This is a genomic window from Qipengyuania sp. ABI-127-1, from assembly GCA_022953095.1.
In the GTDB taxonomy this organism is placed as follows: domain Bacteria; phylum Pseudomonadota; class Alphaproteobacteria; order Sphingomonadales; family Sphingomonadaceae; genus Qipengyuania.
Genome location: JALJCR010000001.1, coordinates 1,350,202 through 1,464,350 on the forward strand (window position 1 = coordinate 1,350,202; position 114,149 = coordinate 1,464,350).

General features: G+C 59.6%; 111 protein-coding genes and 2 tRNA genes (2 of these 113 only partly in view). 68 read left to right on the forward strand and 45 right to left on the reverse strand.

All coding sequences use genetic code 11. The annotated features are described in order from the left end of the window. From MUY37_RS06655 to MUY37_RS06665, 3 genes are all read right to left on the reverse strand, one after another. Positions 1-575 carry the beginning of a GNAT family N-acetyltransferase gene (locus tag MUY37_RS06655; RefSeq protein ID WP_499194573.1) on the reverse strand. 1,081 nt of this gene lie to the left of the window's left edge, so only the first 575 of its 1,656 coding nucleotides appear in the window; the start codon lies at positions 573-575; its stop codon lies off the left edge, out of view. Positions 576-684: 109 nt separating this feature from the next. Further along, the gene (locus MUY37_RS06660; protein ID WP_499194574.1) at positions 685-1,905 is read right to left on the reverse strand and encodes an NADP-dependent isocitrate dehydrogenase; all 1,221 of its coding nucleotides are present in this window, start codon (positions 1,903-1,905) and stop codon (positions 685-687) included. A gap of 294 nt (positions 1,906-2,199) precedes the next feature. Next, complete coding sequence (locus tag MUY37_RS06665; protein WP_499194575.1) at positions 2,200-2,427, reverse strand: hypothetical protein; 228 nt, start codon at positions 2,425-2,427, stop codon at positions 2,200-2,202. A gap of 583 nt (positions 2,428-3,010) precedes the next feature. Here MUY37_RS06665 and MUY37_RS06670 point away from each other — a divergent pair. Then, the gene (locus MUY37_RS06670) at positions 3,011-4,264 is read left to right on the forward strand and encodes a sugar transferase (protein ID WP_499194576.1); all 1,254 of its coding nucleotides are present in this window, start codon (positions 3,011-3,013) and stop codon (positions 4,262-4,264) included. Between the two features lie 147 nt (positions 4,265-4,411). Here the strand turns inward: MUY37_RS06670 and nusG are convergent, their stop codons facing one another. Then, positions 4,412-4,924 carry a transcription termination/antitermination protein NusG gene (gene nusG, locus MUY37_RS06675; protein WP_499194577.1) on the reverse strand — a complete coding sequence of 171 codons (513 nt, stop codon included), beginning with the start codon at positions 4,922-4,924 and terminating at the stop codon, positions 4,412-4,414. A 264-nt stretch (positions 4,925-5,188) separates the two neighbouring features. Here nusG and MUY37_RS06680 point away from each other — a divergent pair, with 264 nt between their 5' ends. The 17 genes from MUY37_RS06680 to MUY37_RS06760 all read left to right on the forward strand — a co-directional run bounded on the left by MUY37_RS06680 (position 5,189) and on the right by MUY37_RS06760 (position 22,488). After that, positions 5,189-5,578 carry a MarR family EPS-associated transcriptional regulator gene (locus tag MUY37_RS06680; protein WP_499194578.1) on the forward strand — a complete coding sequence of 130 codons (390 nt, stop codon included), beginning with the start codon at positions 5,189-5,191 and terminating at the stop codon, positions 5,576-5,578. A gap of 396 nt (positions 5,579-5,974) precedes the next feature. Next, positions 5,975-6,988, forward strand: a complete 1,014-nt coding sequence (locus tag MUY37_RS06685) for an NAD-dependent epimerase/dehydratase family protein (protein ID WP_499194579.1) — start codon at positions 5,975-5,977, stop codon at positions 6,986-6,988. A gap of 5 nt (positions 6,989-6,993) precedes the next feature. After that, a complete protein-coding gene (gene tviB / locus MUY37_RS06690) occupies positions 6,994-8,289 on the forward strand; it encodes a Vi polysaccharide biosynthesis UDP-N-acetylglucosamine C-6 dehydrogenase TviB (RefSeq protein WP_499194580.1) in 1,296 nt (431 codons plus the stop codon). Between the two features lie 60 nt (positions 8,290-8,349). After that, positions 8,350-9,723 carry an MATE family efflux transporter gene (locus MUY37_RS06695; RefSeq protein WP_499194581.1) on the forward strand — a complete coding sequence of 458 codons (1,374 nt, stop codon included), beginning with the start codon at positions 8,350-8,352 and terminating at the stop codon, positions 9,721-9,723. Between the two features lie 25 nt (positions 9,724-9,748). Beyond that, positions 9,749-10,552: a sulfotransferase family 2 domain-containing protein gene (locus MUY37_RS06700; protein WP_499194582.1), complete on the forward strand. Its 804-nt coding sequence runs from the start codon at positions 9,749-9,751 to the stop codon at positions 10,550-10,552. A gap of 15 nt (positions 10,553-10,567) precedes the next feature. Next, on the forward strand, positions 10,568-11,692 hold the full coding sequence (locus tag MUY37_RS06705; protein ID WP_499194583.1) for a glycosyltransferase family 4 protein: 1,125 nt from the start codon (positions 10,568-10,570) through the stop codon (positions 11,690-11,692). Next, entirely contained in the window at positions 11,680-13,629 is a 1,950-nt protein-coding gene (asnB, locus tag MUY37_RS06710; protein ID WP_499194584.1) for an asparagine synthase (glutamine-hydrolyzing), read from the forward strand. The genes MUY37_RS06705 and asnB overlap by 13 nt, the downstream gene beginning before the upstream one ends. A 40-nt stretch (positions 13,630-13,669) precedes the next feature. After that, positions 13,670-14,935, forward strand: coding sequence for a hypothetical protein (locus MUY37_RS06715; protein WP_499194585.1), 1,266 nt, complete (start codon positions 13,670-13,672; stop codon positions 14,933-14,935). 152 nt (positions 14,936-15,087) lie between these two features. Next, the gene (rfbC, locus tag MUY37_RS06720; protein ID WP_499194586.1) at positions 15,088-15,657 is read left to right on the forward strand and encodes a dTDP-4-dehydrorhamnose 3,5-epimerase; all 570 of its coding nucleotides are present in this window, start codon (positions 15,088-15,090) and stop codon (positions 15,655-15,657) included. Next, entirely contained in the window at positions 15,654-16,709 is a 1,056-nt protein-coding gene (rfbB, locus tag MUY37_RS06725) for a dTDP-glucose 4,6-dehydratase (RefSeq protein WP_499194587.1), read from the forward strand. The genes rfbC and rfbB overlap by 4 nt, the downstream gene beginning before the upstream one ends. Before the next feature lie 6 nt (positions 16,710-16,715). After that, a complete protein-coding gene (gene rfbD / locus MUY37_RS06730) occupies positions 16,716-17,576 on the forward strand; it encodes a dTDP-4-dehydrorhamnose reductase (protein WP_499194588.1) in 861 nt (286 codons plus the stop codon). Then, a complete protein-coding gene (gene rfbA / locus MUY37_RS06735) occupies positions 17,576-18,445 on the forward strand; it encodes a glucose-1-phosphate thymidylyltransferase RfbA (RefSeq protein WP_499194589.1) in 870 nt (289 codons plus the stop codon). Before rfbD ends, rfbA begins: the two co-directional genes overlap by 1 nt. A 213-nt stretch (positions 18,446-18,658) precedes the next feature. Continuing rightward, the gene (locus MUY37_RS06740; RefSeq protein ID WP_499194590.1) at positions 18,659-18,967 is read left to right on the forward strand and encodes a hypothetical protein; all 309 of its coding nucleotides are present in this window, start codon (positions 18,659-18,661) and stop codon (positions 18,965-18,967) included. Between the two features lies 1 nt (position 18,968). Then, positions 18,969-20,099, forward strand: coding sequence for a glycosyltransferase family 4 protein (locus MUY37_RS06745; protein ID WP_499195123.1), 1,131 nt, complete (start codon positions 18,969-18,971; stop codon positions 20,097-20,099). Positions 20,100-20,113: 14 nt separating this feature from the next. After that, positions 20,114-20,713, forward strand: a complete 600-nt coding sequence (locus tag MUY37_RS06750) for a sugar transferase (protein WP_499194591.1) — start codon at positions 20,114-20,116, stop codon at positions 20,711-20,713. Next, the gene (locus MUY37_RS06755; protein ID WP_499194592.1) at positions 20,710-21,351 is read left to right on the forward strand and encodes an acetyltransferase; all 642 of its coding nucleotides are present in this window, start codon (positions 20,710-20,712) and stop codon (positions 21,349-21,351) included. Before MUY37_RS06750 ends, MUY37_RS06755 begins: the two co-directional genes overlap by 4 nt. Positions 21,352-21,354: 3 nt before the next feature. Further along, on the forward strand, positions 21,355-22,488 hold the full coding sequence (locus MUY37_RS06760) for a DegT/DnrJ/EryC1/StrS family aminotransferase (protein ID WP_499194593.1): 1,134 nt from the start codon (positions 21,355-21,357) through the stop codon (positions 22,486-22,488). Positions 22,489-22,521: 33 nt separating this feature from the next. Here the strand turns inward: MUY37_RS06760 and MUY37_RS06765 are convergent, their stop codons facing one another. From MUY37_RS06765 to MUY37_RS06775, 3 genes are all read right to left on the reverse strand, one after another. After that, positions 22,522-23,001: an NUDIX domain-containing protein gene (locus tag MUY37_RS06765; protein WP_499194594.1), complete on the reverse strand. Its 480-nt coding sequence runs from the start codon at positions 22,999-23,001 to the stop codon at positions 22,522-22,524. After that, a complete protein-coding gene (locus tag MUY37_RS06770) occupies positions 22,998-24,962 on the reverse strand; it encodes a polysaccharide biosynthesis protein (RefSeq protein WP_499194595.1) in 1,965 nt (654 codons plus the stop codon). The genes MUY37_RS06765 and MUY37_RS06770 overlap by 4 nt, the downstream gene beginning before the upstream one ends. Before the next feature lie 173 nt (positions 24,963-25,135). Further along, positions 25,136-26,044: a tyrosine-type recombinase/integrase gene (locus tag MUY37_RS06775; RefSeq protein ID WP_499194596.1), complete on the reverse strand. Its 909-nt coding sequence runs from the start codon at positions 26,042-26,044 to the stop codon at positions 25,136-25,138. Here MUY37_RS06775 and MUY37_RS06780 point away from each other — a divergent pair. The 5 genes from MUY37_RS06780 to MUY37_RS06800 all read left to right on the forward strand — a co-directional run bounded on the left by MUY37_RS06780 (position 26,026) and on the right by MUY37_RS06800 (position 32,199). Continuing rightward, the gene (locus tag MUY37_RS06780) at positions 26,026-26,328 is read left to right on the forward strand and encodes a hypothetical protein (RefSeq protein WP_499194597.1); all 303 of its coding nucleotides are present in this window, start codon (positions 26,026-26,028) and stop codon (positions 26,326-26,328) included. The two genes, MUY37_RS06775 and MUY37_RS06780, sit on opposite strands and share 19 nt — an antisense overlap. 262 nt (positions 26,329-26,590) lie before the next feature. Beyond that, on the forward strand, positions 26,591-28,072 hold the full coding sequence (locus MUY37_RS06785) for an O-antigen ligase family protein (protein WP_499194598.1): 1,482 nt from the start codon (positions 26,591-26,593) through the stop codon (positions 28,070-28,072). A 70-nt stretch (positions 28,073-28,142) separates the two neighbouring features. Continuing rightward, positions 28,143-28,868, forward strand: coding sequence for a polysaccharide biosynthesis/export family protein (locus MUY37_RS06790; protein WP_499194599.1), 726 nt, complete (start codon positions 28,143-28,145; stop codon positions 28,866-28,868). Beyond that, entirely contained in the window at positions 28,865-31,009 is a 2,145-nt protein-coding gene (locus MUY37_RS06795; RefSeq protein ID WP_499194600.1) for a GumC family protein, read from the forward strand. Before MUY37_RS06790 ends, MUY37_RS06795 begins: the two co-directional genes overlap by 4 nt. 17 nt (positions 31,010-31,026) lie before the next feature. After that, positions 31,027-32,199 (forward strand): hypothetical protein, encoded by a 1,173-nt coding sequence (locus MUY37_RS06800; RefSeq protein ID WP_499194601.1) that lies wholly within the window; start codon positions 31,027-31,029, stop codon positions 32,197-32,199. A gap of 328 nt (positions 32,200-32,527) precedes the next feature. Here MUY37_RS06800 and MUY37_RS06805 read toward each other — a convergent pair. Then, positions 32,528-32,602 (reverse strand) — tRNA-Val (locus MUY37_RS06805). 78 nt (positions 32,603-32,680) lie between these two features. Next, entirely contained in the window at positions 32,681-33,073 is a 393-nt protein-coding gene (cpdR, locus tag MUY37_RS06810; RefSeq protein WP_499194602.1) for a cell cycle two-component system response regulator CpdR, read from the reverse strand. Between the two features lie 221 nt (positions 33,074-33,294). Between cpdR and MUY37_RS06815 the strand changes: the two genes are divergently transcribed. Then, positions 33,295-34,230: an N-formylglutamate amidohydrolase gene (locus tag MUY37_RS06815; protein WP_499194603.1), complete on the forward strand. Its 936-nt coding sequence runs from the start codon at positions 33,295-33,297 to the stop codon at positions 34,228-34,230. Between the two features lie 210 nt (positions 34,231-34,440). Here the strand turns inward: MUY37_RS06815 and MUY37_RS06820 are convergent, their stop codons facing one another. From MUY37_RS06820 to MUY37_RS06840, 5 genes are all read right to left on the reverse strand, one after another. Then, positions 34,441-35,259 (reverse strand): class I mannose-6-phosphate isomerase, encoded by an 819-nt coding sequence (locus MUY37_RS06820; protein ID WP_499194604.1) that lies wholly within the window; start codon positions 35,257-35,259, stop codon positions 34,441-34,443. Beyond that, positions 35,244-36,281 (reverse strand): mannose-1-phosphate guanylyltransferase, encoded by a 1,038-nt coding sequence (locus tag MUY37_RS06825; protein ID WP_499194605.1) that lies wholly within the window; start codon positions 36,279-36,281, stop codon positions 35,244-35,246. The genes MUY37_RS06820 and MUY37_RS06825 overlap by 16 nt, the downstream gene beginning before the upstream one ends. A gap of 87 nt (positions 36,282-36,368) precedes the next feature. After that, positions 36,369-37,337 (reverse strand): PDZ domain-containing protein, encoded by a 969-nt coding sequence (locus MUY37_RS06830; protein WP_499194606.1) that lies wholly within the window; start codon positions 37,335-37,337, stop codon positions 36,369-36,371. A gap of 88 nt (positions 37,338-37,425) precedes the next feature. After that, positions 37,426-38,214, reverse strand: coding sequence for a SapC family protein (locus tag MUY37_RS06835; RefSeq protein ID WP_499194607.1), 789 nt, complete (start codon positions 38,212-38,214; stop codon positions 37,426-37,428). A 66-nt stretch (positions 38,215-38,280) separates the two neighbouring features. Next, on the reverse strand, positions 38,281-39,729 hold the full coding sequence (locus tag MUY37_RS06840) for an FAD-binding oxidoreductase (RefSeq protein ID WP_499194608.1): 1,449 nt from the start codon (positions 39,727-39,729) through the stop codon (positions 38,281-38,283). 157 nt (positions 39,730-39,886) lie between these two features. Here MUY37_RS06840 and MUY37_RS06845 point away from each other — a divergent pair, with 157 nt between their 5' ends. Both MUY37_RS06845 and MUY37_RS06850 read left to right on the forward strand, forming a co-directional pair. After that, positions 39,887-40,396: a hypothetical protein gene (locus tag MUY37_RS06845; RefSeq protein WP_499194609.1), complete on the forward strand. Its 510-nt coding sequence runs from the start codon at positions 39,887-39,889 to the stop codon at positions 40,394-40,396. Positions 40,397-40,515: 119 nt separating this feature from the next. Then, the gene (locus MUY37_RS06850) at positions 40,516-41,850 is read left to right on the forward strand and encodes a DEAD/DEAH box helicase (RefSeq protein WP_499194610.1); all 1,335 of its coding nucleotides are present in this window, start codon (positions 40,516-40,518) and stop codon (positions 41,848-41,850) included. A 48-nt stretch (positions 41,851-41,898) separates the two neighbouring features. On the opposite strand, the gene MUY37_RS06855 is transcribed toward MUY37_RS06850, so the two are convergent. Further along, a complete protein-coding gene (locus MUY37_RS06855) occupies positions 41,899-44,208 on the reverse strand; it encodes an ATP-dependent helicase (RefSeq protein WP_499194611.1) in 2,310 nt (769 codons plus the stop codon). A gap of 99 nt (positions 44,209-44,307) precedes the next feature. Here MUY37_RS06855 and MUY37_RS06860 point away from each other — a divergent pair, with 99 nt between their 5' ends. Both MUY37_RS06860 and MUY37_RS06865 read left to right on the forward strand, forming a co-directional pair. After that, positions 44,308-44,670, forward strand: a complete 363-nt coding sequence (locus MUY37_RS06860; RefSeq protein WP_499194612.1) for a hypothetical protein — start codon at positions 44,308-44,310, stop codon at positions 44,668-44,670. A 293-nt stretch (positions 44,671-44,963) separates the two neighbouring features. Then, entirely contained in the window at positions 44,964-45,410 is a 447-nt protein-coding gene (locus MUY37_RS06865) for a hypothetical protein (RefSeq protein WP_499194613.1), read from the forward strand. Positions 45,411-45,417: 7 nt separating this feature from the next. On the opposite strand, the gene rsmD is transcribed toward MUY37_RS06865, so the two are convergent. From rsmD to MUY37_RS06880, 3 genes are read right to left on the reverse strand one after another with little or no spacing between them, the layout of a single operon-like run. Then, positions 45,418-45,972, reverse strand: coding sequence for a 16S rRNA (guanine(966)-N(2))-methyltransferase RsmD (gene rsmD, locus MUY37_RS06870; RefSeq protein WP_499194614.1), 555 nt, complete (start codon positions 45,970-45,972; stop codon positions 45,418-45,420). Beyond that, positions 45,969-46,736 carry a pseudouridine synthase gene (locus MUY37_RS06875; RefSeq protein WP_499194615.1) on the reverse strand — a complete coding sequence of 256 codons (768 nt, stop codon included), beginning with the start codon at positions 46,734-46,736 and terminating at the stop codon, positions 45,969-45,971. The genes rsmD and MUY37_RS06875 overlap by 4 nt, the downstream gene beginning before the upstream one ends. A gap of 18 nt (positions 46,737-46,754) precedes the next feature. Continuing rightward, complete coding sequence (locus MUY37_RS06880) at positions 46,755-47,918, reverse strand: aromatic ring-hydroxylating oxygenase subunit alpha (RefSeq protein WP_499194616.1); 1,164 nt, start codon at positions 47,916-47,918, stop codon at positions 46,755-46,757. Between the two features lie 71 nt (positions 47,919-47,989). On the opposite strand from MUY37_RS06880, the gene MUY37_RS06885 reads away from it, so the two are divergent. Beyond that, on the forward strand, positions 47,990-49,744 hold the full coding sequence (locus tag MUY37_RS06885) for an AmpG family muropeptide MFS transporter (RefSeq protein WP_499194617.1): 1,755 nt from the start codon (positions 47,990-47,992) through the stop codon (positions 49,742-49,744). Positions 49,745-49,836: 92 nt separating this feature from the next. Then, positions 49,837-50,187: a PilZ domain-containing protein gene (locus MUY37_RS06890; protein WP_236924259.1), complete on the forward strand. Its 351-nt coding sequence runs from the start codon at positions 49,837-49,839 to the stop codon at positions 50,185-50,187. Here the strand turns inward: MUY37_RS06890 and MUY37_RS06895 are convergent. The 9 genes from MUY37_RS06895 to purB all read right to left on the reverse strand — a co-directional run bounded on the left by MUY37_RS06895 (position 50,184) and on the right by purB (position 57,921). After that, complete coding sequence (locus tag MUY37_RS06895; RefSeq protein ID WP_499194618.1) at positions 50,184-51,485, reverse strand: bifunctional folylpolyglutamate synthase/dihydrofolate synthase; 1,302 nt, start codon at positions 51,483-51,485, stop codon at positions 50,184-50,186. The two genes, MUY37_RS06890 and MUY37_RS06895, sit on opposite strands and share 4 nt — an antisense overlap. Before the next feature lie 8 nt (positions 51,486-51,493). Continuing rightward, positions 51,494-52,342, reverse strand: a complete 849-nt coding sequence (gene accD, locus MUY37_RS06900) for an acetyl-CoA carboxylase, carboxyltransferase subunit beta (RefSeq protein ID WP_499194619.1) — start codon at positions 52,340-52,342, stop codon at positions 51,494-51,496. Next, a complete protein-coding gene (trpA, locus tag MUY37_RS06905) occupies positions 52,339-53,130 on the reverse strand; it encodes a tryptophan synthase subunit alpha (protein ID WP_499194620.1) in 792 nt (263 codons plus the stop codon). The genes accD and trpA overlap by 4 nt, the downstream gene beginning before the upstream one ends. Next, entirely contained in the window at positions 53,127-53,519 is a 393-nt protein-coding gene (locus MUY37_RS06910) for an endonuclease domain-containing protein (protein WP_499194621.1), read from the reverse strand. The genes trpA and MUY37_RS06910 overlap by 4 nt, the downstream gene beginning before the upstream one ends. A gap of 37 nt (positions 53,520-53,556) precedes the next feature. Continuing rightward, complete coding sequence (gene trpB, locus MUY37_RS06915; protein ID WP_499194622.1) at positions 53,557-54,774, reverse strand: tryptophan synthase subunit beta; 1,218 nt, start codon at positions 54,772-54,774, stop codon at positions 53,557-53,559. Positions 54,775-54,860: 86 nt separating this feature from the next. Continuing rightward, positions 54,861-55,502: a phosphoribosylanthranilate isomerase gene (locus MUY37_RS06920; RefSeq protein WP_499194623.1), complete on the reverse strand. Its 642-nt coding sequence runs from the start codon at positions 55,500-55,502 to the stop codon at positions 54,861-54,863. A gap of 12 nt (positions 55,503-55,514) precedes the next feature. Then, a complete protein-coding gene (gene pyrF, locus MUY37_RS06925) occupies positions 55,515-56,189 on the reverse strand; it encodes an orotidine-5'-phosphate decarboxylase (protein WP_499194624.1) in 675 nt (224 codons plus the stop codon). Beyond that, entirely contained in the window at positions 56,186-56,554 is a 369-nt protein-coding gene (locus tag MUY37_RS06930) for a DUF1049 domain-containing protein (protein ID WP_499194625.1), read from the reverse strand. Before MUY37_RS06930 ends, pyrF begins: the two co-directional genes overlap by 4 nt. Before the next feature lie 56 nt (positions 56,555-56,610). Next, entirely contained in the window at positions 56,611-57,921 is a 1,311-nt protein-coding gene (purB, locus tag MUY37_RS06935; RefSeq protein ID WP_499194626.1) for an adenylosuccinate lyase, read from the reverse strand. Positions 57,922-58,118: 197 nt separating this feature from the next. Here purB and MUY37_RS06940 point away from each other — a divergent pair, with 197 nt between their 5' ends. After that, on the forward strand, positions 58,119-60,899 hold the full coding sequence (locus MUY37_RS06940; protein WP_499194627.1) for a DUF3857 domain-containing protein: 2,781 nt from the start codon (positions 58,119-58,121) through the stop codon (positions 60,897-60,899). Positions 60,900-60,912: 13 nt separating this feature from the next. Here the strand turns inward: MUY37_RS06940 and radC are convergent, their stop codons facing one another. Next, positions 60,913-61,611 (reverse strand): RadC family protein, encoded by a 699-nt coding sequence (gene radC / locus MUY37_RS06945; RefSeq protein WP_499194628.1) that lies wholly within the window; start codon positions 61,609-61,611, stop codon positions 60,913-60,915. Positions 61,612-61,710: 99 nt separating this feature from the next. Between radC and MUY37_RS06950 the strand changes: the two genes are divergently transcribed. From MUY37_RS06950 to MUY37_RS06985, 8 genes are all read left to right on the forward strand, one after another. Beyond that, entirely contained in the window at positions 61,711-64,911 is a 3,201-nt protein-coding gene (locus MUY37_RS06950; protein WP_499194629.1) for an intermembrane phospholipid transport protein YdbH family protein, read from the forward strand. Between the two features lie 5 nt (positions 64,912-64,916). Further along, entirely contained in the window at positions 64,917-65,111 is a 195-nt protein-coding gene (locus MUY37_RS06955) for a YnbE family lipoprotein (protein WP_234041411.1), read from the forward strand. 11 nt (positions 65,112-65,122) lie between these two features. Beyond that, a complete protein-coding gene (locus tag MUY37_RS06960; protein ID WP_370459096.1) occupies positions 65,123-65,512 on the forward strand; it encodes a YdbL family probable chaperone protein in 390 nt (129 codons plus the stop codon). Positions 65,513-65,701: 189 nt separating this feature from the next. Beyond that, positions 65,702-66,022 (forward strand): AtpZ/AtpI family protein, encoded by a 321-nt coding sequence (locus tag MUY37_RS06965; RefSeq protein WP_115416985.1) that lies wholly within the window; start codon positions 65,702-65,704, stop codon positions 66,020-66,022. Positions 66,023-66,076: 54 nt separating this feature from the next. Continuing rightward, positions 66,077-66,865, forward strand: coding sequence for a F0F1 ATP synthase subunit A (locus tag MUY37_RS06970; RefSeq protein ID WP_267899695.1), 789 nt, complete (start codon positions 66,077-66,079; stop codon positions 66,863-66,865). 36 nt (positions 66,866-66,901) lie between these two features. Beyond that, entirely contained in the window at positions 66,902-67,129 is a 228-nt protein-coding gene (locus MUY37_RS06975; RefSeq protein WP_006832363.1) for a F0F1 ATP synthase subunit C, read from the forward strand. An 81-nt stretch (positions 67,130-67,210) separates the two neighbouring features. Next, positions 67,211-67,705, forward strand: a complete 495-nt coding sequence (locus MUY37_RS06980) for a F0F1 ATP synthase subunit B family protein (protein ID WP_499194630.1) — start codon at positions 67,211-67,213, stop codon at positions 67,703-67,705. Further along, positions 67,698-68,276, forward strand: coding sequence for a F0F1 ATP synthase subunit B family protein (locus MUY37_RS06985; protein WP_499194631.1), 579 nt, complete (start codon positions 67,698-67,700; stop codon positions 68,274-68,276). Before MUY37_RS06980 ends, MUY37_RS06985 begins: the two co-directional genes overlap by 8 nt. A 58-nt stretch (positions 68,277-68,334) precedes the next feature. Here the strand turns inward: MUY37_RS06985 and MUY37_RS06990 are convergent, their stop codons facing one another. From MUY37_RS06990 to aroA, 7 genes are all read right to left on the reverse strand, one after another. Further along, entirely contained in the window at positions 68,335-69,300 is a 966-nt protein-coding gene (locus MUY37_RS06990) for an NADPH:quinone oxidoreductase family protein (protein ID WP_499194632.1), read from the reverse strand. 4 nt (positions 69,301-69,304) lie between these two features. After that, positions 69,305-70,060, reverse strand: coding sequence for a hydroxyacylglutathione hydrolase (gloB, locus tag MUY37_RS06995; RefSeq protein ID WP_499194633.1), 756 nt, complete (start codon positions 70,058-70,060; stop codon positions 69,305-69,307). Between the two features lie 197 nt (positions 70,061-70,257). Further along, positions 70,258-71,961 (reverse strand): 30S ribosomal protein S1, encoded by a 1,704-nt coding sequence (gene rpsA, locus MUY37_RS07000; RefSeq protein WP_417321910.1) that lies wholly within the window; start codon positions 71,959-71,961, stop codon positions 70,258-70,260. Between the two features lie 383 nt (positions 71,962-72,344). Further along, entirely contained in the window at positions 72,345-73,295 is a 951-nt protein-coding gene (locus MUY37_RS07005) for a bifunctional helix-turn-helix transcriptional regulator/GNAT family N-acetyltransferase (protein WP_499194634.1), read from the reverse strand. A gap of 85 nt (positions 73,296-73,380) precedes the next feature. Beyond that, complete coding sequence (locus MUY37_RS07010) at positions 73,381-74,001, reverse strand: (d)CMP kinase (RefSeq protein WP_499194635.1); 621 nt, start codon at positions 73,999-74,001, stop codon at positions 73,381-73,383. Beyond that, a complete protein-coding gene (locus MUY37_RS07015) occupies positions 73,998-74,255 on the reverse strand; it encodes a CBU_0592 family membrane protein (RefSeq protein ID WP_499194636.1) in 258 nt (85 codons plus the stop codon). The genes MUY37_RS07010 and MUY37_RS07015 overlap by 4 nt, the downstream gene beginning before the upstream one ends. Continuing rightward, complete coding sequence (aroA, locus tag MUY37_RS07020) at positions 74,252-75,541, reverse strand: 3-phosphoshikimate 1-carboxyvinyltransferase (protein ID WP_499195124.1); 1,290 nt, start codon at positions 75,539-75,541, stop codon at positions 74,252-74,254. Before aroA ends, MUY37_RS07015 begins: the two co-directional genes overlap by 4 nt. A gap of 190 nt (positions 75,542-75,731) precedes the next feature. Here aroA and MUY37_RS07025 point away from each other — a divergent pair, with 190 nt between their 5' ends. The 5 genes from MUY37_RS07025 (at position 75,732) to rimM (ending at position 79,055) form a co-directional block, all read left to right on the forward strand. After that, entirely contained in the window at positions 75,732-76,076 is a 345-nt protein-coding gene (locus MUY37_RS07025) for an FYDLN acid domain-containing protein (RefSeq protein ID WP_499194637.1), read from the forward strand. A gap of 90 nt (positions 76,077-76,166) precedes the next feature. Continuing rightward, positions 76,167-76,242, forward strand: a tRNA-Ala gene (locus MUY37_RS07030). Between the two features lie 323 nt (positions 76,243-76,565). Then, entirely contained in the window at positions 76,566-78,053 is a 1,488-nt protein-coding gene (gene ffh, locus MUY37_RS07035) for a signal recognition particle protein (RefSeq protein ID WP_499194638.1), read from the forward strand. A gap of 34 nt (positions 78,054-78,087) precedes the next feature. Beyond that, complete coding sequence (gene rpsP, locus MUY37_RS07040) at positions 78,088-78,561, forward strand: 30S ribosomal protein S16 (RefSeq protein ID WP_499194639.1); 474 nt, start codon at positions 78,088-78,090, stop codon at positions 78,559-78,561. Positions 78,562-78,569: 8 nt separating this feature from the next. After that, on the forward strand, positions 78,570-79,055 hold the full coding sequence (gene rimM, locus MUY37_RS07045; RefSeq protein WP_499194640.1) for a ribosome maturation factor RimM: 486 nt from the start codon (positions 78,570-78,572) through the stop codon (positions 79,053-79,055). Here rimM and MUY37_RS07050 read toward each other — a convergent pair. Further along, the gene (locus MUY37_RS07050) at positions 79,052-80,020 is read right to left on the reverse strand and encodes an NAD(P)/FAD-dependent oxidoreductase (protein WP_499194641.1); all 969 of its coding nucleotides are present in this window, start codon (positions 80,018-80,020) and stop codon (positions 79,052-79,054) included. The genes rimM and MUY37_RS07050 overlap by 4 nt on opposite strands. Positions 80,021-80,171: 151 nt before the next feature. Between MUY37_RS07050 and MUY37_RS07055 the strand changes: the two genes are divergently transcribed. From MUY37_RS07055 to rimK, 14 genes are all read left to right on the forward strand, one after another. Continuing rightward, on the forward strand, positions 80,172-80,471 hold the full coding sequence (locus MUY37_RS07055; protein WP_499194642.1) for a hypothetical protein: 300 nt from the start codon (positions 80,172-80,174) through the stop codon (positions 80,469-80,471). Between the two features lie 59 nt (positions 80,472-80,530). Then, entirely contained in the window at positions 80,531-81,355 is an 825-nt protein-coding gene (gene trmD, locus MUY37_RS07060; RefSeq protein WP_499194643.1) for a tRNA (guanosine(37)-N1)-methyltransferase TrmD, read from the forward strand. Between the two features lie 12 nt (positions 81,356-81,367). Then, on the forward strand, positions 81,368-81,736 hold the full coding sequence (rplS, locus tag MUY37_RS07065) for a 50S ribosomal protein L19 (protein ID WP_499194644.1): 369 nt from the start codon (positions 81,368-81,370) through the stop codon (positions 81,734-81,736). Positions 81,737-81,858: 122 nt separating this feature from the next. Continuing rightward, positions 81,859-84,150: a DPP IV N-terminal domain-containing protein gene (locus MUY37_RS07070; RefSeq protein ID WP_499194645.1), complete on the forward strand. Its 2,292-nt coding sequence runs from the start codon at positions 81,859-81,861 to the stop codon at positions 84,148-84,150. A 128-nt stretch (positions 84,151-84,278) separates the two neighbouring features. After that, positions 84,279-85,304 (forward strand): aspartate-semialdehyde dehydrogenase, encoded by a 1,026-nt coding sequence (locus MUY37_RS07075; protein WP_499194646.1) that lies wholly within the window; start codon positions 84,279-84,281, stop codon positions 85,302-85,304. Continuing rightward, positions 85,301-85,846, forward strand: a complete 546-nt coding sequence (locus MUY37_RS07080) for a hypothetical protein (protein ID WP_499194647.1) — start codon at positions 85,301-85,303, stop codon at positions 85,844-85,846. The genes MUY37_RS07075 and MUY37_RS07080 overlap by 4 nt, the downstream gene beginning before the upstream one ends. A 98-nt stretch (positions 85,847-85,944) precedes the next feature. Beyond that, positions 85,945-86,604 carry a 2-hydroxychromene-2-carboxylate isomerase gene (locus tag MUY37_RS07085; RefSeq protein WP_499194648.1) on the forward strand — a complete coding sequence of 220 codons (660 nt, stop codon included), beginning with the start codon at positions 85,945-85,947 and terminating at the stop codon, positions 86,602-86,604. After that, positions 86,601-87,050, forward strand: a complete 450-nt coding sequence (locus tag MUY37_RS07090; RefSeq protein ID WP_499194649.1) for a GFA family protein — start codon at positions 86,601-86,603, stop codon at positions 87,048-87,050. Before MUY37_RS07085 ends, MUY37_RS07090 begins: the two co-directional genes overlap by 4 nt. Next, positions 87,047-87,814, forward strand: a complete 768-nt coding sequence (locus tag MUY37_RS07095) for an alpha/beta fold hydrolase (RefSeq protein ID WP_499194650.1) — start codon at positions 87,047-87,049, stop codon at positions 87,812-87,814. Before MUY37_RS07090 ends, MUY37_RS07095 begins: the two co-directional genes overlap by 4 nt. Next, positions 87,807-88,325 (forward strand): hypothetical protein, encoded by a 519-nt coding sequence (locus MUY37_RS07100; RefSeq protein WP_499194651.1) that lies wholly within the window; start codon positions 87,807-87,809, stop codon positions 88,323-88,325. Before MUY37_RS07095 ends, MUY37_RS07100 begins: the two co-directional genes overlap by 8 nt. A gap of 71 nt (positions 88,326-88,396) precedes the next feature. After that, positions 88,397-90,241: a M2 family metallopeptidase gene (locus tag MUY37_RS07105; protein ID WP_499194652.1), complete on the forward strand. Its 1,845-nt coding sequence runs from the start codon at positions 88,397-88,399 to the stop codon at positions 90,239-90,241. Next, positions 90,235-91,251 carry a YncE family protein gene (locus MUY37_RS07110; protein WP_499194653.1) on the forward strand — a complete coding sequence of 339 codons (1,017 nt, stop codon included), beginning with the start codon at positions 90,235-90,237 and terminating at the stop codon, positions 91,249-91,251. The genes MUY37_RS07105 and MUY37_RS07110 overlap by 7 nt, the downstream gene beginning before the upstream one ends. Further along, positions 91,248-91,712 (forward strand): ATP-dependent zinc protease family protein, encoded by a 465-nt coding sequence (locus MUY37_RS07115; protein ID WP_499194654.1) that lies wholly within the window; start codon positions 91,248-91,250, stop codon positions 91,710-91,712. The genes MUY37_RS07110 and MUY37_RS07115 overlap by 4 nt, the downstream gene beginning before the upstream one ends. A gap of 10 nt (positions 91,713-91,722) precedes the next feature. Continuing rightward, complete coding sequence (gene rimK, locus MUY37_RS07120) at positions 91,723-92,628, forward strand: 30S ribosomal protein S6--L-glutamate ligase (protein ID WP_499194655.1); 906 nt, start codon at positions 91,723-91,725, stop codon at positions 92,626-92,628. Here rimK and MUY37_RS07125 read toward each other — a convergent pair. From MUY37_RS07125 to rpsF, 5 genes are all read right to left on the reverse strand, one after another. Next, entirely contained in the window at positions 92,625-92,870 is a 246-nt protein-coding gene (locus MUY37_RS07125; RefSeq protein ID WP_499194656.1) for a GNAT family N-acetyltransferase, read from the reverse strand. The genes rimK and MUY37_RS07125 overlap by 4 nt on opposite strands. Positions 92,871-93,221: 351 nt before the next feature. Further along, the gene (locus MUY37_RS07130; protein ID WP_499194657.1) at positions 93,222-94,703 is read right to left on the reverse strand and encodes an AMP nucleosidase; all 1,482 of its coding nucleotides are present in this window, start codon (positions 94,701-94,703) and stop codon (positions 93,222-93,224) included. 95 nt (positions 94,704-94,798) lie between these two features. Then, complete coding sequence (gene rplI, locus MUY37_RS07135; RefSeq protein WP_499194658.1) at positions 94,799-95,431, reverse strand: 50S ribosomal protein L9; 633 nt, start codon at positions 95,429-95,431, stop codon at positions 94,799-94,801. A gap of 11 nt (positions 95,432-95,442) precedes the next feature. After that, complete coding sequence (gene rpsR / locus MUY37_RS07140; RefSeq protein WP_499194659.1) at positions 95,443-95,667, reverse strand: 30S ribosomal protein S18; 225 nt, start codon at positions 95,665-95,667, stop codon at positions 95,443-95,445. After that, the gene (gene rpsF / locus MUY37_RS07145; protein WP_499194660.1) at positions 95,667-96,032 is read right to left on the reverse strand and encodes a 30S ribosomal protein S6; all 366 of its coding nucleotides are present in this window, start codon (positions 96,030-96,032) and stop codon (positions 95,667-95,669) included. Before rpsF ends, rpsR begins: the two co-directional genes overlap by 1 nt. Before the next feature lie 206 nt (positions 96,033-96,238). Between rpsF and MUY37_RS07150 the strand changes: the two genes are divergently transcribed. Then, entirely contained in the window at positions 96,239-97,189 is a 951-nt protein-coding gene (locus MUY37_RS07150) for a DUF808 domain-containing protein (protein ID WP_499194661.1), read from the forward strand. Then, positions 97,176-97,820 (forward strand): glutathione S-transferase family protein, encoded by a 645-nt coding sequence (locus tag MUY37_RS07155; protein WP_499194662.1) that lies wholly within the window; start codon positions 97,176-97,178, stop codon positions 97,818-97,820. Before MUY37_RS07150 ends, MUY37_RS07155 begins: the two co-directional genes overlap by 14 nt. Here MUY37_RS07155 and MUY37_RS07160 read toward each other — a convergent pair. After that, positions 97,817-99,244 (reverse strand): glutamate ligase domain-containing protein, encoded by a 1,428-nt coding sequence (locus MUY37_RS07160; RefSeq protein WP_499194663.1) that lies wholly within the window; start codon positions 99,242-99,244, stop codon positions 97,817-97,819. The genes MUY37_RS07155 and MUY37_RS07160 overlap by 4 nt on opposite strands. 54 nt (positions 99,245-99,298) lie before the next feature. On the opposite strand from MUY37_RS07160, the gene MUY37_RS07165 reads away from it, so the two are divergent. From MUY37_RS07165 to MUY37_RS07190, 6 genes are all read left to right on the forward strand, one after another. Further along, positions 99,299-100,123 carry an LD-carboxypeptidase gene (locus MUY37_RS07165; RefSeq protein WP_499194664.1) on the forward strand — a complete coding sequence of 275 codons (825 nt, stop codon included), beginning with the start codon at positions 99,299-99,301 and terminating at the stop codon, positions 100,121-100,123. 24 nt (positions 100,124-100,147) lie between these two features. Then, the gene (fabD, locus tag MUY37_RS07170) at positions 100,148-101,086 is read left to right on the forward strand and encodes an ACP S-malonyltransferase (RefSeq protein WP_499194665.1); all 939 of its coding nucleotides are present in this window, start codon (positions 100,148-100,150) and stop codon (positions 101,084-101,086) included. Further along, positions 101,086-101,838 carry a 3-oxoacyl-[acyl-carrier-protein] reductase gene (fabG, locus tag MUY37_RS07175; protein ID WP_499194666.1) on the forward strand — a complete coding sequence of 251 codons (753 nt, stop codon included), beginning with the start codon at positions 101,086-101,088 and terminating at the stop codon, positions 101,836-101,838. Before fabD ends, fabG begins: the two co-directional genes overlap by 1 nt. Positions 101,839-102,155: 317 nt before the next feature. Beyond that, entirely contained in the window at positions 102,156-103,280 is a 1,125-nt protein-coding gene (dnaN, locus tag MUY37_RS07180) for a DNA polymerase III subunit beta (protein ID WP_499194667.1), read from the forward strand. 56 nt (positions 103,281-103,336) lie between these two features. After that, positions 103,337-104,407 (forward strand): DUF2855 family protein, encoded by a 1,071-nt coding sequence (locus tag MUY37_RS07185; protein ID WP_499194668.1) that lies wholly within the window; start codon positions 103,337-103,339, stop codon positions 104,405-104,407. Positions 104,408-104,899: 492 nt separating this feature from the next. Next, positions 104,900-107,008: a TonB-dependent receptor gene (locus tag MUY37_RS07190; protein ID WP_499194669.1), complete on the forward strand. Its 2,109-nt coding sequence runs from the start codon at positions 104,900-104,902 to the stop codon at positions 107,006-107,008. A gap of 261 nt (positions 107,009-107,269) precedes the next feature. On the opposite strand, the gene MUY37_RS07195 is transcribed toward MUY37_RS07190, so the two are convergent. The 3 genes from MUY37_RS07195 to MUY37_RS07205 all read right to left on the reverse strand — a co-directional run bounded on the left by MUY37_RS07195 (position 107,270) and on the right by MUY37_RS07205 (position 111,251). Next, positions 107,270-108,112 carry an alpha/beta fold hydrolase gene (locus tag MUY37_RS07195; RefSeq protein ID WP_499194670.1) on the reverse strand — a complete coding sequence of 281 codons (843 nt, stop codon included), beginning with the start codon at positions 108,110-108,112 and terminating at the stop codon, positions 107,270-107,272. A 45-nt stretch (positions 108,113-108,157) separates the two neighbouring features. Further along, a complete protein-coding gene (locus tag MUY37_RS07200) occupies positions 108,158-109,846 on the reverse strand; it encodes a PHA/PHB synthase family protein (protein WP_499194671.1) in 1,689 nt (562 codons plus the stop codon). A gap of 94 nt (positions 109,847-109,940) precedes the next feature. Then, positions 109,941-111,251 (reverse strand): FAD-dependent oxidoreductase, encoded by a 1,311-nt coding sequence (locus MUY37_RS07205; protein WP_499194672.1) that lies wholly within the window; start codon positions 111,249-111,251, stop codon positions 109,941-109,943. Positions 111,252-111,435: 184 nt separating this feature from the next. On the opposite strand from MUY37_RS07205, the gene MUY37_RS07210 reads away from it, so the two are divergent. Together MUY37_RS07210 and lepA are read left to right on the forward strand one after the other, a co-directional pair. Next, positions 111,436-113,655, forward strand: coding sequence for an EAL domain-containing protein (locus MUY37_RS07210; RefSeq protein WP_499194673.1), 2,220 nt, complete (start codon positions 111,436-111,438; stop codon positions 113,653-113,655). Between the two features lie 172 nt (positions 113,656-113,827). Further along, positions 113,828-114,149: the 5' portion of a translation elongation factor 4 gene (gene lepA, locus MUY37_RS07215; RefSeq protein ID WP_499194674.1), read on the forward strand. It continues 1,514 nt past the right edge of the window; only the first 322 of its 1,836 coding nucleotides appear in the window; the start codon lies at positions 113,828-113,830; its stop codon lies beyond the right edge, outside the window.

Consider the following 114,149-nt stretch of genomic DNA (forward strand, 5'->3'; position numbering starts at 1 on the left):
GCGAGCTGGAAGCGAAGCACCGGGTCGTGCAGCTTTCCCTCGACCACCTTGTCGAGATAGTCTTCCGGTCCGTCGACCCGTCGGCGAAAACGGCGATAATTGGGCATCCGTCCGGCAAAGACGATGCCGGTCAAATCCCTTTCCTCGGCCAGCGCTCGGCGTTCCTCATATAGGCGTCGGCCGATGCGCACGCCGCGAACCTTGGGATCGACGCACATCTCGTAGCCATAGAGCCAGTCGCCGGTGGGATCGTGCCGACTGCCATAGCCATTGCCGGTGATCTCATCCCAGTCGTGCGGCTGGAAAGCGAGCGCTTGGGCCAGTTGCATGGTCGCGCAATAGCCCACCACTTCGTCGTCGAGCAGGGCGACGAAGCAGCCTTCCTTGAAATTGTTGATCTGCCCGCGGATTTCCCCGTGAGTATAGGCCGGCATGTCCTCGTAAACTCGGCGCACGAGATGCGCGATGCCGGGAATGTCCTTGATCATCGCATTGCGCACCTCGAGCCGACGCTGGCCGAACTTCTCCGTGCCCTTGCGTTTCGCCGTACGCTTCGTCTGTGGCTGTCTGGCCATGCATTCCCCGTCTGTTGCGGACCCCAATACGACGAGACCGGAACCGGCACTACGCCGATTCCGGTCTCGTGCGTCACTGCTTAGGCAATGACGAAATCAGCGGAAGGTTTCAGGCCCAGGCCTGCATTTCCTTCTCAAGGTTTTCGACGATCGCCTCGAAGAACTGCTCGGTGGTCATCCAGCTCTGGTCCGGACCGATCAGCAGCGCGAGGTCCTTGGTCATCTTGCCGCTTTCGACGGTCTTGATGCAGACCCGCTCGAGCGTCTCGGCAAACTTCACAACATCCGGAGTGTTGTCGAAGCGACCGCGGTAAATGAGGCCGCGCGTCCAGGCGAAGATGCTGGCGATCGGATTGGTCGAAGTCGCCTTGCCTTCCTGATGCTGGCGGTAGTGACGGGTAACGGTGCCGTGCGCGGCTTCCGCTTCCACGGTTTTGCCATCGGGCGTCATCAGGACCGAAGTCATCAGGCCGAGCGAGCCGAACCCTTGCGCCACGACGTCCGACTGCACGTCGCCATCGTAGTTCTTACAAGCCCAGACGAACTTGCCGCTCCACTTGAGCGCCGCCGCGACCATGTCGTCGATCAGGCGGTGCTCATAGGTGATGCCGGCTTCCTTGAACTTGTCGGCGAATTCTGCATCGAACACTTCCTGGAACAGGTCCTTGAACCGGCCATCGTATTTCTTGAGGATGGTGTTCTTGGTCGACAGGTAAACCGGCCAGCTGCGGTCGAGGCCGTAATTCATGCAAGCGCGCGCGAAATCGCGGATGCTGTCGTCGAGGTTGTACATCGCCATGGCGACGCCCGAGCTCTGGAACTCGTACACGTCGAGATCGATGTTTTCGCCATTCTCGCCTTCGAACACCAGGCGCAGCTTGCCCGCGCCGGGAATGAGCGTGTCCTTGGCGCGATACTGGTCGCCGAAAGCGTGGCGACCGACGACGATCGGGTCGGTCCAGCCCGGGACGAGCCGCGGGACGTTGTCGATTACGATCGGTTCGCGAAAGACGACGCCGCCGAGGATGTTGCGGATCGTGCCGTTCGGGCTCACCCACATCTTCTTGAGGTCGAATTCCTCGACGCGAGCCTCGTCGGGAGTGATGGTGGCGCACTTGACGCCGACACCATGCTCCTTGATGGCATTGGCAGCATCGACCGTAATCTGGTCGTCGGTCTCGTCGCGCTTCTCGATCGAGAGATCGTAATACTTCAGGTCCACGTCGAGATAAGGCAGGATCAGCCGCTCGCGAATCCACTGCCAGATGATTTTCGTCATTTCGTCGCCGTCGAGCTCGACGATCGGGTTCGCAACCTTGATCTTCGCCATGGGGTTCCTGTTCGTTCGCATATAGGTTGCGCGCGCCATAGCAGAGCGCGGGCCGAGGGCAAGGTTCGAACCGGGCAGGTGCCGGCTCTTAAGAGATCGGCGCGGCGCGACTGCGCCCTCGGAGTTGCGTCAGAGGGGGCGGACGGGATCGCGTATGCTGCGGGATACCGCGGCTTGTCTTTCCATCCGCGCAAATCCGCTGATCGGTTTAACGCTGGTCAATACAACCGCACGCACAAAAACGACCGCGAACCCGAGGTCCGCGGCCGAATTCAGTTAGGCAAGAAAACTTGCTTAGACGCTCACCGGCGTGTCGTCGTCGTCGCTGGCAGCAGCGATGATGCCACCGATGACAGCGAGACCAGCGAGGATAGCGATGATGAGGCCGGCACCACCGATCTCCGAAGTTTCTTCGGAAGTGGCGGTCTGACGCTCAACAGCCACCGGGGCAGCCGAAGCAGCTACCGGCGCGAACGCCATCGTGGCAGCCGCAGTTGAAATCAAGATTTTCTTCGCAATCATATTTTTCTCCATTGTCGACACAGATTCATACTGACGCACCCGAGAGGCTGCGGCAGCCGCGCCCGTTTTCATTTCCCTACCTATTTGATTCTGCGGGCCTTAGCAACCCGTTTGGTCGTAAAATAAATCCCTTTTATCCGACGGGATGGCCTCTAAGCCACACAGGTTCTCAAAAGGTTGACGCTCGCCTTGGTTCCTATACCCGCACCGATCGATCATGGCGATGCCTGGGATTGCCGCTCTGGCAAGCGAAAAGTCCGACGAATACACCGATTCTCATTGCCTTCTCATTGCCGCGGGGTTTTCGAGCCTTCGGGCGGAAAGCGGTCGTGCATGTATCCTATGCGCGAGGTGTGCGACCGTATCGGCATTGACTGAGAGAAGTGAATGGTCTTTTCTAGGTAACACTACTATGCATATGGCGCCGCTGCGGCGGAATGCCCGAATTCTGATCGCCACGACCGGTCCCGTCTCAAGGCGGGTCGCATGCGAAATTCGACCTAAGGGACTGCAGGGCGTCTGGAGTAGAGTTTTGTCGGTAAGTCTCCCCTCGGCGATCATACGCCGCGGCATATTCCACTCGTTGCGATTCGAGCTCGCCTTCGTGCTGATGCTTGGGATGATCGTTCCGGTTCTGGTGCTCGCGGTTTTCGAGGTAGGAATTTCCCAAGGCCCATCGCGAGTGGTGAACTGGTTCGTTCAGCCTGTCGTCACGAACTCAATCCTGGGTGTTACCGTCAGCACGATTGTGTCGATCGCCATTCTCCGTCGTTTGCGCTTTTATCCTGGCGTCGCTGTCGCAAGATCGATTCTTCCCGTTATGGGCATGTCCTTCGGACTGTTAATTGCCGTGATTGCCGTTTTGAGGATCGAATACTCCAACAGGCTGATCATCATTTGCTTCTTGTGTGTGTTGCTGGCCCGCTTCGCGGTCACGGCAATGCGGTCACGGGCGAAGGGGGTTTTGTATTTCATTGTTCCCGGAGGGCGGGTCGACCTCGTTCGAGAGCTACGCTCCGCACCGGTCTTCGTGATGGATCAGCCTTCCCTTGACAGCTTGCCCGATTGCGCCATCGTCGCTGACTTGTATGCAGACCACGATCCCGAATGGGAGCGCTTTCTCGCGGAAGCCGCGATTTCCGGTCGTCCGGTCTATCACTACAAACAGGTGTGGGAAGCGGAGACCGGACGAGTCCAGATAGAACACATGTCGGAAAACGGTTTCGGGGCGCTTGTTCCCAGCTTTGCCTATCAGAAAATGAAGCGTGCGATCGATGTGGTACTGTGTATCTTTGCGCTGCCTTTCATCATACCCCTGATCGCGATATGCGCCGTCGCAATCAAATTGGACAGCGAGGGACCGGTGTTCTTTCGTCAAAGGCGCGTGGGGTTTCGGGGGAATGAGTTCCGCGTCCTCAAGCTTCGAACGATGAGCGAAGGGCACAACGGAGAAAATCGCGATCTGTCGATCACACGGTCCGGAGACAAACGTGTGACAAAGGTCGGCGGTTTCCTGCGCCGGACCCGGTTGGATGAATTGCCCCAGGTTATCAACATCCTGCGCGGGGAGATGAGCTGGATCGGACCGCGGCCCGAGGCCGTAAGTCTCTCGAAATGGTACGAAGGCGAGATACCATTCTACCGGTATCGGCATATTGTCCGTCCAGGGATCAGTGGATGGGCCCAAGTTAATCAAGGACATGTAGCCGAAGTGGATGAAGTGGACGAGAAACTTCAGTATGATTTCTATTATATCAAGAATTTGTCCTATTGGTTGGACATCATTATAGTGCTGAGAACCGCTAAAGTCGTGCTTTCTGGCTTCGGTTCCAAATGAAGGTGGCGCCGCCTACATTGGATGTGTGGGTCGGAAATGGCCATAAACTAAATTATGGTGCTGCGTGTTCTCACCCGTTCGATCAACGGCCGGTTACAATTTCGACAATCGCAGGGGGCAGCATAAAGTCTCAGCGAACTCGGCTCACTAAATCACAACCCTCAAATCTGAACGCGGCATCGAAGAACGTATTGATTGGCCCATCATATCGATGAGCACCCACGCGCGTTCGTTCGCCGCCAATTTCTCCACTATTCCAAAAAAATTGGCCAAGGGCCCGTGGCTGATCTCAACCCTATCTCTTTCTGCGACGGCGACATGGTTCCGAATGCAGCCTTCATTGTCGCAACGGCTCATGAGTTCTCCGATGAGCTCCTCCGGCACGTTCGCGGGTTCGAGACCAAAGCTCACCAATTTTGCTACCCCATAGGTGGAGCGTATTGCTCTCCAGGGTGTATCATCCGCCTCGATGCCGACGAACAAGTAGCCTGGGAAAAAAGGAGACTTCACCGGCGTGAGCTGACCTCTTAATCGACGGGTCCGGCGGTCTAGTGGAAGGAAACACCTGAACCCCTGCCGTTCCAAGTTGCGCTTGGCTATAGAGGTCGAGTTGGGCTTTACCTGCGCAAGCAGCCAATGCGATGTATTTTCGGGTCTCATTTGGCTTGTCCCCTTGGGAAATCTGATGTTTTTTGGTGAGCAACCAATGCATTCCGGTGGAGAAGGCATTCGGTGAGGGTTACGGTGAAACCGATTGATGATCGTTGGGATCGGTGAAATCCATTTGCCCTTGACCGCTAAGCGCAAGCTGATATCGCTCAAAGTTGAACGATGCAAATGCATTGTCACCAAGATGGTCCAGATTCCGTGCGGGTGGTGCTCACCAGGCTCGGTGCGGTAGCGTGCCCGATTCCGGTGTGATCAGTGGCGGGTCGTCCTACGAAACTCAATGAGAATGCACGCTTTCGAGCGCTTCGCTTGCTCGAAAAAAAGCCCGACGTTTCTCAGCGCGAACTGGCTGAAGAAATCGGAATCAGCGTGGGCAGTGCGAACTATGTTGTCCGCGCGCTAATTGAGAGAGGGCTGGTCAAGGTGGCAAATTTCAAGGCTGCCAAAGATAAGCGTCGATATTCTTACATTCTCACGCCCAAGGGATTTGCTGAGAAGGCTGCGCTGACCGGCCGTTTTCTCGTAAGGAGGTTGGAGGAGTATGAGGCGTTGAGAGAAGAGATTGAGGAGCTGAGGTCGGAAGTGAAGTTTCGCTCTGGCGAAGGTTTCGAAGTCTCTTCAGTTGATGAAGATGGGGGGCGGTAATTGTATGCAGCGGTACGTTTTGGCCTTTCTGGTCCAACCCCTTATCGCATCGTTGTCGGAAGCATCATTCCGTCGACGGAGAATAAACGAATTTTGATTGCGATGCTTTCTCGCTAAGTGAGATTGTGAGCTTGCGGTTACTCCTAACATCTCCGGCTCCAGGCCGACTTGTCGGATGCTCAGGATTTTGCGTTATCGGGGGTTTGGGATCGAACCCTGGGTACGTCTTGGCTCGATGCATGGCTACACCCATCAAGAATTGGCTTCTTTTAGTTGACACAGCATGGTCACTTGCCACAGCGCGCGACCTCGCGAAATTAGTTACCGTCGAATAAGGTTGCATCTTGCTTATGCCGGGCTCGGCATGCTGCACTATAATGGGGCAATGAAAGTTCAATGAAACGTGTTCTGATCACGGGGACTGCCGGCTTTATCGGCTACCATCTTGCCAAGCTTCTGCTTGCAGAGGGCTATGTTGTTCACGGCGTTGACGCCATGACGGACTATTACGATGTCAGCCTCAAGCGCAGGCGGCACCAAATGCTGTTGCAATCGCAAGGCTTCACCGCGACGGAATGCTGGCTTGAGGATTTGAACAGGCTTTCAAAAATTGCCCGCGAGTTTGAGCCGCAGGTGATTGTCCATCTCGCGGCCCAAGCCGGGGTGCGCTACTCGCTGGAGAACCCGCGGGCCTACCTCGACAGCAACATTGTCGGCACTTTCAATATCATGGAGATAGCAAGAGAAGTTCAAGTGGAGCATCTCCTCATGGCGTCAACCTCTTCCGTCTACGGCGCTAACGAGGACATGCCATTCAGTGAAACTGATAAGTGCGACACGCCCCTTACCTTCTATGCAGCGACAAAGAAGGCCAATGAGAGCATGGCACATTCCTATGCTCACCTTTGGAACCTGCCCACCACGATGTTTCGGTTCTTTACGGTCTATGGCCCGTGGGGCAGGCCTGACCTGGCGCTTTTCAAGTTCGTTGACGCCATGCTCGATGGGCGACCTATCGATATTTACAACCACGGAGACATGTACCGGGACTTCACTTATGTGGAGGATCTCGTCCGCGGAATTCGGCTACTTATCGATGCTGTACCAGTGCGCCCCGAAAGTTCCGAGGACATCGAGGATGGCGATAGCTTGTCGCCTGCTGCGCCCTATCGAATCGTCAACATCGGGAACTCCGAGAAGGTCAAGTTGCTTGATTTTATCGATGCGATCGAAGACGCGCTCGGGATCGAAGCGAAGCGCAATTATATGGAAATGCAAAAAGGGGATGTCCCCGCAACCTGGGCCGACGCCAGCCTTCTTAAAAGACTGACAGGATACCAGCCCCAAACGGATGTCCGAGCGGGCATCGATAGATTTGTGGCCTGGTTCCGCGATTACTACGGGAAATAGAACGAATGACTGCTACTGCCCCACTGCCTAATTTGGGAGACATCCGCATCGCGGTCATTGGCCTTGGATATGTTGGCCTCCCGCTTGCTGTTGAGTTTGGCAAGAAGCGCTCAGTAATTGGCTTTGACATCGACAAAGAGCGAATTGACGCACTGAAGAATGGGCATGATGCCACGCTTGAAGTAACTGACGATGAGCTCGCAGAAGCACACGGGCTAGTCTTTGAGTCCGACCCCTCTGCTCTTAAAGATGCGAATTGCTTCATCGTCACTGTTCCAACACCTATTGACGCAAGTAAGCGGCCAGATTTGACCCCGCTGCTCCGAGCTTCGGAAACGGTTGGCGGTGTGCTTAAGCGGGGCGATATCGTTATCTATGAATCAACTGTCTATCCGGGGGCGACAGAGGAAGATTGCGTTCCTGTCTTGGAGAGAACCTCCGGACTAAAATTCAATGCGGACTTCTTTGCAGGATACAGTCCAGAGCGCATCAATCCTGGTGACAAGGAGCACAGGCTCCCCACAATTCGCAAGGTGACATCTGGCTCAAACCCGGAAGTCGCTGAGTTGGTGGACAAGCTCTACTCGACGATTATTGATGCTGGAACATTTATGGCGGAAAGCATTCGCGTGGCTGAGGCCGCGAAAGTAATCGAGAATACCCAGCGCGACATAAACATCGCCTTGATCAACGAGCTTGCAATTATTTTTAATCGCTTGGGCGTCGACACGGAAGCAGTGCTTAAAGCGGCGGGTACAAAGTGGAACTTTCTGCCATTCCGACCAGGTCTTGTCGGCGGGCATTGCATCGGGGTCGATCCGTATTACCTGACTCACAAAGCCGAGGCAATTGGACATCATCCAGAGATCATTCTTGCTGGCCGCCGCCTAAATGACAGAATGGGAGCCTATGTCGCGAACCAGATGGTCAAAGCCATGTTAAGGAAGCGAATACATATTGATGGTGCTCGGGTCCTAGTGATGGGCCTCGCATTCAAGGAAAATTGTCCTGACCTGAGGAATACTCGGGTTGTTGATGTAATTAAAGAGTTAAGCGATTTCGGAATTCATGTTGATGTATACGATCCCTGGGTTGATCGAAGGGCTGCGCTCAAAGAGCACGATATAGAGCTTTTAATTAGCCCGACGCCGAGGACATACGACGGTATCATTCTGGCGGTTTCTCACGAAGAATTCAAGGCTCTTGGAGGGGCTGGTGTTCGCGCGTTCGGTCGCGAAACACACGTTTTCTATGACTTGAAGCATGTCTACTGCAAGGCCTCTAGTGACTTGCGCCTCTAATATGCACGCTATTTATTCTGGGCCTGCAAAAGACTTGGCAGCCGCCGGCGGCCGTGTGTGATGAGTCATTTGTTCTGGCCTAGGCTGTTGGCTACATTCTCGAAAAACGGTTTGGCTCAAGCCGTGGGGATCGGCGTGACCCTTCAAGCTGCAAACATAATAGCGCTGCTTTTGAGCACGGCGATTTTGTCCCAGGAAATGGGAGTCGCTCATTTTGGTGCCTATGTACTGATAATTAGCGTCTTAACGTTGCTTTCAGTCGCTACCGTTTTTGGATTTCCGGCATTCTTGACGCGCGAGATTGCAGCATCTCTAACCAAAAAGGGGGACTCGATTGCAGCATCTCTAACCAAAAAGGGGGACTCGAGTGTCGATCACGGGCCGGCATGGCTCAGCGGTTATGCCTTGTTGACTTCGGCAATATTCTTCGGATTGGCCGTACTTCTTGTATCAGCAATTCAGGCAATATTCCCTAAGGCGATGTTCACTTCTTTCTCTTGGTTCGCGTTCTCTTTAGTTTTAGGGCGTTCTTTCCTCGAAATTTCAGCGGGGGCTCTAGCAGGCCTCGGGCTGATAAGGAAAAGCCAAGTGGCGTCTCTTTTCTTACTCAATGGGCCTTTTGTACTGTTCTTGATAGCTGACACGATGTTTCTGCAAAGGGAAATGACGGTCGACCGGGCTTTGTGGCTTCAGGCCACTTCTACTTGGTTGGGTTCGGCTGTTGGGCTTGTTTGGCTATGGCGCGGTTTGAGATCGTATGAGCTGGAGCTCAGCGCGAATATTTCGAGTTGGCTGAGATGCCTTCGTCTTTGCGCGCCACTTGCTTTGGCCAATGGTTTGGCGTCATTACAGCAAAACGTCGTATTCCTAATTTTGGGCGGGCTCCTATCCTCTGTTGAGGTCGGGATTTTTAGAATCGCAGAGAGGTTAAGCGCCCTCACACATTTTTTGCGATCCGCACTTCTCAATATCTTACAGCCGCAAATTTCGCGCAGTTGGAAAATGGGCGCCCTGCCCGATTTGGCGCAGCGCTTGCGGAAACTTTCTCTATTGAACGCCCTATTCAACATTGGGCTATTATTAGCATATTCCGCGATTGGCCTACTCTTAATTGAAAAGATGTTTGGGGCCGAAGCAGTAGCAGCATGGCTTCCTCTCTTGGTGCTTTCTGCTGGCTACAGCATAGCTTCAGTTTTTGGGTTCAATGGCATGTTATTGGCCATGACGTCCAATGCTGGATTGTTAACAAAGGTCTTGGCGATTGGCTTTGCGATATTGAGCCTACTGATTTTGGTCCTCACTCAGGTATTCGGAATCATGGGTGCTGCTTTAGCAACTTCAACATATACCATACTTATCGCGTTTGGTTTGTGGAGGTTTGCGATAGGCCGCAGTGGCGTCGACGCGGCCATATTCCCCATTTTCATCAGATAGCCGTATTACTGGGTTTATACACACAATGATTGTATCCGATAATCATAAGTTTATTTTTATTCATATTCCGAAGTGCGGCGGAACTTCTGTCCGGACACTACTCGCTTCTTATGATAGTTGCGGGGGAGGCTTCACTGGAAAGATTGGGCCGCTGGGTCGGCACGAAGAGGTCGACTATGTGCATTTGCCGCTCAATGTATTGAAAGAAAACTTTTCAGATATCTTTGCTAAGCTCACATATTACAAAAGCTTTGCGATTGTTCGAGATCCAATTTCTCGCTTTGGCTCAGCTCTCGGGCAATGGTTTAAGAATACTAAGAATGAGCATATACTTGAATGTAGCCCGGCTGCAATTGAGCTGGGAGCACGCTGTGTCCTTGACGACCTGATTTCCACCCCAGAGACACTAGCGCCGACCCTTATCCACTTCCGACCACAAAGCGATTTTATTTACTTTGATGGGTGCAAAATGGTTGAAAAAGTCTTTAGGCTTGAGAGTATTGAGGCGGCTCAATCAGAACTATCTGCATATCTTGGACTAAACCTTCCGGCTTTGCGTCATGAGAACCAGGCGCTGCAATTTCGAAGCCGAGCCCTCAAGCGGGCTGTTACGGCTCTGCGGCCCGTCGCAACACCACTTTGGCAAAATCTCCCAGTGCCGCTTAAGAGGCCTATTTATCATGCTTTACTCGCACCTCCAAAAAATGGAGAGTCAAGGCTCGTCAACGATCAGAGAACTGTCGTCCAAGTCTTGGAGGACGCTGGGTTAGTATCAGAGCTGGAAGCACTCTACGCTACCGATATTCAATTATATTCGAACACCGAATAGAGCTAGGAAAATACTATGCATGCCCAAGCACGTATTTTGCTGCTTTCGAAGTATCCCCGTAAGGGCGCAAGTAGCCGACTGAGATTTCTTCAATTTCTCCCAGGCCTTGAGGCGGAGGGATTCAAAATTAAACAGTCTCCTCTTTTCGATGACAACTACTTGCAGCGAAAGTACAATAAAGAAAGAATATCACTAATTCGTATTTTTGTTCTTTATTTGAGACGTGCATTAGATCTTTTTTCGGCAAAAGGCTATGATATATTATGGATTGAGGGTGAGATTTTCCCCTTTTTGCCTGCTTGCGCTGAAAGGATATTGGCTGCACTCGGCGTAAAGCTTATAATCGATTATGATGATGCGATCTTTCATCGCTATGACTTGTCCACTTCGCGGCTCATTAGGGGGGTTCTTGGAAAGAAGATTCAGCAAGTAATGCGTGTGGCCACATTGGTCACGGTGGGAAACGAATACTTAGCCGCATATGCACGTGCCGCGCCCGCGCCTAGTGTGGTAGTTATTCCAACGGTAGTTGACAAAGAAAGATACCGACCTGCCCTAAAAAGATCTCCGCAATTGGTGGTCGGTTGGATTGGCACGCCAGTCACAACGAAATACCTGCGAAAAATTGCTGTTGAACTTCAGGGTGCGTGCCGGAGGCACGGAGCGCGGTTAACTTTGATCGGTGCTGATCGAGCTGCGCGTGACCTATTCCCAGGTGATTTTCTCGAGATCTTAAGCTGGAGCGAAGCGGAAGAGGCAGCGATGCTTGCCGATATTGATGTTGGGATTATGCCACTTGAGACCTCTCCGTGGGAGGAGGGGAAGTGTGGTTATAAGATCATCCAGTACATGGCGGCGGGTTCTGCGGTGGTCGCTTCATATACTGCAGCGAATGCGGCAATTTTGAAGCGCGGCAATTGTGGGGTTGTTGTGGATCAAAATTGCAACTGGTTCGAGGCCCTCTCCTCACTTCTAAAGGATCGCAGCAATCTTGAAGCTCTGGGGCTTAATGGTCGGAAGGCAGTTGAAGAGGAGTACTCATTGCAGGCGCAACTTCCTAGAATCACGAGATTTATGACTGCAGTATCAAAAGGCGAGGATATTGATTCGGAGGCTGAGAGTACGTCATGTGCGGCATAGCTGGCGTCTTTGATCGCCGCCTATCGTCGATAGAGGCAAATGGCGTTGTGGCCAGAATGAATGCCGTTCAACGCCATCGTGGTCCAGATGAATCGGGAGTTTGGCATGGCGCTGACGGCTTGGGATTAACCTTAGGCCATACCCGCTTAGCCATTTTGGATCTTAGTGCAGCTGGGTCTCAGCCCATGGTGTCGAGAGACAATCGATACATTTTGGTCTTTAATGGCGAGATATATAATCATCGCAAGCTAAGAACCGAATTGTCAGGCGAGTTCAGCACACTACCGTGGAGGGGGCAGTCAGATACGGAGACCTTGCTGGAATGCCTTAGCTTATGGGGCATCGATGCGACGCTCCAAAGACTAAATGGCATGTTTGCCTTTGCTCTTTGGGATCAAAAGCTTTCCGAGCTTACGCTTGCGCGCGATCGATTTGGTGAGAAGCCTTTGTACTATTGGGAGGAGGATGGACTATTTGTTTTTGCTTCTCAGGTCAGCGCGCTTAAGCAGCACCCCGCGTGGCGCGGTGAAATAGATCGAGATGTTTTAGCCCAGTACTTGCGTTTCAATTGCGTGCAGGCGCCCAACTCCATTTTTCGAAAAGTCAAACAGCTACCCCCTGCCCATTTTGTGAGGTTCAGTGGCGAGACCGGTGTTGTCTCGATGCCGGACTGCTACTGGAACATTGGTGCTACATATGAAGCTTGTTCAAGAAATCCACTCCAGTGTGATGATGATGAATTAGCCGATAAGCTAGAGGCGCTATTACATGATGCTGTAGGCATGCGTATGGTCGCAGATGTCCCGCTTGGAGCTTTCTTGTCTGGTGGAGTCGACTCATCCACGGTCGTGTCCATAATGCAGGCCCAAAGCGAACGGCCGATTAGGACTTTTTCTTTGGGCACAGATTCTGATGGATACAATGAGGCAGCCCATGCCAAGGCAGTGGCGAAACATCTCGGGACAGACCATACTGAATTTATTGTAACATCTAAAGACGCATTGGATGTCTTGCCAAAACTGGCAGAATTTTGGGATGAGCCCTTTGCAGATTCGTCTCAGATCCCGACCCTGATGGTAAGCGAGCTAGCTCGAAAAGATGTTACGGTAAGTCTTTCTGGCGATGGTGGCGACGAACTGTTCGCTGGCTACAATCGCTATGTGACTGGTTATCGGCTTTGGCAAGTCATGCGCCCACTGCCTAGACGGCTACGCTTTATACTCGCTTCGCTTTTAGAATCCGCGCCTTCTGACTTCCTAACGAGGGCGCCAATCCTGGGACGAATTCCTGCGCTTAGTTCAAGTTTAAGCAAAATGGCCACCGTCTTGAGGCATAATGAGGTCAATGAGTACTTCCTCTCTCTTGTTTCTCAATTCTCCAACCCAAGCGAGCTATTGTTAAGTGCGGGCGAGGCGCCCTCGATTGCGAAGACGCCAGAGCATTGGCCGACCGAGTTGGGCGACTTTCGGGACGTAATGATGTTTTTGGATGCAGTGGGATACCTCCCCAACGACATACTTACGAAAGTTGATCGGGCCACAATGAGCACCAGCCTTGAAGGTAGAATCCCATTTCTTGATCATCGAGTGGCGGAGTTCGCTTGGCGAATTCCAGTAAGGGAGAAGATTAAGAACGGTTATTCAAAATGGCCATTGCGCAAGGTCCTTTATCGCTACGTCCCATCTGAACTAATTGATCGGCCCAAGATGGGGTTTGGAATACCAATCGAATATTGGCTCAATCATGACCTGCGCGATTGGGCAGAGCATTTACTCGATCCCAAGTTATTGAAAGATCAAGGATTTTTCAACGTTGGCCCAGTGCGGGCGCTTTGGGAGGATCACATTTCTGGGAGGAGAAAATGTCACCACCAGCTATGGACCATACTTATGTTCCAGTCTTGGCTGGATACACAAAAATTTGACTGTTCGGATTGAAAAACGAGCTTCGATTTAGCACTATATTAAGAATTCATAGATGAAGTTCTTCAAGCTTTTATTACTTCTATTTCTAATGGCTTTAGCGTTTTTCGCGATTGTCATGCCGAACTCCTTTCAATTATCTACCGCTATATTGCTGGTGGTGTTCTTTGCTTTAGCGCTACTATCGCGAAGGCTTTTCAGAATGCAGGCTAGGTTCACGCTAATGTTCTTGGCGGGCATCCTGATCACCTTGCTTTATGTTTTTTATGGGGAGCTGAACGGTGCTCCCGACCGAGCCCAGTGGCAAACTTTGGCAATTTATATCTTCTTTCCTGCGCTATGGATTTTTGCGGGTATGCTGGCGATCAGTACGTTAGGGAACGAGGGCTTAGCCAGGGCCATAGCGCTATTCTCATTGCCTGCATGTGCTTCGATTGCGATTTTCTTCTATCTTTACCTAACTTTCGGGCCAGACAGCGTGACCCTGTTTGTCGAAGAGGCAAATGTTAATTTACGGGGTACGACGGTCGCGGCTCGGATGCACGTTTATGCACCTCTAATATTTCTTTGCGGAGGAATATTCGCGGCACCCTCTATAATCTCGCAGGCCCATTTGCGGATAATCGCTGTTCTAGCCTTGACGTTCGCGATTTTGACCTCCGGTCGTAGCGCTTTGTTCGTCTCACCGTTCATCGGCGTGACCATTCTTGCTATCGCGAGTTGGGCCGGCGGTATGAGTTCTCGCCTTATTTTTGCGGCGATCGTTTCGCTTCTCGTAGGGACTTTAAGCCTGATATATCTGGCTAGCTACTTCAATGTGTCAATTGACGATTCAATCAAGATTTACTTCGAAGATCTTTTGGCTTTGGGTGGTTCTGCGCGCATGTCCCAGACAGAAGCACTTTTGTTGTCGTTTCTTGAGGGTGGCGGGCTTGGAGTAGGCCACGGAGTTTCGGCGGACCTTATTCGAGACTTAGAGAATCCCTGGCGCTATGAAATGATGATTCATGCTACGCTACATCGAGTTGGGCTGGTCGGTTTCATTGTCTATGTACTCCCGTTCGCCATTTATATCTTCGAAGCTTTTCGCGACTTGTTTCGTGATCGGCTTCCAGTATACCGGCGCTTTTGGTTGGGCGGCGGTTTGGCGGCCCTCATTTCTACAGCAACCAACCCTTATATCGAAGGCTTTGTGCTCCAGTGGATGTTCGTCTTTCCATTGTTGGATTGGTACATGAGAAGGCACCCAATGAGGGGACCAAACATCCAAACTCGACGGGGAATTCGACCAATTTCGGCTCTGAAACCCACCCATACGTAGTAATCGGACGGCCTACGGCTTTATCGATCGTGGGGATAACCAATGATATTGAAGTGTTCCCCGCCACTAGGAACGACAAAAACTTCTGAGTGATGAACGTGTTCGTACTCTTGATAAACTAAACACCAAAATGCTGACGAAACGAGTTGATAATGCTGGTTCAGAACACCGAGCTAAAAGACCTCTTGATGATCACGCCAAAGCGCTTCGGCGATCACCGTGGTTTTTTTGCCGAGACCTACAGCGCCCGTGTACTGGCCGGACACGGCATCAAGGAGCAGTTTGTCCAGGACAATCACTCGCTCTCTGCGCAGATCGGCACGGTGCGCGGGCTCCATTTCCAGGCGCCGCCGCATGCCCAGGCCAAGCTTGTGCGCTGTGGGCGCGGGGCGTTGTTCGATGTCGCAGTCGATATTCGCAAGGGCTCCCCTACTTATGGCCAATGGTTCGGGGCCGAGCTGAGCTTTGAGAACGGACGGCAATTGTTCATTCCGGCCGGGTTCGCGCACGGCTTTGTCACCCGCACCCTTGACACTGAGATCGTCTATAAATGTTCGGACTATTACGCGCCGGAGACTGAAGGCGCGTTGCGCTTTGACGATCCCGACATCGGTATTGACTGGGGTTTGGATGGGATCGATGTGGTCTTGTCCGAGAAAGACGCCGCTGCGGGTTCGCTCGCTGATTTCGACAGCCCCTTCACCTACGAGAGACCTTCATGAAAATCCTCGTCACCGGCGGCGCCGGCTTTATTGGTTCCGCAGTCATCCGGTTGGCGATCGGCCGCGGCCACAGCGTGGTCAATGTCGACGCGCTAACCTATGCCGCCTGCCTCGAGAATGTCGCCCCGGTCGCAGGCGATCCCGGCTACGCCTTCGAGCATGCCGATATCCGCGATCGCGCTGCGCTTGATCGCATCTTTGCCGAGTACCAGCCTGACGTGGTGATGCACCTGGCCGCAGAAAGCCATGTCGATCGCTCGATCGATGGCCCTGGCACGTTCATGGAAACCAACATACTGGGTACCTTCAACATGCTGGAGGCGGCGCGCAAATACTGGGTTGAGAACGATAAGCCGGAAACCTTCCGTTTCCACCACATCAGCACAGACGAAGTCTACGGCTCGTTGCCGCCTGATCCGGAGGTGCAATTCACCGAAGACACACCTTACGATCCGCGTAGCCCCTATTCTGCGTCAAAGGCGAGTTCGGACCATCTCGTTCGGGCCTGGGCCGAAACTTATGGCCTACCGGTGCTGGTGACCAATTGCTCGAACAATTATGGGCCTTATCACTTCCCTGAAAAGCTGATTCCGGTGGTCATCATTAACGCCCTGCATGGCAAATCGCTGCCGATCTATGGCGACGGTTCCAACGTACGCGACTGGCTGTATGTCGAGGATCATGCTGACGCGCTACTTACGGTGGTCGAGAAGGGAGAGGTCGGGCGGACCTACAACATCGGGGGTGAGAACGAGTGTTCGAACCTTTCGCTGGTAAGAACGATCTGCGGCATCCTTGACCGGTTGCGTCCGTGTGATGACGGTTCGTCATATAGCGATCTCATCACCTTTGTCTCTGATCGGCCCGGCCATGATGCGCGTTATGCGATTGATCCCAGCCGGATCCGCGAAGAGCTGGGCTGGCGGCCCTCCGTGACTGTCGAGGAAGGACTGGAACGGACCGTGCAGTGGTATCTGGAAAATGAGGACTGGTGGAGACCACTGATGAGCCGCCAAGGCGTGGGCCAGCGACTTGGCGGGGGCAAGAACTAAGCCGAAATGACCATTCTCGTATTTGGCAGGACAGGGCAGGTAGCGCGAGAATTGCAGGCGCTCGCGCCGGTAGTCGCATTGAGCCGCGAGGAGGCAGGCCTTGCCACGCCGGGAGCTTGCGCTGCCGCGATCGAGCGACATTCACCAACGGCGGTTATCAATGCCGCAGCTTATACCGCAGTCGACCGGGCAGAGGACGAGGAGGGATTGGCCACTCAGGTGAACGGCTTTGCCCCTGCCGAAATGGCGAAAGCCTGTGCCAAGAGGGACACACCATTTGTACACCTGTCTACGGACTACGTTTTCGACGGCAGCGGTGATGCAGCTTGGCGTCCGGATGATGGCACTGCGCCTATCTCCGCCTATGGGCGCGGCAAGCTGGCGGGTGAGCAGGGCGTGGTGGCTGCCGGAGGACGTTATGCGATCCTGCGCACCTCCTGGGTGTTCTCGGCCCATGGGCAGAACTTCGTGAAGACCATGTTGCGGCTGGGGGCCGAGCGCGGCCAGTTGCGCGTCGTTGCAGACCAGATCGGCGGTCCAACACCCGCCGCGGCCATCGCGCAAGCCTGCCTCACGATCGCGGGTCAACTCGCGAATGGCCCGGCAAAGGCGGGAACTTACCATTTCAGCGGCGCTCCAGATGCATCATGGGCTGATTTCGCCCGTGCGATCTTTGCCCAAGCCGGGCTGGTGTGCGAAGTAGTGGATATCGGTACAACAGATTATCCAACGCCTGCTCGTCGCCCTGCCAATTCACGGCTCGATTGCAGCGCTACCGAGTCTACATTCGGTATCGCCAGACCTGATTGGCAGGCCGGCCTGGCGGCGGTCCTCAAACAGATCAAACAGAAGGATACAGATAAGTAATGCAGCGTAAGGGCATCATCCTGGCCGGGGGCTCCGGCACACGGCTCTACCCGGTGACCATTGGTCTCTCGAAGCAGCTCTTGCCGATCTATGACAAGCCGATGATCTACTATCCGCTCAGCGTTCTGATGTTGGCGGGAATTCGCGAGATCGCGGTAATCACGACGCCGGAAGACCAGGCACAGTTCATTCGCACCCTCGGCGATGGCAGCCAGTGGGGCATCAGTCTGACTTATATCGAACAACCCAGCCCCGATGGGCTAGCGCAGGCCTATTTGCTTGCGGAAGAGTTTCTGGCGGGCGCGCCATCGGCCATGGTGCTGGGCGACAATCTCTTTTTCGGCCACGGCCTGCCCGAACTGTTGATCGAGGCGGCAGCGCGCAGCGAAGGCGGCACGGTATTCGGCTATCGTGTTGCCGATCCGGAACGCTATGGCGTGGTCGATTTTGCCGAGGACGGCTCAGTCCGTTCGATCGTCGAAAAGCCGGAAGTGCCAGCCTCCAACTTTGCTGTGACCGGCCTCTATTTCCTCGATGGCTCGGCTCCGCAGCGGGCGGCACGGGTCAAGCCATCGCCGCGAGGCGAGCTTGAGATTACTACTCTGCTCGAAAGCTATCTGGCTGATGACGTGCTGCAGGTAAGCCTGATGGGGCGGGGGTATGCCTGGCTCGACACTGGCACGCATGGCAGCCTGCTTGATGCAGGTAATTTCGTGCGCACGCTGGAGGAACGGCAAGGCTTACAGACCGGCAGTCCGGACGAGATTGCCTATGGTCAATGTTGGATATCCAGTGAGCAATTGGCTAAGCGCGCAACTGTGTTTGGCAAGAACGCCTACGGTCATTACCTGGAGCAGTTACTTGGGTAGAGCAATACAGCGCCACACAGCTATCAGACTCAGACGTTGTTCTCGGCCTTTTCAAGATAGCACCCGAGCACATTCACAGACTTCCAGCCGTCTGCACTTATGATGGCGGCCACGGCGACCTATGCGAATTCGGGAAGCGCAGTGATCAAACTTTTCGCTTCGGCAAGCAAAATTACCACAGTTCAAGCTATATTCGTAGATCGGTCTGACATTTTGGCGCTGCTTCAACGCTGGAAACCCCAATTGCTGCAAGGGCGCCTGCTGCGCTATGCGATCGCGGTCGTGGTGACCGCAGTGGCGGCCTATTTCGTCACCGAAGGCGTAGCGGGTGTCTTGCCCGCGCGGTGGCCTATGTTGCTACGCCTCGCGCTCGCCGGGGTGGCCATCCTACTTGCATGTCTCCCCATTCTGGTGTTCCTTTTCGCGGCGCTCGGGATTCCCCCCGGCGCAGCCTTGGCCGAAGTGCCAGGCAGAACCATGCCCCAACGCCCCGCGACCAGCGATAGTGTGCCAAATGGCTGATATGAAGGGAGCAAGATTTCTGCTAGTTGGCGCCTTCGCCCGTTCGCTGGTCCTGTTTCGGGGCCCGTTGCTTGAAAGCCTTGTCGCAAGTGGCTGGGAGGTGCACGCAGCGGCGAATGCCCTCGAGGAAGATTCCGAAACACTTGCTGGCCTGTCGGCGCTCGAGGTGACGCCGCATACGCTCCCGATCGAGCGCACCGGAATGAACGTCGCGGCCGACCTCAAGACACTTCGTGCCATGGTCCGGCTGTTCCGCCGTATCAGGCCGCAGGCCATGCTGGCCTATACCATCAAGCCGGTGGTCTGGGGGTTGATCGCAGGCTGGATGGCTGGAGTGCCCCGCCGCTATGCCCTGATTACCGGGCTTGGCTATGCCTTCACTGGTGAAGCGACGGGCAAGCGTGGTGTGATCCGCGCGATTGCGCGGAGTCTTTATCGTGTCGCATTGTCCCGCTCGCATGGGATCTTCTTCCAGAATCCTGACGATGCCGCGCTGTTCGCGGAGCTTGATCTGCTTCCCGCGGGCGTTCCGGTGACGATCGTCGACGGCTCCGGGGTCGATCTTCGCCACTACCAGCCCCAGCCATTGCGCCAGCAGCCGCTGCGCTTCCTGCTGATCGCCCGCTTGCTGGGTGACAAGGGCATCCGTGAATATGCTGCAGCCGCAGCGATGATCCGCGAGCGGCATCCCGATGTTGAGTTCCATCTGGTCGGCGGGACGGACCCGAACCCTAACGGAATCAGCCTCGACGAGCTGAGCGCGTGGCAAAACGATGGCACAATTATCTATCATGGCGAGCAATCGGACGTGCGCCCCTTCCTCGCAGATTGTCACGTCTACGTGCTTCCGAGCTACCGCGAAGGGACGCCGCGAACCGTTTTGGAAGCTATGGCCACGGGCAGGGCAATTATTACCACAGATGCGCCAGGGTGCCGCGAAACGGTGAACCCGGGCGTCAATGGTCTTCTAATCCCCCCACGCGAAACTGAACCCTTGGTCTCGGCGATGCAATCCTTTATCGATAATCCCGCCCAGGTTAAAACAATGGCAGATGCAGCTCTTTCTCTGGTCAGAGATCGCTACGCTGCGGAGAAAGTTGCGGCAAGGATGCTTTCCGCGATAGACGCATGAGCGAAGGTTGAACCATGCTGGTAAAGCGCCTGTTTGATTGCTGCGTTGCGATTTTGGTTCTCATCCTGTTCGCGCTCCCGATGCTTGGTGTCGCGCTGATGGTGCGTAGCAAGCTTGGTTCACCGGTGCTTTTCACGCAAACGAGGCCGGGACTGCACGGCAAGCCATTCAGGATGCTGAAGTTCAGAACTATGCTGGACGCGGTTGACGAAAACGGTGATCCGCTTCCTGACGAGAAGCGACTGACCTCGTTCGGGCGGTTTCTTCGATCGACCTCGCTCGATGAGCTTCCTGGCCTGCTCAACGTGCTGATGGGGGATATGAGTCTGGTTGGGCCGCGTCCGCTTTTGATGGATTACTTGCCGCTCTACTCGCCTGAGCAAGCTCGTCGACATGAAGTGCGTCCGGGAATTACTGGCTGGGCTCAGGTAAACGGACGCAATGCCCTGTCTTGGCCAGAGAAATTCGCGCTGGATGTGTGGTACGTGGACAATCGGTCGATGTGGTTGGACCTGAAGATTATGTGGCTCACTGCGGTCAAGGTGGTGCAGCGGGAAGGGATCAGCTCCGCGGGTGAGGCGACCATGCCGCGCTTCATGGGAGAAACCCAGTGAAACTGGTCGGGATTTACGGCGCTTCTGGCCACGGCCGTGAAGTGATGGGGATGCTGGCGAAAAGACCATCAGCCGATATCGCCTTTGTATTCATCGATGATAACGCAGTTCAGAAGACGGTCAACAATCGCCCTTGTCTTGATTGGGATTCGTTTTTGGCAGCGCCAACCCAAAGCAAGGAGACCGTGCTTGCAATTGGCGACGGAAGAGCGCGCGAGCGGCTTGCGGCAAAATGCAAGGCAGCGGGCATTGGCTTTATGCCAGCCCATGCGCAAAGCGCTGTAATACTTGAAGAAGTCGAACTAGGCGAAGGTTCGGTGCTCTGCCCCTTTTCCATGGTCACCTCAAACGTGATAATCGGGCGACAGTTCCATGCCAACTACTATTCGCAGGTGTCCCATGATTGCGTCATCGGCGATTTTGTCACCCTTGCTCCGGGCGCGAGATGCAATGGCAACGTCGTTATCGAAGACCGCGCCTATATTGGCAGTGGTGCCATCCTGCGTCAGGGCAAGCCAGGTGATCCATTGGTGATCGGTGAGGGTGCTGTTGTAGGCATGGGAGCCGTGGTGACCAAGAGCGTCCCTGCAGGAATCACCGTTGTCGGCAACCCGGCGCGGCCACTGGAGAAAAAGTGAACCATGCGAATCTGGCTTTCACGCCCGCATATGTCGGGACGCGAGGAAGCGCACGTAGCGCAAGCCTTTGCGTCGAACTTCGTTGCACCGCTAGGGCCACAACTTGATGCCTTTGAAAACAAGGTATCGCAATATCTTGGCGGCGGCTTGCATTGTGTGGGCCTTTCGTCCGGTTCGGCCGCACTCCATCTCGCCTTGAGGATCGCCGGTGTCGGGCCGGGCGACGAGGTGTGGGTCTCCTCCATGACCTTTGCTGGTGGGATATTCCCGGTGAATTATCTTGGAGCAAAGCCGCGCTTCTTCGACCTTGATAAAGATAGTTGGACGGTAGATGTAAACATACTTGCAGAACAACTCGAGATTGCTGCGAGCGAAAGCAGGCTGCCAAAAGCGATTGTGCCAACCGACCTTTACGGTCAGAGCGTTGACCTTGATCCGCTCGAAGCTCTTGCTGCGCAATACGGCATTAGCCTGATTGTGGACTCTGCCGAAAGTCTTGGCGCATCATACAAAGAAGGGCGGATGGCGGGAACCGGTGGCGATGCGGCCATTCTTTCCTTCAACGGCAACAAGATCATTACCACCTCGGGCGGCGGAATGCTTGTTACTAGACACAAGGCCTGGGCCGATGAGGCCCGCTTTTTGGCGACGCAGGCGCGAGATCCGGCGCCACACTACGAGCACTCTACTTTCGGTTACAACTACCGCCTTTCCAACATTTGTGCGGCCATTGGTCTAGGGCAAATGGAAGTCGTTGATGACCGTGTTTCGCGGCGCCGGGCGATTTTTGACCGATACCGCGATGCGCTCATAAGGCCTGGAATTTCATTTATGCCTGAGCCAGATGGCCTGCGTTCAACACATTGGCTTACAGCGTTTGCTATCGATCCCAATCAAGTTGGCGTATCGCGCGAAGACATTCGCCTGATGCTGCTCGAGCATGAGATAGAATCGCGCCCATTGTGGAAGCCCATGCACATGCAGCCGCTCTATGCTGGCACGGCGTATCATGGTTCTGGCGTGGACGAGCGATTGTTCTCCCAAGGCCTGTGCCTTCCGTCGGGAAGTGACATGTCGGATGATCAACAGGACGAGGTGATTGGCCGAATTCTTCAGCTTCTCGATTCTGCAAACTGAACTATCTTGTAGATTTGAAGAGAATGGGCCTCGTCACCATTCTCGACTGACTTCTAACTGGGTGGTAATCTCTTGCAACCGCCGCTTGGTCCCTTGATCTATGTTCTTTGGCAATTCCCCAAGGCTGAAGAAACCGGCCTCTGCAATTTCTAAACTATTCGATCTGAGCGGTGCGTCGCCTCGAGTGTCGCACAAGTAGACCAGAACATGATCATGGTTGCCGACGGATCTATTGAAGAAGATACCATGAAGCTTTGACACCCCAACGACTTTCAGGCCCGTCTCTTGTTCGAGTTCTCTTGCAAGAGCCTCCTCGGCCGTTTCGTGGGGCTCGACTCCCCCACCAGGGAAGTGCCAACCTGATGTATACGTATGTCGAACGAGCAAAAATTTCCCGTCTTCTGACTGCACAACGGCACGGACCCCGATGGTCAAGCCGCGCTGAACGCGAAAGGCAAGGTGGAGTATTTTACTCCAAAGGCTTGAGGTCAGGCCTTTGCCTTGGCCGATCATCGATTGGCTGCCGTTTCTTCCATCTTCGTATCTCTCGGCTGCGCAGTCTGCGAGGCTTTCCAAACCAGGTCTGAGAGTTCGCGCTCAAGTGGTGTGTATTCAAGCGGCAAGTCGAGCAATATCGCGTATATCTCTGGAAGATCGAATGCCTTGCATGCCGCCAGTAATTTCTCGAGAATAGGGAGAAGTTCGTCGGACGACATGGCAACTTCTGTGGCTGCCATCACGCGGGGGTGTTCTGTCGGCTCAGGCTTGTTCCCGATCAAGAGCTCCTCGTAGAGCTTCTCCCCTTTCCTTAGGCCAGTAAAGCATATCGGGATGTCACCCTTTTCAGGAATGACCTCGTCAGGGTGGTCGATAAAGTATGGGGTAAGCCCATGCAGCTTTACCATGGTTTCTGCCAATTCTGCGATCTTCACTGGCTCCCCCATGTCCAGCACGAAGACATCACCTCCGTTAGCCATTGCCCCTGCCTGGATCACAAGTTGAGATGCTTCTGGAATAGTCATGAAATAGCGGTTGATTTCCGGATGCGTCACAGTCACCGGACCACCTGCCTCGATTTGTGACCGGAAGCGTGGGATGACCGAGCCAGACGATCCTAAGACATTCCCAAATCGAACCATTGAGAAAGTTGTATTGGGCTCATCCCGTGCCAGTGCCTGGCAGATGAGCTCGGCAATTCGCTTGGTGGCCCCCATGACGTTGGTCGGCCGAACTGCCTTGTCGGTTGAAATCAAGATGAAGCTGCTGACGTTGTTATCTCGCGCCAGCCTGGCAATCGTAAGGGTGCCGAATACGTTGTTTCGGATTCCTTCGACGACGTTCTCCTCGACAAGGGGAACATGCTTATACGCTGCTGCGTGGTAGATCGTTTCGACTTGGAAAGCCTGAATTGCTGCCTCCAGCCTCTTGGCGTTCTGCACTGAACCCAGGACCGGAATAATCTGCGCCGAAGATCTGGAATGCTGCGCTATCTCTCGAAGTTCAGCCTCAATTGAGTAGAGGGCAAATTCAGAAATTTCATAGAGGATCAGGGCTTTAGGGTTCTGCGCGATAATTTGACGGCAGAGCTCGCCGCCAATAGATCCGCCTGCGCCGGTAACCATGACGACTTGGCCGTCAATGTTCTGTTTAAGGAGCTCCTCGTTGGGTGCAACGGGATCCCGACCAAGCAGATCCTCAGCGCTCACATTGCGTAGTTCGGAAATCTTGGCCTTGCCGCTGATAATGTCAGAAAGGCCAGGGATGGTCTTTACTTCAAGGTTCATTCCTTCAAGCCATGCGAAGATTTCCCGTCGGCGGGTGTGACTAAGATTGGGCATTGCAAGCAGCACAACCTCTAAAGCGGAGTTGTCGGCTAATCGTTCAATCACAGCAGGTGGATGAACCGGGAGCCCACTGATCGTCAGGCCTTGGAGATGGCTGTCATCATCGACGAAAGCAATTGGAGCATAATCTCGCCCATGAAAGAGCGAGTTGAGCAATTCGAGTCCAGCTTCCCCGGCCCCGTAAATCACGACAGGTTTCTTCGAGATCTGCATTGGAGCACGAAAAATCTGGCGCACCACAAAACGCATACCTGCAACGGTCAGTAATAGCAGCAATCCGGAAATTATGGGGACCGAACGCGGGATGCCTGCTGTAAGAAGGGCGTTACTGATGAAGAGAGCTGTCGCAAAGGCTGCTATGCCTTGGACGATAGAGGTTAGAATCTTTCCGGTCACAAAACGCACAAGCGTGCGGTAAAGCCCGGACAGCCAAAACGTCACAATCCCAACGATTGTTGAGATTATGAAAGGCAGCCAGATCTTCAGATTGGAGAGGAAATCGAGACTTTCGAGCCTGATTGCCATGGCGGCAAGGAAGCAGGCGAGTATCAGCCCAGTGTCGACGATGATTTGAAGCGCTACTTTGTACTTCCGGCCAAGCGTGGAAAGTTGCCTGATGTTACCAATCATTCGAACTGTTCCGTACTTATCTCACCTACCAAGCGTTGGCGCTCGGTACGGCAACCGAGCTACATGCGCAACTCAATCGGACCCAAAAGGGGACGCGGCCTCTTGAAAGATGGTCAGCGAATCACCCTCTGCCCGAACATCTTATTGATGTGAGCTCATAATCGCCGAATGATTTAGGCCCAGACGTTGTGCTCGGCTTTCTCTAAATAGCGCGCCAGCACATTCACTGACTTCCAGCCGCCCGCGCGCATGATCGCGGCCGTGTCGAACCCCCGCTTCAACAGGTCCTGTGCCGCGCCTACCCGCATTGAGTGACCGCTGAAGGATGCGACCTGATCTGCTCGTAGGCCACAGCGCTGCGCAGCATCTTTGATCACGCGCCGGATTGTCGTTGTCTCAAGGCAACGATCAATGGCCTTGCGTTGGTAGATCGGGCAGAACAGCCATTCGATGTCCGGTCCGCGGTATGCCAGCCACTCTTTGAGTAAGTCGGCAGTTCTTTGTGAGGTGAACGCGATGCGTCCGCTGCCAAACGGATCCGCTTTGCTGCGGCGGATGAGCACCCGCAGTGTTTCATCTTCCCGCTCTGTCAGGTCTTGGTTGCGTAAAGCGATGAGTTCTGATCGCCGAGTCATCAATTCATAGCCGAGGGAGAGCATCGCGCGGTTGCGCAGGCCCCAAGGCGTATCGGGTTCGCTTTCCAGAAAGCTTTCGAGGTAGTTGCGCGTCAGGCCCTTAGCTTGGCGGGGTCGAATCGGTTTCTGGCGCCTGACTTTGCGCATGGCGAGGTTGACATCCTCGTCATAGGTCGGGTCAGGTAGCCGCAGCAGGCGATGTACCTTGCGGATCGCATAGAGCCGTCGCTGTACGGTGGAAGGGGCCTTGGACGCCCCCTGATCTTCAAGAAAGCGGCACACGGTTTCGACGGCGGCGGGGAGGGGCGCGTTTATCCCGTTCTCCACGCACCAGTTTTCGAAAGCCTCGACATCGGCGCGGTAACTACGCATTGTTGCTGGTGCATAGGCGCCATCGAGGCGCTGGAATTCGGCGCGCCAATTGGCGGATGAGCTTTGTTGAAGCATTCAATTTATATGATACCAAAAGGATCATAAATCAAGTGTCGGACATCACTGCTGAGCAGATAAAGGCAGCGCGAGCTGCAATCGGGGTGACGATCCGACAAGTTGCGCAGCAGACCGGAATTGGCTCTGCCACCCTCAAGCGTTACGAGGCGACATCGGGTGTTCCAAAGTCTCGCAAGGGGCACCTGCTTACTTTGCGCGAATTCTTCGAAGCCACCGGTATCGAGTTCATCGGATCGCCCGGCGATCGACCTGGGATTCGCGTCGGTCCGCCCAAAGACTAAGTTTCAGGTTCCCTAGTCAATCAGACGCCCACAGGCGCAGTATGCCATTTGCTGCAAAAAGCTTTTGACGCGCTAGGGTAATGGTGTGTTGATCCGCACATGGCCCCAATGTCATCCCTCTCATCGAGACCCTTGCAGTAACCTTGCAGTCCTTCAAATGCCCGATAACGCGCAACTTCGGGAGTTCGCTCTTCCGGTAAGAGCACGGAGCTTATTCGCTGGGTTCGAGGCGCCATAAGCCTGTGGACACTGACGTTGCTATATGCCCAACGCCCTTGCAAACCGCCAGGGTGATGCAAATGCTGCGCAGCAAAAAATGACGGGGGTGAAAACGAAGATGGTTGGTAGCCGCGAACGAAGAGTGCAAGTGGGAAAAATGGGAGAAGGATTAGATAGGGGCTGGATCATACTGGCGCTGCTGGCTGCCGTGGTGGCATTTACAGGTGGGGCATCCAGGTTTGATGCAATCCAAATCGTTCCGCTGCGCTCTTTATCCGCGCTCTTTTTAGTTTCATCACTCTTTTCCCTAACGAAGGAAAGGCTAAAGGCTGAGCGTGCGCTCGTCATCTTGTTTGCATGTTTTGCGCTGATCGTAATGCTTCAACTTGTGCCGTTACCGCCTCGGATATGGCAAAGTCTACTGGGGCGCACAGACATTCTTCAATTGGATACCGCACTAGGTCTCGAAGGAGCCTGGCGCCCCTTGACGCTGACTCCGATGCGTAGCTGGAATGTGCTCGGGAGCCTGGTCGTGCCGGCAGCCGGCTTGTTTTTGGCAATTGCCCTTCGCGCGTCTTCTCTGACGCTATTGCGAGTTGTTGCAGGGTTGGGAGTTCTCAATGCGCTGTTGGGCCTTTTCCAGATCGTAATGGGAAGATCGAGCGTTTTCTATTTCTATGAAGTAACCAACAGGGGCGGCGCAGTAGGTGTTTTCGCAAATGAAAACCACGCGGCAGTTTTTGCGGCTTGTTCTATGCTGGTAGTGACATTGCTCGGTCTAAGGGTCAGTAAGGAGCGGAGTGCGGTTTGGGAGCGCTTGATGTATCCTGCTGCTTTTTTCTTGATCCTTTTGGTAGCGTTGGCCGGGGGGTCAAGGGCTGGCTTCGTAGCCGTCATCGGCACGATTCTGGTCTCAATAACTATGCTCGCTTTGTCTCCGCGCCCTCGCAGGGGGCTTCGCGCTGAGCAGTCAGTGGGGCGGTGGCTTGACCAGCAACCTCGCCTGATATTGGCCATTCCGGTTATTTTGGTATCGCTGACGGCAGCTGCATTTCTGGCGCTTGACCGGACGCCAGCGTTTCGTGACATTCTTGTGAGAGATAGCTTTGAGGATTTGAGATGGTCATTGTGGCCGGTGATTATCGAGATGCTTGAAGGCCATTGGGTGCTAGGGACGGGTTTCGGATCCTTTGAACAAGTATATCATATCTATGAGCCATCGGCATTGCTGATGCCTTCTTATGTCAATCAAGCGCATAACGATTGGGCGCAGTTTATTATTGAGGGAGGAGTGCTGGCAGGGCTACTTTTGACTGGATTTCTTGTTTGGATGGTAAGGGCGATCGGGACGATGTTTTTCCATCGGACGCGGAGGGTCGACGCAATTTTTTGGATGAGTATCTTTGCGATTGTCGCAGCTGCGTCCTTGGTGGATTATCCCTTGAGAACTCCTCTCTTTCAGTTAGTCACAGTCTGGCTCTTGCTCGCCCTTTCGCGAGATGCCCGTGATATGAATGCAACATAGTTTGCTCGCTGCGGGAGTTTTTTGGTCGACGCGGCTTTCATCGTTTTGGAGTTGCGCTAAGGCGCGCATCATGAAGACAACAAGATCAGTAAGAAATTTCAGACTAGCCTTGAGCGGGTTGTTGCTACCTCTTGCTCTTTCGGGGTGCGCAACGGATCGGACCTATGGTCAGGCGCCAGGTATTGAAGTTGCCGAGCTGGAAGAGCTTCCAGCGCCTCGTATCGAGAACCTGTATGTTATCGGCCCCCAGGAAGCGCTCGAAATCGAAGTGGTGGGTGCTGAACGGTTAAGCGGGAAGTATCTCACGGATGGGGAAGGGCGCATCTCCTTTCCGCTCGTGGGTTTGCTCGACCTTGGAGGGTTAGCCCCCAATGAGGCGGCCGACATGATCGCGAACTTCTTGCGGGGCAGCTATTTGCTCAATCCTCAAGTGCGCGTGATTCCAGAGGAGATTCCTCCCCCTACAGTATCGGTGGGAGGTCAGGTTGATGAACCTGGAGAGTACCCGGTGCTTGGTCGACAGTCACTCTTGCGTGTGGTCAATCAGGCGGGCGGCTTGGCGGAATATGCAAAATTGGACGATGTGTTGATTCTACGGACCGTGGGGGGGCAGCGCTATATCGGCGCATATAATATCCAGGCGATCCAACGAGGTAATTACGGAGATCCGACTGTATATCCCAATGACATAATAATCGTTGGTGATTCGCCGAATCGGAGGCGGCTGGACAGCATTTTGCGATTCGCGCCCTTACTCTCGACTTCTGCTATTCTTATTGATCGGATTGGACGTTGAACAATCTCAATTTTGCGTCTCATGAGCTCGCTGGACGAGATGATCGTCGTGAGCTGATCGATGATCGTGATTCCAGCGATGACTCCTTTGCCATCGACCTTGAGCGGTATTGGCACGAGGCTATTGGCCTAAAGTACTGGCTCGCGGGAATAATCGCGCTGGGTCTCCTGCTCGGCATTCTTGTCACGTTGCTGGCTACCCCGCTGTACCAGGCCAGTGCACGCTTGGAAGTGTCTCAAGTGACGGCCGACGTCACCAATCTCGACTCACTCGAGGTCGATAGCCAGATATCGGAGCTGCAATACCTCAACACCCAGTACGAGCTTCTGGTTTCGAGATTCATGGCCAAGCGCGTGATGGAGGCTGGTAACCTCTCCCGGGACGAAGCCTTTCGCGAGGGGTTCGTGATCGAAGACGTACCGAATCTAGATAAGGAGATTGAGGAAATCCTGTTCGAGAATGTGAGTATCGATCCGATCACGCAGTCGAGCTTGGTCGATATAAGGTTTTCCAGCCCCGATCCGGTTGTGTCCGCCGAGATCGCAAATCTCTGGGTGCAGGAGTTCGTGGCTGCCAATTATGAGAAGCGCTTCGGCGCGAATATAGAGGCCCGAGATTTCCTGCAGAGCCAGATTGCGGAACTCCGCGAACGTCTTTCACAATCTGAGCAGGAACTCGTTGAATACGCGAATGCCAACGAGATTCTCGTGCTCAATGCGGGAGGCGATGCAGGATCGGAAAGCGCCGGCCAAACGCTAGTTGGCGCCGATCTAGAGGCGCTCAATACCGCGCTTGCTGCAGCTGTGGCGGATCGTATTAGCGCGCAGGCTGCGGTCGCCGGTGGGAATTTCCCCAGTAGTGATCCGCGTAATCAGTTGCTATCGAGTTTGAGCGAAGCGGAGGCGGAGCTGGCCGTTCTGCGGGCGAATTTCGGGCCTGACTATCCAGAGGTTGAGGAAAAGCAAGCGGAAGTGAATTCGCTTCGCTCTGCGATCTCTGGTGGTGCCCGGGACCTTCTCCAATCGGCTCGGATCAGAGAGGCGGAGCTTCGCGACCAGGTTGAGCAAGTTAAGCAACGTTTTTTGGGTCAGCAAGGCCAGGGAATTCGCTATGGGATTCTCAAGCGCGAGGTCGATACCAATCGCGAAATTTACGACGCGCTCCTGCAACGCTTCAAAGAACTCGAAGCCTCAGGGGCGGGCCAGAACAACATCCAAATCATCGATCTCGCGGATATCCCTACACAGCCTTACGCGCCGTCACTGGTTCAGAATCTTCTGATCGCGCTAGCCGTAAGTTTCGTATTCGCAGCAGGCTTGGTCTACGTCAAGGTGACCCTTAGCCAGACTTTGCAGGATCCGGAAGACGTTCGCAGGCGACTGGGCCTTCCTCTCCTCGGCGCCATACCTCGCGAGATGGACGGCGATTTGGCCGAGCGCCTCACTGAGCGTTCTTCGGAAATAAACGAGGCCTATACTACCGTTCGTACAAATATGAATTTCCTGACCCCAAAGGGCGCGCCGGAAGTTCTCATGTTGACCTCCTCGGTGCCAGCGGAAGGTAAGAGCGTTTCTTCGGTCGGGATAGCCACGAGTTTTGCGCAATTGGGCAAGCGTACCCTGCTAATCGATGCCGACCTTCGCAACTCAAGGCTTCGAGATACGCTCGATCTGCATAGCTATGACAAGGGTGGGTTGGTGCCTCTCCTTGCCAGCCAGGAAACCGACATGGCGTCGCAGATCGTATCGCTCGAGCAATACGGCTTCGATTTTCTTCCGATGGGCCGCACCCCACCCAATCCGGTCGAGCTTCTTGCCGGCGAGAGGTTCGCGCAGATCATCGAAGCTGCCCGCGAGGCTTACGATCAAGTCCTCATCGATGGCGCTCCGATGTTGGCTCTGGCTGACGCGGTCGAAATGTCGCGGGCCGTTGATGGCGTCGTTTTCGTCATCGAGGCAGAACGGATTAAGCTGCGAGGCATCGAGAATGCGATCGGCCGCCTTCAGCGCTCCGGCGCGCAGGTATATGGCGCTATTGTCACCAAGGTGAGCCAGAAGAACTCCGCATATGGCTACGGCTACGGCTACGGCTACGGATATGGTTACGGTTACGGTGAAGAGAAGCGTGGGGAACCGGCCTGATCGGCCAGACCTGATCGATGAAACTGGCTAACCCACTCCGTCTTGTGGCCATGGCAATCTTGGGTTTGGCACTCGCCATTGCCCTTGCGGCTCAGTCGGCGGGCATTGCTCTAACGCGAAAGGCGCCTGAGACTGCTCTGTCGCTCTTCCCGATTAATGGTCTGGCACAGGAGGAACTCGCGTCCTCGGCGTTTCTCTCGGTTGCCGAAGGTCTGGTTTCCGCCGAAGTTGGTATGCCGATGGCGGAGCAATGGGCTCTCGAGGCTTACCGTAAGGATCCTCTCACTCCCGAGGCGCATGCTATTCTCGCTCTGGCCGAAGAGGATGCAAATGCCCGCTCGGAAATCGTGAGCCTGGCTTCGCAATTGAATCGGAGGAACCCAAGGCTCCAGGCGGTGGTTCTCCAGGAACAAGTGACACAACAGGATTACCCTGGGGCAATCGCGACCCTCGATCGCATTCTACGCGTCCGGCCTTCGCGATCCGCCGAGCTGTTTCCCAGTTTGATCCCGCTATTCGCGCGAGAGGGAGCTGTCGACGAATTCGCTCGAATTCTCGACGGCACATCGCCTTGGCATGAGGTCTTTTTCCGTTACGCGGTCAGAGAACCGGCGGCGCTTTCCAATCTTCTCGAATTGCGCAAGCGAGTGTCCTTCGACAATCAGCAGCTTGATCAGACCCTGCTCAAGAATCTCGTTACCGAGGGCGAGTTCGATGCGGCTTACGGATTCTACAAGCAACTACGCGGCGGTGATCAGTCCAGCGATCGCGTAGGAGTGCTCGACTGGGACGATACATTTGAACCTTTCGAGTGGGCGTTCTCCGATCTCGCGGGATTGCGCGCTCAGCCGAGTTTGAGCGCGGAGCAACTCGAAATCTCCGTGAAGCCGGGCGAAGGCGGCGTGGTGGCGCGACGCCTCATCAAAACACCCGAGAGTCCCTTCGTCCTGGAAATCGAGCACGACATCGAATCGTCTCAAGCCCTGCAGGATATTGATATCGGCCTTCGCTGTGGCGGTGCGGATAACTCTCTTGTGCTGGACCAAAACCTGGCGAGCCAAGGTAACGGATTCGAGATCGCCAACCTCCCTGACTCGTGCTCGTTCATCGAGATACTCATTGAGGCGAGGGCATGGTCGGGGCGCTCTGCCCTGAATGTGGAGATCGACTCTGTTCGAATTCGGAATTGACTGATTGGTATCGGGCCGTTCGGGACGGTTCTTCACTGAGAGTTGATACGATTGCTGCGCGTCCGAACCAACGGCGTCACACGATCCTCGCCCGACCGGCCAGGTGCCAGTCGGAGACAGCAGATCGATGCAATGTCTGCGAAGGGGGAGCAATTGACTGGATACAAAGCGTCCCCAATCTGTCCGGCTTTCGACATGGGCATAATTGTCGGCCGGTTCGATTCCGCGCAATTTGACCGAGATTTGAGGAATCGTCGTCGCAGGCGCTCAGGGAACGCAAAAAAGATCGCCAAGATGGCGGGCTTTTTCATGCCTCATGGGGCTTCGATGGTGGGCGTACCAAGGTTCGAACTTGGGACCCCTACGATGTCAACATAGTGCTCTACCACTGAGCTATACGCCCACACCATCGGGCGCCCCTTGGTGGGGCAGGCGGGCGTTTAGCGGGGCTTGGATAACCGCGCAAGACCCTATTGCGGACTTATTGCAAACTCGCGCTGACGCGTTCGTCGAGCACGCGTTCTACTTCCAGCACAAGGTCGCGCAGATGGAAGGGTTTCGACAGCACCTTGGCATGCGGTTGCTCGCGGCTGGCTTTCAGTGTCACGGCTGCGAACCCGGTGATGAACATAACTTTCGTGTGCGGACTGACCTCGTTGCATCGCTGAGCGAGCTCGATGCCATCCATTTCCGGCATCACGATATCCGAAAGAAGCAGATCGTATTGGGCGCCCTCGAGCAAGGGTATCGCGTCGGTTCCGCGATCGACCGAATCGACTGCATATCCGGCATTGACGAGCGCACGCTCGAGATAGACGCGCATCGCTTCGTCATCTTCGGCTAGCAGGATTCGCTGAGTCGGTGTTTCCGTCATGGGCTCTATGTACTCCGCGCGCTTTAAAAAAGCATGTATTCGAAACAAGCAGTGTTAACGCGTATGCTCGAAGCGAGTCTGCGACATGCGCGTGGGAACTCTGCTGCCGCAGGAAGCGCTAGACTAAGAGGCAGTTTAGCCTGTTAGAAAACAAATCCCGACTTGATTAACCGGGGGGCGTAACCGACGATGTGCCGGTGGACGAAGGACAAGCAGGCTCGATGACCGATTTCGAACATTTCGAACACGTGTCGGGCGGTGCGATTCCCGGGCAGCAAGGGCCATCCTACCGGCTGTGGCGGCAAGGGACGCCGTCCGTCCCCATATTGGTTGCAGCGCCCCATGGCGGACGCTCCTACCCGGACGACGTGTTGGCATGTTTGCGCGATCCCGTACAAACTCGTCTGCGATTGGAAGACCGCTATATCGATGAAGTGGCGCGACCAGTCGCGCAGGCGACATCTTCCAGCCTGCTTCTGGCCGACGCTCCAAGAGCGATGATCGATCTCAACCGATCGGCCGACGATGTCGACTGGGGCATGGTTCGTGGTGCAAAGCCTGGCCGAGTGCGGCATTCGCTGGCCAATCGCCGGTCGCGTAGCGGCCTCGGCCTCGTTCCGCGGCGCATCCCCGGGATGGGTGAAATTCGGCAGCGCCCCCTGACCAGGGCGGAACTGGATGCCTGGATCGAGGCTATCTACATCCCCTATCATGCCGCTCTGGGCGCGGAACTCGAACGGCTTCGCGACCGCTGGGGCGTGGCACTGCTGGTCGATCTCCATTCCATGCCTCCGCTGAAGAGAACCCACGCCCAGGACCGTCCGGCAGAGTTCGTGATCGGAGACCGATTCGGCGCATCCTGCGATCCCGGGCTCGTCGATCTCGCGATCCGGTACCTCGGTAATCAGGGAAGGAGAGTGGCTCACAATCGTCCCTATGCGGGAGGGTATGTGCTTGACCGCTACGGCCAGACGGCCCGCGGTATCCATGCCATGCAGATCGAAGTCTGCCGCAGCGCCTATCTCGATGCCAGGCTCGACCAGCCAAGCGCGCGACTGGGAGCGATAGCGAAGCTGCTTGCGGGCCTGGTGGAGACTTTGGGTGCCGAGGTCACTTCCATGGGGCGCTTCAGCCACATGGCCCAAGCGGCGGAGTGAACGAAAAAACCACCCCGCGTCGATAACGCGGGGTGGCCAAGGTTCAGGGAGGAAATGCACTCGCGTGCATTTGCCGGAAGCGCCATGAGGGAAAGCGCGACCGGGCACTGAAGGAAATGGGGCTCAAACGTCCGGATTTCAAGGTTGCCGGTACAGGCGCCAGAGCACGGTTCGGCGCGAAAACGGAGCGGATCGCAGCAGCTTTCCGAGTTAGGAGCGAGCCTGGGCGATCAACAAGAGTCCATCACCCGAGATTGACTTGTCGTGGATTGCCGAGGCCAAAGCGCAGTCTCCGGCGCCGAGCGTTTCGCCCTCAAATGAGATTTTCCCTGAGAAGGGAATCAGCAGTGAGGGAGCCTGTCCGAGCTTGGGGAAGGGCACAGAACCCTGCGCGCGCCAATAGTGCAGACGGAAATGCGGGCCATCCACGAGGATTCCGGCATCGTCCCCCATTCTCGTCCGCAACTGCTCGGGATAGGGGCCCGTCGTGGCGACCTGGACCGCTTGATCGAGATGCAGGTCGCGCGGACGGCCGTAATCGAACAGGCGGAAAGTGATATCGGAATTCTGCTGTATCTCGATCAGGCTGACGCCGCCGCCTATCGCATGCACCGTGCCCGCGGGTATATAGAAGACGTCACCCGCCCGGACTTCGTGCCAGACGAGCTTGTCCACGATGGTTCCATCGAGAGCCGAAGCGCGCATTTCTTCCGGGTTTATTTCATCGCGAAATCCAACGGCTATGGTCGCGCCGGGTTCGGCATCCAGAATAACCCAGCATTCGCTCTTGCCGCTGTGCCCGAACCCCATGGCCTGGGCTTGGCGATCGTCGGGATGAGCCTGAACCGACAGTCTTTCGCTGGTGAATATATACTTGACCAGCAACTCGTCGAGTTCATTCGGGGGGGCGAACCACACCTCGCCGATCCGGTTCTGTGAGGGATGGGGGAAGGGTGCGGGCAGTCGGTCGACGCCCCAGATCTTGTCGACGAACGTGCTGGGCAGCTTGCGGATCACTGCTTCTTGCACCGACTTGCTTCGCCTACGCGTTGAACCGCGCTGCGTGCCGAGACCAAGACATCGTCGCCGTTGACGACCACCACGACATCGTCGGCCCCGACCAAGGTCACATGAGGGCCGTCACTATCGATCATCGAGCCCTTGGCGTCGATGATCTCGCCAGGTCCGGCGATGACGTTCTCCTGCGAAGGGGAAAGGCGCTGCTGAAACAGGGCATCCCAATTGCCGATGTCGGACCAGCCCATTGACACATCGACCATGGCGGCGCGATCGGTATTCTCCATGATCGCATAGTCCACCGATTCCCCCTCGACGGCGGCGAAAAGGGCATCGTCGGGCCGGATGGTCGTATCGGCGTGCTGTCCGCTATCGAAAGCCTGCTTGGTCCGCGCTGCCATATCCGGCTGATGCCTCGCCAGTTCCTCGAGAAAACGGCCCGCTCGAAAAGCGAATATTCCGCCATTCCATGCATACCTTCCGTCCGCGATGAATTGGAGAGCCGTCTGGAGGTCTGGCTTCTCTACGAACCGCTCGACCCTGAAACCGTCTCCGACAGCCTCGCCGCGGCGAATATATCCATAACCGGTTTCCGGTGCGGTCGCCCGAATACCGAACGAAACCAACCAGTCTTCAGCGGCCAATCCCGCGGCGGCGCGGGCGGCAGCTTCGAAAGCAGGCGCATCCACTATGTGATGATCGCTCGGGCACACCAGCATGATATCGTCCGCATCGAGCGCGAGCGCCGCGAGAGCTATCGCCGGTGCCGTGTTGCGGCCGACCGGTTCGACGATAAATTTTCCGTCCGGGGCGATTTCGGAGGCTTGATGCTGCGCAAATTGCAGGTGCTTGTCGCCAACCACGATCACGGGTCTTGCGAACAGTTTCCGATCGGAGCACCGCTCCAGTGTGGACTGATACAGCGTTTCATCGCCCAGCAGGGGAATAAAGGGTTTCGGTTTCGCGGCACGGCTTCTTGGCCACAGCCTGGTGCCGCTGCCACCGCACAAAACGACTGGAACGATAGTCGACAAACTCCAACCCCTCGATTGCCATAACCGGATCAGAAAAGTGCCGTCCTCGCGCAAGGACCTTGGCTACTTCTCACATGGTGTCGAGATTTAGGGGGCGGGTCGTCGTCTGGCCAGTTCCTTTTCGAGATCGCTCGAGAAATGTGTCTTCCAATCGGCCAGACCGTCGCCATTCAACTGTCTCGCCCGTTCGATCTTGGGTAGCTCCGCTTCGATGAATTCGACCCGTTCGTCCCATCCGTCATGGGTACGCTTGCGGAAAATCCAGCCACCATGCTTCGGCCCCCAGCTTCGCATGAAGCGGATGGCTGCGCGTGGATCATAGCCCGCATTGTGCAGCAGCCACGGCATCAACCGGTCGGCGTCGCGTTCCGAAAGGCGTACCAGCCTGCGTTTCCAGCCGATATCTCCGAACGTCTGCGGATGACGAAGGATATTGTGCGCCATCTCATGCGCAATCGCCGCTGCGAAAGACGGTTCGTCATATGCGAAACCCGGAAAATTCTCCCCGACCATAACCCGCTTGCCATCGGCTGCGGCGTTCTTCTTGGAATCGATGAGTTCGAACCGCGTGGGACAGGCATCCACGCCGGCGATCCGCGCGGTTTGTCGCTCGCCGCCCAGAGGCTGGAACGAAATCTCGACCTGTCCAAGGGCGAGCGCTGCATCCATCGCATCGCGAATGGCGAAGGCGCGCTGCCAGCGTGGGTCCGTTTTGGGCCAATCGCCGAGGATGGATTTTCCGTTTATGGACAGGATCGTATCGTTCTGAGCGATGCCTATCGCAGCAGCCGGTGATCCGGGCGCCACGGCCTGAACGCCGAGGTCGCCTGTCAGATGGAACTGCGCACGCACGGCTTCCGGATCGCCGTAGCTATCGGCATCGTGAATCAGCAGGCCAGAAACTTTGACGGCCTGGGCACAGAACGGAGCATTGGCCGTAGCCAGTCGATATCCAACCCGGAAGAGGCGTTCCTCGCGGCGCTGGAAAATCTCGAGCGGAGCGGGCTCTCGTGCTGTTTGCGCCGCATCGCCCTCTGCCGTTACTGGGGCGGACACAGCGAAGGCCGCCGTCGCCACCAAGGTTCGAAGCGTAACGAAAAAGGGCGCGCGGCAAGAAGATCGCCGCGCGCCCGGCATAAAGCGTTTAAGCGGTCGGAACACCGGCAGTCGCGGCATCGGGCTGGGGAACCTTGCCCTGCTGTAGCTGGCGACCGAAAATGGTCCGCATCATGTCCATCGAGAATATCTGCGCCCAGATCAGCGGCAGGAGCCCGTTTTCCGTCCATTTGCGGAGCTGATCGCCGCGCAGTTCGCGAAGCTTTTCCTGATTGATCATCTGGAAGCCGCGATAGACGAAAGGCTTGTCGTTGCCCTGCTCGGTAATCGCGATTTCGCCTTCCATCAGCAGATCGTGGTCCTTGAGTTCTTTCATGAACTGCTGAGTCCGCTGTCCGGCATGCTCGAACTGCTCACAGAATTCGAGGATTTGCTTGGTCCCCTCGCTCGCTTCGCCATTCTCGAACAGCGCCTGACCATCCTCGAATTCACCGACATTGTCGGCGGTGGGGTCGAAACACAGCGAAAGTTCGTCGGCATCGGGCTTCAAGCGGGCAAGCATGAAGGGATACCGGCGCACATAGGCGGGGATGTAAACCTGTTCGGTGACGACGCCTTCATCGTCGACGAAGGTGTTTACACCGTCGTTCAGCCCCATCAGCGCAAGGGGAACAGGGTCCGAACCGGTCGAGAAAACGATCGGCATATCGCGCTGTGCCTGGACGAATTCGTCGACGGTCAGGGGAACGGCGTGCTGCTTCGCGAGCCAGGGGGCCTTGGCCATCGGACGCGTGCGATAATTCGCATGGTCCTTGCTGTTGAGGGGCATCAGGTCTTTGAAGAACAGGGGCAGATTGGGCTGCGGCGCGCTGGCCATGGATCTCTCCGAAATTCGATTGAATTGAGCGGCAGGCCCGATGGACATCCGCACGAAGCGGGCGCTTTACGGCGTTGCGGCCCCCGGTGCAAGCGGCACGAGCTTACCTGGATTGAGTATCCCCTGCGGATCCAATGCCCGCTTGATGGCGCGCATCAGGTCCAGCGCCACGGGATCGCCCAAACGGCCGAGCTCTTCGCGTTTCATCTGTCCGATCCCGTGCTCTGCGCTTATCGAACCGCCGAATTCGGTCACTAGATCGTGAACATAGGCGCTGATCGCCTTGCCTTCCGCATTTTCCCATGCGCCGCGAATTGCGTCGGCGGGGGCGAGAACGTGATAGTGAATATTCCCGTCACCGAGATGGCCGAAGCCAACCGCGCGTGTTCCGGGAAACCGGTTCTCAATCCGCGGCGTGGCTGTTTCGATGAATTCGGGCATCCGGGCCACCGGAACCGAGATATCGTGCTGCATTGCCGGGCCTATCGCGCGTTCGGCCGGAGAGATACTTTCGCGCAGATGCCAGAAGGCTTCGGCCTGCGCTTCATTGGCGGCCACCACGGCATTTACGGCTAGACCGCGTTCCACTGCGGTTTCGAACATCTGTTCCACGATTTGGTCCAGGTGCTCCGATTCGCGATCTTCGGTGACCACCTCGATCAGCGCATGCCAGGCGTGGTTTTCGGTTAGCGGAGCGCGGGCATCGGGCAGATAGGCCAGTACCGATTCGAGGCAATGGGCGGGCAGAACCTCGAATCCCTCGAGCGCCGATCCAGCCACGTTTTCGCAATGACGCAGCAGATCGCGCGATGCCGAGATGCTTTTCAGGCCGGCCCAGACGACGCGCCGGTCCGCAATCGCCGGCAGCAATCGAAGGGTCGCACCGGTCACAATACCCAGGGTTCCTTCCGAGCCGATCAGCAATTGCTTGAGATCGAAACCCCGATTGTCCTTCTTGAGCGGGACGAGGCCGGAGAATATCTGCCCATCCGCCATCACCGCTTCGATGCCGAGCACCTGGGCACGCATGGTCCCATGGCGCAGAACCTGGGTTCCACCCGCATTGGTCGAAATCAGGCCGCCAATGGTTGCCGATCCCTTGCCGCCAAGGGTGAGGGGAAAGCGCAGTCCCTGCGCCGAGGCTGTGTCGTGCAGCGTCTGCAAGACAACCCCTGCATCACAGGTAAGCTGCGCCGCATCGATATCGAGGTCGCGGATAGTGTTCATCCGGCGCAACGACAGGAGTACGCTCGTTCCGCTAGCGTCGGGAGTAGCGCCGCCTGACATACCGCTATTGCCCCCTTGCGGCACGATCGGCACGTGATGTTCGGCGCAGAGTTGGACGAATTGGCTGACTTGCGCGGTTGTCGCGGGTGAAGCGAGCCCCAGGGCGGCACCGGTATAGCGTCCGCGCCAGTCGGTCAGCCAGGGATTGACCAGTTCCGGATCGGTGGTGAAGCCGCGTGGTCCGAGAAGGTCGATGGCGGCACTGCGGAAGAGGGCTGAATCGGTCATTTGCGGTATTCCTGCCACAGCTTGCCGCCCCGGCGCCACCACTTGCCAATCGGAGACAAACAATTAAGCCCGTATTCAAGCGTGGGGGCGCAAATGGTACGCTTATGATTTCCCGCACGTAATGAACTGCGGTCGAGGAGCGTTCCAAACAAGGCCCATGCCCTTTCCGTCCCCTCTCATTGCCATGCTGGTCGCATTGGGCTCGCCCCAGGGCCTTGAGGACGGTGCGGGCGTCCCTCACGCGGATGCTGCGCAGGACGGTCGTCGGGCGCCGGTTTCCCGCCAGGTGCGGATAGAGCGCCGCGTCATTCTGAGGATCAGCCCGCAGCCCGGTAACACGCGCCGCGATCCGCTCGCGCAACTTCCACCTCGGGCGGCTGCGCCTCGCCTTGTTGAGCGCCCGCACGGGAAATGCCTCGATGCCAGCGAAATCGTCGGAGTTTCGGACCGGGGTAGCCGACTCGTCATGTATTTACGCGATCGGCAGATCATCACTGCGGAGCTCGAGAAGGCCTGCAGTCCGCGGGATTTCTACCTCGGCTTTTATGTCGAACGCAGCGATGACGGGAAATTGTGCGTCGATCGCGATCGCTTGATGTCCCGCGCCGGGGCTAGGTGCCGGATATCGAAATTCAATCGCCTCGTAACCTCCAGCCGGGATCGCTGAGACGGCCTGCGTGCCGTTTCCTTGACTTTTTCGGCATTTCCGGCAAAGGGCGCGACGAGCCGATATTGCGGACGCGCAGGTTAGGGTCGGCCATTATTCCAGGGACAGTTTCGAACCGCATGACTTTCGCCGATCTCGGCCTTTCCGAAGACTTGCTCAAGGCAGTAAGCGAAGCCGGCTATACGCAGCCGACCGACATCCAGCGCGAAGCGATTCCGCCGGTGCTGATGATGAAAGACATCATCGGTATCGCGCAAACCGGAACGGGCAAGACGGCCAGCTTCGTGCTGCCCATGATCGACATCATGGCCAGCGGGCGTCGCCGCGCGCTGATGCCGCGCTCGCTCATACTCGCACCTACGCGCGAGCTTGCAGCGCAGGTTGCCGAGAATTTCGAGAAATATGGCAAGAATCATGATCTCAAGCTCGCGCTGCTGATCGGCGGCGTGCAGATGGGGGATCAGGTAAAGGCGTTAAACGATGGGGTCGATGTCCTGATCGCCACGCCGGGCCGCCTGATGGACCTGTTCGAGCGCGGGAAGATCCTGCTCAATGGCTGCGAACTGCTCGTCATCGACGAAGCCGATCGGATGCTCGACATGGGCTTCATTCCCGATATCGAATTCATCTGCTCCAAGCTTCCCGAAGCGCGGCAGACCATGCTGTTTTCGGCAACCATGCCCCCGCCGATCGAAAAACTGGCGAAGAAGTTTCTCAGGAACCCGATGCGGATCGAAGTCAGCCGGGCTGCTACCACGAACAAGGACATCACGACCTTCAAGGTTCCGGTAGAGAGCCGCCAGAAGCGCGAGACCTTGCGCTGGCTGCTCAACCACGATCATGTGGAAACGGCGATCGTTTTCGCCAATCGCAAAACCACCGTGCGCGAGCTCAACAAAAGCCTGCAGCGGCACGGCTTCCGCAGCGGCGAGATTCACGGTGACATGGATCAGTCGAACCGGTTGAAGGAATTGGACCGGTTCAAAGCGGGCGACATCAATATTTTGGTGGCTTCCGATGTCGCCGCGCGGGGGCTCGACATCAAAGGTGTCAGTCACGTCTTCAATTTCGACACCCCCTGGCATCCCGACGATTATGTCCATCGCATCGGTCGTACGGGCAGGGCAGGGGCCAAGGGCCGCGCCTTCACATTCGTCGCGAAAGAAGACGCGGAAGCAATCGCCAATGTCGAGACACTGACCGGAGCCACAATCAAGGTTTTCGGCAAGGACGATGTCAGGGTCGATCTGGTAGAACAGGAAGCGAAACGGGAAGACGAACCCAAGCGCCGCTCCGAGCCGCGCGAAGAGGCTGGGTCTCCCCGCGAGAAGCCGGCACGCAAAACGAAATCCAAGAGCGAACCGCGCAGACGCCGCGATGACGACGACGCGCCGGTTGCAGCGGGCGAATGGAACGGGCCTAAGCCGGCCTTCCTCGATATCTCGGCAACCTGAATTCGTATCGCTCACGGGGCAGGCGCGCTTGCCCTGCGTCCGTTGCTCCTAGTCCGCCAGCTTCACGAAACTGTCGAGTACCCGTTTCTCGCCCGCCTTTTCGAATTCGATCGTCAGCTTGTTGCCTTCCTGGCCGGTGACGCAACCATAACCGAACTTGTCGTGAAACACGCGCGCGCCAATGGCGATATCACTGCGCGGCTTGGCAGCGAAGCTCGCGGCGCTGCACCCGGGCTCGGCCAGGCGCTTGGGTGTCGTGTCATAACCGGTGGATAGCGCACGCTGCCAGCCAGGACCGCGTGCTCCGGAGCGGTCGGGACGATTCGAAGAAACATGGGCAAAGGGGTCTTCGGTCTCGGACCAGTTGGCGCGCCACAAGGAGGCGCCGCCGGTCATCGTAGTCTCACTCGTGATCTGCTCTTCGGGCAGTTCCTCAATGAAACGGCTGGGAATCGAACTGGTCCATTGCCCGTATATGCGCCTGTTCGCCGCATGCAGGATCGTGCAGCGGCGTTTGGCGCGCGTGATCGCGACATAGGCGAGGCGGCGTTCTTCCTCGAGGCTGGCGAGCCCGCCTTCGTCGATGGACCGCTGGCTGGGGAAAACGCCTTCTTCCCAGCCGGGCAGGAAGACATGATCGAATTCCAGCCCCTTGGCGGCGTGCATGGTCATGATGGTGACCTTTTCGCCATCGTCGGCGCGGTCGTTATCCATCACCAAGCTGACATGTTCGAGGAAATCGCCGAGCGTCTCGTATTCTTCCATCGCACGGGCAAGCTCGGTGAGGTTTTCGAGCCGACCTGCGCTTTCCGGGCTACGGTCCTTCTGCAACATCTCTTCATAACCGCTTTCGGCGAGCACCGTGCGCAGCAGCTCCGAGGGGGTGACTGCCTCCGCCATCTCGCGCCAATGCACGAACTGTCCGAGCAGGCCGACAAGGCTGTTCCTTGCCCGCGTCGGCAGCTCGTCGGTTTCGCACAGATCGAGGCTGGCGGCTGCGAGCGGAGCTTGCATACGGCGAGCATGACGGCGCATCGCCTCCAGCGTCTTCGCGCCGAGGCCGCGTTTGGGCTGATTGTAAATGCGTTCGAACGCTAGGTCGTCGGCGGGCTGGGCAATGGTGCGCAGGTACGCCAGCGCATCGCGGATTTCGGCCCGCTCGTAGAAGCGGAAACCTCCAACGATCCTGTAGTTGAGCCCGATCTGGATGAAGCGGTCCTCGAATTCGCGCGTCTGGTATTGCGCCCGCACGAGAATCGCGACCTCGTCCAACGGCGCACCTTCCGATTCGAGACGTTCGATTTCCTCGCCGACGCGGCGGGCTTCTTCGGGGGCATCCCATATGCCGATGACGCGCACCTTCTCGCCCGCGGGCAGTTCGGTCCACAAGGTCTTGCCGAGTCGTTCGCTATTGGCGTCGATCAGGCCTGAGGCGGCAGCGAGGATCTGCGGTGTGGAGCGGTAATTCTGCTCCAGTTTGATCACCGCCGCGCCCGGAAAATCCTTTTCGAACTTGAGGATATTGGCGACTTCTGCGCCGCGCCATGAATAGATGGACTGGTCGTCGTCCCCCACCACGCAGATATTCTTGCGGGTCTGCGCGAGCAGGCGCAGCCACAGATACTGGACCTGGTTGGTGTCCTGATATTCGTCGACGAGAATGTATTTGAAGCGCTGCTGGTACTGGCCGAGCACGTCGTGATGCTGGCGAAAAATGTTCAGCATGTGCAGCAGCAGGTCGCCGAAATCGCAGGCGTTGAGTGTTTTCAGCCGGTCCTGATAGAGCTTGTAGAACTGCGTGCCACGGCCATTGGCATAGGCTTCGTTCTCCACCGCATCGAGATCGCCTGGGTTGAGGCCGCGATTCTTCCAGCGGTCGATCAACCCGGCGAGCTGGCGCGCAGGCCAGCGCTTTTCGTCGAGATCGTTTTCCCGAATCAGTTGCTTGAGGAGGCGCAACTGGTCGTCGGTGTCGATGATGGTGTAGTTGCTTTCGAGCCCCACAAGTTCGGCATGGCGGCGCAACATTCGCGCGCCGATCGAATGGAAAGTGCCGAGCCAGGGCATCCCTTCTACCGCATCGCCGATGTGACGCCCCACGCGCTCGCGCATTTCGCGTGCCGCTTTATTGGTAAAGGTTACGCAGAGGATCTCACTGGGCCAGGCGCGGCGTGTTGCGATAAGGTGGGCCAGCCTTGCGGTAAGCGCCGCAGTCTTGCCTGTGCCGGCGCCAGCGAGCATCAGGACTGGCCCCTCCGTGGTCAGAACGGCTTCTCTTTGTGGCTCGTTCAAACGCTCCGCATAGGTGGGAATCCGGGCATTTTCCGGTGCGGTTGCAGGGGCGATTTCGGAAGTCATAATCTGAGTGAACAGGTAGGGAACACCTGTGCGGGGCGCAAGAGGCGCCTCGGAACCCTCCACCCCACTCTTGCGTAGTCATGCGTGTAGGAAACCGAAATGGAGAGTTCTCCGATGCACAAATTGATGGCCGCAGGCGCTGCCGCGCTTGCTTTCACCGCTGCCCCCGCCGTTGCACAAAACGCCAATGCGAGCGAAACGGCGACCACGGCCACTACCGCCGCCGCGAATGCCAATACGCAGGCCCCGCGTTTCGTCGCCCGCGAGGTAACGCAGACCACCCCGTCGAGTTATAAGGCTGCTTCTGGCGACAACCTCCCGGTATGCAGCGCCAAACAGCAGGATGGCTGCATCAACAGCTGGGCGAAGAACAAAACCGGCAATCGCCCGCTCGAATACTGGCCTGGTAAGCCCGCCAGCGAAATTCCGGGTAAGCTGCCTGCGAAAAAGCCAGGCAGATAATCCAGCAAGCTTTCAGCTCGCGCTCCTTTCTTGGAAAGTATGAGTGCGGCGCTTGGAGGGGGCGGGGCTGCCATGGCGGCCTCGCCCTTTTCCTTTTTTGGCCTTTCGCGAGCCATCCTGCTTTCGTCCCGGCGCGAAATCGTAACGTCTGACGCTCAGGCGTTTGCGAGGCGGGACGGGGATGGTCCCGTCCTATTGCTTGCTTTTCTCATGGCCTGCATCGTCCCTTCATCCCGACGGGGCGGGTAACAGGGTCGCGTTCGTCGCGCATGTTCGGTTCCAAGGAGAATCCCATGCGTAAGACATTTTGGTATATCGTCGGTGGCCAGCTCGCCACCATCAGCATTCCCGCCATGGCGCAGGACATGGGGGCCGATCCGGCTCATAGTGTCCAGAACCATTCCGCGCATCAGCAGGCCCAAAATACCGATCAGACACCGGCACATTCGGCTGCCATGGAGGCGTGGCCGGTCGAGCGCAAGGCGGCCTACGATGGCTGGACTGCCGATGCGCAAGAGTATTTCTGGACGCTCACGCCAGAGCGGCAGGATCTGTTTTTCCGCTTGAGGGATGCCGATCGGCGCACCTTGGTCGCGATGGATGAAGCTGATCGCAGCAAGGCTTGGGCGACAATCGAGAGCCGCGCTGCGGCGAAACCTGTGGATCAGCATATGTCCGCGCCCGAACCGATAGAAGAAACCGGCACGCCCGAAAGTCCCGAGCCCAGGGGTCGCAGCTAAGGGCGCGTCAAGCCGCGTCGGGATCCAGGCGTAATAGCCATAGGCGTGCCTTCCCGACGCGGCGTTCCGCAACGCAGTGCAACGATTTGACATGCACTGCATCCTTCGCGCCGGTCTCCAATGCGATCCAGGTAGAACGCTCGATCCAGCCGAGACGCAGCAACCGGTCGAGCGCCACGGCCCCCGCGCTGGTATCGTAGGGAGGGTCGAGCAGGATGAGATCGTGCGCCCGCTTGGCTGGACCCAGCGCCATGACCGAGGCTTGCTGGACGGTCGACCGGGTGCGCGCGTCGAGCTTTTCGATGTTGGCTTTGATCGCCTTGATGGCGGTGCTTTCCTGCTCGACGAACAGGCAGGATGCGGCCCCGCGAGACAGCGCTTCGAGACCCAGCGCGCCCGAGCCAGCGAACAGGTCGACTACCGAAAGGCCTTCGAAGCTCCCCAGGCGGCTGTTGAGCATGTTGAACAGCGTCTCGCGGGTACGGTCCGCAGTAGGCCGGGTCAGTTCACCCGATGGTGCGGCCAGCTTGCGGCCGCGCCATTCGCCAGCGACGATCCTCATTCCCGGCCACCGCGCGCCAGTTCACGCTTGAACCCCATCACATCGCCGCGCTTCAACTCGGTCGCCTGCCCGCGCGGCAGGTCGCCGATGTGGAAGGGGCCGTATCCGATACGCAGCAAACGGTTCACCTCGAGGCCGAGATGTTCGAGCACGCGGCGGACCTCGCGGTTTTTGCCTTCGCGCAAAGTCAATTCGATCCACCGGTTGCGACCCGAACCCCGTTCGAGATTCGCTTCGATGCGGCCATAGCGGATGCCGTCGATTTCCACCCCTTCGATCAATTCGTCGAGCTGGGCCTGCGTTACGTCTCCGAATGCACGGGCACGGTATGTGCGCGGCACACCTGAAGAGGGCAGTTCCATAGCCCGCTTCATTTCGCCATCATTGGTGAGTAGCAGTAGGCCTTCGGTGTTGTAGTCGAGCCGACCTACCGGCATCACGCGCCCGGCATCGTTGGGCAAAGCGTTTCGCAAGGCGGCGTAGATCGTCGTGCGGCCTTGCGGGTCGTGCTCGGTGGTGAGCATGCCAGGAGGCTTGTGGAATGCGAACAGGCGTGTTTCTTTCGGCTTTCCGACGGGTTTGCCATCAACCGTAACGCCGTTGAGGCTGGTTAGTTTGACTGCGGGCGTGTCCAGCACCTTGCCGCCGATCGCCACGCGTCCGTCGGCAATCATCCGCTCGACCTCGCGCCGACTGGCAACGCCTGCACGGGCCAGCAACTTGGCGATCCGGTCGCCTTCTTCGGGTAATCGCTTATCGGCCATGTGGCCGCAGCTAGGCGCTCAACCTGCCGCCCGCAAGGCTTCTTCGACTGTCTCGTGATAGCGACGGATGCCGCCTTCCATGGTGCCAAGGGTGAGATGGGGTATCGCACCCGTCGCAAGCCCTTGCTGGCCGAGTTCGGCTGCGCGGAAGTCCTCGCTCGCGAAGACCCCGCCGTCCAGGAGCGCCCAACTGCGTTCCCAATGGTCGCGCGCCTTTTCGGTGGCGGGATGTTCGGGAATCAACATGAAATCTTCGACTAGCGTGCGGTCATGGGCCTGGGGCATCATAACCATGACGTTTATGTAGTCGGGGCTGGGAATGACCAACGCACCGGGAAGCATTTGATAGGCATAGGTCACCACCCTTCGCAGTGCGGCCATGTCGGTCAGGTCGACGCTCTCCATATCCTCAAGCCGCCCCACCGCATTGCGCGCATGGGGGCCAATCATATCGCCGCTGGTTGCCCCGTCCTTGAAGAACGGTCCGATGGTCTTCGCGTGGAGCCGCGTCACATGGTAACTTTCCAAGAAAGCATCCATGATCAGCTTCCAATTTCCGGCAACTTCGTGGGTCTTGCGGCGGAACAGGACCTGTTCGCTCATGTCCAACGCATCGAAATCCGCGCCGATCTCTTCGGCGAAGGAGAAGTCGGTATCGCCCTCTTTCGGGCAGAACCAGATCAGCCCGCCGGTTTCCCTGCTGGGCAGCTCGACAAGGCCATAATCTCCTTTGTCGAGGCCAGGGAAGGTATCGGCACGGGGGAGCGCGAGCAGGCGCCCGTCCACTGCATAAGTCCATGCGTGATAGGGACAAACGAGTTTCTTGCCGCACTGCACCTTGTTGCCTTCGACCAGCCGGGTGCCGCGATGACGGCAGACATTCAGGAAAACATGCGCCTGCCCCTGCGCATCGCGCGTGATCAGGAGGGGGCGGCCCGTCGCATCATGTGGTACTGCCATGCCGGGATCGGGCAAAAGCGCCGAAGGACACAGGATCTGCGGCATACGATCATAGATCGCGGCTTTCTCGCGCGCCCAGTATTCAGGATCGGTATAGACGTGCGCCGGCACGGTACTGGCTTCGGCGGCGTCACGCTTCCGACCTTCGGCGATGTCCCGCGCGAGCGAGAGCATGCCATCGGTCGGGCGGTGGGTAGGTTGTTTGGTGTCGACAGCGCTCATGACGCCTGTTCCTCGCTCTCTCTCCCCGCTAGTGTCGCAAAAAACCGGCGCAAACGGAAGGACGCTAGGGAATGGCAGACGCAGCGGTCGCGACGAAGAAAAAACCTGGCTGGCGTACGCTTGTCCGTTCGTTAAAAAACCCCAAGAGCGGTTATATGGCCCTGTTCGGCTTTGCGCAGGGACTGCCGCCCGCATTGTTCCTCGGAACGCTTTATGCCTGGCTCAGCGAGGCGGAAATCGATCTGGAGACCATGGGCGTGTTCTCGCTGGTCGGGCTGGCTTATGCTTTCCAGTTCCTCTGGTCGCCGCTGCTCGACAAGGTCGATATTCCTGGCCTTCGCAAACTGGGCAAGCGCAAACAGTGGATCGCGCCCATGCAGTTGATCGTGGGCATCGCCCTGTTGGTGATGAGTTTCCTCGATCCCAAATCGGCACTCGGCTGGTTCAGCCTGTTGGCGGCCATCGGAGCTTTCGCCAGTGCAACGCAGGATATCGCCATCAACGCATGGCGCATCGATGTGGCGGATGAGGAGGCGACGCTCGACATCCTTTCCACCATCACCCAGATGGGTTTTCGCCTCGCAGCGCTGATCGGCGGCGCTCTGGGCCTTATCATCGCAGAGAGGATCGGCTGGCCGCAGACCTATGTGATCATGGGTGCGATCATGCTGGCCATCGGCATTGCCGGCCTGTTCGCGCCGGATGCGAACGTAGCCAAGCGATCCGCAGCATCGGTGGCTGCCAATGAGGAAGAGGTGGCCGAACTATACAATATGGGCGAGATCACCGAGAAGGTACGTAATCGTGCGCTCTTGGCAGTCGGCCTGCTGTGGGCGTGGGCGATCGGCACGGTCGTCGTTTTCATGGTACGATCCATGACGGCGGCCCCCGGCGCGCGCCCGGATGTGACCCAGTTCACCACCACTTACGGTCCGCTGATCGTCCTGGCGACGGTGGTCCTGCCGGCCTTTATCGCAGCCTGGGTCGCCAAGCAGAAGCGCGATGGCACCAACGTAATTACCGCCGCCCCCGGGGTCGGGGCAGGGCATACGGTCAAGTTCACCGACCATCTCTACCGCGCGCTCGTGCTGCCTTTGGTCGAGTTCGTCGGGCGCATGGGTTGGTCGCTTGTGCTGATTCTTGCGTTGGTGCTCACCTATCGCATCTGCGATTCGATTTGGGGCGTCTTCGCCTATCCGTTCTATCTCGGGGAACTGAACTACACTGGCGACGAGGTGGCCTTTGCCTCCAAGTTCTTCGGCGTGTTCGCCATCATCCTCGGCCTGGCCCTGGGGGGCTGGATCATCACAGCCATGGGCAGGATGTTCACGCTCACACTGGGGGCGGCACTGGCTGCCGCCACGAATCTGCTCTACGCGGATCTCGCGATCGGTGGCGGGACGATGCAGGCGGCCAGTGACGCCATCGGCTTCACCGCCTTCGTGAACTTCATTGCCGGAGTGTTTCAGATGCCGGAATCCGAAGGCCTGGCACGGCTGACCTTCACCATCTTTTGGGAAAACCTTGCGATCGGGATCGCGGGGGCGGCCTATATCGCCTGGCTGTCGAGCATAGTGGCGAAACGCTATGCTGCGGTGCAATATGCCTTGCTTGCCAGCCTCACCCTGCTTGTCGGGACGCTTGGCCGAGGCGCTCTCGGGCAGATGATCGAGGATCGTGGATATTACTTCGTCTTCATCTTCACCGCGCTGATTGGCATCGTTGCGGTGGTGTTGTGCATTCTGGAATGGATCCGCGAGAGCAGGTCCAAATTGGCGGCCGGGATTGTCGCGCCCGAGGCGGGGGAAGCTCTGCCTGCGGAGTGATTTGCGTAGTCCAGCGAGCTGCGCGGCAAGTTCGCGGTAACCATTGATCTCTAGAATCGATCCCCATGACAGAGGGTGCGCAGAACGCTGAAATGGATGACCGCCAATACGCGCGATTGGTTCTCGGAGTGCCCGCCACCCTCGAGACGCTCGATGCGCGCTTGCGGGTCGAGATCGTCGACATCTCGCAAGGCGGCGCGCACGTTCTCCTGCCGAACGATGACGCTTTCGCGAAGGACTGCCTGCTAGTCTGGCTGCGTTTCGAAGCCTTTGGCACCGTCATCTGGCGCAAGGGTGCCCATATCGGCATCGTCTTCGAAAAGCCGTTGTCGCACACGACGATTTTCGAAACGCGCAAGAATGCCGCGTCGATTCTCGAGCAGGAGGCTGCTAAGATCGAAAACGAGGCCAGAAGCTGGGCGCAGGGGGCCAGGCGCCTTTAGGACACCATCTCGTGGTTCAGCCGTAGCACTTCTCCCGCCAGGTACAGAGAGCCCGCGATGAGAACCGGATAATCATCCGCGGCGATGGCGCGTAACGCATCCTCGATACCAGCGGCGGCACGGGCCTCCGGGTCGAATGCGTCCACGGGATGGCTATCATGGCCGGGCACGGGGACCACTTGAAGCGTCCGAATCCGGCCTTCCAGGGGATCCAGCAACGCGCGTGGGTCCTTATTGGCCAGCATCCCCAGAACGAGATGGAACTGCTTGTCCAGCGAGCCCGCGATCGCTTCGCCCGCGCTGCGATTGTGGCCACCGTCCAGAAGGATAGGCCGTTCTGCGACCAGCGCAGTCAGCGGGCCTTGCGAGAGGGCGTGCAGGCGGCCCGGCCAGATCGTTTTCTGCATCCCTGAGCGCAGGGATTGCTCGGTGATCGGCAAGCTTTTCTGGTGGCGCAGCATAGCTGCGGCCAGGCCCGCATTGCGATATTGATGCGCGCCGGAAAGAGACATTTGAGGCAGTTCGAAGCGACCCTCCCGGTCGCGATAATGCCCGCCTTGCCACGTATCGACAAACCAGTCCCGGCCCGCTTCGAACAGAGGGGCCGACACGTTTTCGGCCTGCTCGCGGATCGCGGCAAGCGCTTCGGCTGGATAGCCGCCCGCGATCACCAAGGGGACGCCGGCTTTCGCGATCCCGCCCTTCTCGAAGGCGATACGCGCCATGGGGGCGATGGGTACTCCCTCCTCGGGCGCAAGGAGGAACCGTTCGTGATCGATCCCAAGCGCTGCAATGCCGCAGGCGAGGAGGACATCGGGACCCAGCACGTTGGTCGCATCGAACCTCCCGCCGAGGCCGACTTCGACCACGCAGGCATCGGCGGGAGTGCGCGCGAATTCGGTGAATGCGGCGGCAATCGTAATCTCGAAGAAGCTCGGATTGAGATCCTCGCCGATATCGAGCACTTCGCACAGCAAATCCGCCAGCCGATCGTCCTCGATCAGTTCGCCTGCAAGCCGAATGCGTTCGTTATAGCGCACCAAATGCGGGCTGGTGGTAACATGGACCGCATATCCTTCCGCTTCCAGCATTGTGCGCAGGAAGGCGCAGGTCGATCCTTTGCCATTGGTCCCGGCGACATGGAACACGGGGGGCAACCGCCGATGTGGGTTGCCGAGCCGGTCGAGCAGCGTGCCGATGGTCTCCAGGCCAAGCCGCCCGTCGGGCACGGACAGCGCGCCCAGCCGGTCGAGCTGGGTTTGGACGGCAGGATGATCGGAGCGGGCGAAGTCCCGCATGATGCGGCTCAGGCGGCCTTGGCGGGCGCCAGATAGTCGAGCAGCGTCGCCAGCATGTCCTTCAGGTCATGCCGGTGGACAACCATGTCGACCATGCCGTGTTTGTGCAAATACTCGGCGCGCTGGAAGCCGTCGGGCAGTTGCTCCCGGATCGTGTCCTGGATCACGCGCTGACCGGCAAAGCCGATGAGCGCGCCGGGCTCGGCGATATGGATGTCGCCAAGCATCGCGTAACTTGCCGTAACGCCGCCCGTGGTCGGATCGGTCAACACGACGATATAGGGCAAGCCCGCCTCTTTCAGACGTCGGGTCATGACGGTCGCCTTGGGCATTTGCATCAGGCTGAGGATGCCTTCCTGCATCCGCGCCCCGCCTGCCGCGGTCACCACGATATAGGGGCAGTGGCGGGTCAGTGCGCGTTCGGCGCCCTGGCAGAAGGCGGTGCCCACGGCCATGCCCATCGAACCGCCCATGAAGCCGAAATCCTGCACGCCGACGACCGCATGCTTGCCCTCGATCGCGCCCGATCCGACGAGGAAGGCATCCTTGTGCGGGCTCTTGGCGCGGGCCTTCTTGAGGCGGTCGGTGTATTTCGACGTGTCGCGGAACTTGAGCGGGTCTTCCTTCACTTCCGGAATGGGGAGGACCTCGAACCCTTCGTCGAGCAGCTGGCGCAGGCGCTCGTCCGCACCGATGCGACCATGATGGTCGCAGCGCGGGCAGACGAAGGCGTTCTCCTCATATTCCTGCGCGAACACCATCTGCTGGCAACTGGGGCACTTGACCCACAGATCCTTGTCGGTGCTGCGCTTGGACAGCGAGGTGATCGAATTGCGGACGCGGGAGAACCAGTTCATGCCGCGCCCTTTGCCGCCGAATGGACCGCCTTGGCAAGTCCTGCGGTGAGTTCGCGCAAGTGTGCGGGGGCGTCCGTGCCATGCTCGGCGACCAGCTCGACCAGCGCCGAACCGACCACCACGCCATCGGCGACGCGCGCGATTTCGCCTGCCTGTTCGGGCGTGCGTACGCCGAAACCGACCGCGACGGGAATGGCGGTCGCGCGTTTGATGCGGGTGACGTTCGCCTCGATCGATTCGATGGCCGCCTGCTGCATGCCGGTGATGCCCGCGACCGCGACGTAGTAGAGGAAGCCCTGGCTGCCCTCGACCACGGCAGGCAGGCGCCTGTCGTCGGTCGTCGGCGTCGCAAGCCGGATCGGCGCGATCCCGGCAGCGCGCAGAGCGGGGCCGAGCGCGTCGTCTTCTTCGGGCGGGATGTCAACGCAGATTACGCCGTCGACGCCGGCATCCTTCGCTGCGGAAGCGAACCAGTCCGGCCCGCGCCGGATCATCGGATTGGCATAGCCCATCAGCACCAGCGGCACTTGCGCGTGGCGCGCGCGAAACTCGGCCGCGATGCGCAGCACATCGGCGGTGGTCGTTCCGGCGCCGAGCGAGCGGATATTGGCCTGCTGGATCGCGGGGCCATCGGCCATCGGATCGGTAAATGGCATGCCCAGTTCGATCACATCCGCGCCGCCCTCGACCAGCGCGTCGAGATTGGCCGCCGTGTCGCCATCACCCGCGGTGAGGAAGCAGACGAGGGCGGGGTGGGGCTTGGTGAAGGCGTTGGAGAGGCGGGTCATCGAATGGCCCCCTCACCTTTAGGGGAGGGGGTTGGGGGAGGGGGCGTCATCCGATCGATAAGCACGCCCAGTCGATGAAGGACACCCTCCATATTCGACATTACGTCCGAATTCGAAAACCTGACCACTGCATATCCCTGTTCTTCCAAATACCGCGTCCGCATAACGTCGTAGCTTTCGCTGCCAGCGTGCGTATCACCATCAAGCTCAATCACCAGCTTTGGCTCATTCGCAGCAAAATCGGCGATGAATTTCCCGATGACCTTCTGTCTGCGAAACTTGATCCCGCGAAACCGCGTCGCTCTCAGTTCATTCCACATGCGAGCCTCGGGCTCGGGCATGCTCTTGCGCATATTCTGCGCGTGTTTCAGCGAGTTGGCGTCTCTCATTCCCCTCTCCCAACCCTCTCCCCTGAAGGGGAGAGGGCTAGATATTCACTCCCAGCCGCTCGGCAACTGTGAAGATGTCCTTGTCGCCGCGTCCGCAAAGATTGGCGAGGATGACGCTGTCCTTCGGCATATCCTTCGCGCGCTTGGCAACGGCCGCGATGGCGTGGCTGGGTTCTAGCGCGGGGATGATCCCCTCGGTACGGCAGAGGAGCTGGAAGGCCTCGAGCGCTTCCTCGTCGGTAATCGCAGTGTATTCGACGCGCTCCATATCCTTGAGCCAGGCGTGTTCGGGGCCGATGCCGGGATAATCGAGCCCTGCGCTGATCGAGTGGCCCTCGGTGATTTGCCCGTCCTCGTCCTGCAACAGATAGGTCCGATTGCCGTGGAGCACGCCGGGGAATCCGCCGAGCAGGCTTGCCGCGTGCTCATCGCCATCGAGGCCGTGTCCCGCTGCCTCGACGCCGAGCATCTTCACGTCCGGATCGTCGAGGAACGGATGGAACAGGCCCAGCGCGTTGGAACCGCCGCCAATCGCCGCGACCAGCAGGTCGGGCAGGCGGCCGATGCGGTCCTGCATCTGCTGCCGCGCTTCCTTGCCGATCACGCTCTGGAAATCGCGGACCAGCTCGGGATAGGGGTGGGGGCCTGCGGCGGTGCCGATGATGTAGAAGGTGTCGTGGACATTCGCGACCCAGTCGCGCAGCCCCTCGTTCATCGCATCCTTGAGCGTTCCGCGCCCGCTGGTGACCGGCACGACTTCCGCGCCCAAGAGCTTCATGCGAAACACGTTGGGCGACTGCCGCCGCACGTCTTCCGCGCCCATATAGACCACGCAGGGCAGGCCGAAGCGTGCGCAGACCGTGGCGGTGGCGACACCATGCTGGCCCGCGCCCGTTTCCGCGATAATGCGTGTCTTGCCCATGCGGATGGCGAGCAGGATCTGCCCGATGCAATTGTTGATCTTGTGCGCGCCGGTATGATTGAGCTCGTCGCGCTTGAACCAGACCTGTGCGCCGCCCAGCGCCTCGGTCAGCCGCTCCGCGAAATAGAGCGGGGAGGGGCGGCCGACATAGTGTTCGAGCAGGTCGTCGAATTCGCGCTGAAATTCGGGATCGGTCTGCGCCGCGCGATACTCGCGCTCCAGATCGAGTACGAGCGGCATGAGCGTTTCGGCCACGAAGCGCCCGCCATAATCGCCGAAATGCCCGCGTTCGTCTGGCTGGTTGCGAAAGGAATTGGGTGTGGAATCGGTCATTGCGATCCCCATGCCGCCCTGTCATCGCGAAGTCGAGACAAGTTAGATTGCGTTCGTGGTACCCTGCCTTGCCCCCGACGAAAGGACTATGCTGCGCGGACGGCTTTGCAGAAGGCCGAAATCTTCTCTGAGTCCTTCACCCCTGCCGCACTTTCTACTCCGCTCGAAGTGTCGACAAGCGGGGCTCCGGTACGAGAAATGGCTTCGGCGACATTCGCGGGGCTCAGGCCGCCCGCAAGTCCCCAACCGCCTTTGCCCTGATAGGGGGCGACGAGCGACCAGTCGAACCGCAGCCCCATCCCGCCTGGAAGCGCCGCATTGCTGGGCGTCTTCGCGTCGAATAGGATGAGGTCGGCGATTTCGCGATACCGATCCGCCGAAGCCACATCCTCTGCATTCGCCACCGGCAGTGCTTTCCACACGGGAAGGCGGAACCGTTCTTTCACCTGTGCCACGCGATCCGGCGTTTCACTGCCATGTAACTGAATGGCGTCGAGCCGCCCTGCCTGAACAGCCTCGGCCATGGTCCCGTCATCCGCATCGACAAACAGGCCAACCCGGCCGATCGCCGTGCCGGCCCGCCCCGCCAGCGCTGCCGCGGCACGGGCATCGATATGGCGGGGGGAAGGGGGAAAGAACACAAAGCCGACGAAGTCCGCCCGTGCGGCAATTGCGGCGTCGAGCGCGTCAGGACTGGAAATCCCGCAGATCTTGATCGCTACGGCCATGCGGCGACCTTTCTAGAGCGTCGCCTCGATCGCGCGCGCTGCCTGTGCCGGGTCGTCGGCGCGGCTGATCGGGCGACCGACCACAAGCACGCTCGCCCCATGGTCACGCGCCTGGCGCGGCGTGACCACACGCTTCTGATCGCCCACCGCGCTGCCCGCCGGGCGCAGGCCGGGAACGACGAAGAAACCGTCCTTCCATTGGTCGTGAACCGATTTGATCTCATGACCCGAGCAGACGATCCCGTCGAGACCGGCGTCTTTCGAGAGTTCGGCAAGGCGCATGACATGATCGTGTGCGCTGCCCTCTACTCCGGTCCGCTCGAGGTCCCGCTGGTCCATGCTGGTCAGCATCGTGACACCGACCACCTTGGTGTGCTCTGCTGCCGCAGCCTTGGCATCTTCGAGCATTGCGCGGCCACCGCTGGCATGAACGGTAACGATGGACGGCTCAAGCACATGGATGGCCTGCATCGCCCCGGCGACCGTGTTGGGAATGTCGTAGAACTTGAGATCGAGAAAGATCGGCAGGCCCACCTGAGCGATCAGATGGACGCCGTGCGCCCCATGCGCGCAGAAGAACTCGAGCCCGAGCTTGATACCGCCAACATGGCCCTTGACCTTCTTGGCGAGAGCGACACCGTCCTCGAGCCGGGGGACATCGAGCGCAAGGTAAATCGGGTTGCTCATGCCGGTTTCGAAGGCTCGGGATCGACAGGATTGTTCGGCGCGGACGCGGAAGTCTGGCCCTGAGTGTCCGGTGCTGCGGGCTCAGGCGCGTCTTTCGCAACGGGTGCAGGCGTGGGCGTTGCCAGTCGGTTCGTCGCCGTTTCCAGCGCGCTGATACGCCGTGCCGCACGCCATTTGCTCGCCCGGTGCAGCAACCACATCGGAACCAGACCCAGCAGGAAGGCCACGATCACCAAGGCAGGCAATTTGGTTTCGAGCACAAGATTGGACCAGATCTGCACCTCAACGGGCTTCCAGTTGAAGAAGCTGAAAGCCAGCAAGGCGAAGAGCAGCAAGGCCCAGACGATGGTGCGCACGATCTGCATATGAGGCTTCCCCTTATGTCCGTTGAGCCAATGCTAGGCTGCGCGAGCGCGTGCGTCTAGCCGAAGACCCGCGCGAAGATCGTATCCACGTGTTTGAAGTGGTATTCGAGGTCGAATTTCTCCTCGAGCTGCTGTTCCGACAGCGCCGCCGTCACCTCTTCGTCCTGCTTAAGCAGGTCGAGCAGCATCAGCCGGCCATCCGATTCCCAGACCTTCATCGCATTGCGTTGCACCAGGCGGTAGGCGTCCTCGCGGCTGACACCGTTCTGAGTCAGCGCCAGCAATACGCGCTGCGAATGGATAAGGCCGCCCATGCGATCCATGTTCGCTTGCATACGATCGGGATAGACGAGCAGCTTGTCGACCACGCCGGTAAGCCGGGCGAGGGCAAAGTCGAGCGTAATGCAGGCATCAGGCCCGATGAAGCGTTCGACCGAAGAATGCGAGATATCACGCTCGTGCCACAACGCCACGTTTTCGAGCGCGGGCAGGGCATAGGCGCGGATCATGCGGGCCTGGCCGGTGAGGTTTTCGGTCAGGATCGGGTTGCGTTTATGCGGCATCGCGCTCGACCCTTTCTGGCCCGGCGAGAAATATTCCTCCGCTTCGAGTACCTCGGTCCGCTGCAAGTGGCGCACTTCGACAGCGAGACGTTCGATCGAACCGGCAATCACGGCCAGGGTCGAGAAGAACATGGCATGGCGGTCGCGCGGGATGACCTGCGTCGAAACCGGTTCGACCGCTAGGCCCAGTCTGTCCGCGACGTGCTGCTCGACCAGCGGGTCGATATTGGCGAAAGTGCCGACCGCGCCGGAAATCGCGCAAGTGGCGATTTCCTCGCGCGCGGCGATCAGGCGCTTTTTGCACCGGTCGAATTCGGCATAGGCCTGCGCCAGCTTGAGGCCGAAAGTCACCGGCTCGGCATGAATGCCGTGGCTGCGGCCGATGGTGGGGGTGTATTTGTGTTCTTCCGCGCGGCGCTGGATCGCGGTGAGCAGCGCATCGAGGTCCGCCAGCAGGATGTCCGCCGAACGCGCGAGCTGAACCGCCAGCGTCGTATCGAGCACATCGCTGGAGGTCATTCCCTGATGCATGAAGCGGGCCTCGTCGCCGACGTTTTCCGCTACCCAGGTGAGGAAAGCGATCACATCGTGCTTGGTCACCGCTTCGATCGCATCGATCGCTTCGACATCGATTGCAGGATCGGTTGCCCACCAATCCCACAGAGCCTTTGCGGCACTTTCCGGCACGACGCCCAGTTCGCCGAGCTTCTCCGTCGCGTGGGCCTCGATCTCGAACCAGATGCGATACTTCGCCTCCGGCTCCCACAGGGCGGACATTTCGGGACGGGCGTAACGGGGGACCATGGGGAGCTCCGACTAAGAGAGGAACGAGCCAGCCCGCTAAGGATGTGCGGTGCGAAAAGCAAGGCAGGCACGGAACGAGGCGCACGAATGTTTTCGACCCGCGACCGAGCGAAGCGATTTGTTTTGTCGACAAGCCGTTGGCAAACAATACAGTTCGAAATAATGTCGAACTTCAGCAATCAAACAGGGTCTTCTGCATGCGTCACCAAATAGCTGCCGTTTCGTTTATTGCCTTATCGGCATCCTCCGCTTTTGCTGGTGAGACCGTTCTCTACGAGGCTACTCCTGCATGGGTGGAAGCCGCGACGATCGACGACACGTCGCGCGCTTCCGGTTCCCCGATCATCTTGATCGATGAGCAGTCGAGAATCGAAGATGGTCAGCTGTGGACGTATCGGGAAACCGCGATCGCGCTCGATTCACCCGAGGCGCTGACTCAACTGGGGACCCTCGCCGCATCCTGGATGCCCGACAAGGGAGATCTGCGTGTGCACCGCGCCGAACTGATGCGCGACGGGCAGCGCATCGACTTGTTGGCCGGAGATCAACGGTTCGAGGTCTTGCGGCGCGAAGCAAAGCTCGAATCGCGGATGCTCGACGGAATGCTGACTGCGACCATGCCGGTCGCCGGTGCACGAATCGGCGATGTATTGCGGCTCGCTTATTCGATTACGATGCAGGATCAGGCTATGGGTGATCATGTCCAATGGTTTGCGGCCCTGATCGCCAAACCGTTTCCGCTGGCGGATGGCCGGGTTCGTGTTTCCTGGCCGCAGGACCTTCCGGTGAGTCGCGTGCGGCTCGGGGACGCGAAGGTGCCTGAACCTAAGCTCGTCGATGGGTTCTATATCTGGGAAGCCGACCTGCCGGTGGCCAAGCCCACCGAAATGCCGTCGGACGCGCCAGATCGGTACTTGGCCGGCAATCTCATGCAGTTGGGAACCTATGCAGATTGGCGGGACGTGTCGCGCCAGATGGCCTCGCATTACGACGTCGCCGGGACGGTGGGCAGCGGAGCGCTGGCAGACGAGATCGCGCGCATAGCCGGGGCGAGCGACGACCCGCTCGAGCGCGCGGCAATGGCTTTGCGCGTCGTGCAGGACGAAATCAGCTATCTTTCCAATGGTCTCGACGGTGGAAATTACCTTCCGCAAATGCCCCAGGAAACGTGGGAAAAGCGGTACGGCGATTGCAAGGCCAAATCGGTCTTGCTGCTGGCCATGTTGCGCGAACTCGAGGTGCCTTCCGAGGTTGTCCTGGTGCGGTCGAAAGGGGGCGATATCTTGCCTGACCTTGCCCCTATTCCGGGCAACTTCGACCATATGATCGTGCGTGCGGAAATCGCCGGTCAGAGCTATTGGCTGGATGGTACGGGATCGGGCACGCGGGCCGATACGATTGATACGATCCCGCGATTTCACTACGCGCTGCCCTTGCGGAACGAAGGCGCATCTCTGATGGCGCTCGGATCGCGCCCGCAATCAACTCCCGATCGCATCGTGCGGATCAGCCTGGATCAGCGTGCCGGCGTCCTCTTGCCGGCATTGGTCGACGTCGAAGTCGAGTTCCGCGGCATGGCGGGCGCACCGTGGCGAGTGATCGCCGAACAGAACGATGAAACCGTGATTGAGGATGCCGTGTCATCGGGGCTGCATTCGGTTATCGGCGACATGGCACTGTACCAACCCTCGGTCCGGTACGATGCGGATACGGGTGTCGCAACGATCAGTGCCCGGGGTATTCGCACGACTTCGTGGCGCAGGGATCGTTCGATTTACGAACTCGACATACCCTCGGAAGCGGCCCGCATGGTGAACTTCGATGCCGACCGTGCACGCGCGGCGTGGAAGGGCATACCTTTGCGGCTCAACGGACCGGTCTTTTATCGCAGCGAGTTCGAAATACTGCTTCCCGAAGGCGACGAAAATTTTCGGATCGACGGGGCTGGTAAGGCGACGCAAACCATCGGTGAGGTGGAACTGGCGTCAGATGCGCAACTCGACGATGCGCGTTTCACGCTGATGCAAACCATGCGCAGTGTGGCCGACGAGCTACCGGCCACCGATATATCCGCCGCGCGCCGGGAATTGGTTAGATTCGATCGCGCGCTGCCGGTGCTGAAATCCACCGGGGACGTGCAGCAGGCGTGGGAATATAGTGGGCCGCAGCGCAAACGGCTGACGGCGCTGGAGGCGGCCTATGCACGGCTAATCGCCGAGGCGGAACCGGACGAGTCTCGACAGTTGCTCAACCGCGCGAAGTTCCGTTCGGGCGTTTTCGATTTCGCAGGGGCGCTCGAAGACATCAATGCGGCACTCCAAATCGAGGCGACCAGCGCTCTCTACGGAGATCGTTCCTTCCTCCATCGCCAAATGGGCGATCTCGAAGCCGCGCTTGCCGATTTGCAAATGTACGAGGAGCTCAGCGGGAAGGGCGAGACCTATGGCAGCCAAATCGAGCTGCTCGCGCTGTTGGGGCGGACGGACGAGGGCTTGCAGTTGGCCGAGGAGTATCGTGCGCTAACCGACGACCCGGTCTCTGCGGAAACCACTATGGCGACTGCGCTTGGATGGTCGGGCGAAGCCGAAGAAGGACTTCGTCTGCTCGAAGACCTGTTGGTTCGCCGTCCGGGCGATGGTCCGCTGCTGAATGCGATCTGCTGGCACGCGGCGACATTCGATATCGTGAACCCGGACAGAATGAAGACCTGTGTAGGGGCGGTCGAGAAAAGCGAGTACGCTCCCGGCGTGCTCGATAGCCGCGCTTTCGCCCATCTGCGTCTTGGCGATCTTGATGCGGCACTGGCCGATCTGAACTCGGCCCTGGTGGCCAGCCCCGGTTTAGCCGAGTCGCGTCTCTTGCGTGGTGTGGTCAGAGTGATGCAGGGTGATGATGCTGGCCAGGGCGATATCGACCTGGCACTGTCCATCAGGCCGTCCCTGGCTGAAACCTACGCGGCGTGGGGCCTGAAATTCTAGGTCCCGCCGGGTTTTAGATCAGCCCTTTTGCGCGCAAGGATACGTTGCCTTGACGCCCGATGATGATGTGGTCGTGCACGGTCACGCCCAGCAGACGTCCCGCCTCTGCAATGCGCGACGTGATGGCGATGTCCGCCCGGCTGGGTTCGGGGCTGCCGCTGGGGTGATTGTGCACGAGAATCAGCGCGGTCGCGCCGATGTCGAACGCCTTGCGAATGATTTCGCGCGGGTGGATTGCGGCTTCATCGATCGATCCTTCACCCAGCAGATGATCGAGGATCAGGCGATTCTGTGTATTGAGATAGAGGACGCGGACCCGTTCATGATTGAGATGCGCCATGTCGATCGCGAGATAATCGAGCAGGGCCTGCCAACTGCCGAGCACCGGCTTGTCCTGTACCGCGCCGCGGGCCATGCGTTTTGCCGCGAGGTTGACCGCATGTAGCGCGGCGGCGCTCGCTTCGCCCAAGCCTTTCACTTGCTGGAGCGCCCGGGGATTGGCCGCCAAAACGGCTGACAGCGAGCCGAAATGCGCGATCAACGATTTGGCGAGCGGTTTCGTGTCGCCTTGGCGAATGGCGGAAAACAGCAGGAATTCGAGCAATTCGTAGTCGGCGAGGGCCTCGGCTCCGCCAGACAGCAATCGCTGGCGGAGCCGCTCGCGATGGCCTTTGCCAGCATGCTCTGCCGATTTTTTTTGATTCCCCGGCAACCATTCCCCCATGCACGGCGTTTCCGGCACTTGCATTGCCTTTGGAGAGCACAAGGCGCAAGTGTGGGTTCGATGGAGCGGGACGCAAACGACAATTCAGTGGCGGTAGAAGAAGATCTCGCCCGCCGCGCACGCTGGCAGCAGAAGCGCTGGGCCATACCCAGCATTCTGCTCGCCTTGCTCGTGGCCGCCGGCATAGCGGCCTGGTTTTCTCGCGAGAGTATCGTCGACGATATCATCCGCGATCAATTCGACGCCAATGGCATTCCGGCCACCTACACGATCGATCGGGTAGGCGGGCAGACGCAGATATTTTCAGATGTTGTCCTCGGCGATCCCGATGCGCCCGATTTCACGGCCAAACGTGTTATCGTCAGCCTGCGCCACCGGTTTGGCACTCCGGAAATCGGCGGTGTCACGCTGGTGGAGCCGCGAATTTACGGTACATTTCGTGACGGGGAGCTCAGCTTCGGAGCCCTCGACAGCCTGCTTTTCGGACCCAGCGAGGAAGCGGCCGGTCTGCCGAACCTGAATCTGACCATCCGCGACGGGCGCGGGCTGGTCGAAACCGATTACGGTCCGATCGGGCTCAGCCTCGCCGGATCGGGTCTGGTCAGTCATGGTTGGGAAGGGGCGCTGGCCGCGATCGCTCCCGAATTGGTCTTCGAGGGATGCGAAACGGGGCGCATGAGCGCCTATGGCAAGCTCACCACCGTTTCGGGAGAGCCGCAATTCTCCGGCCCGCTCCGGCTCGCATCGCTCATCTGCGAGGAACGGTCTCTCGAGCTGGCGAATTATGCGATGGATCTCACCGTCGCGGCGGATACCCGGCTGTCCAATCCTTCGATCGAGGCACGGCTCGAGGGTGGCGAGACGCGGATGGCGGAAAATTCGGCATCGGCGATGCTCGGTACTGTGCGCGCACAGATGCGTGATCGGTTGACCACGGCGCGTTTTTCGCTCGCGGCGCGCGGCGTCGATACGCCGCAAGCATTGGCCGCCGTCCTGACTGCCGAAGGGCAGCTTCGCGCGAGCGACGGTTTCGAGCGCCTCCAGCTCGATGGCGAGTTGGAAGGCAATGGCCTGCGGCTGGGCCGCGACCTGATCGCCACGGTGGAATCGCTTGCAAATACGGGCGAGGGGACATTCATCGCTCCGCTCACCCGAAAATTGGCGAGAGCGCTGCAGGCGGAAACCCGCGGTAGCGCGCTGAATGCGGAGGTGCGGCTGCGTCTTGACCCGAACGGCTATTCGCTCCTGACGCCAAGGGCCGAACTGCGCGGCGGGAGCGGTGCTCGGCTCGTTTCCCTATCCCGGGTCGAGATTGCCGCCCAAGGCGATGAGATGCCCCGTATCGCGGGCAATATCGCCACCGGCGGCGCGAATATGCCGCGCATTTCCGGACGGATGGAGCGGAGCGAATCGGGAGGCTCGATCTTTCGCCTGGCAATGGATCGGTATGAGGCGGGTGATGCAGCGCTCAGCGTGCCGCAGATTGTGATCGCACAGGGCACGGGCGGCGCGCTGGGGTTTTCCGGCAGGATGCTGGCGAGCGGCACGCTCCCGGGCGGTTCGGCCACGAACCTGCTGCTTCCAGTCGAAGGGCGATACGATAACGGGCGTTTGTCGATGTGGCGCAAATGCGTGGATCTGCGATTCGACCGGCTGGAGATGGCCAATCTTTCCTTCGAAAAGCGGGGCTTCACACTATGCCCAGCCCGTGGGCGCCCCATCTTGCAGAACGATCCAGCCGGAATGCGGATCGCGGCAGGAGCACCATCGCTCGATCTGGAAGGCCATCTGGGAGACACGCCAATCCGGCTCGCTTCCGGCCCGGTCGGCTTCGCTTATCCCGGTGTCGTGACCGCGCGTTCGATAGACGTTGCGCTGGGGCCACCGGAGGCACCCAGCCGGTTCCGCGTGTCCGGCCTCGAAGGACGTCTCGGCAAGGACATCTCGGGGACCTTCACCGATGCCGATATCCTGCTGGCTGCGGTTCCGATGAATCTTGAACAGACCAGCGGGCAATGGCATTTTGAGGGCGGTGAACTGTCGATCGACGGGGCCGAGTTCACTCTCGTCGATCGCGAAAATCCGCCGCGCTTCGAACCGCTCGTCGCACGCGAGGCGAGCTTGACGCTGATCGATAATGTAATCGATGCGCGTGCCCGGATGCGCAATCCGGCGAGCGACCGGCTCGTCACCATCGTCGATATCCGCCACAATCTGGAGAGCAGCCGAGGGCATGCCACTATCGATGTCCCGGAATTGCAATTTGACGACCGTCTTCAGCCAGGCCAGCTTTCGCAGCTGACATTCGGCGTCATCGCCAATGCAGAAGGTGTTGTCACCGGACAGGGGCGTATCGACTGGGCATCTGACGGGACGATTACCAGTTCAGGTTCCTTCTCCAGCGACGATCTCGATTTCGCTGCCGCTTTTGGTCCGGTCCAGGGGGCCAGCGGCACTGTGGAATTCACCGACTTGCTGAACCTCACGACCGCGCCGGGCCAGACAATTCGCGTCGCTTCGGTCAATCCCGGGATCGAAGTCTTTGACGGCGAGGTCGAGTTTGAATTGCGCAATGGCGAATTGCTGGCGGTCTCGGGTGGGAGCTGGCCCTTCATGGGTGGGCAGCTAATCCTGCGCGAGGTCGACCTCAATCTCGGCATAAGCGAAGAGCGGCGCTACATTTTCGAGATCGTCGGACTGGATGCCGCGACTTTCGTAGCCGAGATGGAGTTCGAAAATCTGTCCGCCAGCGGGCTGTTCGATGGGACAGTACCGATCGTGTTCGATGCCGATGGCAATGGCCGGATCGACACCGGGGTTCTGATCTCCCGGCCGCCGGGCGGCAATGTATCCTATGTCGGCGAACTGAGTTACGAGGACCTCTCGCCGATCGCCAATTTCGCTTTCGATGCTCTGAAGAGCCTCGATTACTCGCAGATGCGCGTCATCATGGAAGGCCCGCTGACCGGCGAAATCGTGACTCGCGTGCGTTTCGACGGCGTCAAGCAGGGCGATCGCGCCAAGTCCAATTTCATTACCAAGCGATTGGCCGCACTGCCCCTGCAGTTCCGTATCAATATCAAGGCGCAGTTCTATCAATTGCTGACCAGTCTCAAGTCGCTCTACGATCCCGCCTCGGTGCGCGATCCGCGCGAACTGGGGCTCCTGTCAGACGATGGCACGCGATTGTTGCGCCGCTCGATCACCGGCGAAGAGGCCGAACCGGATATCGACCCGGGGGATATCGTCCCCGATGAACCCACCATTCAGGAGCAGGAAAGCGAGTGAGGGCTATGAATCATGCCAAATTGACCGGAAGGATGGCTGGCGCCACGCTTGCCGCGACCGCGCTCGGCGGATGCATCACTGTAAATGCGCCCGAAGAGCCGATCGTGATCGAGTTGAATGTCAACATCCGGCAGGAAGTGATTTACCGGCTTGCCGAGGATGCGGGCAATACGATTGAGGATAATGCGGATATTTTCTGATGGGTGAAACAATGAACAGACTCACGAAATCGATGCTGGCGGCTGCGGCTGTGGCCACGGCACTCGGCGGATTTGTCGCACCTGCATATGCCCAGCGCGACCCGGCCTATGCTGCCGCGCGTGCCGCTGGCCAGGTGGGCGAGAAGATGGATGGCTATCTCGGTGTCGTCGGTTCCGAAACTCCGGAGCTCAAGCGGATCGTGAACGACATCAACATCAAGCGTCGCGCGGTCTATTCCGAACGCGCGCAGGCCAACAACGCCACGCTCGAGGAATATGCGCTCACGGCGGGTTGCCAGGCGATCCTCGCGACCAAGCCAGGTGAAAAGTACCAGGCGCCCGACGGCAGTTGGCAGACGCGCGGTGCAGGCGCGCCGATGCGCGATCCGCGCTGCCCATAAGCTCCGGGCGCACCGAAAGTCAGAAGCCTCTCGGCCCTTCCATGGGGTCGGGAGGCTTTTTTGCGTCATAGAGGCTGTTTCGGAACCTTCCTCTTGTTGACTCGCCACGACCCCCCTTCTAAGGGGGCGGCGCCCTCGGCGGGCAAGTCCGTGCCCGTGCCGCGCAACCCCCCTGAAAAGGAGCAAGGCATGAGCGACGACGAACCCGCACGGGAACCAATCGAGGAGGATGCGCGGATCGATGCGCTGGAGAAGCGGCTTGCAGCCGCCCGTCAGCGTGAAGATGAGCGTAACCGTCCCAAGGCTTCCGGGGCCGATGCGAATTATCGCAGCGGCAACCGTGTGCTGGCGGACCTCCTTGGCGGGCTTCTTGGTGGTGCGGTAATCGGCTATGCCATCGGGCATTTCACCGATACCAATCCCTGGGGTCTGTTGGTCGGCCTGTTCCTCGGAATTGTGGTCGCCTTCAGGAACATTATCCGTGCGGCAAACCAGCGCCCCGACGAGTGATCCCGAGAAGGGATTTTCGGGGCGTTAGTTACAGGATCTAGGGACGAGACAGACGTGGCAGCCGAGCAGGCCAAAGTCGATCCGATGTACCAGTTCACCATCGAACCGCTCGCCGGTTCGAGCGGTTGGGAACTGGCTGGGTACAATATCGCCTTCACCAACAGCGCATTGTGGATGCTGATCACCACCGTGGTGCTCTTCCTCTTCGTGCTGGGCGGCATGAAGCGCGAGCTGGTGCCCGGGCGCTGGCAGATGATGGTGGAGTCCTTCACCGGCTTCATCGACAACATGCTGGAAGCCAATATCGGCAAGGCGGGGCGCAAATACGTGCCCTATGTCTTCAGCCTGTTCATGTTCATCCTGTTCGCCAACCTCCTGGGCCTGCTGCCGCTGGGCATTTTCGGGTTGCACCCGTTTACCTTCACCAGCCATTTCACCGTTACCGGCGTGCTTGCGATCATCAGCTTTTCGATCGTGCTGCTGGTCGGCTTCTGGAAGCACGGCCTCCATTTCTTCAGCCTGTTCGTGCCGCATGGTACGCCTTTGCCGATGGTCCCGGTGATCGCGCCGATCGAATTCATCTCGTTCATGGTGCGCCCGTTCAGCCTCGGCCTGCGTCTGTTCGTTGCCATGATGGCCGGTCACGTCCTGCTCGAAGTGCTGTCGAGCTTCGTGATCGACGGCACCAATGCCGGCGCCACTTTCGGCCTTATGGTCGGCCTGCCGAGCTTCATCCTGATGATCGGTATCTGCGCTCTCGAGCTGCTGGTGGCGGGCATTCAAGCCTACGTCTTCGCTCTTCTGACGTCGTTGTATATCAACGACGCCGAGAACCTTCACTAAGTCCTCAATTTACACGTTTTTCCAAAGGAGTTTGTCATGGAAATGGAAGCCGCAAAGCTCATCGGCGCTGGTCTTGCTGCAATCGGTGCCGGTATGGCCGCGATCGGCGTGGGTAACGTCTTCGGTTCGTTCCTCGAAAGCGCCCTGCGCAACCCGGGTGCGGCAGACGGCCAGCAGGGCCGCCTGTTCATCGGCTTCGCCGCTGCCGAGCTTCTCGGTCTGCTGGCGTTCGTCGTTGCGATGATCCTGATCTTCGTCGCCTAAGCACGACTACCGATTTTGCGCCGGTCGGGATCGTCCCGACCGGCGTCAAGAATTTATCGTACCCGCCTTTCGAGAGCTGCAATGCCCCAGATAGCACAGCTTGCCGAAACATGGTCCAGTCAGGTCTTCTGGCTGTTGGTCTTTTTCGGCATCACCTTCTTCGTCATCGGCAAGGGCATGGTGCCCAAGGTGATGGAAACCGTCGCCCAGCGTGACGGCCAGATCGCCGCCGACCTCGCCGCCGCGAAGGCCGCGCGCGACGCCGCCGACGAGCAGGAAGAGGCCTGGCGGGTGCGCGAGAACGAAAACCGCGCCGCCGCGCAGGCGATCGTCGCCAAGGCCAAGGACGAGGCTGCGGCCAGGTCCGAAACCAAGCTGAAAGCGGCGCAGACGCGGCTCGACAAAAAGCTGTCCGAGGCGGAAACCCGCATTGCCGAGGCGCGCGCTGCGGCGCTGACCGAGGTGGAAACGGTCGCGGTCGAAGCGGCGCAGGACATCGTCAAGACGGTTGCAGGCCTGAAGGTGACCAAGCCGACCGCTTCGAAGGCGGTGAAGGAGGCGATGGCCAATGGCTAATCCCACATCCCAGCTTCCCGAAGTGATCGCCACCGAAGCCGCGCAGGCCACTGTCGAGATCGACGCCGGGGCAGGCAAGCATGTCGAACCCGAACTGTGGGGCCTGGCACCCTTCCAGATCGTCTCCATCTCGATGTTGGTTCTGCTGCTGATCGCTTTCTTCGGTGCCAAGGTTCACAAGACCATTGGCGGTGGACTCGACGGCAAGATCGCCGCGATCAAGGAACAGCTCGACGAAGCCAAGCAATTGCGCGCCGAAGCCGAAGCGCTGCGGCAGGAATATGCCGACAAGATCGCCGGTGCCGAGAAGGACGCGGAAGCCATGCTTGCCAATGCGCAGCACGAAGCCGACGCCCTGCTCGAAAAGGCGGAGGCCGACAGCAAGGCGATGGTCGAGCGCCGCAAGCGCATGGCCGAAGACAAGATCGCCGCTGCCGAGCGCGAAGCGATCGAAGACGTGCGCAACCGCGCCGTCAACGCCGCTACCACGGCGAGCCGCAAGCTGATTGCTGCAAAGCATGACGCAGAAGCCGATCAGGCCCTGGCCGACAAGGTGATCGCCGGGATCTGACTGGCGATTATCAGAAGAACAATCGAGAGGGCGGTCCTGCGGGGCCGCCCTTGTCGATTCAGGGCTCGAGCACGAGTTTTCCGATGATCTCGCCGCGCCGCATGGCGTCGAATGCCTCCCGCCAGCGATCGAGGGGGAGGGTGCGGTCGACATGCGGCACGATCTTTCCTTGCACAGCAAGCCGGTCGACTTCCGCGGCGACGTGCGTCCCGCGTTTGGGAAAGCGCCGCGCATATTCGCCCGCGCGCACGCCGACGACCGAGAAGCCCTTGATCAGCGGGATGTTGACCGCAATCTCGGGAATGCGGCCCGATACGAAGCCGATCACCAGCAGCTTGCCGCCAAAGGTGACGCAGCGCGTGCTCTCGTCGAATACGTCACCGCCGATGGGATCGTAGACGAGGTCGCACAGCTTCCCGTCGGTCAGGTCCGAGATGTCTTCGCGAAACCGGCCGGTGTTGAGGATCACCGCATCGGGCTGCGCGATTCTGCGTATAGGTTCGATCTTGTCCTCGCGATGCGTTGCCGCGATGACCTTTGCCCCAAGCGCACGCGCTAGATCGCAGGCGGCCAGGCCCACGCCCCCGCTCGCGCCGTGGACTAAGACGCTCCGCCCGGCCTCCAGCCCGCCGATCTCGACCAGCGCGACATAGGCGGTGTGATAGGCCGCGCCCATCGCCGCTGCGGTGCTGAAATCGAGGCCATCGGGGATTTTGCGCAATGTGGACGCTGAAAGCGCGACATATTCGGCAAAGGCACCGGTCTTCGCCCCGCCACGTACTCTGTCGCCCGGCATGAAGCCGCTATCCGCAGGCGCCTCGACCACTTCGCCTGCCATTTCGAGGCCGGAAACGAAGGGCGGATCGGGTTTGAACTGGTATTTGCCCTGCGTCATCAGCAGGTCGGGGTAGTTGAGCGAAGCCGCTCGCACACGCACCAACACTTCACCGTCGGGTCGCTCGATTTCGGCCAGCTCGACGCCCGACAGGTCGGGCGACAGCGCGCGAACCAGAAGGGCCTTCATCGGGTCAGAAATGGTCCTTGGCAGTGCGCAGCGCAGCGAATGTCTCCGCAGGACTGGTGCCACCCCACCGATCGCGCAGATCGGCATCGTCGGCGCGCAGGAAGGGGTTGGTTGCCAGTTCGCGCGAGAGCACCGTCGGTACGGTCGGTTCGCCCTTGGCGCGCTTCTCGTCGATGCGTGCGGCATAGAGCCGCAATTCGGCATTGTCAGGGTCGGCATGAAGCGCGAATTTGGCGTTCGCCTGCGTGTATTCGTGTGCGCAATAGAGCAGCGTGTTATCGGGCAGATTCCGAATGCGATCGAGGCTGTTCCAGAACTGTTCCGGCACGCCTTCGAACATCCGGCCGCAGCCGAGCGCGAAGACGCTGTCGCCCACGAAAGCCATGTCGGCCTCGGCGATATGATACGCGATATGGCCATTGGTGTGGCCGGAAACGTCGATCACGCGCGCCTGCCACTTGCCCAGCGCCGTGCTGTCGCCATTGCCGACCACGCGGTCGATAGGACTGAGCTTCTCGACTTCCCTGGGCGCCACCACCGTTGCGCCGGTCGCCTCTACGATGGCCTTGTTCCCGCCCGCGTGATCGGGATGCCAATGCGTGTTCCAGATCTGCGTGATTTCCCAGCCCTTGGCCTCGGCTTGCCTGAGGTATTCCGAGCCGTCGGGCGTATCGATGGCCGCAGTCTCGCCGCTATCGGGATCGTGGAGGAGGAATCCGTAATTGTCGGACAGGCAGGGGAATTGGTGGACTTCGAGCATGGCGGGCAAGGTAAGCGCTGCCGCGCCAAAGGGAAAGGCCCGCCTGCCGGAGTGGCAAGCGGGCCTCTCTCTGTCTCGTCATCCCAGCGTAAGCTGGGATCGCTGTCGACACTCTCGGACTATGTCGCCCGAGATCCCCGCTTTAGCGAGGATGACGTTTCGCTAGGCACCCGCGTGGCGGGCACCAAGCTGCATCGTCAGTCTTCCTTCTTCTTCAGCGCTTCGCCGAGGATGTCGCCGAGCGAGGCACCCGAATCCGACGAACCGAACTGGGCAACCGCTTCCTTCTCTTCGGCGATCTGACGCGCCTTGATCGAGAAGTTCGGCTTCTTCGAGCGATCGAAGCCGGTGACCATCGCATCGACCTTGCCGCCGACCTGGAAGCGGTCGGGGCGCTGTTCGTCGCGGTCGCGGCCGAGGTCGCTACGCTTGATGAAGCCGGTTGCACCGTCTTCGCCAACCTGCACTTCGAGGCCGCCATCGCGGACTTCGAGGACAGTGACGGTGACGGTTTCGCCCTTGCGGAGCGTGCCCGAAGCGCCTGCTTCGGTCGGTGCGCCCTTTTCGAGCTGCTTCATGCCGAGGCTGATACGCTCCTTGTCGGTGTCGACGTCGAGCACGACGGCTTCGACCTGCTCGCCCTTGCGGTGCAGCGCCAGCGCGTCTTCACCCGAGATGCCCCAGGCGATGTCCGACATGTGGACCATGCCGTCCACGTCGCCATCGAGGCCGATGAAGAGACCGAATTCGGTGGCGTTCTTGACTTCGCCTTCGACCTTCGAGCCAACCGGGTGCTTCTCGGCGAACTCTTCCCACGGGTTGCGCTGGGCCTGCTTGAGGCCGAGGCTGATGCGACGCTTCTCGCTGTCGACTTCGAGGACCATGACTTCGACTTCCTGCGAGGTCGAGACGATCTTGCCGGGGTGGACGTTCTTCTTGGTCCAGCTCATTTCCGAAACGTGGACAAGGCCTTCGATGCCCGGTTCGATTTCGACAAATGCGCCGTATTCGGTGATGTTGGTCACGGTGCCCGTCAGCTTCATGCCGACCGGGTACTTGGCCGAAACGCCGTCCCACGGATCCGATTCCAGCTGCTTCATGCCGAGGCTGATGCGCTGGGTTTCTTCGTTGATGCGGATGATCTGGACGGTCACGGTCGCGCCGATTTCGATCATTTCGCTGGGGTGGTTGACGCGCTTGTAGCTCATGTCGGTGACGTGGAGCAGGCCGTCGATACCGCCGAGGTCGACGAATGCGCCGTAATCGGTGATGTTCTTGACTACGCCGTCGATCACCTGACCTTCGGCCAGCTTGTCGATCAGCTCGCTGCGCTGTTCGGCGCGGGTTTCTTCGAGAACCGCACGGCGCGAGACGACGATGTTACCGCGGCGGCGGTCCATCTTGAGGATCTGGAAGGGCTGAGCCATGTCCATCAGCGGAGTTACGTCGCGCACGGGGCGGATGTCGACCTGCGAACCGGGCAGGAAGGCCACGGCGCCGTCGAGGTCGACGGTGAAGCCGCCCTTGACGCGGCCGAAAATGCGGCCTTCGACGCGCTTGCCTTCGCCGAATTCGTTTTCGAGCTTGTCCCAGGCGGCTTCGCGGCGGGCGCGGTCACGGCTGAGCATCGCTTCGCCTTCGGCGTTTTCGACGCGGTCGACATAGACTTCGACTTCGTCGCCGACGCCGGGCGCGGTTTCGTTTTCGGAGCGCTGGAATTCCTTGAGGTCGACGCGGCCTTCGCTTTTCAGGCCGACGTCGATGTGTGCCATACCGTTTTCGATGGCGGTGACGGTGCCCTTGACGACGCGGCCTTCGAAGCCGCCGTCATCTGCGCCGCCGAGTTGCTCGTCGAGCATCGCGGCGAAATCGTCGCGAGTGGGGTTGGCTGCAGTTGCCATAATTGAGTAGTCCTAACGTTCGTTTTGCTACCGGCCACCGGTTTTACCGGGGTCTTTACCCGTCTGCCTGCGCACCATTGCACGGGCCGTACGGGGCAAGAGGGCCGACGTCTTCGCGAGGCCGGATGCCGCCGCGAAGGTTCTTCAATCGGGGGATTGGGAGAACGGCGCGCGCCTAGTCGAAACAGCGCAAAAAGGCAAGCGGTTTGCACGGACACCGGGCAAAGCCATGGCTTGTATGCTGCACGGTAAAGGGGGATTGGGGCATTGCGAGTTCGGGCGCGGAAAACGACGGGGTTCGATAGTTTTCGCGGTTGGGCAACAGTATCTACCAGATCATGCCCGTGCCGAAGCGCCGCAGGAACGAGTTTCCAGTTCCGGCGCTAAGCCCCTTTGTAGAGCATGGCCACATCGCATCGTTCATACCGTGCGGCGTAGGCGTCCATAATTCCGCGGTCGTGTTCGAAGCCGAGCTTTTCGTAGAGGTGTATCGCCGGTGCGCACTTGCTGTTGGTGAGCAGATACAGCTTCTGCGCGCCGAGTTTGCGCGCGCGATCGATCATTCCGGCGAGCAGGAATTCCCCCGCCTTCAGCCCGCGCGCGCTTTCGCGCACGCCCATCTTGGTCAGTTCGAAGGTGCCCGGGCCGGTCTTGAGCAAGGCACAGGTGCCGACGATGCCGAGCCCGGCCGCCTCGACGAACAGGATGTCGCCCCCGGGATCGATGATCCGCTCCTGCGGATGTTCGAGGATTTCGCGGTCGGCCTTTTCCATCGCGAACATGCTCTCGATCCATTCGCGGTTGATGTCGTGGAACTCGCGGGCGAGGGCGGGCGTGTAATCGCGCAGGGAAAGCGTTTGCGGGGCGGTTCGTGCTGCGCGTTCCGCGATCGAGGCTTCGGCCAGCGCGTCTTCAATGATCGCCAGCTGGCGGAGAAAATCGCCCTCGACGCGGGCAAGAATTTCCTCGGCTGCCGCGCCGACCCGCGGCCATACCTCGGTCGCGATGCGCAGCGCCATGCTCTGCCCCCGTTCGGTGAGCGCGATCATGCGGCTGCGCTGATCGGCGCAGGCCTCGTCCGTGGCAAGGCCCAGCTTCTTCAGGTGCCCGACCGTCCGCGTCATGCCCGGCTGGCTGGTCCCGCTCGCTTCGGCGAGCTGGCCGACGGTCTTGGGGCCGGTTCTCAGCGCTGCCATCGCCGTCATGTGGCCGGGTTGCAGCGGGATACTCGCATCCGTCAGGACGCTGGCCGCGCCCGCCTGCATGCGTTCACCGAGCCGCTTTAACCTGCTGCCCAGAAAGGCCGGCCCCATCTGGGCGACGACATCGATCATACGAATCTCCATAGCGAGGTATATAACATGATATGGAGATGAGGGGTTGCTGGCAACGGGATGATGTGGTTGCCGGACACCGACTTCAGGAGATGGCTTGTTTCACTGCCTCGATCGCTGCGGCAATCGCTTCTTCCTTTCCGAGCGCGCTGGTATCGATCACCATAGCATCCTCGGCCGGGACCAACGGCGCTACCGCGCGATTGCGGTCGCGTTCGTCGCGGCGGCGGAGATCGTCGCGGATCTCCAACAGAGTGACCCCGGCCCCGCGCTCGCGCATTTCGAGGAAACGGCGCTGCGCGCGCGCCTCCACACTGGCGGTGACGAAAAGTTTTGCGTCGGCTTCGGGCGCGATGACGGTGCCGATATCGCGTCCGTCCAGCACAGCTCCGCCTTCCTGGGTCGCAAAAGCGCGTTGCCGCTCGAACAGCGCCTGGCGCAGGGCTGGGTGCACCGAAACGCGGCTGGCGAGCCCGCCGGTTTCTTCGTCGCGCAGTTGCGGATCGTCCAGCAGGCTGTCGGGAAAACTGGCCGCCGCCAGCGCATCTCCGCCATCGTCGGGATCGCCCCCGTTGAGAAACACCTGTCGTCCGACCGCGCGATAGAGCAATCCGGTATCGAGATGGGGCAGGCCGAAATGCCGGGCAAGCGCCTTGGCAAGGGTGCCTTTCCCACTGGCGGTTGGTCCGTCGACGGCGATAATCATGCTTTCGTTCTCCGCGCGCGAAGCGCCTTTGCCAGGCCCCAGATGGCGATTGCCGCCCAGAACCCTTCGAGCACCAGGCTCGGCCAGTTGGTGTGGACCAGCAACGATACGGTGAGCAGCGCGGCGCCGGTGAGGTTCGTGCCATGAAGCACGAAGGGGTTCGGTTCGTCGTTCCACGTCAGATAGGCATAGGCGCCGATGATGCAGCCCATGCCGACAAAACCGACGAGGGTGTAAGTGTCGAGATCGATCACGAGGATGCCGTAGCCAGGAGGGTAGTGAAATTGGGAAAGCTGGTTGCGATGGGTTCGGTTCTGTCTATTTCGACCCCTTCACGGCTGACGAGACCGGCGATCGCCATGCTCATCGCGATACGATGATCGAGATGCGTGGCGATTGTGCCACCGCCGGGCAGAGGCTCGCCATGCGAACCCTCGATGATGAGCCCGTCATCCGTTTCTTCCAGTGTTACGCCAACCTCGCGCAGTGCCGTGGCCATGGCGGCCAAGCGGTCGCTTTCCTTGACGCGCAGTTCTTCCAGGCCGCTGGTCGTGGTGGTGCCTTCGGCCATTGCGGCCGCGACGAAGAGGACGGGAAATTCATCAATCATGCTCGGCGCGATGGCGGGATCGACCTCGATCCCCCTGAGGCGCGAGTGTCTCACATGCAGATCGGCGACCGGCTCGCCGCCGACGTCGCGTTCGTCCAGCTTTTCGATATCGGCACCCATCAGCTCGAGCGCGCGGAAAATGCCATCGCGGGTCGGATTGAGGCCGACATTCTCGATCACGAGGTCGCTGCCCGGTACTACGCTGGCCGCCACGGCGAAGAAGGCGGCGGAGGACGGGTCGCCCGGTACGGCGATGTCGCAGGGGCGCAGCTCGGCGGGACCGTGAATGCGGATGACCCGCTCGCCTTCGGCCTCCTCGACTGTCAGTTCGGCGCCGAAACCGCGCAGCATGCGCTCGGTATGATCGCGCGTCGGCACCGGCTCGATCACCGTAGTCGTGCCCGGTGTATTTAGGCCGGCAAGCAGTACCGCGCTTTTCACCTGCGCGCTGGCCACAGGCAGGCGGTAGGTGATCGGCACGGCGGGCTGCACGCCTTCCATCGCCAGCGGCAACGTGCCGCCGGGGGAGGGGGCAAAGCTTGCGCCCATGGTCGAAAGCGGGTCGATAACCCGGTTCATCGGGCGTTTCGACAGGCTGGCATCGCCAGTGAAGGTTGCAGTGATCCCGTGGCTTGCGATCACGCCCATGAGGAGCCGTGTCGAAGTACCTGAATTGCCCATGTCGAGCGCCCGGTCGGGCTGCAATAGGCCGCCGACACCTACGCCGTGCACCACCCACTCATCGCCGTCGCGTTCGATGTGGACGCCCATTGCACGCAGGGCGTCTGCGGTGGCGAGCACGTCTTCACCCTCGAGCAGGCCCGAAATGCGGGTGCGGCCCACGGCCAGCGCGCCGAACATCAACGAACGGTGGCTGATCGATTTGTCGCCCGGAACGCGAATGCGTCCGGTCAGCGGGGGAGAGGGCATGAAGCGGTGGGTGGTCAATCGAGAGTCCCGTAATTGGCGATGGATACGGCTGCGGCGCTTTGACAGTGCACATGCGTTCTGGCAAGGCGCGCGCGCTGTTGATTCCTGCCCAGCGGGAACCCATCAAGACAATTGCGTATTCACGACCCTGCGGCGCTTCGCCGGGGGCGACAGACTTTAAGGATTACACATGGTCAAACCGGAATGGGGTACCAAGCGGACCTGCCCGAACTGCGGCACCCGCTTCTACGATCTGAACAAGGAAGATCCCGTCACCTGCATCGAATGCGGTGAAGAGTGGACGCCGGAACCGGTGCTCAAGTCGAAGCAGCCGATCCTCGCCGAGGAAGAGAAGAAGGACAAGAAGGGCGAAGCCGATAGCGATCTGGGCGGCGACGACGACGATGACGATCTGGATATCGACATCGACGAGGACGATGATTCGCCCGACAATGAAGTCGATCTGGGCGGTGACGACGATCTCGGGGTCGAGACGAAATCGAAGGGCGACGACGACGATTCCGACGATAGCTAATTTTGCTGTTGCATTGCGGGAGGGCTGCTTATATTGGGCGCCTCCCGCAAGGGTGACGCGCCTCCCAGGACGCGTCGTTTGAAATGGCTCGGGGCCTTAGCTCAGCTGGGAGAGCGCTACAATGGCATTGTAGAGGTCAGCGGTTCGATCCCGCTAGGCTCCACCATTTCCGGACTTACCGTCTGACGGCCCAGACCGGGCTGCAAATGACGGCTCGGTACGCTTCCGGTGCTCACGGACCTTCAGTCCGCTGCGCTCCGGTTCTCCCGATCCATCATTTTCGCCTCCGGCCTGAACCGACATCCGGCAAGTTCGCAGGCCGAGTTTGATGGTAGCAGGCCGTGGCGACGGCTGCGGCTTGCTTCCATCACACCCGGGCACATGTTTGGGTTTCATCGGGGAAATCCCCACGCTGGCCGACGAGTTCTCGTCCGCCGGCGTTTTTCGCGTTTAATCCAGTGGTTCGCCATTGGAGAGGAGTAAGCAGGCATGTTCGATACTCTGTCCGACCGGCTCGGCAATGTCTTCGACCGCCTGAAAGGGCGCGGCGCACTGTCGGAGAACGACGTGCGCGAGGCGATGCGCGAGATTCGTATCGCGCTGCTCGAGGCCGATGTCGCGCTGCCCGTCGTGCGCCGTTTCATCGATGCGGTCACCGAGAAGGCAATCGGTTCGGAAGTCCTGAAATCGGTCACGCCGGGGCAGCAGGTCGTCAAGATCGTTGATGAAGAGCTGACCGCCATGCTCGGCGGCGGTGAGGATGCCGATCCCACATCGCGCGAGCTGAACTTTGCCGCGAAGCCCCCGGTTGTCATCATGATGGTCGGCCTGCAAGGCTCGGGTAAGACGACCACCACCGCCAAGCTCGGCAAGCTGATCCGCGAAAAGCACGGCAAGAAGGCCATGATGGCCTCGCTCGACGTCAATCGGCCGGCCGCGCAGGAACAGCTCAAGGTCCTCGGCGAGCAGGTCGAGGTCGCGACCCTGCCGATCATCGAAGGCCAGCAGCCGGTCGACATCGCCCGTCGCGCGATGGAAAGCGCCAGGCTCCAGTCGGCCGACGTGCTGCTGCTCGACACCGCGGGCCGCCTGCATGTCGACGAAGCGCTGATGGCCGAAATGAAGGCGATCGCCAGCGTCTCCGCGCCGATCGAGGTGCTGCTGGTGGTCGACAGCCTGACCGGTCAGGACGCGGTCAATGTCGCGCAGAGCTTTACCGGCGAAGTGCCGCTGACCGGCGTGGTGCTGACCCGGATGGACGGCGATGCGCGCGGCGGTGCGGCGCTTTCCATGCGCTATGTCACCGGCAAGCCGATCAAGTTTGCCGGCACGGGCGAAAAACTCGACGCGATCGAGGCGTTCGATCCCAAGCGCGTTGCCGGTCGAATCCTCGGCATGGGCGATGTCGTGTCGCTGGTCGAGAAGGCCGCCGAAACCATCAAGCAGGACGAGGCCGAGGCGCTCGCCAAGAAGATGGCGAAGGGCCAGTTCGACCTCGAGGATCTGCGCATGCAACTGAAGCAGATGCAGAACATGGGCGGCCTCGGCATGCTGGCAGGGATGCTGCCGGGCATGAAAAAGGCCAAGGCGGCGATGGCGTCGTCGAACATGGACGACAAGGTGCTCGTCCACATGGATGCGATTATCGGATCGATGACGCCGAAGGAGCGCAAGAACCCCGCGCTGCTCAATGCCAAGCGCAAGAAACGCGTGGCAGCAGGTTCGGGGACGCAGGTGCAAGAGGTCAACAAGGTGCTGAAGATGCACCAGGAAATGTCCCGCGCCATGAAGCAGATCAAGAAGATGGGCGGCCTAAAGGGGCTCGGCGCGCTGTTCGGCGGCGGCGGGATGCCTGGAATGGGCGGCGTTGGCGGCATGGGCGGCATGCCCGGCCTCGGAGCGCCCGGGGCGAAGGGGCCGGGCGTCGATCCCAGCACGCTCCCGCCTGACCTGCAAGAAATGCTTAAGAAGAAATAAGTTTCAAAAGTTTACGTTCGAAAGGTAATATCAAATGGCAGTTGCAATCCGTCTTTCGCGTGGTGGTGCCAAGAAGCGCCCCTACTACCGTATCGTCGTGTCGGACTCGCGCAGCCCGCGCGACGGCAAATATCTGGAGCAGATCGGCACCTACAACCCGATGCTGCCGAAGGATTCGGGCGAGCGTGTGAAGCTCAACGAAGACCGCGCGCGTCACTGGCTGTCGGTCGGCGCGAAACCTTCGGACCGTGTCCACCGTTTCTTTGATGCCGCAGGTATCCTCGAGCGCGCGCCGCGGAACAACCCGAAGAAGGGCGAGCCGGGTGAAGCGGCCAAGGAACGCGCCGAAGAAAAGGCCGCCAAGATCGCTGAAGCGGAAGAAGCCGCCAAGGCTGCCGAGGAAGAAGCCAAGGCCGCTGCCGCGGCTCCGGCTGAAGAAGCTCCGGCCGAAGAAGCCGCTGCTGAAGAAGCGTCGGCTGAAGAAGCCACCGAAGACAAGGGCGAGTAATCGCGCCCATGTCGGACAAGCCCCTCATGCTGGCCGCCGTCACCGGTGCGCATGGCGTGACGGGCGAAGTCCGCCTGAAGCTATTCGGCGAAGGGATCGATGCCCTGAGGCCGCACAAGAGCTTCAACGAGGGCGCGCTGACCCTCGTGAAAATCCGCAGCGACAATAAGGGCGGTGCCATCGCGCGCTTTGCGGAGGCCACGGATCGGACTTCGGCCGAGCAGCTGCGCGGCACCGCTCTTTCCGTTCCGCGCGAGGCATTGCGGGACCTTGCCGAAGACGAATTCTATTTCTCCGACCTGATCGGCCTTTCCGTTGTCACCGACAAGGGCGATACGGTGGGCCGCGTCTGCGCGGTCGAGAATTTCGGCGCCACGGATATTGTCGAGATCGAGAGACCCGACGGCACAACATTCATGGTCCCATTGACGAAGCAGGCCGTGCCCACTTGGGATAGCGAAACGCTGACCGTGAGCGCCGACTTCGTCGATTAGCGCCGTAGGGGCGCCTTCTCCGATAGATGATTACGGATCGTTGTCGCCGCGACCCCGGCCTGCCCCATCGCATGGCTGATCTGGTCCAGCCCGAGGACCACATCGCCCGCAGCGAAGAGCCCCGGCACGCTGGTTTCAAGGTGGTCGTCGACGAGGACACAGTCACCTTCGCTCACTTTCGCGCCGCATTTCACGGCCAGCCCCGAACGCACGACCGATCCGAGTGCGGGATAGATGCTGTCGAACGCCATCCGGCCATCGGCTGTATCGCAGGCGAGCCTGCCGTTCTCGATCGCGAAACCGCCGCACGGTCCCGCGACGCGGGCGATTCCCGCCGCGTCCAATATCGCTGAACACTGCTCCGACACGTCGTGATCGCCGCCGGGCGAGATCAATGTGAGATCCTTCGTATAGGTTCGGAGGAACTGAGCCTCTGCAGTGCCATGGTCGCCGGTGCCGATCACAGCGACACGACGGTCGGTGACTTCGTAGCCATCGCAAACCGGGCAATAGCGGATCAGGCCGCGCGCCATGGCTTCGTCATGGAGTTGCTCGTCGATCCCCTCGGGCCGATTGTTGACCACGCCCGTGGCAAGCAGAACGGTACGCGCGCGATACTCCTCTTTGTCGCAGTGGACGGTGAAATATTCGCCATCGCGCTCGAGGTCGGTCACCCGCTTCGGCTCGCGCAGCGCCCCGTATTTCGCCGCCTGCTCGCGCATCCGTTCGAGCAGTTCGTTGCCGTTAATGCCGTCGGGAAAACCGGCGTGGTTGTGACTCGTCGGGATCCAGTTTGCGCGGCTTGTGCCGCAATCGAACAAGCGGATATCGAGGTGATACCGCGCGAGATAGATCGCCGCTGTTAGCCCTGCCGGGCCTGCGCCCACAATGATGCAGTCGTCGATCTCCATGGCAGGGATACGCGCGGGATCGGAAAGGGTGCCGAGTAAGACAGCCAGTGGCATGACGCGGGTGGGCGAGAAAAAACGCTGTTCGCAGAGCTCGATCTGACAGAGATAGAATGGGCTTGGCATCGCTCGCGGAAGACAGCCAAGTCTCGTGGTCTGAGATATGCAAACTGCGCATCGGCATGCGCGCCAAGCCTGGGGGATCGAAATGATCGATAATGCAGTTTTCCTGATCGGCGCATATGGCGCGATGGCGGCAGGGTTCAGCGCCACGGTAGCCAAGGTCTCCCCAACGATCGGTCCGCGCCTTCGCCACCTGTTTTCGGGTGCGGCTCCGCTGGCGGCAGTGCTCGCCGCGCGCCTTGATGGGGCCAGCAGCGTCACGTTGGACGGCATGGACCTGTTTTCAGCGGGCGGACTGGTAATCATCGGTGTGGTCACGTCGAGCGTGGTCGGTAAATTCGTGCCGACGATTGATGCTTCCGATCGCCGTCTGACCTCTCGCTGATCGCCTTCTTCGTCGGGCCGGGATGGAATTGACCGCAGTCTGACGCTAGGTGGCGGCGCATGAGTTTCGCCGCCACCATTCTCACGCTCTATCCCGAGATGTTCCCCGGCCCGCTGGGCATAAGCCTTGCCGGGCGCGCGCTGGAGAGAGGGGATTGGTCGTGCGAAACAGTCCAGATCCGCGATTTTGCGAAGGACAAGCATCGTACGGTCGACGATACGCCCGCAGGGGGCGGGGCGGGCATGGTGCTCAAGGCCGACGTGTTGGGCCGGGCGCTTGAAAGCGTTGTTGGAAAGCCCCTTCCCTTGGGCGAAGGGGTTGCTGATGGGGGTGCTGCCCCATCGGCGTCGAACACCCACCCCTCAATCGCCTCCTCCAAGGAAGGGAAAGTTCAAAGGCCAATCCTCGCCATGACGCCGCGCGGGAAGCCGATAACGCAGGCACGCATTCGCGAAATCGCACAAGGTCCGGGTGTTGCCATCCTGTGCGGTCGGTTCGAAGGCTTCGATGAACGGATTTTCGAGGCTTATCCGCAGATCGAACAGGTCAGCCTGGCCGATATCGTCCTGTCGGGCGGAGAGCCCGCTGCCTTGGCCATTCTCGACGCTTGCATTCGCCTGCTTCCCGGAGTAATGGGCGCGCCCGATAGCGGAGTCGAAGAGAGCTTCGAAAACGGCCTCATCGAATATCCGCAATATACCCGACCTCAGGAATGGGAAGGGCGCACGATCCCTGAAGTGCTGCGATCGGGGGATCATGCGAAAATCGCTGCTTGGCGCAAGGCAAGGAGCGAGGAAGACACACGGTTACGCAGGCCGGACCTTTGGGAACGTTATAGTGACGTTCGGGACCGATCTGCCTCTGACGCGCGGCGAGAAGATTAAGGATATGGTTCGATGAACCTCATTCAACAGCTCGAAGCGGAAGCTATCGAGAACCTCGGGAAGGACATTCCCGAATTCCGCGCCGGTGACACCGTGCGCGTTGGCGTCAAGGTTATCGAAGGTAGCCGTGAACGCGTCCAGAATTTCGAAGGCGTTGTCATTGCCCGCTCGAACCGCGGCATGGGCAGCAACTTCACCGTCCGCAAGATGAGCTTCGGGGAAGGCGTGGAACGTGTGTTCCCGCTCTACTCGCCGATCATCGACAGCATCACCGTGGTCCGCCGCGGCATCGTGCGTCGCGCCAAGCTCTACTATCTGCGTGGCCGCACCGGTAAGCGGGCGCGTATCGCCGAACGTCGCGACAACGCGCCGAAGGCATAAGCGGCAAAGGCGGTTTATCAACCGAACAAGGGAAGGGGCGTGGCGGGATGACCGCCGCGCCCCTTTTCTTATGGCCTGCGATTGGGCATGCGGGTGGCAATGATGAAAGGGACCACACGCCCATGCGCCTTCTGCTTGCCGCCGCTCTTCTGCCTCTCTCCGCGCCCGCCCTTGCTGGCGACGATACGATGAGCGAAGGGCCGGATCTCAGCTTCGAGCGCGTCTTCGCCTCGCCCGGTCTCGACGGGCCGAGCCCGCGCAAGCCCAAGCTTTCTCCCGATGGCCGCTATCTCACCGTGCTGCGCAATCGCGAGGACGACCGCGAGCGTTACGATCTATGGGCCTATGATCGCAGCGGCGGCACATGGGCGATGCTGGTCGATAGCGAGAAGATCGGTTCGGGCCGGGAACTGTCCGAAGACGAAAAGATGCAGCGCGAACGCGCGCGCGTCGGCAATTTGCGCGGGATCATCGATTACGAATGGACGAGCAACGGCGAGGCACTGCTCGTGCCGCTGGATGGCGACCTCTATCTTGCCGCGCTGACGGGCGAGGTGGTGCGCGTCACCGATACCGAGGAAAGCGAACTCAACCCCGCGCTCAGCCCGCATGGAAACTACATCTCCTTCGTGCGCGACCGTCAGTTGTGGGTCGGCCCGGTGACCGGCGAACATGCCCCGATCACCGCGAGGGAAGGCGAGACGATCCGCTGGGGCGAAGCCGAGTTTGTCGCGCAGGAGGAGATGAGCCGACACGAGGGATACTGGTGGAGCCCGGATGAAAGCCGCATCGTCGTCCAGCGGACCGATGAAAGCATGGTGGGCGTGGTCACGCGCGCGGCCATCGGCGCGACCGGCACGAAGGTCTTCGACCAGCGATACCCGGTGGCCGGCAGCGCGAATGCCAAGGTCCAGCTCTATGTGATGGACCCCGACGGCAAGAACCGCGTCGAGGTCGATCTGCGTAGCAACCAGTCTGCGACCTATTACGACCCGCAAAACCCTGACGATTTCTATCTCGCCCGCGTCGATTGGGCGCCCGATGGCAGCGCGTTCTATGTCCAGCGGCAGAATCGCGAACAGACATGGATGGACCTGCTCAAGGTCGATCCGACCACCGGCGCGAGCGAGATCGTGGTTCAGGAAGAGGCGTCGCAGCAGCATGGCGGCGATGGCTACTGGATCAACCTGTCGGACAATTACCGCTTTCTGGACGATGGCGACCTGATCTGGTGGTCGGAGCGTGACGGCTTTGCCCATCTCTACCGGTATATGGGTGAAGAGGATTGGCGCGCGTACAAGCAGCTTACCAAGGGCCAGTATGTCGTCACCAAGCTCGTCGGGGTGGACCAGCAGGCCAGCCGCCTGTTCTTCCTCGCCACCAGCGAGCAGGACCCGCTCGAACAGCATGTCTATGCCTATGATTTCGCGGCGCAGACTCCAACCATGCCGCACCGCCTGACGGAGCCGGGCTTTACCCATTCGGCGACAATGGACAAGAAGGGCCAGACGCTGCTCGTCACCCGCTCGAACGATGATACGCCGCCGCAAATGTATCTCGCGGATCAGGAGGGCAAGCGGCTCGCCTGGGTGGAGGAGAACGCGCTCGACGCCGATCATCCTTATGCGCCCTATCTGGCCAGCCATCGGCCCACGCAATACGGCACGATCCCGGCAGAGGACGGCACGCCGCTTCATTGGGAAATGGTCACGCCGGAGATGGAGCCGGGCAAGCGGTATCCGGTCTATTTCTACCATTATGGCGGGCCGGGGCCGCAAATCGTCAATCGCGGCTGGAATGGCGCGCTGCGCCAGGCGATCGTCGACAAAGGCTATATCTGGTTCGCGCTCGACAATCGCGGCAGCGCCAATCGCGGCGTTGCCTTCGAACAGCCGATCTTCCGCGCCATGGGCGGTGTCGAGGTGCGCGACCAGAAAGCGGGGGCAGAATATCTGAAGACGCTGCCCTTCGTCGATCCGGACAAGATCGCGATCGATGGCTGGTCCTATGGCGGGTACATGACGCTGAAGCAGCTCCAGGCCGATCCGGGGCTGTATGCCGCAGGTATTTCGGGTGCGCCGGTAACGAAGTGGGAACTTTACGACACGCATTATACCGAGCGCTATATGGGCACACCGCAGGCCGATGGCGCAGCATACGAAGCCGCCAGCGCGATCCCGGATGCGGCCAGGATCACCGATCCGCTGCTGATCATCCACGGCATGGCCGACGACAATGTGGTGTTCGAGAACGCGACCGAGGTCATTTCTGCGATGCAGGAAGCCAACGTGCCGTTCGAAATGATGCTCTATCCCGGCTACACGCACCGCGTTTCGGGCGAGCGGATTTCGCCGCATCGCTACAACACGGTCTTTCGTTTTCTGGAGGCATACGGGGTCACGCCGCCGGATTGAACGTCATCCCAGCGCAAGCTGGGATCGCTGTCGGCCAAGCACTTGTTTTGCACCCGATCCCAGCTTTCGCTGGGATGACGGGGCTGGAATGACTATGTGCGCCCTTGAACGCATTTGGAGATGGTAAATTGGGTTATCGTGTTGCCGTGGTCGGCGCGACGGGGAACGTCGGGCGCGAAATGATGATGGTGCTGGCCGAGCGCGAGTTTCCGATCGACGAGATCGCAGCGGTCGCGTCGAGCCGCTCGCACGGATCGGAAGTCGAATTCGGTGACACCGGCAAGATGCTCAAATGCCAGAATATCGAGCATTTCGACTGGTCCGGCTGGGATATCGCATTGTTTGCCGCTGGCAGCGGACCGGCCAAGGAATATGCCCCCAAGGCGGCCGCCGCCGGCTGCGTGGTGATCGACAACAGCTCGCTCTTCCGCATGGACCCCGACGTGCCGCTGATCGTACCCGAGGTGAACCCGGATGCGATCCACGGCTATTCCAAGAAGAACATCATCGCCAACCCCAACTGCTCGACCGCGCAGCTGGTGGTGGCGCTAAAGCCGTTGCACGATGCCGCGACGATCAAGCGCGTCGTCGTGTCGACCTACCAGTCGGTTTCCGGCGCGGGCAAGGCGGGCATGGACGAGTTGTTCGAGCAGAGCCGCAACATCTTTGTCGGCGATCCGGTCGATCCGGTGAAGTTCACCAAGCAGATCGCCTTCAACGTCATCCCGCATATCGACGTCTTCCTCGACGATGGTTCGACCAAGGAAGAATGGAAGATGGTGGTCGAAACCAAGAAGATCGTCGATCCCAAGATCAAGCTCACCGCGACTTGTGTGCGCGTGCCGGTTTTCGTCGGCCACTCCGAGGCTGTCAGCATCGAGTTCGAGAACGAGATCTCGGCCGAACAGGCGCAGGATATCCTGCGCGAGGCGCCCGGCTGTATGTTGGTCGATAAGCGTGAGGATGGCGGGTACATCTCGCCCGTCGAAGCGGCAGGCGACAGCGCGACCTATATCAGCCGCGTGCGCGAAGACCCGACGGTCGAGAACGGCATCAACCTGTGGTGCGTATCGGACAATCTGCGTAAAGGCGCCGCGCTCAACGCGGTTCAGATCGCGGAACTTCTGGGCCGCGAATGTCTTAAAAAGGGATGATGCGGAAAAGCCTTCTCCTCGCGCTTCCGTTGGTGCTTGCCGCGTGCGGCGAAGCGCAAACCGAACCCGAGCCGACCGCAGTATCGGCCGAAGCGGTGGAGGGCGCAAAGGTATTGGTCGATGCCAATGGCCTTGGACCGGCGGGCGCGGTGCCGTTCCGCTTCGGCGCGGCGCGCGCGGATGTCGATGCCGCCATCGGTGATGCCCTCGGTATCGCTGTTGCAAAGTCGCGCAACGAGGAATGCGGCGCGGGGCCGATGGATTTCAGCCAGTTCGGCCCGTTGCAGATCGCCTATATGGATGGCGAGCTGCGCGGCTGGTTTCTGCGCGAAGGTGAGGACGTCGCGACTTCCGACGGCGTGCAACCCGGTACGACCACGTTCGCAGGGCTCCAGCTCGAAAAGCAGGTGCGCGAACTCGACACCACGCTGGAGGGCGAATTCGAGTATACGACTGCCGATTACGGGACGATCACCGGGTTTGCGGAAGATGGCGAGAGAGTAACCGCGCTGCAGGCCGGAATAAGCTGCTTCTTCCGCTGATCGTCATCCCAGCGCAAGCTGGGATCGTTCCCCGCTTGGCGCAACGCCGATAGCGGTCCCAGCTTTCGCTGGGACGACGGAGATGTATAAGTCTCCGCATGACCCTGTCCGCAGACCTCTATTTCAGCTTCCGCTCACCTTACAGCTTCCTTTCGGTCGGGCGCTACCGCGCGCTGGCCGAAGAGTACGATGTCGATATCGCGCTGAGGCCGGTCTATCCGCTCGCGATCCGCCAGCCCGATTTTTTCGAGCGCAATCATCCCAATTGGATGGCCTATACGATCCGCGACATGATGCGGGTGGCACAATACCACTCGATCGCCTTCGGCCCGCCGCGCCCCGACCCGATCGTTCAGGATCCGAACACCCGCGCGATCGCTGCCGAACAGCCCTATATCCGCCGGGTCACTCGGATGGGTCAGGCCGCTGCACGGCGTGGCAAGGCCCTCGTCTTCGCGCATGAGGCGGGCAAGCTCATCTGGGGCGGTCAGGAGAACTGGCACGAGGCCGACCATCTTGCGGGCGCCCTGACCGCTGCCGGGCTCGATGCTGCGGAAGTCGTTGCCGAGGTCGAGGCGCAGGGGGAGGAACTCGACGCCGAGATCGCAGCCAACCAGGATGCGCTCGAAGCCGCCGGGCACTGGGGCGTGCCGACACTTGTCTTCGACGGCGAGCCCTTCTTCGGCCAGGACCGCATCGAGATGGCGCAATGGCGGATGGAGCAGAAGGGGCTGGCCCCAAGGGATCGTGCCCGATGAAAGGCAAGCTGACCGGCGGCTGCCTGTGCGGCGCCGTGCGCTATACATTGCACGAGGGCTTTCGCCTCAACCCCTATGCATGCCATTGCACCGACTGCCAGAGCCGCACGGGTTCGGCGTTCAGCGAGCATATGCTCTTTGCGCTCGCCGAGCTCGAAATCTCGGGCGAACTCGACACCGGTGAATACGATCAGCCCAGCGGAGCCCATTCGCGCATCCTCGGCTGTGCCATCTGCAAGGCGCGGATCTATGCGGTGAACGACGCTCGCGAGGGCTTCGCCAGCCTGCGCTGCGGCACACTAGACGACAGCGCGTCGCTGGTCCCCGCAGCGCATCTGTGGGTGAAGAGCAAACAGCCGTGGATCGGCCTCCCCGCGGATGCGAAGGCCATGGACGGACAGCCGCACACCACCGAGGAGTGGATCGCATTCGTGGGGATGACATGAGCGAACCGGTGACCGAGCATTTCGAGAGCTTCGATGGGACGAAACTCGCCGTCCATCGGCACGGCGAAGGGCGACCGCTCGTTTTGCTCCATGGCCTGTTCTCCAGCGCGGCGATGAACTGGATCAAATGGGGGCACCACGAGGCGATTGCGGCGCAGGGCTATGAAGTGTTGATGCTCGATTTTCGCGTGCATGGCGAGAGCGAGGCTCCGCACGAGCCTGAGAGATATCCCACCAATGTGCTTGTACGCGATGTGGCGGCGCTGATGGATCACTACGGGCTCGACAATTACGATCTCGGCGGGTTCTCGCTCGGCGCCCGCACCTCGCTTCACGCGACGGCCCATGGCGTGCTCGAACCGAAGCACCTCGTCATCGGCGGTATGGGTGCCGCAGGGCTTGGCGAATGGCATCGCCGTGCGGCCAAGTTCCGGCGCGTGATCGACGAGTTCGATGCGATCCCGCGCGGCGATCCGGACTTCTTCTCGATGCAGTTCCTCAAGTCGCAGGGCGTCGACCGCGTGGCTGCTCGGCTGCTGCTCGACACCATGCCCGATCTCGACCTCGCATTGCTCGATGCGATCACCATGCCCACTCTGGTGGTCTGCGGCGATGAGGACCGCGACAATGGCTCGGCCGAGGAACTGGCAGGCTTGCTCCCCAACGCCGATTACGTCGAGGTCCCCGGTACGCATATGAGCAGCGTGACCAAGCCCGATCTGGGGCAGGCGATCGCCCGCTGGCTGGGGGGCGGACATGAGTGAACCGAAACCGAATTTGCGCTGGTGGCTGTGGGGTCTGGTGGCCTTCGCGATCGTCATCGTGCTGAGCATGGCGGTCATGCATCCGGAAAGCGTGACGTTGGGTATTGCCGAACACCAGGCGGCGGGCAGCGCGGCGCGGGTGGACGAGATACAGGGACAATGGCGCGAAGGTGGTGTTCGCACTCTCGCCATTATTGCGATGCTCGGCGACCTCGTTTTCATCGGCATCTATGGCTGGGGAAGCTGGCTGGCCGGGCGCAGCTTCATGGCGATGCGGGGTGCGGCAAGGATGCTAGGCATGCTGATCGCCATTTCGGCAATCACCTTTCTCGTCACCGACTATACCGAAACCATTCTTCAGGTGGTCCAGCTTCTCAGCGAACAGGGTTCGGACTGGATGGCTGCGGTCGCGGCCACGGTCCGGCCGGTGAAGATCGTCGCCTGGATCGCGACCTTCGGCGGTGTGCTGATGGCACTCGCCATTCGTCGATTTGGTGCGCCGCCTGCTTGATTAACCGCCCCGGCAGGTGCAATCTGGTAGCAGGTGAAACCACACACTAAAATATCATCGAGAGGTCCTGAATGAATTTCGCATCCGCCGCCCTGTCCGCGCTCGCCATTTCGCTCGCCAGCCCCGCGCTCGCGAATCAACACGAAGCCCAGTCCGAGATGGCCAGTGCGTATCCCCTTACTCCGCAGGGCGCGGCCGATTGGGTGGCGATGGTCGAAAAGGACATGTTCGATTTCTCGGTCGAATATGGCCGGGTGTTGTGGATCAATTCGACCTATATCATCCACGATAGCGACCAGCTTGCCGCCAAATATGGTGCGCAGGCGACCGAGAAGTCGGTCAAATATGCGAATGAGGCGGCAAAATATGCCCAGGTTGCGGGCCTGGATCCCGAAGTCGCGCGCAAGCTCGATATCCTGCGCAATGGTATCGTCATGCCCGCACCGGTCCGCGATGGCGCTGCTACCGAGCTCAATGAAATCGCCACCAAGCTTGGCTCGGCCTATGGCAAGGGCAAGGGCACGCTCAATGGCGAGGCAATCAACGGCAGCGATATCGAGGCCGAGATGGGCAATCTCGACCGCACCCCGGCCGAAAAGGCCGAGATGTGGACTAGCTGGCACGACAATGTCGGCGCGCCGATGCGCGATGACTATCAGCGCATGATCGCCATTGCCGGTGAAGGTGCGACCGAACTCGGGTATGATGATCTCGGCGCGATGTGGCGCTCGAATTACGATATGTCGCCCGACCAGTTCGCTGCCGAGACCGAGCGCATGTGGCAGGAAGTAAAGCCGCTTTACATGGCGCTGCACACCTATGTCCGCAGCAAGCTCAACGCCAAATACGGCGACGAGGTGCAACCCGCCACCGGACCGATCCGCGCCGACCTGCTCGGCAATATGTGGGCGCAGGAATGGGGCAATATCTATCCGCTCGTCGCTCCGGAGGGCGCAGGCGATATCGGCTACGACCTCACCGAACTGATCGAGCAGAAGGATCTCGACGAGGTCGAGATGGTCCGCGTGGGCGAACAGTTCTTCTCCTCGCTGGGCTTCGAGCCGTTGCCCGAGACCTTCTGGCAGCGCAGCCAGTTCACCAAGCCGCAGGACCGCGAAGTGGTCTGCCACGCCAGCGCCTGGGACGTCGACAATGTCGACGATCTACGCATCAAGATGTGCATCAAGCGCAATGCGGACGACTTCAAGGTCATCCACCACGAGCTTGGCCACAACTACTACCAGCGCGCTTACAACCAGCAGGACTATTTGCATCTGAACGGCGCGAATGACGGTTTTCACGAGGCCATCGGCGACATGATCGCGCTTTCGATCACGCCCGAATATCTCGTGCAGATCGACATGCTCGACCGCGCCGACGTGCCGAGCGCCGACAAGGATATCGGCCTGCTGCTGCGCGAGGCGATGGACAAGATCGCCTTCCTGCCCTTCGGACTGCTGGTCGATCGCTATCGCTGGGAGCTGTTCAACGGTTCGATCCCGGCCAATGAGCTTAACAAGGGCTGGAACGACCTGCGCCTGCAATACCAGGGGATCGTTCCGCCGGTGGAGCGCGACGAGACCAAGTTCGATGCGGGCGCGAAGTACCACATCCCGGGCAATGTGCCTTACACGCGCTACTTCCTTGCCCGGATCCTGCAGTTCCAGTTCTTCAAGGCCGCTTGCGACCAGGCTGGCTGGGAAGGCCCGCTGCATCGCTGTTCGTTCTATGGCAATGAAGAAGTCGGCAAGAACCTCAATGCGATGCTCGAAATGGGCGCCAGCAAGCCGTGGCCCGATGCGCTCGAAGCCTTCACCGGCGAACGCCAGATGAGCGGCAAGGCGATGGCGGAGTACTTTGCCCCGCTGAAGGCATGGCTCGACGAGCAGAACGCCGGTAAAACCGAAGGGTGGTAAGCCGCTTCACCCTGGCCTTCGCTTTCCCGCTGGCGGTCGCCTGTGCGCCCGTTGGCGGGGAGGGGGAGTCAGCCGCGCCGCCCGTGGCCAGCGATGTCGAAGGCGCGCTGTTCGTGGCCGGCAAGTTCGGCAATATGCTGTCGAAGGTCGACCTCGCCTCCGGTGAGCAAGTCGTCAGCGTCGATAGCTGTGCCAATCCGCACGAATTGGCCACTTCACCCGACGATCTGCATATCGCGCTCGCCTGCTATGGCGGGCAGACGGTGGACATCTTCCGGACAGCAGATCTGACCAAGGTTGCCAGTATCGACCTCGGTGCGAATGCGCGTCCGCACGGGATCGTCTGGCATGCCAATGGCGATCTCTACGCGACGGCCGAGGGCCGCCAGTCGGTTTTCTGGATCCGCGATCCGCTGGAACAGGCAGAGGTCTTCGAAAGCGGCACGGGCAAGGAAGGCAGCCATATGCTGGCGGTCGCGCCCAGCGGAAACCACGCTTGGACGACCGATCTCGGCAGCAAGACTGTGACGCGGGTCGATCTCAAGACCCGCCGCGCACCGGCATCGGTCGAAGTTGGCGAGGAGCCGGAAGGTATCTGGCTGTCCGATGACGGCAAAACGCTATGGGTTTCGGCGCGCGGATCGAATGCCGCCTTCAAGCTCGACCCCCAGACGCTGGAGGTGCGGCAGCGGATCGAGACCGGGAATTTCCCGCTACGGATCACGCTGCGCCCGCAGGGTGACTACGCGGTCACCTCGGATCTTGCCGATGGTGGGCTGACGGTAATCGACACGCAAAGTGGCGATGTGGTGCGCAGCATCGCGGTTTCCTCGCCCGCGCAGGCCGAGGCACGGACGCAGGTGACGATCCTGTTCTCACCCGATGGCGAGCGTATCTATGTCGCCGAAACCCGCAACAACACGATTGCCGAGGTCGATTTTGCTACAGGAAAGGTGCTGCGCCGCCTGCCTGGCACGGGTGGCGGCGACGGGATCGCGATCATCGAATGAGTAAGAAATACAAGGAGCTGCCGGTCGTCGGCTGGCGCGAACTGGTGCATCTGCCGGAACTCGGCCTTCATGCGGTTCCGGCCAAGATAGATACCGGTGCGCGGACCTCTTCGCTCCATGGCGAAGTGATCGAGGAATTCGAGCGCGATGGCGAAAAATTCGTGCGCTTCGCGGTTGATTTCGACCAGCAGCACGTACGCCAGGTGTGCGAGGCGGTGCATGTCGACGTGCGGGGAATCACCAGTTCGAATGGCAAGACCCAATATCGCTACGTAATCAAAACTCCGCTCATGATCGGCGGGGTCGAATTTCGTGCCGAAATCAGCCTGGCCGATCGCAGCGACATGAAATTCCCCATGCTGATCGGCCGTTCGTCGCTGCGCCGCCGATTTGTCGTGGACAGCGGCTATTCGTGGTTGCAGACGCCCGAACTTGATCCCGTGAAAGGGCACAAGCCCTGAGGAGCGCATAATGAAGATCGCCATGCTGGCGCGCAATCCGAACCTCTATTCGCACCAGCGATTGAAAGAGGCGGCGGAAAAGCGCGGCCACGAGCTCGATATCCTCAATACCACGCGTTGCACCGTCCACATCGCTAGCCATCGTCCCGAGGTCTACTATAATGGTGAGGCATGTGTCGGCTACGATGCGGTCATTCCGCGTATCGGGGCGAGTATCACGAATTACGGCCTCGCGATCCTGCGTCAGTTCGAGATGCGCGGCTGCTGGCCGCTCAACGAAAGCGTTGCCATCGGGCGCAGCCGCGACAAGCTGCGCAGCATGCAAATTCTCGCCAAGTACGGCCTCGGTCTGCCGCTGACAGCCTATGCCAACGATCCCAAGCAGGCGGAGCAGATCATCAAGGCGGTGAACGGCCCGCCAGTGGTGATCAAACTGCTCGAAGGCACGCAGGGCATCGGAGTGGTCCTCGCCGAGACGATGAGCAGTGCCAAGTCCGTGATCGAGGCATTTCGCGGCGCCAACGTCAACATTCTGGTGCAGGAATTCATCAAGGAAGCCGGCGGCACCGATATTCGCGCGCTGGTGGTCGGCGGCAAGGTAGTCGCCGCGATGAAACGCACCGGCGCGGCAGATGATTTCCGCAGCAACCTCCACCGCGGCGGTAGTGCCGAACTGATCAAGATTACCCCCGAAGAACGCAGCACCGCCGTCCGTGCGGCCAAGCGAATGGGCCTGAACGTGTGCGGTGTAGACATGCTGCGTAGCAATCACGGCCCGGTGATTATGGAAGTGAACTCTTCGCCCGGTCTCGAAGGGATCGAGAAAGCGACCGGCAAGGATATTGCGGGGCAGATCATCGATTACATCGAAAAGAACGCCAGGGACGGCAAGACGAAGACCAAGGGGACGGGCTAGCTTTCCAGATCGCGCACCATAATGCGATAGGATAGCCGAAGTTCGCCGATCGCGAATTTGTCTTGGCCGATATCACGCCATCCAACGTGCTTATAAAAGCTACGGGCTCGTGAGTTACCCTCGTGTACGCTTAGCCAGAGCCTGTCGCATAATTTTCGGCGCGCCTCGTCCTCGATAATTTTGACCAACGCTTTGCCGACGCCGTAGCCGATCTGCGCAGTATCGACGTAGATTTTCTGCAACTATCCTATACGCCAACCTTCGCATAATGGATGGCCCGAACGCAGTTTGAGCTTGGCATACCCGATTGGTTTCTCGTCGATCGAAGCAAGCCAATATTTGTTGTTCGGTTTCTTCAGGCTGTTTGCGATCTTTTTCTGAGCGAAAGTCTGCTTTAGATAGTTTTGTAGCGTTTCTTCATGGCACCGGAACAAGTGACCGAATGCCTGCTCGAACGTAATTCGGCCGAGGCTAGCTATCGCAGAAGCATCACGTCCGATTGCGGGGCGAATAATGAGTAGGTTTGCCATTATCCGGTTTTGAAAGAATGCCAGATCGCCTGCATCCTGCGGCTTGCGTTCAAACCATCGAAATTACCGGAACGGCGGCTCGTTGAAGGCGCGCAGTTTCCGGCTGTGCAGGCGCGGCCCCTCGTCGCGGAGCAAGCGGCAGGCGGTCACGCCGATCTGGAGGTGCGCTGCGATGGCTTCTTCGTAAAAGGCGTTAGCCTGGCCGGGCAGCTTGATTTCGCCGTGCAGCGGCTTGTCCGATACGCACAAGAGCGTGCCGTAGGGCACGCGGAATCGATAGCCCTGCCCCGCGATCGTGGCGCTTTCCATGTCGACCCCAACCGCCCGGCTGAGGCTCATGCGATGGGCAGAGTTCGTGTAGCGCAGTTCCCAGTTGCGGTCGTCGGTCGTGACGACTGTCCCCGTGCGCATGCGCTTCTTGAGGTCGGCGCCGTGTTCGCCCGAGACCTCTTCCGCCGCGCCGGCGAGGGCCTGCTGGACCTCGGCGATAGCGGGCAGGGGAATTTCGGGTGGCAGGACGGGATCGAGCACATGGTCGTCACGCAGGTAGGCATGGGCGAGCACATAGTCGCCGATCTTCTGACTGGGACGCAGGCCGCCGCAGTGACCGATCATCAGCCAGGCTTCTGGTCGCAGCACGGCAAGGTGGTCGCAGATGGTCTTCGCATTGGATGGGCCGACCCCGATATTGACCAGCGTAATGCCTTCCTTGTTCGGCCCGACGAGATGGTAGGCTGGCATCTGGTGCCGCCGCCATGCGGTGTCGGAGAGTTGCGCGCGGGCATTGTCGGTCTTCTCGTTCAGCATCAATCCGCCTGCACCAGCCAGTGCGGTGTAGCCATTCGAGCCGAGCTGGGACCCGGCCCAATCCACGAATTCATCGACATAGCGGTGGTAGTTGGTGAACAGAATGAAGCGCTGGAAGTGTTCGGTACTGGTTCCGGTGTAATGCGCCAGCCGCGCCAGGCTGAAATCGGTGCGCAGCCCGTCGAACAAAGAGAGCGGGATCGGATCCTCCGCATTTTCGAGCACGATGCCGTCGGCCAGCTCGTCTCCGATGTCCGCCAGTTCGGTGGACGGAAAGTGCCGCGCGATCAGGTTGGGATCGACTCCAACCAATTCGGCACCGGCGTCGCCATCGAGCACGTAGGGAAAAGGAATTTCCTGCTGAGACGAGCCCACTTCGACTTCGACTTCGTAATTCTCGGAAATCAGCTCGAGCTGTTCGCGCAGATAGTCGCGAAACAGGGCCGGGCGCGTCACGGTGGTCGTATAGAGGCCAGGTGCATTCAAGCGGCCAAAGGCGCGATTGCGATCCTCGGGCTGATCGCCACCACGGAAACGCAGGCGCAGTTCGGGATAGGCGTAGCTTCCATCCTTGCGGCGCTCTGGTGCGGGAAGCGCGCGTTCGCGCCCGAAGGCGATAACGTCATCGCGCAACCTTTCGACTGCCGCGTCATAAATTGTCTCGATCCGGTCGAGTGTCTGTTCGATGGTTTCCATGGGCGGTTTTCTTGCCTCTTGTTGTTTTCCGATTGATGTCACGCCTACAGATAGGGATTGCGGGCGCTTCTTACAAAAAGGGCGCGGAAGCCGAAGCCGCCGCGCCCTTTTTGTATTGCTGGATGCGAAGATCGGCCTCAGGCGCTCTCTTCGTTCGCGTCCGTAGCGGTGTCGGTACCCTCTTCGAGCATGTCCTCGGGGATTTCGCCGGGCTCGAGAGTCGAATCGATACGGGCTGCATCGGCCTGTTCTTCGATCTCGCGCTGTTCGTCTTCGAACATCTGCGCCATCACGTCGATGCCCTGGCTTTGCAGTTCGGCTTCGTCGTCCGAGCGGGCGACATTGGCCTTGATCGACACCGAGACTTCCGGATGGAGGTCGATGCGGACTTCGTGCATGCCGATCGCCTTGATCGGGTCACCCATGATGACCTGCTTCTTGTCGATGTCGTGACCCTTGTCGGCAAGGGCGGCGGCGATGTCACGCACGTTAACCGAGCCATAGAGCTGGCCGGTGTTCGATGCCGCACGGATCAGGACGATCTCTTCGCCGTTGACCTTTTCACCGGCCTTTTCGGCTTCGGTGCGGCGTTCCGCGTTTTCCTTTTCCAGGCGGTCTCGGTTCGCTTCGAAGACCTTCTTGTTGGCTTCGTTGGCGCGCAGGGCCTTTTTCTGCGGGAGCAGGAAGTTGCGGGCATAGCCGTCTTTAACGGTGACGACGTCACCGATCGAGCCGAGCTTTTCGATCCTCTGAAGGAGAATGATATCCATGGATTTTCCCCTTACTTCACGATGTACGGCAGCAGGCCGATGTGGCGCGCGCGCTTGATGGCCTTGGCCAGCTCACGCTGCTTCTTCGCGCTGACGGCGGTGATGCGGCTGGGGACGATCTTGCCACGCTCGGACATGAAGCCCTGAAGGAGGCGAACGTCCTTGTAGTCGATCGCGGGGGCGTTCTTGGCCGAAAACGGGCAAGACTTGCGGCGGCGGAAAAACGGACGGGCCATCAGTTACGCTCCTCGCGGTCGCGGCGCTTCTTCGCATCGCGTTCGTTCTTGCGCATCATTACGCTGGGGCCTTCTTCGTGCTCTTCGACACGGATGGTCATGTAGCGGATGACGTCTTCGTTGATGCGGGTCTGGCGCTCGAGCTCGGCAACAACGGAGCCGGGGCCCTCGATGTTGAGCATCACGAAATGCGCCTTGCGGTTGCGGTCGATCTTGTAGGCGAGGTTCTTGAGGCCCCAGGTCTCCGTCTTGGTGACCTTGCCTTCGTTCTTCTCGATGATCTCGGTGGCATTGGCGGCGAGCTGGTCGACCTGAGCCTGGCTCAGATCCTGTCGCGCCAAGAAAACATGCTCGTAGAGAGCCATGCTCTTGTCCTTTCAACTGGTGGCCGATCGCTGGCTGATCCGCGGGATTGCGGGGCCCCTCCGGCTTTCTTCGAATCCCCTGGGTCGACCCGAGGGATGCGCGCACATAGCGGGATCTGGGCGGAATGCAAGCCAAGTTGGGGGCTTGGCAGGATGGAACGGGGCGGGCAGGGGCGCATTGGGTGTGAAATGAAGGAGTGCCTCTATTGCCCGGTGGACTAGTAGCCCTGCTCGACGACGTCTCGATCATTGCCCGTGCGGCGGCGGCATCGGTGGACGACATTTCCGTAGCCGCCAGCAAGGCCGGTTCGAAAACGGCGGGTGTGGTGATCGATGATGCCGCGGTCACGCCCAGCTATGTCACCGGCCTGTCCCCGGCGCGCGAACTGCCGATTATCTGGAACATCACCAAGGGCAGCCTCAAGAACAAGCTTCTCATCCTGCTTCCGGGTGCTTTGCTGCTCAGTTGGCTGCTCCCTAGCGCGATCATTTTCATCCTGATGCTCGGTGGGGGCTATCTTTCTTACGAGGGCGCCGAAAAGGTGATGGAAAAGCTGGGTGGCCAGAAGCACGGCAAAACGGTGGACGACGCGATCGACGATCCCGTAGCCTTCGAGAAACAGCGCATAGCAGGCGCGATCCGCACCGATCTCATCCTGTCCGCCGAAATCATGGCGATCACCCTTAACGAGGTCGCCTCGGAAGACTTCATCGTTCGAGCCGGCGTGCTGGCGGTCGTCGGTATTGGCGTGACTTTCGCGGTCTATGGGGCGGTCGCCCTCATTGTGAAGCTGGACGATATTGGCCTGCATCTGCGCGAGAAGGCTTCTGCTACCGCGCAGGCATTCGGAAATTTTCTCGTCAATTCGGTGCCTTACCTCCTGACCTTCCTGTCGTTCATCGGCACGATCGCCATGTTGTGGGTCGGCGGCGGAATTATCCTGCACGGTACGCACGAACTGGGCTTCGACCTTCTCTACGACATCGCCCATGGCGCCGAATATGCGGTGAAGGCTGCCACAGGCGCCATGTCGGGCTTTCTTGGATGGCTGGCCTATGCTGCCTTCTCGGCGCTGGTCGGCCTTGGCCTAGGCTTCGTGATCGCGATCCTGCTGCACAAGGTTCTCAAGGTCGGCAACACGCATGGCGAACACTGACCGACCGATCCTCTACACTTGCGCCGGTTCGCGCGGATTGCGTGCGACCTGGGCGGCGGAGGAGGCTGGCACGGACATAGACCTCAGGCTGCTGCCGTTTCCGCCGCGCTATCAGGCGCCAGATTACCTAGAGCTAAATCCGCTCGGTACGGTCCCGATGCTCGTCCTGGGCGAGGTCTCGATGACCGAAAGCTGCGCGATCGCCCATTATCTCGCGACACTGGGGCGCAACCTGTCGCTGGTGGTCGACCCGGCAGAGGCGGACTTCCCGGCCTACCTCGATTTCACCTATCATGCCGATGCGACGATCACCTTCCCGCAGACGGTGTTCATGCGGTTCGCTTTGTTCGAGAAGGAAAAGGGCTGGAGCGAGGCGGGCGAGGCCTATGCCAAATGGTTCTGGAAACGTCTGGTCAAGCTCGAACGGCGGCTCGTAGATCGCGACTACCTGTGTGGAGGCCGCTTCACCGTTGCAGATATATGCTGCGGCTACGCGCTGATCCTGGCGGGCAAGGTCGGGCTCGACGAGGGCGTGCCGCAGTCGCTCAAGGATTATCGCGATCGGCTGGTTTCGCGCGAGGGTTACAGGCGCGCGGTCGACCGCGAGGCTGCAGGTCCCGCCGCGATTTAGGCGAGCCTGCCGAACAGATCCCGAGCGAAGGTACTTAGCGTGTCATCGCGCGCGCCCATGATGACGATGCGATCGCCGGGGCGCGCTATGGTGGCTAGGCGGTCGCCCACCGACTTGCGGCTCGGGATGTATTCCGCATGCCCGCCAGTATCCTCGATCAGCCGGACGATCCGCTCGCTGCCTTCGCTGCGATCTACGGTGCCACCGTAATAGACTGGATCGCACAGGATGACGCGGTCGCCGTCGGAAAGCTCGTCGGCAAAGGTACGGGCTAGCTCGTCGCCCATCTGGCGCAGCGGCCCGTAGCCATGCGGCTGGAAGAAGGCGAGCACGCGGCCGGGGTGGGCCTTCAGCGTGCGCAGGGTCGCCGCGCACTTTTCCGGATTATGCCCGAAATCGTCGATCACCGTGATGGCTGAGACACTGGTGCCGACCACGTCGAAACGCCGCGCCAGACCTTCGAACCCGGCCAGCGCCTCGACTGCCTTTTCTACCGGGATACCGGCCGCAGCCGCACCCGCAATGGCGGCCAGCGCGTTCGACAAATTGTGTCGTCCTGGCAGGTTGAGCGTGAGAGCGTGTTCGCTGCCGTCGTGCCGATCGATCACGAGCGCCGCCTGCCGCATCGGTCCTTCCGCGATCGATCCCGGCACGATACCGATCTGCGCCTTCTCCTGCTCGATGCCGAAGGTGATGACTTCCTTCGCATGCGGGAGCAGCGCGAGCGCCTCGGGATCGTCCGCATTGATCACGCCGATCCGGCTGCGGGCAAGGTAGTCGCCGAACAGGTGACGCAGTTCCTCCATGCTCTTGTGGTCGAGGCTGACGTTGAGAAGGATACCGACGGCGGGGCGATAGAGCGCGATCGACCCATCACTTTCGTCGACTTCGCTGACGTAAAGGCTCTGCCCGCCGACCACGGCGCTCGCATAGGGGCGCTCGGGCGAGACGAAGTTCTTCATCACCGCGCCGTTCATGATCGTCGGTTCGCGGCCGCAAGCGTGCAAAATCCAGCCCAGCATGCCGGTAACGGTGGACTTGCCACTGGTGCCCGCGACGGCAAGCCCCGCGCCGCTGGTGTTGAACAGGATCGAGTTCAGTTCGGCGCGGCTGAGCCGTAAGCAATCGCGCTCCTTCGCACGCTGCACTTCGGGCACGGTGTCCTCGACCGCGGCGCTCGCGACTAGGATCTGCTCGCCCGAAACGATGCCGCTGCCGTCTTGGGGGTGGAGCGTGAAGCCCTGCCGTTCCAGCGCCCCGAATTTCTCAGGCGTGCGGCCCTGATCGCGGCTGCGGTCCGACCCTTCGACCGTGCAGCCACGGCCTTTCAATATCTGCGCCAGCGGCAGCATTCCCGATCCGCCGATGCCGCAAAAGAAAAACGGGCGGGCGAACAATTCATCTGGAGTGGGCATATCGCTCATGGCGGTGCAGCTATTGAGTTGTGTCGCGCGATACAAGCGCGCTAGCAGGCGCAGATGGTCAAAATTGCGATCTGTGCCCCCGGAAAACCGCTGAAGCGCGAACGGTCCGATGCGCTGAAAGCTCTTGTGGCGCGACGCGGCGATGTCTCGCTTCACTTCCATGAGCAGTGTTTCCTGGAAGAAGGGCATTTCGCCGGTAGCGACGAGGTACGCCTGGCGGCGCTGCTGGAGTGTGCCAATGATCCCGGTTTCGATGCGGTATGGTTTGCCATGGGCGGCTATGGTTCGAACCGGATCGCCGCGCAGGCGGTGGCGCAGATGAACGGAGCCGCGCGGGCCAAATCCTATCTCGGCTATTCGGACACAGGGTTCCTGCTCGGCGCGCTCTATCGGCACGGGATCGGGCGTGTGGCGCATGGGCCGCTGGCGGGCGACATCCGGCGCGAGGGTGGAGCGGAAGCGATCGCGCGCGCGCTCGACTGGTTGAAGGGCAAGGATAACGGACTCGAACCCGGTCTCGATGGGCGTCCCGCCGCGGCTTTCAACCTGACTACGCTCGCCATGCTGGTCGGCACCGACTTGGCTCCGGATCTTTCCGGCCACGTGGTCATGGTCGAAGAAGTAGCCGAGCACCTTTATGCTATCGACCGCCTGTTCTTTCACCTCACTCAACACCTCCGGAGTATAGCCGGATTGAGGCTCGGGCGGATCAGCGAAGTGCCGGAAAACGACCGGCCCTTCGGCAAAGACGAAGTCGCCATCGTGCGGGATTGGTGCGCGCGTAGCGGCATTCCCTATCTGGGGCGGGCCGATATCGGGCACGATGCTGCCAACAAGATTGTCCCCTTCGGGCTTGAGGCGCGCGCGGCACGCGCCTAGGCGCGGCTCCGCAAGGAGAGAATAATGACTGCATTCATCTTCCCCGGACAAGGCAGCCAGAAGGTCGGCATGGGCGCCGATCTCGCCGAAGCCAGCGCATATGCTCGCGAAGTTTTCGAAGAGGTCGACGAGGCGCTCAAACAGAATCTCTCGGCGCTGATGAAGGACGGGCCGGAAAGCGAACTGACAATGACGGCCAATGCGCAGCCTGCGATCATGGCCAATTCTGTCGCCACGGCGCGCGTGCTTGAAAAGGAATTCGGTGTCGCCCTGGCCGACCAGGCCGATTGCGTTGCGGGCCATTCGCTCGGGGAATACAGCGCGCTGTGCGCCGCCGGCGCTTTTTCGCTGACCGATACTGCCAAGCTGCTGCGCCTGCGCGGTATCGCCATGCAGGATGCGGTGCCGATCGGCGTTGGGGCGATGGCTGCCCTGCTGGGCGCCGATATCGACAAGGCGACCGCGCTCGCCGAAGCGGCGGCGCAAGATCAGGTATGTGAAATCGCCAACGATAACGATCCGACGCAGGTGGTCATTTCCGGCCATGCCGAAGCGATCGACCGCGCCATCGAAATGGCGAAGGACCATGGGATCAAGCGTGGCATAAAGCTTCCCGTCTCGGCGCCTTTCCATTGTTCGCTCATGGGGCCTGCTGCGCTGCGCATGAAGAATGCGTTGGGCGAAACGCCGCCTCAGGCGTTTGTTGTATCGCTGTTCGCCAATGTCACCGCCGAGCGCGTGACCGATCCGGCTGAAGAACAGCGCCTGTTGGTCGAACAGGTAACCGGACGTGTGCGCTGGCGTGAAAGCGTGCTCGCCATGCGCGAGGCGGGCATTGAACGCTTCGTCGAACTGGGCGGCAAGGTGCTTGGCCCGATGGTCGGGCGTATCGACAAAGAGGCGACCACCGTCAGCCTCGTCACCATGGAAGATCTCGAGAATTTCGCGAAGGAGAACGTGTGATGTTCAGCCTTGAAGGGAAGACCGCCCTCGTCACCGGTGCCAGCGGCGGGATCGGTTCCTCCATCGCCTATGCGCTCGCCAGGCAGGGCGCGCGGCTCGCGCTATCGGGCTCGAACGCTGCCAAACTGCGCGCCTTTCGCGAGCAGCTCAACGACGAGTTCGGCCACGATCACGTCGAAATTACCTGCGACCTGTCGAATACGAAGCAGGTTGAGGAACTGATCCCGGCGACAGTCGACACGCTCGGGCGCATGGATATCCTCGTCAACAATGCGGGTATCACGCGCGACAACCTTGCCATGCGGATGAAGGACGAGGAGTGGGACGACGTCATCCGCATCAACCTCGAGGCGAGCTTTCGCCTGATGCGTGCCAGCGCGCGGCCGATGATGAAGGCCAAGGGCGGGCGGATCATCTCGATCACCAGCATTGTCGGCCATACGGGCAATCCCGGCCAGATGAACTACACTGCCGCCAAGGGCGGCCTCACCGCGATGTCGAAAAGTCTCGCGCAGGAGCTTGCCAGCCGCAACATCACCGTCAACTGCGTCGCCCCCGGTTTCATCCGCACCGCGATGACCGATGCGCTGACCGACGACCAGAAGGCCGCAATCAATGGACGCATTCCGATGGGCCGTATGGGCGAGGGCGAGGAAATCGGTGCAGCGGTGACCTACCTCGCCAGCGACGAAGCGGCCTATGTCACGGGCCAGACGCTACATGTGAATGGCGGCATGGCGATGATCGGGTAGGGGAAGAGGGCTCTTTGTCTCGTGCGTGAAGCGCCTCCGCGCTTCCCTCGGCAGTTCCGTCCCGCTCCCCCCTCCCGACGGCCACGCGAATATCCTCAGTGCGTGGTCGAGAGGGAGAGCGGGACCGAACTGCAAGGTCGGGACGGATGTTCTCATCCCACCCGACAAAAACCTCCATACTTTTCCCCAAGGAATCCGCCCAGCGCGGCGTGCGGTCTTGCCCCCGATGCAACCCCCGCTAGGGTGACTGTCCGTATTCCGGCGCTGGTGGGGCGATTCCGGCCCTCTCGGTGCCCAAAAGGGACGAAAGTAGGACCATGAAGGCCACCATCGAACGCGCGACGCTGCTGCGTTGTCTCAGCCACGTGCAGTCGGTCGTAGAACGCCGCAACACGATTCCCATCCTTTCCAACGTGCTGATCGAGGCCGAGGGCGACAATTCGCTCAAGGTCATGGCGACGGACCTCGATTTGCAGGTGGTCGAGCATATGGATGCCAGTGTCGACAGCGCGGGTTCGATTACGGTTTCGGCACACTTGCTGTTCGACATCGCGCGCAAGCTGCCCGAAGGGTCGCAGGTGAGCCTGGAGGCGGCCGAAAACCGGATGGCGGTAAAGGCGGGGCGAAGCCGTTTCTCACTGCCCACGCTGCCCCGCGACGACTTCCCCGTGATCGTGGAAGGCGATCTGCCAACCAGTTTCGAACTGCCCGCCAGGACGCTGGCCGAATTGATCGATCGCACACGCTTCGCGATTTCGACGGAGGAGACGCGATACTATCTCAATGGTATCTTCTTGCATGTTTCGGACGAGGCCGAGCCGGTATTGAAGGCCGCAGCAACCGATGGTCACCGGCTTGCGCGCTTCACCCTGCCGCGTCCAGAGGGCGCCGAAGGCATGCCCGACGTGATCGTCCCGCGCAAAGCCGTGGCCGAATTGCGCAAGCTGCTCGAAGAAGCGATGGACGGAAACGTTCAGATCGACCTGTCGGCCAGCAAGATCCGTTTCACTCTCGGCGGCGAAGGTGGCGTGGTGCTCACCAGCAAGCTTATCGACGGTACGTTCCCCGACTATTCGCGAGTGATCCCAACGGGTAACGACAAGCTTTTGAGGCTCGATCCGAAGAGCTTCCATGAGGGTGTCGACCGTGTGGCGACCATCGCCACCGAAAAGACCCGTGCGGTCAAGATGGGGCTCGACAAGGACAAGGTAACGCTCACGGTCACTTCGCCCGATAATGGCACCGCGACCGAAGAGGTCCCCGCCGAATATGGGGCAGACGGGTTCGAGATCGGCTTCAACGCGGCCTATCTGAAGGACATCCTCGGGCAGATCGATAGTGACAATGTCGAGATACACCTGGCCGATGCTGGCGCTCCGACGCTGATCCGCAAGGATGAGAATTCGCCCGCGCTTTACGTCCTGATGCCGATGCGGGTGTAAGCGCTCGCATTGATCGACCGCTGACGCTAGCGTCCTCTTTCGAAGAGGAGATGCGAATGCAGCAGGTACATGTCCGTAAGGATAGCATCGGCGAAGCCGAACTCGTCGAGTGCGAGCAGGGCGCGCTGGCGGGAAATGCCGTCCGGCTCGACGTAGAGAGCTTTTCGGTCACGGCGAACAACGTGACCTATGCGGCGGTCGGCGACGGTTTCGGGTACTGGAATTTCTTCCCGGCGCCCGACGGCAAAGGTATCGTGCCCATGTGGGGGCATGCCCGCGTGATCGAGAGCAATCATCCCGATATAGCCGTGGGCGAGCGGATCTATGGCTATCTGCCAATGGCTAGCCATCTCGATGTGGTGCCGGGCAAGGTGACGGCCGGCGGGTTCACCGATATGACTGAACATCGCCAGCCGATGAGCCCGATCTACAACCAGTATTCGCGCCTGGCGGCCGATCCCGAGCACGATCCCGCGCGCGAAGGCGAGCGTATGATCTTCGGCCCTCTGTTCAAGACCGGTTTCCTGATCGAATATTTCCTGCGTTCCGAGCATTGGTTCGGTGCGACCCAGCTCATCCTCACCAGCGCTTCGTCCAAGACCGCCATGGCGCTGGCGAGCGTCGTCAGGCATCGTTCGCCGGATGTGAAACGTATCGGGCTGACCTCGGCAGGCAATGTCCGTTTCGTCGAAGAAAGCGGGCTTTATGACCAGGTGCTCTCCTATGACACGGTGGACGGCATTGTCGCCGAGCCTAGCGTATCGGTCGATTTCGCCGGCAATGCTTCGCTCCTCCGCGCCATTCACCAGCATCTCGTCTCGGTCCTGAAATATTCTTGCCTTGTCGGTGTTACGCATATCGAGGAGCGAGGCGAGGGGCTCGATGGGATTCCCGACCCGACCCCGACACTGTTCTTCGCGCCCGACCATGCAGTGGCGCTGTTCAAGACTGTCGGCCCCGAAGAAGCGTGGCGGCAGATCGCCCAAAGCTGGCGCGCTTTCCTCGCCGATGTGGGGGACAGAGTGAAGATCGAGCGCCAGGCGGGTCTCGCGGCAGCGCAGGATGCCTTCGTCCAAATGGTCGGTGGCGAAGTCGATCCCGCCAGGGGCATTGTGATTGAGCCCTAAACGGCGACCGCGCTGTTTGGTCAACGAAATGTCGTGTATTGCAGGTGAGGCAGGGGTATCAAACGGAATGCAGCACGGTGGCCGAATGGCGGTTCCCTTGCCATCTAGCCTCTTGGAAAGCGGCTCATCCACCAGGCGCAGCCATGCGACATCCTATCCGGCCGGTGGCGGCAATCCGTCCGTTTAACTCCTGCGTACCCTTAAGGTGTCGAAGCCTTTCGAGACAGGATCGACGAGTAGGTAAGCCTGTTCAGCTCCGTCGCTGATAGTACCTCGTTCGGCGATGCGCGTGCGGACTCGCGAACGGGTTGGAACTCCACCTCCTCGTTCTCTGACTGCCGGAAGACACGATGGATTCGAACAAAACCGAGGGGTGAGCATCCCCCCTGCGTAGAGCGTGATGTCGGTAAGGAGCTTGTTGGCTCCGGGCGAGAGGCCACCGGCCAACGATCGCGCCGCAATCGGCGGCGCTATACGCACAGGGAGTGAGAAATGAGATTTAGCGCGAAACCTTATCGCGGCGGTCTACTGGCAAGTTCTGCCAGCTTCGCAATGCTGGTTGGAACTCCAGCTTTGGGCCAGGAGAGCACGTCCGCAGAAGGCCTTAACGTGATCGTCGTGACCGCCGAAAAAAGGGAGAAGGATCTTCAGAAAGTTCCAATAGCAATCACTGCGATGAGTGGTGAAACGCTCACCGCTAACGGTATTTCGAACGTTGAAGACCTGCAATTCTTCGTGCCGGGGCTGACCGTTACAAACGATTCGATGGCCATAATAAACATCCGCGGCATCGGCACGTCGGCATTTGGGGTTGCTACAGACCCGAGTACAACGGTCCACTATGATGGCGTGTACATTTCGCGCCCGACGACAAGTTATCAAGATATGTTCGATGTCGAGCGGGTCGAAGTTTTGCGCGGACCGCAGGGTGTGTTGTTCGGTCGCAACTCCGCCGGGGGGACGCTAAACATCATTTCCAAAATGCCCACTGATGAGCTTACTGGAACTGTCGGTGTAACCCTCGGAAATCTAGGAAAACGAAAGTTCAGTGGCACCGTATCGGGGGCTGTTTCCGACGGCGCCAAGGCCCGGCTGACTTTGGTGAAAAACGATAGGAACGGGATTTATCGCGATCCAAATTCCGATCGTCGCTATCAAGACGAGAACAATTTCGCGGGACGATTTACCCTGGCGGTTGACGCAACCGATAGGCTCGAAATAGTGCTACGCGCTGACGTAAGCCGTGATCGCGAGACGGGCTATCCCGCCATTCGGGAGACCTACCCGGCATCACTCGTTGCCGCAGGCGCAACCGTTCCGGCTCAACGCAATGAAATAGCTCTGGACGCAGTTCCCCGCTATGATATCGACGCATGGGGTGTGTCCTCCACTATCCGATTTGATGCCGGTTCTGTAGAATTAAAGTCCATTACTGCATTCCGATCGAGCGATGTTGACCAGGTACTCGACGTAGATGCGACGGATATCTTTCTGCGGAATATCGAGTTCGCTGAGTCATCAAAGTCTTTCACTCAAGAATTTCAGATCTTGAGCACCAGGCCTTCCCGTCTGACCTGGATATTGGGTGCCTTCTACCTCAGGGAAGACGGCGAGGACGAGATACAGATATTGGAGCCCAACCGCGCGCTGGCGATACCGGAATCGAATACAACCGATGCTTTCGCACTGTTTGGTCAAGCGAGCTATGAATTTACGGATAACCTGCGTCTTACGACGGGTTTGCGATACAGCTATGAGAAGAAGGACTTTGGATATCGCATCCTCTCAAACGATGAAGAGGTGGATAGCGGCTCTCCTACGGCATCTTGGTCGGCATGGACGCCAAAATTTGGTCTGGAGCTGGATTTGAGCGAGGACATCCTGGCCTATGCCTCCGCAACTCGCGGATTCAAGTCGGGAGGTTTTCAATTAGGTGATGCGAAACCATTTCTTCCTGAATATCTTTGGAGCTACGAAGTTGGTCTGAAAACGACTCTGTTCGATCGGAAACTTCAAGCCAATTTCTCGTCATTCTATTACGATTATTCGAACTTGCAGGTTGTCCAGTACATTAATGGCGTTGCGAGTACGACCAATGCAGGCAGAGCGACGATCAAGGGTGTAGAAGCGGAATTTCAAGCGAAGCCCACCAGAAACCTTTCGCTCACTTCTACGATTTCCTGGCTCGATGCCCGCTATGATGTCTACTTCGACGATCAAGTGAGTCTGGAGGGCAACCGTTTACCGAATGCTCCGAAATGGAATGCGACATTCGGTGCTGAATATCGAGCGCCGCTCGGTTCTGCAGGGTTCCTCACCCTACGTGGAGACGTCGCGCGGCGAGGCACGGCCTATTTCAAGCCGAGCAATGATCCACGCTATGCGAGTTCCCCAACTACGCTGGTGAATGGGCGGATATCCTGGGAGCCGTCAGGAGGGCAGTGGGAAGTTGCGCTCTACGGACGGAATTTAACAGACGAACGCTATGCCACTTACAAGACATTTGGCACCGACGCGACGGGAGTATCCAACCCCGACCTGCCACTGACGGTGTATGGAGAGCCACGCCAATATGGCGTCGAGCTGAGGCACTTCTTTTGATCTCTAAGAATAAGTCGGACGATCTCGATCACAGAGCCGCGTCGTGATCGGGGTAAGACAATAACCGTCTTGTTGAAGTGCTCGAGAGGCGAGTGGGTAGGATACCCCCTCGCCTTTCCCACAGCTTGTGTGATCAATTGGAGTGCGGCGAAAAGGCGCTAGTTGGCCGGGCCACCCCGATGATGTTGCGCATCAAATAGCGCGCGAAGATGTAGATGAGGATCCTATCTAATAGGGCTCGCGTGCCTATTGGAAAACCGCTCAGGCGGCCCGGGCAAGCTCCGCTTCGGTGGCCGGGGCATCGAGGAAGGTCCGCAATCTGGCGACGCTTTCATCCGCGTGGGTCAGCAGGAACAAGTGCCCGCCACCCTCGATCACTTCGAGCTGGGCGTTTCGGATGGCCGAAGCGAGAATCCGTCCGTTGATGAGGGGAACGATCTGATCGTCGTCACCCATCATGACGAGCACCTCCTTGCTCATGAAGGGAAGGGCAGGAAGGCTGGTCCAGCCGATCATGGCGAGCAATTGATAGAAATAGCCGCGCGGGGATGGCGGTTTGAGGCGCCCGATATGGCTATCTTTCTGATGCGCCTGCCCGTCGGGATCGACTCCGCCGTAAAGCGTCTGGAAGTGTTCGTTCATGAATTTGGGATCGATATAACGGCGCGGGTTCGCCATCTTGGTGAGCGCTGCCGGGTTCCCCGGCACCATCAGCATGCCTGGTGTCGTTGCCACCAACACCAGCCGCCGGGTTCGCTTTGGATACTGCAGGGCAAAATGCTGCGCCATTGCACCGCCCCAGGACACGCCCATCACATCGACTTCCCCGAGTCCCAACTGATCGAGGATCAGATTTGCGGTCCAGCTCATGGTGAAGGGGTTGTAGGGCAAGGTCGGATCGGGACTTTCGCCCGTTCCCGGCATATCGAACATCACGAAAGGGCGTTCGGCGAGCATTTCGGCAAGCGGGGCAACCGCTTCGATATTCGCGCCGATGCCGTTGAAGAACAGGATCGGTGGGTGCTCGGATGCTTCGCCCAGCCGCCAGTGCGCGACCCTTAGCGTCCGCCCGCCCGCCTCCATCATCTCGATGGTTGCAGTCATGGGTTCGTCTTTCGATGCCGTCACACGGGTTCCTTCGTAAGAGGGTTAGCAAGGTTCCATAACGTAGAGACCGGGAGCCGGGTCCAGCGGGGTATAGTTTTTGTTCCCCAGCTTTGCGGGGGCTTTCTTCTTTTCGCCGGCTCGCGCCTGGAGCCATTCCATCCAGTATGGCCACCAGCTCCCGCCTACTTCCTCAGCACCGTTCAGCCATTCGTCGGCCGTTTTCGGCAGCGTGGTCTGGCCGTCCTTGTGGACATAATACTTTGCTTTCGGATTGCCCGGCGGGTTGAGGATCGCCTGCATATGGCCCGAATGCGATAGGACATAGGTCACATCTTTCGATCCGAACAACCGGGTCGACCGATAGGTGGCCTTCCACGGCGTAATATGGTCGGTCACCCCGCCGAGGACGAACAGGTCGCTGGTCACTTTGGAGAGATCGATCTTGTGATCGACCATCTCGACCTCGCCCTTCTTGGTGAAGGCAAGCGTTTCGAAGATTGTCAGAAAATCGCCCATCAAACTGGCTGAAAGGTTGGTCGCATCCGCGTTCCAGAACAGCACGTCGAAAGCCGGTGGGTCCTGGCCGAGCAGGTAATTGTTGATGACGTAGTTCCAGATGAGATCGTTCGGTCGCAGCCAGGCGAAACCCCGCGCGAGGTCGTCGCCCTTGATGACGCCCTTTTTCGCCGCACGGCGCTTGGCCAGGGCCAGACCGTTCTCGCTGATCAGCGAGCCCGCCTCAATATCGTTCTGCTTTGGATGAAGCACGCAGACCATCAGCGTCAGCGCGCCGAGCAGATCGTCCTCGTCCGAAGCCATCTTGCTCGCCAGCATCGAAGCTGTCTGACCGCCCGAACAACCGGCCGAGACATTGACCTTCTTGCTGCCGGTGATCTTGCTCACCGCCTCCATCGCCTCGCGGCAGGAACGGACATAATCGGCCATGTCCCACACGCCCTGCTCTTTGCTTGGATTCTTCCAGCTGATGACGAAGGTCTGGATGCCGTTATCGAGCTGATATTTCACCACCGACTTTTCGGGCGAGAGATCGTTGATGTACATCTTGTTGATCTGCGGCGGGATGGTCAGTTGCGGGATCTCGTAGACCTCGTCGGTAGTCGGAGCATACTGGATCAGCTCCATCATCTCGGTGCGCAGGACCACCGAGCCTTTCGAGGTCGCAATATTCTCGCCCAGTTTGAAGGGCTTCTTGTCGACCTGGCTGACCATGCCCTTATTGTTGACCATATCGTCATAGGCGTTCTTCAGCCCCTTGATCAGGCTTAAACCGCCACTGGTGATCGCCATCTTCTGCGCGCTGGGATTGCCGACCAACGTATTTGTGGGGGCCAGCCCGTCAATGACAATGTTCGAGATGAAGCGCGCTCGGTCCTTCTCGAGCTCGTCTAGCTCGAGGTCCTCCAGCCAGTGCGAGGCTCCCTTCTGGACGGCCAGATAGTACTGCATGCCCGCACGCATGAAGGGGTTGTATTGCCAAGCCGGGTCTTGGAACCGCTTATCCTTGGGGTGAGGCGCCAGATCGCTCTGGCCGGTCATGATCTTGATCATGTCCTCGCCCATCGCCTGACTGTGCTTCATGACGCGTTGCGGGTCGGAAGCCGTTTCGCGCAACATGACCGCGATCGCGCCGAAGATATCCTCTCGCGTCAACCCCACCAGGGGGCCGAGGGCGCTGGTATGTTGTGCAGCTTCGTCTTCGAGTCTGGCCATATTAAACGATCTCCCCGGTATTCACGTTGCTTCTTTTCTGGTGCGAGCCTTAGAACGGTTCGCGCGGCGCGGCCGTTCCAGATGTTGGCGGGGCTTATGCGCCACGAGCGGCAATCATGCTGTCGATATCGACGAACTTCTCTCTCGGTGCCCCTTTGCGCGCGGCAGCGATCTCGGCCTCTTCGATCTTCTGCCAGTCCCGGAAGGTGACGATTTCCAGACCTCGCGTTTGCGCCAGTTCGTCAAAGCCTTCGCGGCCGCGCTTGCGCGATCCCCCACCGATGTCCTGGTCGATGATATCGATGACCGCATAGCCATCGGGGCGATTGGTACCGATCGTGCCGCTCGGGCCGCGCTTGGCCCAGCCCACGCAATACAGGCCTGGCAGAATGCGCCCTTCGTCATTGGCGAAGCAACCCGCGCGCTCGTCGAAAGGGACCCCCTTGAGCGGAGAAGTCCGGTAGCCGATGCAAGTAACGACCAGATCGGCCGGAACACGATAGGTTTCGCCCGTTCCGACCGGGCGTCCGGCTTCGACCTTCGTCCGTTCGACTTCGACGCCGACTACCTTTCCGCCTTCGCTCACGATCGCTTTCGGATTGGCGAAGAAATCGAACTCTATGGCGATGGGTTTCTCACCATGGATGTTCTCGGGGATGGCGGCGAAATCGCGCAGGAGCGTGACCGACTTGCGCATACCGGGTTCCAGAAACGCATCATCTTCTATTGGGGGTAGGTCGGCACCATCGACATGCGGGCTTGCTCGGTCGAGATGCAGGAGTTCGCCCAGTTCCTTCGGCGTCATCATGATCTGGTGCGGTCCGCGGCGGCCGAGTATGGAAATCGTCTCGATATTGCTCTCGCACAGGGCTTCGAGCGCGTGCGCAACAATGTCGGAACCGGCGAATTCGTGTTGCGATTTGGACAGGATGCGCGCTACATCGAGTGCGACATTCCCCATGCCCACGACCACTGCATGCTTGCCCGAAAGATCGGGGTCGAGCCGCGCGAATTCGGGATGACCATTGTACCACCCGACGAAGGCCGCGCTGCCAATGACGTTGCGGCTTCCCGCTCCATCGATGTCGAGCTGCCGATCTCTGGGCGCGCCGGTGGCAAGCACGACCGCATCGTAGAGCGAGGTTAGCTCTTCCACAGTGATGTCTTCGCCCACCGTGACATTGCCCGCAAAGCGGACCGTATCGCCAATCGCGGTCTTCTCGTAGCGTCGTGAAACCGCCTTGATCGATTGGTGATCGGGAGCCACGCCAGTGCGGATCAGGCCGAAAGGCACCGGCAGCTTGTCGTAGACATCGATAAGGGCATCCTCGCCCCATTTCTTAACCGCCGCTTCCGCCGTGTAATAGCCCGCCGGACCAGAGCCTACGATCGCGATGTGCCGCATGTCTCTCTCCCACAAGACAGACGATCCATGCACATCTGCCGCCCCCCTGGCAAGCGACCGTGCCGCGCGGAAGACACTTTGTGATCATGGTTATCCCTTTGGCAAGGAATTGTCCTTACCCCGGTAAACCGTTGAAGGGCGTAGGGCATGAGAGTCAGGTAAGGCCATTGGGAGCTCGATAGGAATGGCTGGGTTCTTCTCGCGATCCGCGCGGGCAATTGCGGAAGATGACGGGACCTCGGGGAATGAACCGCTGCGTCCCATCGACGCTTCCGACGCAGCCCGCCGGGTCGAGCTGCTCGATAGTTTCGAGGCCGCCGGGCTGGGCTGGTTCTGGGCCACCGACGCCAAGGGACGGCTGATCTATCTTTCAGAAAACGCCGCACACGCGCTGGGCTGGACGCATGGGGAAGCGATCGGCAAGCCGCTTGGCGAACTGTTTATTCCTGAACCGTTAGATGCGTCCGAAACGGCAGGGCGTTCGCTCGCCTTCTTACTCAGTGCCCGCCATTCCATCAGTCAGCTCAATGTGCGTCTGGCGGTGGAAGGCCAGGATGTCTGGTGGGAAATCGCGGGTAAGCCGCAGTTCGACGAAAAGCAGCGCTTTACCGGATATCGTGGCAGCGCAAAGGATGTCACGACGATCCGCGAAAGCCAGCAGGATGCCGAGCGGTTGGCACAGTACGATTCGCTGACAGGCCTGGCCAACCGCCACCGCATGACCGAGCGATTGACTTCGATTCTCAAGGCCTATCGCAATTCCAAGCGCACCTGCGCGCTGATGATGCTCGACCTGGACCGATTCCAGCAGATCAACGATACGCTGGGTCACCCGACCGGCGACGAACTGCTCAAGCAGGTTGCCGGACGCCTCGGCCGCATCGTTGGCGATAAAGGCGAAATCGGGCGTCTGGGGGGCGATGAATTCCAGATCGTGCTCCCCGATATCGATGATCGCGGTGCGCTGGGTGAGCTGGGGCAACGCCTGATCCAGATGATTTCGCAGCCCTATTCGATCAATGGCGCCCGCGCGATCATCGGCACGTCGATTGGAGTTGCCGTCGCGCCGTATGACGGTCTGGATACTGAGGAGCTGGTCAAGGCGGCGGATCTCGCCCTTTATACTGCAAAGGGTGGGGGCAGGGGACAATACCGCTTCTATTCGAGCGATCTCCAAGACGGGGCCAAGCATCGCCGACAGATCGAAGACGATCTGCGCGATGCGATCGAAGTCGGCCAGATTTCGATGCATTACCAGCCACTTGTCTGCACTCAGGCGCACAGGGTCAAAGGTTGTGAAGCGTTCATGCGCTGGGATCATCCGGATCGTGGGCCGATCTCTCCCAGCGTCTTCATCCCGGTGGCCGAGGAAATCGGGATCATCAGGAAAATGGGCGAATGGGCGCTCAACGAGGTTTGCCATCAAGCCAAAGCATGGCCGCTGGATCTGCCGGTCGCGATCAATATTTCGGCTGTGCAATTCGCACATGACGACTTTCCGCAGGTGGTGCAGGCCGCGCTGTCCCAGAGCGGACTCGACCCTGAACGCCTCGAGCTCGAGATCACCGAAAGCGTGTTTCTCGGCGACATGGGGCGCACACAGCGTATTTTCGGGGAACTGAAAGAAATCGGGGTCAAGCTGGCGTTGGACGATTTCGGAACGGGCTACAGCTCTCTCAGCTACTTGCGGACGGCCCCCTTCGACAAGATCAAGATCGACCAGAGCTTCGTTCGCGGGGCAACCGAAGATGGGAATAACAACGCCGCGATCCTGAGCGCCATCGTGGGTCTTGCCGATGCTCTAGATATGGAAACGGTGGCCAAAGGAGTCGAAGCAAAGGACGAACTGGATCTCGTTACCGAACGCGGTGCGACCCTGGTCCAGGGATATATTTTCTCCCGGCCAATGCCTAACGACGAGTTCGTCGAGGACCTCCAGCGGAGCGAACCGACATACGAGCCGCGCGGGCCAGCGAAATACCGCGCCGACCGCAAGACGGTGTTCCGCCGTATCGGCCTGATCCACGAGGACAGCCGCTACAAGGTGGTGATGCGCAACCTGTCGAAGACCGGCGCGATGATCGAAGGGCTGCTCGAAGTGCCCCTGGGTACCGAAGTTGTGCTGGACCTTGGCGGCGGCCAGCTTGTCGTTGCCACGGTGCGTCGTTCGAAGGGGTCGGTTCAGGGCGTGGAGTTCGAAACATCGCTGATTAGCGACGGTGCCGACGGCCTGTGCACGCGTCACCGGGTCTCCCCCTATCAGATCGAAGCCGCGGGACGCCCGCTCGCGGCTCTTCCGCACGATCCCTATGCGCTGATAATGTCCGAGCGCCTGAATTCCGGGGCTCGGAAGAAATTCGTAGAGGTCGAGGTGGGCAATCCCAAGCCTGGCACGGGCTACTGATTGCTAATCCGGCACGCCAGGTTGAGGCCGACCATCCCGGCAAGGGTGGCAGGGACCCGGTCGACTCTGACGATGCAGCGGCGCGATCGGTTTGTGGACGAACAGTGCGCGAAAGGCCTGGCGCGCTTTGCTAGCTGACAGGCGGTTTGAGTGCAGCTAAAGGGCGCTCGCAATGACTGACCTTTCCAAGATCCGCAATTTTTCCATTATCGCGCATATCGACCATGGTAAGTCCACGCTGGCCGACCGGCTGATCCAGCACTGCGGTGGGCTGACCGACCGCGAGATGTCCGAGCAAGTCCTTGATAACATGGACATCGAGAAGGAACGCGGCATCACCATCAAGGCGCAGACCGTGCGCCTCGACTACACTGCGCGCGATGGCGAGACCTATGAGCTCAACCTCATGGACACGCCCGGCCATGTCGACTTCGCCTATGAGGTCTCCCGCAGCCTCGCCGCCTGCGAAGGCGCGCTGCTGGTGGTGGACGCCG

Bases quoted from the DNA above. Each gene is read 5' to 3' on its own strand.
- pyrF (WP_499194624.1), bottom strand. From the start codon at position 56,189: ATGAGCAACCCGATTTACCTTGCGCTCGATGTCCCCCGGCTCGAGGAC.
- MUY37_RS06695 (WP_499194581.1), top strand. From the start codon at position 8,350: ATGAGTCATTTGTTCTGGCCTAGGCTGTTGGCTACATTCTCGAAAAAC.
- MUY37_RS06880 (WP_499194616.1), bottom strand. From the start codon at position 47,918: ATGAGCGCTGTCGACACCAAACAACCTACCCACCGCCCGACCGATGGC.
- trmD (WP_499194643.1), top strand. From the start codon at position 80,531: ATGAGTTTCGCCGCCACCATTCTCACGCTCTATCCCGAGATGTTCCCC.
- MUY37_RS06855 (WP_499194611.1), bottom strand. From the start codon at position 44,208: ATGACTTCCGAAATCGCCCCTGCAACCGCACCGGAAAATGCCCGGATT.
- rpsA (WP_417321910.1), bottom strand. From the start codon at position 71,961: ATGGCAACTGCAGCCAACCCCACTCGCGACGATTTCGCCGCGATGCTC.
- ffh (WP_499194638.1), top strand. From the start codon at position 76,566: ATGTTCGATACTCTGTCCGACCGGCTCGGCAATGTCTTCGACCGCCTG.
- MUY37_RS06940 (WP_499194627.1), top strand. From the start codon at position 58,119: ATGCGTCACCAAATAGCTGCCGTTTCGTTTATTGCCTTATCGGCATCC.
- MUY37_RS06885 (WP_499194617.1), top strand. From the start codon at position 47,990: ATGGCAGACGCAGCGGTCGCGACGAAGAAAAAACCTGGCTGGCGTACG.
- rpsP (WP_499194639.1), top strand. From the start codon at position 78,088: ATGGCAGTTGCAATCCGTCTTTCGCGTGGTGGTGCCAAGAAGCGCCCC.
- MUY37_RS06845 (WP_499194609.1), top strand. From the start codon at position 39,887: ATGCCCTTTCCGTCCCCTCTCATTGCCATGCTGGTCGCATTGGGCTCG.
- MUY37_RS07090 (WP_499194649.1), top strand. From the start codon at position 86,601: ATGAAAGGCAAGCTGACCGGCGGCTGCCTGTGCGGCGCCGTGCGCTAT.
- MUY37_RS07190 (WP_499194669.1), top strand. From the start codon at position 104,900: ATGAGATTTAGCGCGAAACCTTATCGCGGCGGTCTACTGGCAAGTTCT.
- MUY37_RS06715 (WP_499194585.1), top strand. From the start codon at position 13,670: ATGAAGTTCTTCAAGCTTTTATTACTTCTATTTCTAATGGCTTTAGCG.
- MUY37_RS07095 (WP_499194650.1), top strand. From the start codon at position 87,047: ATGAGCGAACCGGTGACCGAGCATTTCGAGAGCTTCGATGGGACGAAA.
- MUY37_RS07160 (WP_499194663.1), bottom strand. From the start codon at position 99,244: ATGAGCGATATGCCCACTCCAGATGAATTGTTCGCCCGCCCGTTTTTC.
- MUY37_RS06920 (WP_499194623.1), bottom strand. From the start codon at position 55,502: ATGGCCGTAGCGATCAAGATCTGCGGGATTTCCAGTCCTGACGCGCTC.
- MUY37_RS06990 (WP_499194632.1), bottom strand. From the start codon at position 69,300: ATGAAGGCCCTTCTGGTTCGCGCGCTGTCGCCCGACCTGTCGGGCGTC.
- MUY37_RS06980 (WP_499194630.1), top strand. From the start codon at position 67,211: ATGCCCCAGATAGCACAGCTTGCCGAAACATGGTCCAGTCAGGTCTTC.
- nusG (WP_499194577.1), bottom strand. From the start codon at position 4,924: ATGAGACCCGAAAATACATCGCATTGGCTGCTTGCGCAGGTAAAGCCC.
- fabG (WP_499194666.1), top strand. From the start codon at position 101,086: ATGTTCAGCCTTGAAGGGAAGACCGCCCTCGTCACCGGTGCCAGCGGC.
- tviB (WP_499194580.1), top strand. From the start codon at position 6,994: ATGACTGCTACTGCCCCACTGCCTAATTTGGGAGACATCCGCATCGCG.
- MUY37_RS07165 (WP_499194664.1), top strand. From the start codon at position 99,299: ATGGTCAAAATTGCGATCTGTGCCCCCGGAAAACCGCTGAAGCGCGAA.
- MUY37_RS06890 (WP_236924259.1), top strand. From the start codon at position 49,837: ATGGATGACCGCCAATACGCGCGATTGGTTCTCGGAGTGCCCGCCACC.
- MUY37_RS07085 (WP_499194648.1), top strand. From the start codon at position 85,945: ATGACCCTGTCCGCAGACCTCTATTTCAGCTTCCGCTCACCTTACAGC.
- MUY37_RS06770 (WP_499194595.1), bottom strand. From the start codon at position 24,962: ATGATTGGTAACATCAGGCAACTTTCCACGCTTGGCCGGAAGTACAAA.
- MUY37_RS07005 (WP_499194634.1), bottom strand. From the start codon at position 73,295: ATGATCGATGTCGTCGCCCAGATGGGGCCGGCCTTTCTGGGCAGCAGG.
- rfbA (WP_499194589.1), top strand. From the start codon at position 17,576: ATGCAGCGTAAGGGCATCATCCTGGCCGGGGGCTCCGGCACACGGCTC.
- fabD (WP_499194665.1), top strand. From the start codon at position 100,148: ATGACTGCATTCATCTTCCCCGGACAAGGCAGCCAGAAGGTCGGCATG.
- MUY37_RS06965 (WP_115416985.1), top strand. From the start codon at position 65,702: ATGAGCGACGACGAACCCGCACGGGAACCAATCGAGGAGGATGCGCGG.
- MUY37_RS06985 (WP_499194631.1), top strand. From the start codon at position 67,698: ATGGCTAATCCCACATCCCAGCTTCCCGAAGTGATCGCCACCGAAGCC.
- MUY37_RS06775 (WP_499194596.1), bottom strand. From the start codon at position 26,044: ATGCTTCAACAAAGCTCATCCGCCAATTGGCGCGCCGAATTCCAGCGC.
- accD (WP_499194619.1), bottom strand. From the start codon at position 52,342: ATGAACTGGTTCTCCCGCGTCCGCAATTCGATCACCTCGCTGTCCAAG.
- gloB (WP_499194633.1), bottom strand. From the start codon at position 70,060: ATGCTCGAAGTCCACCAATTCCCCTGCCTGTCCGACAATTACGGATTC.
- rfbD (WP_499194588.1), top strand. From the start codon at position 16,716: ATGACCATTCTCGTATTTGGCAGGACAGGGCAGGTAGCGCGAGAATTG.
- cpdR (WP_499194602.1), bottom strand. From the start codon at position 33,073: ATGACGGAAACACCGACTCAGCGAATCCTGCTAGCCGAAGATGACGAA.
- MUY37_RS06860 (WP_499194612.1), top strand. From the start codon at position 44,308: ATGGAGAGTTCTCCGATGCACAAATTGATGGCCGCAGGCGCTGCCGCG.
- rsmD (WP_499194614.1), bottom strand. From the start codon at position 45,972: ATGAGGATCGTCGCTGGCGAATGGCGCGGCCGCAAGCTGGCCGCACCA.
- MUY37_RS07105 (WP_499194652.1), top strand. From the start codon at position 88,397: ATGAATTTCGCATCCGCCGCCCTGTCCGCGCTCGCCATTTCGCTCGCC.
- MUY37_RS06800 (WP_499194601.1), top strand. From the start codon at position 31,027: ATGAAACTGGCTAACCCACTCCGTCTTGTGGCCATGGCAATCTTGGGT.
- rplS (WP_499194644.1), top strand. From the start codon at position 81,368: ATGAACCTCATTCAACAGCTCGAAGCGGAAGCTATCGAGAACCTCGGG.
- MUY37_RS06815 (WP_499194603.1), top strand. From the start codon at position 33,295: ATGACCGATTTCGAACATTTCGAACACGTGTCGGGCGGTGCGATTCCC.
- MUY37_RS07025 (WP_499194637.1), top strand. From the start codon at position 75,732: ATGGTCAAACCGGAATGGGGTACCAAGCGGACCTGCCCGAACTGCGGC.
- asnB (WP_499194584.1), top strand. From the start codon at position 11,680: ATGTGCGGCATAGCTGGCGTCTTTGATCGCCGCCTATCGTCGATAGAG.
- MUY37_RS07115 (WP_499194654.1), top strand. From the start codon at position 91,248: ATGAGTAAGAAATACAAGGAGCTGCCGGTCGTCGGCTGGCGCGAACTG.
- MUY37_RS06700 (WP_499194582.1), top strand. From the start codon at position 9,749: ATGATTGTATCCGATAATCATAAGTTTATTTTTATTCATATTCCGAAG.
- MUY37_RS06840 (WP_499194608.1), bottom strand. From the start codon at position 39,729: ATGACCGATTCAGCCCTCTTCCGCAGTGCCGCCATCGACCTTCTCGGA.
- MUY37_RS07185 (WP_499194668.1), top strand. From the start codon at position 103,337: ATGCAGCAGGTACATGTCCGTAAGGATAGCATCGGCGAAGCCGAACTC.
- MUY37_RS06705 (WP_499194583.1), top strand. From the start codon at position 10,568: ATGCATGCCCAAGCACGTATTTTGCTGCTTTCGAAGTATCCCCGTAAG.
- MUY37_RS06955 (WP_234041411.1), top strand. From the start codon at position 64,917: ATGAATCATGCCAAATTGACCGGAAGGATGGCTGGCGCCACGCTTGCC.
- MUY37_RS06835 (WP_499194607.1), bottom strand. From the start codon at position 38,214: ATGGCCAGCGCGCCGCAGCCCAATCTGCCCCTGTTCTTCAAAGACCTG.
- MUY37_RS06760 (WP_499194593.1), top strand. From the start codon at position 21,355: ATGCGAATCTGGCTTTCACGCCCGCATATGTCGGGACGCGAGGAAGCG.
- rpsF (WP_499194660.1), bottom strand. From the start codon at position 96,032: ATGGCTCTCTACGAGCATGTTTTCTTGGCGCGACAGGATCTGAGCCAG.
- aroA (WP_499195124.1), bottom strand. From the start codon at position 75,541: ATGCCCTCTCCCCCGCTGACCGGACGCATTCGCGTTCCGGGCGACAAA.
- rimM (WP_499194640.1), top strand. From the start codon at position 78,570: ATGTCGGACAAGCCCCTCATGCTGGCCGCCGTCACCGGTGCGCATGGC.
- rimK (WP_499194655.1), top strand. From the start codon at position 91,723: ATGAAGATCGCCATGCTGGCGCGCAATCCGAACCTCTATTCGCACCAG.
- MUY37_RS06930 (WP_499194625.1), bottom strand. From the start codon at position 56,554: ATGCAGATCGTGCGCACCATCGTCTGGGCCTTGCTGCTCTTCGCCTTG.
- MUY37_RS07200 (WP_499194671.1), bottom strand. From the start codon at position 109,846: ATGGCCAGACTCGAAGACGAAGCTGCACAACATACCAGCGCCCTCGGC.
- MUY37_RS06875 (WP_499194615.1), bottom strand. From the start codon at position 46,736: ATGGCCGATAAGCGATTACCCGAAGAAGGCGACCGGATCGCCAAGTTG.
- MUY37_RS06685 (WP_499194579.1), top strand. From the start codon at position 5,975: ATGAAACGTGTTCTGATCACGGGGACTGCCGGCTTTATCGGCTACCAT.
- MUY37_RS06750 (WP_499194591.1), top strand. From the start codon at position 20,114: ATGCTGGTAAAGCGCCTGTTTGATTGCTGCGTTGCGATTTTGGTTCTC.
- MUY37_RS06850 (WP_499194610.1), top strand. From the start codon at position 40,516: ATGACTTTCGCCGATCTCGGCCTTTCCGAAGACTTGCTCAAGGCAGTA.
- MUY37_RS07050 (WP_499194641.1), bottom strand. From the start codon at position 80,020: ATGCCACTGGCTGTCTTACTCGGCACCCTTTCCGATCCCGCGCGTATC.
- MUY37_RS06665 (WP_499194575.1), bottom strand. From the start codon at position 2,427: ATGATTGCGAAGAAAATCTTGATTTCAACTGCGGCTGCCACGATGGCG.
- MUY37_RS06765 (WP_499194594.1), bottom strand. From the start codon at position 23,001: ATGATCGGCCAAGGCAAAGGCCTGACCTCAAGCCTTTGGAGTAAAATA.
- MUY37_RS07010 (WP_499194635.1), bottom strand. From the start codon at position 74,001: ATGATTATCGCCGTCGACGGACCAACCGCCAGTGGGAAAGGCACCCTT.
- MUY37_RS06865 (WP_499194613.1), top strand. From the start codon at position 44,964: ATGCGTAAGACATTTTGGTATATCGTCGGTGGCCAGCTCGCCACCATC.
- MUY37_RS06785 (WP_499194598.1), top strand. From the start codon at position 26,591: ATGCCCAACGCCCTTGCAAACCGCCAGGGTGATGCAAATGCTGCGCAG.
- MUY37_RS06745 (WP_499195123.1), top strand. From the start codon at position 18,969: ATGAAGGGAGCAAGATTTCTGCTAGTTGGCGCCTTCGCCCGTTCGCTG.
- MUY37_RS07080 (WP_499194647.1), top strand. From the start codon at position 85,301: ATGATGCGGAAAAGCCTTCTCCTCGCGCTTCCGTTGGTGCTTGCCGCG.
- trpA (WP_499194620.1), bottom strand. From the start codon at position 53,130: ATGACCCGCCTCTCCAACGCCTTCACCAAGCCCCACCCCGCCCTCGTC.
- purB (WP_499194626.1), bottom strand. From the start codon at position 57,921: ATGGTCCCCCGTTACGCCCGTCCCGAAATGTCCGCCCTGTGGGAGCCG.
- trpB (WP_499194622.1), bottom strand. From the start codon at position 54,774: ATGACCGATTCCACACCCAATTCCTTTCGCAACCAGCCAGACGAACGC.
- dnaN (WP_499194667.1), top strand. From the start codon at position 102,156: ATGAAGGCCACCATCGAACGCGCGACGCTGCTGCGTTGTCTCAGCCAC.
- MUY37_RS06780 (WP_499194597.1), top strand. From the start codon at position 26,026: ATGAGCTTTGTTGAAGCATTCAATTTATATGATACCAAAAGGATCATA.
- rfbC (WP_499194586.1), top strand. From the start codon at position 15,088: ATGCTGGTTCAGAACACCGAGCTAAAAGACCTCTTGATGATCACGCCA.
- MUY37_RS07155 (WP_499194662.1), top strand. From the start codon at position 97,176: ATGGCGAACACTGACCGACCGATCCTCTACACTTGCGCCGGTTCGCGC.
- rpsR (WP_499194659.1), bottom strand. From the start codon at position 95,667: ATGGCCCGTCCGTTTTTCCGCCGCCGCAAGTCTTGCCCGTTTTCGGCC.
- MUY37_RS07100 (WP_499194651.1), top strand. From the start codon at position 87,807: ATGAGTGAACCGAAACCGAATTTGCGCTGGTGGCTGTGGGGTCTGGTG.
- MUY37_RS06910 (WP_499194621.1), bottom strand. From the start codon at position 53,519: ATGAGAGACGCCAACTCGCTGAAACACGCGCAGAATATGCGCAAGAGC.
- MUY37_RS06895 (WP_499194618.1), bottom strand. From the start codon at position 51,485: ATGCGGGACTTCGCCCGCTCCGATCATCCTGCCGTCCAAACCCAGCTC.
- MUY37_RS07055 (WP_499194642.1), top strand. From the start codon at position 80,172: ATGATCGATAATGCAGTTTTCCTGATCGGCGCATATGGCGCGATGGCG.
- MUY37_RS06975 (WP_006832363.1), top strand. From the start codon at position 66,902: ATGGAAATGGAAGCCGCAAAGCTCATCGGCGCTGGTCTTGCTGCAATC.
- rfbB (WP_499194587.1), top strand. From the start codon at position 15,654: ATGAAAATCCTCGTCACCGGCGGCGCCGGCTTTATTGGTTCCGCAGTC.
- MUY37_RS06790 (WP_499194599.1), top strand. From the start codon at position 28,143: ATGAAGACAACAAGATCAGTAAGAAATTTCAGACTAGCCTTGAGCGGG.
- MUY37_RS06960 (WP_370459096.1), top strand. From the start codon at position 65,123: ATGAACAGACTCACGAAATCGATGCTGGCGGCTGCGGCTGTGGCCACG.
- MUY37_RS07070 (WP_499194645.1), top strand. From the start codon at position 81,859: ATGCGCCTTCTGCTTGCCGCCGCTCTTCTGCCTCTCTCCGCGCCCGCC.
- MUY37_RS07210 (WP_499194673.1), top strand. From the start codon at position 111,436: ATGGCTGGGTTCTTCTCGCGATCCGCGCGGGCAATTGCGGAAGATGAC.
- MUY37_RS06660 (WP_499194574.1), bottom strand. From the start codon at position 1,905: ATGGCGAAGATCAAGGTTGCGAACCCGATCGTCGAGCTCGACGGCGAC.
- MUY37_RS07205 (WP_499194672.1), bottom strand. From the start codon at position 111,251: ATGCGGCACATCGCGATCGTAGGCTCTGGTCCGGCGGGCTATTACACG.
- MUY37_RS07195 (WP_499194670.1), bottom strand. From the start codon at position 108,112: ATGACTGCAACCATCGAGATGATGGAGGCGGGCGGGCGGACGCTAAGG.
- rplI (WP_499194658.1), bottom strand. From the start codon at position 95,431: ATGGATATCATTCTCCTTCAGAGGATCGAAAAGCTCGGCTCGATCGGT.